The organism is Curtobacterium sp. GD1, from assembly GCF_020882855.1.
Classification (GTDB): domain Bacteria; phylum Actinomycetota; class Actinomycetes; order Actinomycetales; family Microbacteriaceae; genus Curtobacterium.
In genome coordinates this window covers 1-111,880 of the sequence record NZ_JAFEVQ010000008.1, presented here as the reverse complement: position 1 = coordinate 111,880, position 111,880 = coordinate 1, and the positions used below count along the sequence as shown (strand labels likewise).

Below are 111,880 nucleotides of genomic sequence, written 5' to 3'. Positions count from 1 at the left end.
CGCGGTGTTCCAGGGCACGCTGTGGAACGTCGTGGGGATCGTCCTCACGTCGCTCGTCGCCGGGTGGCTGTCCGACAGGCTCGGCCGCCGCAAGCTCTTCGTCGCCGTGGCCGGTGTCGTCGGCGTGGTGGGCCTCGTGCTCATCGCCCTCGCGCCGTCGCTCGGCATGGTGCTCGTCGGGGAGTTCGTGATGGGCGCCGGCATGGGTGTCTTCTACGCCGTCGACCTCGCCCTCATCACCGACGTGCTCCCCTCCGACGAGGACAACGCGAAGGACCTCGGCGTGGTGAACATCGCGCAGGCCCTGCCGCAGTCGATCGTCCCCGCCTCCGCCCCCGGCGTGATCGCCCTCACCGGCGGGTACAGCGGCTTCTTCATCACCGGCGCCGTCGTCGGACTGCTCGGCATCGCCTCGGTGTCCCGCATCCGCGGCGTGCGCTGACCACCTGTTCTGGCTCTGAACGAAAGGACCGACCACCGTGACTACCGTGGACGACGTGACCACTGCCTCCAGTACGGCCGAGCGCATCGAGGCGCTCGTCGGCCAGCTGACCACCGACGAGAAGGTGCAGCTCCTGACCGGGCGCGACTTCTGGACCACCTGGCCGATCGAGAAGATCGGGCTGCGCCGCATCCTCATGTCGGACGGCCCGTCGGGCGTCCGCGGTGAGGTCTGGGACGAGCGTGACCCGTCGCTGAACCTGCCGTCCGCGACGGCGCTGAGCGCGTCGTGGGACCGCGCGATCGCGAAGCGCTACGGCGCCGCAGCGGCCGTCGAGGCCCGCCGCAAGGGCGTCGACGTCGTCCTCGGCCCGACCATCAACCTGCACCGCTCCCCCCTCGGCGGCCGGCACTTCGAGGCGTTCAGCGAGGACCCGGTGCTCACCGGCGACCTGGCGGCGTCGTACGTCGAGGGCGTGCAGGAGAACGGCGTCGCCGCGACCCCGAAGCACTACATCGCGAACGACTACGAGACCGACCGCTTCACCGCGTCGACCGAGGTCTCCGACCGTGCCCTGCGGGAGCTGTACCTGCTCGCGTTCGAGAAGGCCGTGACCGAGGCGCACGCCTGGGCGATCATGTCGTCGTACAACTCGATCAACGGCGTCACCGCCTCCGAGAACGAGCTGCTCGAGACGCCGCTGAACTCCGAGTGGGGCTTCGACGGCATCGTCGTCTCCGACTGGACCGGTGTCCGCTCGGTCGACTCGGCGAAGGCGTCCCAGGACGTCGCGATGCCCGGGCCGAACCAGTGGTGGAGCGAGGGGCCGCTGCTCGCCGCCGTGCAGTCCGGCGACGTGCCGATCGAGGCGATCGACCGCAAGGTCCGCCGCATCCTCACCCTCGCCGCCCGCGTGGGCGCACTCGAGGGCTTCGAGCCCGTGGCCGCGCAGCCCGTGCACGTCGAGGACGGCGTCGCGTTCGTCCGCGAGGCCGAGGCCGAGGGCACCGTCCTCGTCCGCAACACCGGCGTGCTGCCGCTCGACGCGCCCGCCGTCTCCCGCATCGCCGTCATCGGCCACAACGCCGACCAGGCCCGCACGCAGGGCGGCGGCTCGGCCACGGTCGTGCCGTCGCAGGTCGTCTCGCCGCTCGACGGGATCCGTTCGGCGTTCCCGGGTGCCACGGTGGACTACGCGATCGGTGCCGTCGTGCAGGAGGGCATCGCGGAGTTCCCGCTGTCCACCATCACCAACCCCGGCACCGGCGAGCCCGGCGCCCGCGTCGCGTTCGTGCGCGACGGGACCGAGCTGTACGTCGAGGACCGCCGTGCCACCGCGCTGTTCTGGTTCGGCGGCGACGCCCCCACGCGCGAGGCCGACCGGCTCGACATCACCACGACCTACACCGCGCCGTCCACCGGCACGGTCCGGATCGGCATCGGTGCAGCGGGCCGCTCGCGCATGTGGATCGACGGCGAGCTCGTGCTCGACGAGGACGTCCCCTTCGAGGGCGACCAGCTCGGCGCCGCGTTCCTCAACCCGCCGGCACGCTCGGTGCCCGTGTCGGTGACGGCCGGCCAGGACCTCGCGATCCGCATCGAGTACGACGTCATCCAGGACGAGACCCTCGGCGGCGTGCTCGCGTACCAGTTCGGCACCGAGCCGAGCGACGAGGACCCGTCGGTGTTGATCGACGCGGCCGTGGCCGCCGCACGTGGCGCCGACGTCGCCGTGGTGGTCGTCGGCACGAACTCGAAGGTCGAGTCCGAGGGGTACGACCGCTCGTCGCTCGCGCTCCCCGGTCACCAGGACGACCTGGTCCGCGCGGTCGCCGCGGCGAACCCGAACACCGTGGTCGTCGTGAACGCCGGCTCGCCGGTCGAGATGCCGTGGCGGAACGACGTCGCCGCGGTCCTGCTCACGTGGTTCGGCGGACAGGAGTACGGCAACGCGCTCGCCGACGTCCTCACCGGTGCTCGCGAGCCGGGCGGCCGTCTGCCCACCACCTGGCCGGTCGCGATGGCGGACGTGCCCGTGCTGGACGTCACCCCGGTCGACGGCAAGGTGTCCTACGACGAGGGCGTGCACATCGGCTACCGGGCCTGGCTCCGCGCGGGCACCGAGCCGGCGTACCCGTTCGGTCACGGACTCGGCTACACGACCTGGACGATCGACGGCGTCACCGCGACGCCGACCGTCCGCGAGGGCGACGCGGTCATCGTCACCGCGACCGTCGCGAACACGGGCGACCGGGCCGGCAAGCACGTCGTGCAGGTCTACGCCTCGCGGGAGTCCTCGGCGGTCGACCGTCCGGTCCGCTGGCTCGTCGGCTTCGCGCCCGTGCGGCTCGACGCGGGGGAGTCCACCGAGGTCTCGATCGAGGTGCCGGCCCGGGCGTTCGCGCACTGGGACGGTGCGTGGGCCCACGAGTCCGGCACCTTCACGCTGCACGTCGGCGCATCGGTGTCGGACGAATCCGGCACCGTGACGATCCAATCCGCGTGAAGTCGTCCGGTTTCCGCGCTGACGCCGTGATCATTCAGTAACATCGATCTGCGCCAGGCGGCTGGTTACCGTCGGCGCGCGCACCGAGAACTGGGTCGCCATGCGTGCGACACGGTCTCCTGATCCGGCCGATGGAGCCCTGGTGGCCCTGGTGCGTCCAGAATGCGTCCCCGCGTCCGCGCGGGGGCGCATTCGCTTGTCCGGGGCAGGTGCCAACCGGTTGACTTCCGCCAGCCTGGGAGAAACCAGTGAACGAACGTCACTTTTTCGGTCCACGAACCGCAATCCGGTGTGACAAACCACTCGGTAGGTGGAACGATGGGTGCACCATCCCGTGCGGATCAGGGACGAGATGGTCATCCGGCCGGGCTCCCGGGGAGCCTCACCACCACCTGGTGCGGGCCCGCCGGATGCCCTGCATCACCGGGCTCGGACGGCCGGTGCGACGTCCTCGGCGACGATGCGCAGGATCCGCTCGTGCGACGCGGCGTCACCGTTCGCGGGCAGGGTGATCACGAGTTCGTCGGTCGACCGCACGGCCGGGTCGGCGAGCAGCGCGTCGACGATGGCCGACGGCTCGCCGGAGACGACCTTGCTGAAGCGGAACGGCGGGTTCCCCGAGAGCGGGCGCCCCTCGTCGTCCATGCCGCTCGCGTACCCGGTGAGGAACTCCTCGTGCACGGCACGGTCGTGGTCGTCGAGCAGCGGGACCACGATCCGGCCGACGGCGACCTTCGGGGTGCGGTCGGGGTGCAGCTGGGCGAAGCGCTCGCGGTACGCGGCGATCTGGTCCGCCTGCGCCTCGGCGAACGGCGCACCGGTGTCCTCGGTGTTCAGGGTCGAACAGTGCAGCAGCAGGCCCTTCTCGGCCGTCCGCACCGCGGTGCCCATGCTGCCGCCGCCCCACCACACGCGGTCGCGGAGTCCGGGGCTGAGGGGCTGCAGCGTCAGGTCGGCGTCGGCCGGGATGCTCTCGTAGCCCTTGCCAGCGGTGCCGAGCGGCTCGCCCTGCAGCACCTCGAGCAGGCGGGACGCGCGCGCCTCGGCCTCGTCGCGGAAGCTGCGGTCGGACGCGCCGAACACCGGGTCGAGGATGGGGCCGTAGCCCGCGATGCCGGTCGAGATGCCGAGCTGCACGCGGCCGTCGCTGAGGAGGTCGACCGTGCTGGCGTCCTCGGCGAGGCGGATCGGGTCCTCGTAGCGCATGCCGAGGACCGCGGTGCCGAAGCCGATCGTGCTGGTGCGCTGGGCGGCGGCCGCGAAGAAGGTCATCGGGCTGGTCAGGAACGGCTCGAAGTGGCGGCCCCGGACCCACCCGGTGCCGTACCCGAGCGACTCGGCGGTCTCGAAGAGCCGCAGGCCGTCCTCGAGGGCAGCGGCGGCGCCGGCCGTGCCGCCGTGGTTCGGGACGAAGGAGAGGAAGCCGAGTTCGCGCACGGCGTGAGTCTATGCGCGCGTATCGAGCCGCGCCTCCCGTCGCGTCTGACGGACGGGAGGCGCGGGTCGGCGCCGCCCCGCGCCTCCCGTCCGTCACCATGCACCTGGGAGGATGGTCCCATGACCGACGTCACCACCCAGCCCCCGCTCGTCGCCGCCCTGCCGGCGGCGGTCGACGGTGTCGTCGACCCGGACGCCGTGTACGAGGCGTTCGCGGCCTGGGCGGCCGAGGGCGGGCGCCCGCTCTACCCGGCGCAGGACGAAGCCGTGATCGAGCTCGTCTCCGGCGCCAACGTCGTGCTCTCGACGCCCACCGGAACCGGCAAGTCACTCGTCGCCGCGGGTGCGCACTTCGCCGCGCTCGCCGAGGGCAAGCGGAGCTACTACACGGCGCCGATCAAGGCACTCGTCTCCGAGAAGTTCTTCCAGCTCGTCGAGCTGTTCGGTGCCCAGAACGTCGGCATGGTCACGGGCGACTCGAGCGTCAACGCCGATGCCCCGATCGTGTGCTGCACGGCGGAGATCCTCGCGAACCTCGCGCTCCGGCAGGGTCCGGACGCCGACGTCGACGTCGTCGTGATGGACGAGTTCCACTACTACGGCGACCCCGACCGCGGATGGGCGTGGCAGGTGCCGCTGCTCGTCCTCGAACGGGCGCAGTTCCTGCTCATGTCCGCGACGCTCGGCGACGTCACGACCATCGCGGACGACCTCTCGCGCCGGACCGGACGGCCGACCGCGCGGGTCACCGGGGTCTCGCGTCCGGTGCCGCTCGAGTACGAGTACGTGATGACGCCCGTGCAGGAGACGGTCGAACGGCTGCTCGAAGAGGGCAAGGCGCCGATCTACATCGTCCACTTCGCCCAGGCCGCCGCACTCGAACGGGCGCAGGCGCTCATGTCGGCGCGCGTCGCGTCACGCGAACGCCGAGACCAGATCGCCGAGGCCATCGCCGGGTTCCGCTTCAGCGCCGGGTTCGGGCAGACCCTGTCCCGACTCATCCGGGCGGGCATCGGCGTCCACCACGCCGGCATGCTGCCGAAGTACCGACGGCTCGTCGAGCAGCTCGCCCAGCGCGGGCTCTTGCCGGTGATCTGCGGCACCGACACCCTCGGCGTCGGCATCAACGTGCCGATCCGCTCGGTGCTGCTCACCGGGCTGACGAAGTTCGACGGCACGAAGATGCGACAGCTGTCCGCTCGTGAGTTCCACCAGATCGCCGGTCGTGCCGGTCGTGCCGGGTACGACACCGAGGGCGACGTCGTCGCCGAGGCGCCGGAGCACGACATCGAGAACGCCCGGGCGGTCGCGAAGGCCGGCGACGACCCGAAGAAGAAGAACAAGATCAAGCGGAAGAAGGCGCCGGACGGCTTCGTGTCGTGGGGCCAGGCGTCGTTCGAGCGGCTCATCGCGGCCGAGCCCGAGCCGATGGTCTCGCGGATGCGGATCACGCATGCGATGGTGCTCTCCGTCGTCGCGCGCGGCGGTTCGGCGTTCGAGTCCGTCCGGTCGCTCGTCTTCGACAACCACGAGCCCCGGTCGCGGCAGCTCGCGATGGCCCGGCGGGCACTGACCATCGCGCGGACGCTCATCAACGCGCGCGTGATCGAGAAGGTCGACGGAGAGTACCGGCTGACCGTCGACATCGCGCCGAACTTCGCGCTCAACCAGCCGCTCTCGCCGTTCGCGCTCGCGGCGTTCGAGCTGCTCGATCCTTCGTCTCCCAGCTACGCGCTCGACATGGTCTCGATCGTCGAGGCCACCCTCGACGACCCGCGCGCGATCCTCTCGCAGCAGCAGTTCAAGGAGCGCGGCGAGGCCGTCGCCCGGATGAAGCAGGAGGGCATCGAGTACGACGAGCGGATGGAGCTGCTCGAGGAGGTCACGTGGCCCCGCCCGCTGGCCGAGCTGTTGGAGGCGGCGTACGAGGCCTACGCTGCCGAGCAGCCGTGGGTCCTCGACTTCGCGCTCTCGCCCAAGGCCGTCGTGCGCGACATGTACGAGCGGGCGATGACCTTCGGCGACTTCGTGCGGTTCTACCAGCTCACCCGCTCCGAGGGGCTCGTGCTCCGGTACCTGTCCGACGCGTACCGGACGACGCGGCAGACGATCGCCGACGAGCAGCGCACCCCGGAGCTCGACGACCTGATCGAGTGGCTCGGCGAGGTCGTCAAGCAGACCGACTCCTCGCTCGTCGACGAGTGGGAGGCGCTGCTGAACGGTGACGTCCTGCTCGCGTCGGAGGAACACGAGGAGATCGCGCCGCCGCAGCCCTCGCGGCTCACCGGGAACCCGCGGGCGTTCCGGGTGCTCGTGCGCAACGCCCTGTTCCAGCGGGTGCTGCTCGCCGCCGCCGACGACGTCGCCGGACTCGCGGCGCTGGACGGAGCGGCGGGCTTCGGCGAGGACGCGTGGGACGCCGTGCTCGAGGAGTACTACGAGGCGCACGACGAGATCGGGACGGGTGCCGACGCCCGGTCCATGCAGTACCTGGTGCTCGACGAGGCCGGGGCCACCGGGGTGTCCGGGGCGGCGGGCGTGTCCGGCTCAGCGCGCGTCTGGCGTGCGCGGCAGATCTTCGCCGACCCCGCCGGCGACAAGGACTTCGGGTTCTCCGCCACGATCGACCTCGACGCGTCGGACGAAGCGGGCGAGGCCGTGGTGCGGGTCACCGAGATCGGGCGCTTCGACGGCTGGTCGGACGTGGACGTCGACTGATGTCGGTGGTGCGCGAGCTCGGCGGCTCCTCGGCCGACGGTGACGTCGCCGCGCTGCAGGACCTGCTCGAGTCGGTGCCGGACTACGCCTTGCGGATCACCGGGTACCCGCCGGGGCCGTCCGACGGGCTGAGCGCGCTGCTGTCGGTGCCGGACGGGTTCGATCCCGCGGGGAAGGTCGGGCTCGGGCTGTGGGAGGGGGAGCGGCTCGTGGCGTTCGCGGACGTGCTGCTCGGGTACCCGTCGCCCGCCGTCGCGTACATCGGGCTGCTGGTCGTCCGAGGGGGCGAGCAGGGTCGGGGGCTCGGGCGGGCGATGCACGACGCGGTCGTCGGGCGGGTCCGGGCGGCGTCGGGGCGCTCGGCCGTGGGCCGCTCGGGCGTGGAGCGCTCGGGCGTGGAGCGTTTGCGTGTGGAGCGCTTGCGCCTCGGGATCGTCGCGTCGAACGCGTCGGTGGCGGAGCCGTTCTGGCGGGCGCTCGGGTACGAGCCGACGGGGGAGGAGAAGCCGTACCGGTACGACCACCTCGTCAGCACGGTCGCGCTCTGGGAGCGGCCGCTCTGACGGTCAGAACAGGGTCGCGGGCGGGGTCGCCTCGGGCAGCGCGGCCGGCTCGGTGACCTCGACCCCGGGCCACCCCGGCCCGTGCGGCACCTCGGTGCCCTGCTGGTAGGCGGTCGCGGCACCACGGGCGCGGACGTCCGCAGCCTCGTTCATCTCGTGCCCGACGTGGCCACGGACCCACTCGAACGTGACCTTTCGGCCCTGCAGCTCGGCGTCGAGCTCCTTGATGATCTCGACGTTCAGCACGGGCTTGCCGTCGGCCTTCCGCCAGCTCTTCCGCTTCCAGCCCGCGAGCCACTCGGTGCACGCCTTGATCGCGTACTGGCTGTCGCAGAGGATGTGCAGCGGCTCGCCGGTGTCCTTCGTGGCGCGGAGCAGCTGGAGGACGGCGGTCAGCTCGCCCTGGTTGTTCGTGGCGTTCGGCCACCCACCTGCGGCCCAGCGGTCGTCATCGACGTACCAGGCCCAGCCGGCCGGGCCGGGGTTGCCGAGGGCTGAGCCGTCTGCTGCGGCGACGATCGTCACGGTGGGACCTCCTGCGTGTGGCGAGTGCTGGTCAACCGTAACGGACCGGCCTGACCCCCGGCGTCAGCGGTTCGCGGGGGAGATGTTGAGGGTGGCGTCCTCGTTGAGCCACTTGTCGCCGCGGAGCTCGAGGTAGGGGTTCATCCACTCGAACTGCGCCGGGGTGACGCCGAAGCGCTTCGACACCGTGGTGAGGTCGTCGCCGTGCGACACCATGTACCAGGTGGGCGTGCCGTCGACGTCCCTCACGTACCCGTACGCCCCCGGGCGGGCCTTCCCCACGGTGACGCGAAGGTCGGGGTAGGGGTTCGGGATCTTCCACGTCAGCTTGCCGACCGCGAGCACGGAGCCGATCCACGGACGGTCCGCGTCGCTGCTGCCGTCGCCGGACGACATCGGCACCAGGACGGCGCTCGCGAGGTAGTCGGGCCGTGCACCGGCGTCGAGCGTGTACGAATCGGGCGGTCCGGACGCGCGATCCCACTGCACGAACCCACGGGCGACCGCGTCGTAGCCGTCCTGGAACCCGGCGACGCGGTGGCGGAACTGGATCGACATCGGCTGCGGGTTCGTCGTCCGGTAGTCCGAGAGGTGCACCGTGAACACGCCGTCGGCATCGGCGGTGACCCGCACGTGGATCGACGTGTCCCCGGTCTTCGACACGACGTCGGTCTCGGCGGCGACCGTCCCGGCGGGGAGGACCTGCTCGGGGGTGGGGGAGGCGGAGGGCGTCGGTAACTCGGTGGCGTCCGGTCCCTGCACGGCCAGCCGGGTCGGACTCGGCACCGGATCGGGTCCGCTGAACACCGAGCAGCCGGTCAGTCCGATGGCTGCGACCGCCGACAGCAGCACCACCGCAGTCGTCCGTCCCCTCGTCGCCCCTCGTCGCATGATCCCCCTCGTCCACGGCCGGCGTCGGATCTCACCTGGCACGCGGCGATAGTAGCGTGGGGTCGGGCCGCGTCCCGGGCTCGTGACCGGATCGGTACCGATGCTGCGGGATCGAGCGGTCGCCCTCGGGCGGACCACCGGTCGGGTGCGTCGAACGGACTGCCGGGGACGTCGCTCGGGCAGCGAGGCCTACGGTCGGCGCCATGAGCGACAGCATCCCCGACGTCCCGGGCCCCGAGGACTCCGACGACCGCGCACGCACCGACGCCCTGCGCGAGGCCGCACACCACGAGGGCGCGGACGGCGTCAGGGAGCGTGAGCAGCGCGCTGCCGACACCTCGTACAGCCCGTCGAGCGAGCGGGAGACCGAGGCATCGCAGACGTCACAGCGCGATCGTGCCGACCTCGATGCGGACGGCATCGACCCGTCGAGGATCGTCGCCGCGCCGGGCACGGGTGGTGCCGACGACGCGGGCGACGTCGAGCCGGAGCCCGGCGACCTGCACCTGCCGTGGCAGTCCGAGGAGGACCGCCGCGGCTGAGGTTCCGGGGTACGGATCGCCCAGCCCGCCGGCGTAGCGTCCCGCGCATGCCGGTTCCGTGGATGGAGCGCACTGGTCGGACCCCAGGCGGGGTCGTCGGTGCGTGGTTCAACGTCGTCGTCTGTGCGGCGCTCGTCATCGGATTGCCGCTGAGCGTGCTGAGCCGTGGGCACGACCTCGCGCACATCGTCTTCGCGATCGTCCTGACGGCGATCGCGGTCACCCTGGAGGTCGTGTTCGTCCGGAACCTCCGGCAGCAGATCGAGCGGAGGCGGGGGCGGTGACCGGCGCGACCTGGTTCGGCATCGGCGCGGTCGTCGCGGCGCTGTGGGGTGTCACGATCGCGGTGTTCAACCGGTGGGCGCAGTCCATCGGTGGCGATGAGCTCATGAACGGGAGGCCACTCACCCCGCGGTTCGTCCGGGTGATCGGCATCTTCCTCGCAGTCGTGGGGACCGGGATCGCCGTGGCCGCCTTCAGTGGGCTGCTCCCGACCGGCTGAGCGCGTCAGGACACCGAGTCCGGGTGGGACCCCGTGCGCTGCCCCGACTCGAGCGACGCGATCGCCGCGAGGTCGTCGTCGCTCAGCACGAACCCGTCGACGTCGAGGTTCGACCGGATCCGCGACGGCGTCACCGACTTCGGCAGCACCACCACCCCCTGCTGCACGTTCCACCGCACGAGCACCTGCGCCACGCTCACCCCGTGGGCGTCCGCGATGCCGGTGAGCACCGGCTCGTCGATGAGCCGCCCGCGTCCGAGCGGCGACCAGGCCTCGGTCACGATCCCGTGCTGTGCGTGGAACGCCGTGAGGTCGCGCTGCGGGAGCCACGGGTGCCGCTCGACCTGGTTCACCGCCGGGACCTCGTCCGTCTCGTCGATGAGCCGTTCGAGGTGCGGCACCTGGAAGTTCGACACCCCGACGCTGCGCGCGCGCCCCGACTCGCGCAGCTCGACGAGGGCGCGCCAGGTGTCGACGTAGCGGTCGTTCGCCGCGGCCGGCCAGTGGATCAGGTAGAGGTCGACGGTGTCGAGCCCGAGTCGCTCGAGGCTCGCGTCGAACGCCCGCAGGGTCGCGTCGCGCCCCTGGTGGTCGTTCCACACCTTGGTCGTCACGAAGACGTCGTCACGGTCGAGCCCGGAGGCACGGATCGCCTTCCCGACACCGGTCTCGTTGCCGTACATCTCGGCGGTGTCGACGTGCCGGTAGCCGGCGTCGAGCGCGAGACCGACCGCCGTCTCGGCCTCGGTGTCGTCGACCTTGTAGACGCCGAAGCCGATGGCGGGGATCGATGCGCCGTCGCGGAGTGGGACTGAGGTGACCATGCACCCATCCTGCCGATCGTGGCGGGGGTGCGCCGCGCCTCCAGGCTGGGCGTCGCACCACGTCATCGACGTGACACGCGTCGATCGACGCACGGGACGTCGAAACACGCGTGTTTCGCGACCTAGGTGGGGATGTTCACCGGCTCGGTGTCGGGGATGGGGCTCGCGTCGCGACCACGCAGGTCGGGCAGCCAGCGCCTCGTGACGAGCGGCAGGACGACGCCGACCGCGGCCATCACGGCACCGACCATCATCCCGCCGGTCGCCCCCTGGCTGTCGATGAGGAAGCCGGCGACAGCGGAGCCGCCCGCTGCACCGATGAGCTGGCCGGTGCCCATCCAGCCGTAGGCCTCGGCCGTGTCGGAGAACTTCACCGTCGCCGAGACCGAGCCGAACATGACCGCGAGGGCCGGAGCGATGCCCGCGCCGGCGATGACCAGGGCGAGGCAGAGCCACCAGAAGTCCGTGCCGCCCACGGCCAGCGCGAGTCCGACGAACACGATCGACATGCGCGTCCACAGGGTGTTGCGCGAGATCGGCAGGTGGCCCAGCGTGAGGCCGCCGATGAGCGACCCGACCGCGAACACGGCCAGGACGATGCCGGCGTTCGGGCTGCCCTCACCGAAGACGCTCGTGACGCTCGCCTCGACCGCGGCGCACGCCCCGATGAGGAGGAGGCCGGTGAGGGTGGCGACGACGACCGACGGCCGCTTCAGGACGACGCCGAACGCGCGCTTCGACCGCGGGATGCGGACCCGGCCGAGCTCGGGGGAGGCGATGAACCACGTGCCGCCGACCACCAGGAACACCATCGCGACGACGATCGCCTGGACCGTGCCGATCTGCGTCGCGACGAACGTCGTGATGACCGGGCCGGCGACCCAGATGAGTTCCTGCGCGCTCGCGTCGAGGGAGAAGAGGGGCGTGAGCTGCGACGAGGTCACCATCTTGGGGTAGATGGTGCGCACCGCCGGCTGCACGGGCGGGACGGCGAGGCCGCCCAGGAACCCGACGACCACGTAGGCCCACAGCGGCATGACGAAGAACGCGATGACGGCCATGCTCACGAGCGCGACGAGGCTCGTCAGGACGAGCACCGGCCGCATGCCCCAGCTGCCCATCCAGCGGCTGGTGAGCGGACCCGCGATCGCCTGCCCGATGCTCGTGGTCGCGAGCACGAGACCGGCGGCACCGTACGAGTCGAAGACGTGCTCGACGTGCAGCAGGTAGGCCAGCGACAGCATGCCGAAGGGGAACCGTGCGGTGAGCTGCGCGGCGATGACGCGACCCACGCCGGGAGTCTTGAGGAGGGGGCCGTACGTGCTCACGAGACGAGTGTACGGACCGGACGGATCGCCCTGTCACCCGTCCGGGGGAGGTGTGGACGGCGAGCTGCCCGCGACACGCCGACACGCTGATTCCACACATGTGGATCGACGCTGTCCACGGGTGTGGGGAAGTGTCGGTGGTCCGCTGGAGAATGGCGGAATCACGGGCCTCTCCGAGCTGTTCACACTGTGGAGGAGCTTGTGGAGAACTACACGGCTGTAACACTTCCTCTTGTGGTCGGTGACTCCGCCAGCCACTAGATGTAGTGTGGAGGCATCGCAGCGGCCCCTCCCGGAACCTGCTGCACAGCACCCAGAACACGGGGCACGAGTACAACCACCACAGCAACAGCAGAACCAGGGGAGATCATGGCCGTCACCGTCTACACCAAGCCGTCCTGCGTCCAGTGCACCGCGACGTACCGGGCGCTCGACAACAAGGGCATCCAGTACGAAGTGCACGACGTCTCCACCGACGAAGCCGCGCTCGAGCACGTGAAGAGCCTCGGCTACCTGCAGGCGCCCGTCGTCGTCACGGACGACGACCACTGGTCGGGCTTCCGTCCCGACAAGATCGCGACGCTCAGCGCCGAACTCGCGTAGTTCGACCCACGTCCGCGGGTGGTGACCCGAGCTCGTTCAGGAGGCTCGGATCACCACCGCAGGACACCCACGGTCCGTCTGTCCGCACCTTCTCATCGGAGGGGCACCATGAGCCGACTGGTCTACTTCTCGAGCGTGTCCGGGTACACCGCACGCTTCGTCGAGAAGCTCGGCCGTGACGCGGACCGGATCCCGCTCTACCCGAACGACCCGTTCCTCCACGTGGACGAGCCGTACGTGTTGGTGCTGCCCACCTACGGTGGCGGCAACGGGCAGGGAGCGGTCCCCAAGCAGGTCATCAAGTTCCTCAACGACGAACGCAACCGCTCGCTCATCCGCGGTGTGATCGTCGGGGGCAACACGAACTTCGGCGAGGCCTACGGTCTCGCGGGGGACGTCATCGCACGCAAGTGCAACGTCCCCGTCCTCTACAGATTCGAACTCTTCGGGACTCCTGACGACGTGTCAGCGGTCAACACAGGATTGGATGCATTTTGGACGCAGCAGTTGCAGACGTCGATCTGACGTCGCCGCAGACGGGGATGGACTACCACTCCCTCAACGCGATGCTCAACCTCTACGACGCGGACGGGAACATCCAGTTCGACAAGGACCGTGAAGCCGCGAAGCAGTTCTTCCTGCAGCACGTCAACCAGAACACCGTCTTCTTCCACAACCTGAAGGAACGGCTCGACTACCTGGTCGAGAACGAGTACTACGAGCGCGAGACGATCGACATGTACTCGCTGGACTTCATCCAGAAGCTCAACGACCTGGCGTACTCGAAGAAGTTCCGGTTCCAGACGTTCCTCGGTGCGTTCAAGTACTACACGAGCTACACGCTCAAGACGTTCGACGGCAAGCGCTACCTCGAGCGCTTCGAGGACCGCGTCGTGATGACCGCCCTCGGCCTCGCACAGGGCAACGAGCAGCTCGCGATCGACCTCGTCGAGGAGATCATCGCCGGCCGCTTCCAGCCCGCGACCCCGACGTTCCTCAACACCGCGAAGGCCCAGCGCGGCGAGCTCGTCTCCTGCTTCCTCCTCCGCATCGAGGACAACATGGAGTCGATCTCGCGCGGCATCAACTCCTCGCTGCAGCTCTCGAAGCGCGGCGGCGGCGTGGCCCTGCTCCTCTCCAACATCCGCGAGGCCGGCGCCCCGATCAAGCAGATCGAGAACCAGTCCTCGGGCATCATCCCCGTGATGAAGCTGCTGGAAGACTCCTTCTCCTACGCGAACCAGCTCGGTGCGCGTCAGGGTGCCGGCGCGGTCTACCTCAGCGCCCACCACCCGGACATCATGCGGTTCCTCGACACCAAGCGTGAGAACGCCGACGAGAAGATCCGCATCAAGACGCTCTCCCTCGGCGTCGTCGTGCCGGACATCACGTTCGAGCTCGCGAAGAACAACGAGGACATGTACCTCTTCTCGCCGTACGACGTCGAGAAGGTCTACGGCATCCCGTTCGGCGACGTCCCGATCTCCGAGAAGTACCGCGAGATGGTCGACGACTCGCGCATCAAGAAGACGAAGATCAAGGCGCGCGACTTCTTCACCACCATCGCCGAGATCCAGTTCGAGTCGGGCTACCCGTACATCGTGTTCGAGGACACGGTGAACAAGGCCAACCCGATCAAGGGTCGGATCAACATGTCCAACCTGTGCTCGGAAATCCTGCAGGTCAACACCCCGACGACGTTCAACGAGGACCTCTCGTACAACGAGATCGGCAAGGACATCTCCTGCAACCTCGGCTCGCTGAACATCGCGCTGACGATGGACTCGCCGGACTTCGGTCGCACCATCGAGACCGCCATCCGCGGCCTCACCTCGGTGTCGCAGATGTCGCACATCACGTCGGTCCGCTCCGTCGAGGACGGCAACGACAAGTCGCACGCCATCGGCCTCGGCCAGATGAACCTGCACGGCTACCTCGCTCGTGAGCGCGTGTACTACGGCTCCGAAGAGGGCATCGACTTCACGAACATCTACTTCTACACGGTGCTGTTCCACGCCCTTCGTGCGTCGAACAAGATCGCGATCGAGACCGGCGAGACCTTCGACGGGTTCCGCGACTCGAAGTACGCGTCGGGCGAGTTCTTCGACAAGTACACCGACCAGGCGTGGACCCCCGCCACGGCTCGCGTCGCGTCGCTCTTCGACAACGCGAACATCTCGATCCCGACGCAGGACGACTGGAAGGCGCTGAAGGCGTCCATCCAGGAGCACGGCATCTACAACCAGAACCTGCAGGCCGTCCCGCCGACCGGTTCGATCTCGTACATCAACCACTCGACGTCGTCGATCCACCCGATCGCGTCGAAGATCGAGATCCGCAAGGAAGGCAAGCTCGGTCGCGTCTACTACCCGGCGCCGTTCATGACGAACGACAACCTGGACTACTACCAGGACGCGTACGAGATCGGTGCCGAGAAGATCATCGACACGTACGCCGCGGCGACGCAGCACGTGGACCAGGGCCTGTCCCTGACGCTGTTCTTCAAGGACACCGCCACCACGCGTGACATCAACAAGGCGCAGATCTACGCATGGCGCAAGGGCATCAAGACGATCTACTACATCCGTCTCCGCCAGCTCGCGCTCGAGGGCACCGAGGTCGAGGGCTGCGTCAGCTGCATGCTGTAGAGCTGCTGCTCTCTTCCTGGAGGCGCGGGGCGGGCCCCGCCCCGCGCCTCCAGTCCGTCATCAGATCACCATCTCGAATCCGGAAGACAATCCCATGACCCTCACCGACCCGGTCCACGCCACGGGCAAGTCCATCCCGCTGATCAGTGCGGTCAGTGCCATCAACTGGAACCGCATCCAAGACGACAAGGACGTCGAGGTCTGGAACCGGCTGGTCAACAACTTCTGGCTGCCCGAGAAGGTGCCGCTGTCGAACGACGTGCAGTCGTGGAACACGCTGACGCCGGCGGAGCTGCAGCTCACCATGCGGGTCTTCACCGGCTTGACGCTGCTCGACACGATCCAGGGCACCGTCGGCGCGATCAGCCTGATCCCGGACGCGATCACCCCGCACGAAGAAGCCGTCTACACGAACATCGCGTTCATGGAGTCGGTGCACGCGAAGAGCTACTCGTCGATCTTCTCGACGCTCGCCTCGACGCCCGAGATCGACGACGCCTTCCGCTGGTCCACCGAGAACGTGAACCTGCAGAAGAAGGCCCAGATCGTCCTCGACTACTACACCGGTGACGACCCCCTGAAGCGCAAGGTCGCCTCGACGCTGCTCGAGTCGTTCCTGTTCTACTCCGGCTTCTACCTGCCGATGTACTGGTCGTCCCGCGCCAAGCTCACCAACACCGCTGACCTGATCCGCCTGATCATCCGCGACGAAGCCGTCCACGGGTACTACATCGGGTACAAGTTCCAGAAGGGCCTCGAGGGCGCTTCCGAAGAGCGCAAGCAGGAGATCAAGGACTACACGTTCAACCTGCTGTTCGAGCTTTACGAGAACGAGGTGCAGTACACGCAGGACCTCTACGACCAGGTCGGGCTGACCGAGGACGTCAAGAAGTTCCTGCACTACAACGCCAACAAGGCGCTGATGAACCTGGGCTACGAGCCGATGTTCCCCAAGGAGACGACGGACGTGAACCCGGCGATCCTGTCGGCGCTGTCGCCCAACGCGGACGAGAACCACGACTTCTTCTCGGGCTCTGGCTCGTCGTACGTCATCGGCAAGGCGGAGAAGACCGAGGACGAAGACTGGGACTTCTGATGCCTGAATCCCCGCAGGCGGAAGAAGGCGTCGGTTCTGACGGCCCGGAGAGCACGGCCACCTCAGGTGGGTCTTCTAAGCGAGTTAGGCGAACGGTCCTTTTTCCAGCGGCGACGTTTGAGGACGCTTTGGAGCTCGCGCGAGAGATCTACACAGCTGGTGGTGGGCAGCCAGTTCGCCGAGTGACCCTATTCGATCAGCTTGGGAAAAGCCCGGACAGTGGAAAAAGTCGGCAGCTGGTTACAAACAGCACGAAGTACGGGCTTTCGCTTGGAAGCTACTCGGCGGAATTCCTTGAATTGACTGACGACGGTCTCGCAGCGGTCAGCGACGAGGCCTCGCCGGCGCGACAGCTTCGCGCTCGATTCAGGTGCGCAGTAGCGAATATCGACGTGTTCAATAAGCTCTACGAGAGCTACTTGAATAATCGCCTTCCTAGTCAAGCGGTCCTCATAGACAAGGCTCGGGAGCTTGGGGTGCCCGAAGGGGACGCGCTTGAATGTGTAGAGACTTTTATCGTAAACACGAAATTCATCGGGGTTCTGCGGTCGGTGGGAGGGGCGGAACGGCTGCTCGGCGTCGATGCGGTCATCGACGACTACCTTCCCAAATCGGGTTCTTCACAACGGTCCGGAATTGTGAAGTCGGATGTGCGAGCCGGTTCTCCGGCGGCCGCTCCTCCCGAGGCGCAGCATAGCGACACGGATGGCGCCGGGTATGATGATGCGTGCTTTTACATCTCACCGATAGGCGACGAGCACAGCGAAGCCCGGCGACACGCCGACCTGTTCATGGGTGCCCTTGTGGAACCAGCCCTCAGTGAGTTTGGATTGAGGCTGGTGCGCGCTGATCAAATAGGTGACGCGGGTATGATTACCGGCCAAATCATCAACCATATCGTGCATTCAAAATTGGTGATTGCTGATCTGTCCTTCCATAACCCCAACGTGTTCTATGAACTGGCGTTGCGGCATGCGGTGCGGCGGCCAATCGTACAGATAAGCCGCCTCGCCGACCGTCTCCCTTTCGATATCGGGCAGATTCGCACAGTAGTGGTTGACACGACGGACATTTACTCCCTGGTTCCGCAGCTCGACTCGCTTCGTGCGCAGATCGGTGCTCAGATCAGAGCTGCGTTGGAGGGTGCTGAGGTGGAGAACCCGCTGAGTATCTTTAGCCCCAACTTCTGGTCGAGCATGCCGCGATCGTGATGATGCCTAATAGCGACTCTGAATCGGGGCCGGGTGCGTTCACCTTACTAAAACGTTGGGGTAGCCTGCCACATCCGGTCTTACTCGTTTCTGGTGCTGGCCTGAGTCTTGTCCTTTTGGTAACCGGCGTGCTTCTCTGGGGTGCCTGGGCGCGTCAACTTGTCCCGTATGCAGTGGTGTGGGGCGATGTCGCGACCTGGGCTCAGGCAGTCGCTGGAACGCTTGGGCTTGGGGCCGCTGCTCTTTCTGTCATATTCGCCGCTCGCGCCATCGAAAGATCGCGACAGAGTGACATTGCGCGGGAAGTCGCTCATAGGGAGCAGGCTCGGCGCAGCGTACTTCTTCGTTCACGGTGGACTCCTGATTACAGCCGGTCATCGAGTAAACCCGGCGATCGTCGGTGTTTCTACGCATACGACTTGGTGAACGCTTCGAGTTACCCAATCTCCAATGCCAAGATCCACATACATTCGGCAGCGGACGGGCCAGATCGCTACTATGAGGACCTTTTCTCCGGGAGTGCTCCCGCTATGGATGAGGTATATCAGGCCGTCGTCATTGGTGCTCTTGCTCCAGGAGAGCGAGCCTCGGGAGTAATCCGCATCGCTAATCAAGATGCAGCGCACAACTGGTGGGGTGGGGAACCGATGGCCAATCCGGATTTCACTTTCACAGACGCTTGGGGTCACCACTGGCGGCGCGGGGGGAATACTTCCGTGCGACAGCCCGGAGCGGACCTCAGCGAAGAGGCGGCGCAATGCATGTGCTGCGGATCCATGCCGGACAAAGTCTCGCTAGGCTGATCGCTTCGACCGTGTCGTACTGCTTCTTGTCGCCCAATGCCGAAAAGCAGTTGCAACCTGGAAGACGACGGACGTAAACCCGGCGATCCTGGCCGCGCTGTCGCCGAACGCGGACGAGAACCACGACTTCTTCTCGGGGTCCGGTCCGGGCCTGGAGGCGTGCATCCAGCCGGCGCGACGGCGTGAGTCTCAGAAGTGCTCACGCAGGAGGCGTCGTGCCCGCACCTTCGGTGTCGTCTGCACCGACCGGGCCGGTACCGGCCTGGTCGAGGTTCTCGTGCGGGTCGCCCATGTCGCCGGTCGCCTTGCCGGCGGGGGAGAGTCCGAAGTGCTTGCGGACGGCGTTCGCCTCGGTGACGGACAGGGTGTTCCCGGCGCCGGGGGAGGGCGCGTCCTTGATCGCGCTCTTCGTGTACCCGACGTGCAGGTCTGTGCCGTCGAAGGTGGCGTCCTCGACTGGGACGAGCGTGTGGTGACTCCCGAGCAGCCCGGTCGTGACGCTGACGAACGCGGCGCTGCCGTCCTTGTCGGAGGGGAACACCTGCGCGACCTTGCCCACCGATGCGCCGTCGCGGTCTCGGACAGGCGCGTTCTCGACCTCGTGGATCTCGTTCTTGGTGATCATGTGAGTACTCAACGCTCCAGGCCTGACCCGTCTGTGTCAGGGATCGTGAAGCGAGCCCGAGGGCCTCACAAGGCACTCAGCGCGAGGCTGTCTCCGAGAACGACCCGCCCGAGAAGTTGTGACCGCCGAACACGACCTTCACCGGGACGGCCTGTAGCCGGTCGGTGACGTACCGGTAGACGCCACCGGGCCGTGCGAGGCAGAGCGATCGTGCGGGGGTTGCGGTTGTTGCCGCCGTGCGCAATTCCACCAGGTACTGCCCGGAAGGGATCTGGAACTGTGCCGTCTGTTCGTTGTCGAGCAGCGTGGAGAATCTGGTCGAGAACGACGCTCCGGTCGTCGCGTTCGTCACGGTGACGCTCGCGCCACTGAGCTGCGCCGACGGCGCCTGGGGAGCCGAGGCGGCGTAGGCGATCAGGTCGTAGTCGCTGTGCGCGTAGTGCCGCGACAGCGTCACCTGCGAAGCCGGGAGCGTGCCGTGCTGCTGGTACACCCGGGTCTTCCAGACCGCGGGCGACGCGGTCCCACTGACGTACGCCTCGATGCGGTACTTCCCGGTGCTGAGTCCGACGAACCGGTACCGGCCGGCGCTGTTGGTCGTCGTGCGGAACACCCGGCCGGTGTCCACGTCCGTTGCGTACATGAGGTGGCCGACAGCGGGTCCTGTGGGGCCGACCACCCCTCCCTGGACGGTGGCGCCGATCACGAGCGGCAGGGTGACAGCGACCGTCGAACCGCTGCGGACCGCGATGCCGGAGCGCAGCGCGGGGGCGTAAGTCCCGGTTCCGTGCGGCGGCAGCTGCCGCGTCCCTACTGTGATGGTGTCCGGTGCGGGAATGCCGGTGAACGTCGCGGTCCCGTCGTTGTCCGTGGTGACTTCACCGACGAGGGCGTCGGTGTTGCTCGCCGCGAGTTCGACGTCCGCCAGGCGGATCGGAGTGCCGTCCGGCGTTGCGAGCTGGACGGTGATCGTTCCCGAGCCGGCAGCAGTCGCGGGCGGTGCGAGCCCGATCAGCGCTCCCGCTGCTAGTGCGACGACCAGTGTCGTCCCCGTGACCGGTCGCATCGCGTTCCCCGATCCTCCGCCACTGGTGCGTTGGCTGGAACTGTACGCGGCTGGCAGACTGTGGGGAAGCGCATCGCGGCGGGCGCGACGCTGGGGTGGTCCTCGCCGAGCGAGCCCGCCACTTCCGGACCGCCATTCCGAGGCGGGACCGGGGTTGCGCATCTGAAGTATCAAGTGGTCAACTGTGAGCTGTGAACCCCCTCGTTCCGACGGGACTGGACGGTGCACTGATGGCCATGTCCCTCGTCGCCCCGTTCCTCGCTCTCGCAGCGTTCATCTCGCTGATCCGATCCGCGTCGTCCTCTGGCTGGCGCCTGCTCGGATGGACCCTGGTCGTCCTTTTCGTCCCAATCATCGGGTCGGCAACGTGGTTCCTCGCCCGGCACCGCGAACGCTCTGTCGAATCCAGGACGGCGGCTCCCGCTCGGAGGAAGAGGTGTCATGAACTGAGGAGAGCACCAACGCGATGGAGGGGTCGGTCCTCGGCCGCGCCTCCAGGGTGGGGAGAGAGTCACGCACGCTGCAGACGCGACACGAACGGCTGCGCTCCTCCTGCTAGAGGAGCGCAGCCGTCTTCCGGGGAGAGCTGCCGTGTGGTGTGTGGCTAGCGCGCGGACGGCACCGCAGCACTGACGAGCTCCGCCCGCACGATGTCCGCACCAGCGGACAGCGCACTGAGCTTCCCCAGCGCCGCACCCCGCGCCAGCGGCGCCATCCCACAGTTCGAGCTCGGGATGAGCTTGTCCGCATCGACGAACTCGAGCGCCCGCCGCAGCACCTCAGCGACCTCGTCCGGAGTCTCGACGACCTCGGTGGCGACGTCGATCGCCCCGAGCATGACCTTCTTCCCCCGGATGAGCTCCACGAGGTCGAGGGGGACGTGGGAGTGGATGCACTCGAGCGACACGATGTCGATCGACGACTGCTGCAGGAGCGGGAACGACTGCTCGTACTGCCGCCACTCCGCCCCGAGCGTCTCCTTCCACTTGTTGTTCGCCTCGATGCCGTACCCGTAGCAGATGTGCACGGCGGTCTCGGCGCGGAGCCCCTCGGTGGCGCGTTCGAGGGCTGCGACGCCCCAGTCCTGCACCTCGTCGTGGAAGACGGTGAAGGCGGGCTCGTCGAACTGGATGATGTCGACGCCGGCGGCCTCGAGCTCCCGCGCTTCCTGGTTGAGGATCGTGGCGAACTCCCACGCCAGCTTCTCGCGAGACTTGTAGTGCTGGTCGGAGAGCGTGTCGATCATGGTCATCGGCCCGGGCAGCGCCCACTTGATCGGCCGGTCGGTCTGCGCGCGGAGGAACTTGGCGTCGTCGACGAACACCGGCGCGGGGCGTCTCACTGCGCCGACGACCGTGGGGACGGCAGCGTCGTAGCGGTCGCGGATCCGGACGGTCTCCTTGCGCTCCTGGTCGATGCCGTCCAGGTGCTCGATGAACGTCGTGACGAAGTGCTGGCGGGTCTGCTCACCGTCGCTGACGATGTCGATCCCGCGGTGCTCCTGCTCGTGCACGGCGGACCGGAGTGCGTCCTGCTTGCCCTCGGTCAGGGCGGCGCCGTCGAGCTGCCAGGGGGACCAGAGGCGCTCGGGCTCGGCGAGCCAGGACGGCTTCGGCAGGCTGCCGACGATCGCGGTGGGGAGGAGAGAACTCATGGAGGTGACGGTCCAGACGGTCAGCGGGCGGGGACGGGCTCGGCAGCGAACTGCGAGAGGAGTGCGCGGTGCGGCGTCACGAGGTGCTCCTCGGTCCACCGGCCCTGGGTGATCCCGAGGCGGCTGCGTTCCTCGCGGTCGTAGGTGACCGGGGTGGGCGTGAAGTCGGTGTGGTCGAGGGTGGGGCGGTACGTGCTGCCGGCCGGGGTGTTCGCGGCGTAGATCTCCGGGCGGTAGATCTTCTGGAACGTCTCCATGGTGGCGATCGTGCCGATGAGCTGGAGGTCCGTGTAGTCCCCGGTCAGGTCGCCGCGCGTGTAGAACGCCAGCGGGGCCGACGCGCCGGCGGGCTGGAAGTACCGGACCCGCATGCCCATCCGGCCGAAGTAGTCGTCGGTGAGGGAGGAGTGCTCGTGCTCGTACTCGGCGCCGAGGACGGGGTGGACGTACCCGGTCCGGCGGTAGGTCTGGCTCGTCGAGACGCTGATGCAGACGACGGGCTCGGCGCTGAAGCCGTCGTGGAACGCCGACGACGAAAGGAACCGCTGGAAGAGGGCCCCGTGCAGCACACCGAAGTCGGACGGCAGGCCCGGCGCCGACGGCAGCAGCACCGAGAAGTCGTAGTCGCGCAGGTACGACGAGAAGTTGTTGCCGAGGATGCCGTGGTGGTGCTCGCCGGTGTGCTGGTCGACGATCGTGACGTCGAGCATCTCGAGCAGCGGGAACTCGGCGTCCGATCCACCGTCGGAGAACTGCAGTGCGGCCGAGACGATGTCGAGCTGCAGGCGGTAGCGATCACCGGCAGCCGAGAGCTCGTTCGCGCGCTCGTCGATCATCGCCAGCGCAGCACGGAGGTTCTCCTGCCGGCGCTCGCCGCGCGCCAGGTTGGCGAAGTTCGTGGTCAGCCGGGAGCTGTCCGACGGGGAGTAGTGCTCGTCGAACCGGGTCCGGGTGATGCTGAAGGTGATCTCGCTCGCCATGATGTGTCGATCATGGCGGGATCCCGAGGCCATCAGGTAATACCGAGACACTATGCGGCGGTATAGCCTCGGCCTATGGCCCGGGTCTCGAACGACATCACCCTGCAGCAGCTCCGGTACTTCATCGAGGTCGCGACCGAGGGCTCGATGAGCGCCGCGGCCGATCTGCTCTACGTGTCGCAGCCGACCATGTCCGCGGCGATGAAGGACCTCGAGACACGGATCGGTCGCCCACTCTTCACCCGTTCGGCCCGGGGTGTCGTGCTCACCGTCGACGGCGTTGAGTTCCTCGGGTACGCCCGGCAGGTCGTCGAGCAGGTCTCCCTGCTCGAGCAGCGGTACGTCGGCAGGCAGGCGTCGCGTCGACTGCTCGGGGTGTCGGCGCAGCACTACTCGTTCGCCGTCGAGGCGTTCGTCCGGATGGTCGAAGCGGCGGCCGCGGACGAGTACGAGTTCTCGCTCCGCGAGACGCGCACCTGGGACATCATCGAGGACGTCCGCACCCTGCGGAGCGAGGTCGGCATCCTCTACCGCAACGACTTCAACAAGCAGGTCCTCGGCAAACTGCTGCGGGACGCCGGTGTCGTGTTCACCCCGCTGTTCGTCGCCCAGCCGCACATCTTCGTCTCCCGGCGGAACCCGATCGCGTCGCGGGAGCGCGCGACCCTCGAGGACCTCGCCGACCTGCCCCGACTCACGTTCGACCAGGGCGCGAACAACTCCTTCTACCTGGCCGAGGAGATCCTGTCGACGATGTCGAGCAAGCGGGAGATCCGGGTCTCGGACCGGGCGACGATCTTCAACCTCATGATCGGCCTCGGTGGGTACACGATCTCGACGGGCCTCATCAGCGATGACCTCGACCCCGAGATCGTCGCCATCCCGCTCGACGTCGACGAACGCATCGAGATCGGGTGGATCTCCCACGCCTCGGTTCCCCTCACCGTGCAGGCGCAGGCGTACCTGGACGAGTTGCGAGCGGTGGTCACGAGCTACGGCGTCGAACCGCTCGCGCGGTGACCAGCCTGGAGGCGCGACCCGCCTCCGTCAGGCGGGTCGCGCCTCCAGGCTCCCGCGACCGGCGCGGGGCGCGACGGACCGCCGTATCCTGGCTGCCGGCCCGCGTCGACTCCGCGGTGCGGAGGGAACTGCCATGAGCATGGAAGGCGCGGCCTGGAGCTCGCTCTACAAGATCTCCACCGCCAAGGACGGCAGGAACGGGTTCTCCCGCGAGTCGCTCCGGCGCATCATGACGTTCGCGACGCCGTACCGCGCCAAGCTCGTGGTCTTCATCGCGCTCTCGATCGTCGGCGCGTTCCTCGCGGTCGCGACTCCGGTGCTCGCCGGCCAGGTGGTCGACGTCATCGCCGCTCGTGGCGCGGTCGGCACGATCGTCTGGCTCGCGGTGGTCATCGCCGTCGTCGCCGTGGCCGACGCTGCCTCGTCGCTCGCGACCCGGTGGTACTCCGCCCGCATCGGTGAAGGGGTGATCCTCGACCTGCGGACCGCGGTGTTCGACCACGTGCAGAAGATGCCGATCGCCTTCTTCACCCGGACCCGGACGGGCGCGCTCGTCAGCCGCCTCAACAACGACGTGATCGGAGCGCAGCAGGCCTTCAGCGGCACGCTGTCCGGCGTGGTCACGAACCTCGTGGCGCTCGTCCTCACCCTCGCCGTGATGCTCAGCACGTCGTGGCTCGTGACGGTGATCGCGGTGCTCATGCTGCCGCTCTTCCTGGTGCCGGCTCGCCGCATGGGTGGTCGACTCGCGGCCCTGCGTCGCGAGGCCGCCGACCACAACTCGGCGATGAGCACGCAGATGACCGAGCGCTTCTCCGCTCCCGGAGCCACCCTCGTCAAGCTCTTCGGTCGGCCGGAGGAGGAGTCCGAGGAGTTCCGCGTCCGTGCGGCGCGCGTCCGGGACATCGGGGTGCGCACCGCGATGCTGCAGTTCGTCTTCGTCACCGCCCTGACGCTCGTCGCGGCCCTCGCCCTCGCGCTCGTGTACGGCCTCGGCGGGGTCCTCGCACTCGGCGGCCAGCTGAACACGGGTGACGTGGTCACGCTCGCGCTCCTCCTCACCCGGCTGTACGTGCCGCTGACCAGCCTCGCGAACGCCCGTGTCGAGATCATGAGCGCGGTCGTCAGCTTCGAGCGGGTGTTCGAGGTCCTCGACCTCGAGCCGCTCATCCAGGAGAAGCCCGGCGCCGTGGCCGTGCCGGACGGTCCGGTCGCGGTGGAGTTCGACGACGTCCGGTTCGCCTACCCCTCGGCGGACCGCGTGTCGCTGGCCTCGCTCGAGGAGGTCTCCACGCTCGACACCCGCGGCGGGGACGAGGTGCTGCACGGCATCTCGTTCCGGATCGAGCCCGGTCAGACCGTCGCGCTCGTCGGGACCTCGGGCGCGGGCAAGTCCACGATCGCGCAGCTGCTCTCGCGGCTCTACGACGTCGACCAGGGCGCCGTCCGGCTCGCCGGCGAGGACGTCCGCGACGTGACCTTCGAGTCCCTCCGGCACACGATGGGCATGGTGACCCAGGACGGGCACCTGTTCCACGAGACCATCCGCTCGAACCTGCGGCTCGCGCGGCCGGACGCCTCCGACGACGAGGTGTGGGACGCGGTCCGCCGCGCGCGCCTCGAGACGCTGATCCGGTCCCTGCCGGACCAGCTCGACACGATGGTGGGGGAGCGCGGCTACCGGCTGTCCGGCGGGGAGCGGCAGCGGATGACGATCGCGAGGCTCCTGCTCGCCCAGCCGCGGGTGGTCATCCTCGACGAGGCCACCGCGGCGCTCGACTCCACCTCGGAGGCCGCGGTGCAGGCTGCGCTCAGCGAGGCGCTCGAGGGACGCACGGCGATGGTGATCGCGCACCGACTCTCCACCATCCGGAGCGCGGACCAGATCCTCGTCGTCGAGGACGGCTCGATCGTGGAGCGCGGGACGCACGGGGAGCTGCTCGCGGCGGGTGGCCGGTACGAGGAACTGCACCGGACGCAGTTCGCGGTGCAGAAGGACGTCGCTCCGGACGAGGTGGGTCCGGCGCGGGCGTAGGTGCACTCGGCCGCCGTGCTGCACTACGGTCGGGTCGGGGGTTCGATGCTCCCGCCGACCCCCGAGGAGCGCACCGTGTCGTCACCGACGCCGCCAGGCTGGTACCCCGACCCGTCCGGTCAGCACGCCACCCGGTGGTGGGACGGCACCCAGTGGACCGTGCAGGTCGGCCCGCCGCCCGCGCAGCTGCCCCGCCAGCGGCTGCCCGAGCACGTGCCGACGGACACCGTGTTCGTCTGGGTCCTCGCGCTGCTCCCGCTGCTCTCCCTCCCCGTCACCTTCCTCTACGAGCCGCAGGTCCGGTACGGCGTCGGTCCGGGAGGCGTCCGGACGGTGGACCCGACCTCCATCTACACCGCCGGGTACTTCCTGCTGCAGGCGTTCTCCGTGCTCCTGTACGCCGCGAACGTCGTGCTCGCGTTCTTCGACCACCGGGTCCTCGGTCGCCGGGGTGTCATCCGGCCGTTCTCGTGGCCGTGGGCGTTCCTGTCGCCGATCGTCTACGTCATCGGCCGGTACGTCGTCGTCCGCAAGGTCGCACCCGGACGGCCCATGTGGCCGCTGTGGATCAGCATCGCCGTCGTCGTCATCGGCATCATCGTCGGGATCGGTCGGGCCGTCGCGGTGTTCCAGCAGCTGCTCCCGTAGTCGTCGCCGGACGAGGACGAGTCGTGCCCTGCACACGAGCGACGAGCGACGACCTGGACGAGTTGCGGACGTTCCTGCTCGAAGCCGACCTGACGGTCGCCGGCCTCGACTCGCCGGCCGTGCGGGTCTGGGTCGAACGCGGACCCGAGGGCGGGATCACCGGCAGCACCGGATTCGAGCTCAGCGCGGACGGCGCGCACGCCCTGATCCGGAGCGTCGCGGTGTCCGGCTCGATGCGGGCGTCCGGGGCCGGTACGCGGCTCGCGCGCTTCGCGCTGGCTGAAGCGGCTCGAGCGGGCGCGGGTCGAGCGTGGTTGTTCTCGCGGCGGTCGGGGCCCTTCTGGCAGAAGCTCGGCTTCACTCCCGCAGACCGCGACGTGCTCGCTTCCGTCCTGCCCGGGACGCAACAGGTGCGCCTCTTCACGTCGACCGGGCAGCTCGGACGCGAGGTCGCGTGGTCACGCGAGCTCGTCAGTGGTGACGTCTCGTTCCGGGTCCGCGAGCGGGGCGCGTAGCATTGCCCGACCCGGCGCTCGGTCGCGGTCCACACCCCAGCGCACGGGAGGCAACGTGAACGGCCCACTGCGGAGCACTGTTCGTGGACGGCGTCGAGGGGGAGCCCGGGTCGTGGCCGGCGTGGCCGTCGCACTCCTGGCGATCGTCGTGTCGGGGTGCTCCACGCAGACGGCCCCGAAGGCCGCCGATCCCCTCGCCACCTGGAACGCGGCCGTGGCCGACCGGGCCGACGAACCCGCGAACTGGGTCGCCCTGGGGGACTCGATCACCGAGGGGCAGGGCGCCTCCGCCCGCTCCACCCGGTGGATGGACCTCACGCTCGACGGGCTCCGCACGGAGTACCCGACGGACGGTGTCACCGGTGGCGCCGGGTACCTCCCGGCACAGTTCGCCGTGTACGGCCCGGACTCGACATGGGGTGACTGGGCGACCGCGAGCACGGGGTCGAGCCAGTTCGACGCCACCGCACCCGACCTCGGCTACCGATCGGTCGCGATGCAGGCAGGTGCTTCGCGCACCTACGCCTTCACGGGCACCGGGATCGACATCTGGTGGGCGCGCTACCCCGGGTCCGGCGACTTCACCTACAGCGTCGACGGAGCCGCACCGGAGACCGTCGCCACGACGGGGAACGCAAGCACGGGCACGACGACGACGGTGGACGGGTTGTCGAGCGGGGAGCACACGGTGACCGTCACCGCTTTCTCGCCGTTCTCCCTGCTGGGGTTCACGATCTACGACGGCGACCGGGGCAAGGGCATCCACCGTTACGACTCCGCCCACTCCGGAGCGACGATCGCGACCTTCACCGAGGACCAGGAGGGCTTCCTGGCAGCGATGCGTCGTGCTGCTCCGGACCTCGTCACGATCACGCTGGGTGGCAACGACGCGTCGAAGCTCACCCCCGAGGAACTCGGGACGCAGTACGTGGCGTTCCTGAAGGCCCTCGCGGCGCTCCCCACGAAGCCCTCGCTGCTCGTGATCGGTGAGTTCGACCCGGCCTCGAGCATGACGGACGGCATGGCGAGCCCGTGGTCGACCTACCTCGCCGAGATCGAGAACGCCGCAGCCAAGGGTGGCGCCGCCTTCGTCGGCCTGGCGGACGCTCTCCCGCAGGCCGACCACTCGGGCACGGGGATCTACTCGACGGACGGCATCCACCCGAACGACTCCGGCCAACGGCGGATCGCGAAGCTCGTGCTCGCCACCCTGGCTGCGCACGAGGACGACTGACGGACTGGAGGCGCGGTGCCAGCTGGCACCGCGCCTCCCGTCCGTCAGTGCGGAGCCCGTCAGCGAGTGCTGACGGTGACCCGGGTCAGCGCGAACGCGCCGTCCTGCGCGAAGAGCGCGAGACGCCCGGACGGGCGGTCGTAGAGGCGCGTGCTCAACGCGACGGAACCGTCGACGACGGCGACGCAGAGGTCGCCGTCGAGGTGCACGTCGATGCGGTGCGGGCCGGGAACGAGGGGGACCGGGCGCTCGAGCTCGACCGCGTGCGGGACGTCACCGAGGATCTGCCACTGCTCACCGCCGGTCGTACCGCGCGGCCACCGATCGAGGACGAGTCGGGAGCGGTCCGGTTCGAGGCGGAGCGCGTAGCCGGCTTCCGCGTCGTCGCTGGTGCGCAGGAGCACGCCGAACGACCGGGTGTCCGGGGCGACGTCGAGCTCGATCGTGACGAGCGCCTCGGCGGGGAGTTCCGGCCCGGTCCAGGATGCGAAGCGGCTCGATGCGCCGTCTCCGACGACCGGTGCTGCGCCGTTCACGGGTGTGAAGACATCGGTGACGTCGACCTCGTTCGCGTACGCCGCTCGGAGCGTCCGGGGGAGGTCGAAGCCCAACGATCCGTCCGCTCGCTGGTGCGCCTGGAGGGTCGCCATGGTGCCGGCCCACTGCCACGCCCCGGCGTCGCGTTCGCCCTCCTTCGTGGCGATCCATCCGACGAAGAAGCGGTCCTCGCCGAGGGCGACGGTCTTCGCAGCGTAGAACGCGCGGCCGTCGACGGTGTCGTCGGCGGGCGCGAGCCACGGTCCGTCGGGCGACGTCGCGACGCGGTAGCGCGTGCAGAACGCGTCGGAGAACTCGGAGTACACGAGGTACCACCAGTCGCCCCACCGGAAGACGTCCGGGCACTCGTGGGCGATGAACCGGTGCGGCGCCCAGATCGGGTCGGCGTCGCGCCAGGTGACGAGGTCGTCCGACTCGAGGCGGGCGACGAGACCGGAGCGGCGGTAGGGCTCGTCCGGGCGGCGGGTCGCGAGGAGCATCTGCCAGGGGCGCTCGGGCGACGGGCGGAAGACGAACGGGTCGCGCCAGTCCTCGGGCGCGTAGCCGGGGAGTGCTGGCAGGTCCCACTCGGGGTGCTTCGTCCAGCGCGTGAGGTCCCCGTCGGAGGTCGCGTGGCAGACGACCTGGACGTCCTTCCGGCCGAGGCCGGTGTCGGTGGTGATGCGCGGGTTGTGGCCGGTGGAGAACAGGTGCAGGAGCCCGGAGTCGTCGCGGACGACGCTGCCCGTGTAGCAGTCGAAGTCGCTGGCGTCGGGTCCGCCCGAGGGGAGCACGCCGCCGTGGTCCTCGAAGGTCACGAAGTCCGTCGTCGAGACCGCGCCCCAGGGCATGCCGGTCGCACGGTCGACGGGTGCCGCGTCCGGCCGTTCGTCGAGCAGGTAGTACAGCCAGGCCCGGTCGTCGGCCGCGAACGGGATGACGTCGCCCACGAAGCCGTTCGGCGGGCGGAAGTGGGTGCTCGGTTCGGCGGTCACTCGGGCTCCTGCGGATCGGTTGCGGGTGCGGGGGCTGGGGCGTCCCGTGGCGTTGCGAGGGAGCTTCGCGGGACGTACTCGCAGGGCACGAGGTGGCGCCCGGGATCGTGCGTCTCGGCGAGCAGGAGCGTGCCGGCGTCGAAGCCCATCTGCTGGTGGGGGAGCGCGACCGTGGTCAGCGGCGGGTGCATCTGGTCGGCGAGGTCGGGCTGGTCGTCGAAGCCGACGATGCTGACGTCCTCCGGGCAGCGGAGCCCGAGGGACTGCGCCGCCATCAGTGCGCCCACGGCCATGCGGTCGTTCCCGCACACGAGGGCCGTCGGCGGGTCGTCGGCGAGGAACTCCATCGCGAGGTCGTAGCCGGAACCCACCTGGTAGGTGCCGTACCGGACGGGGACGGCGTCTGCTCGGAGACCCGCTTCGGCCGCGGCCTCGTCGAACCCGCGCTTGCGCTCGCGGCAGGCGTAGTCGTCCTGCGGACCGCCGAGGAACGCGACGTGGGTGTGCCCGGCGGCGAACACGGCAGCGGCGACGTCGTGGCCACCCTGGAACTCGTCGGCCAGCACGGTGACGGCCGGGGCGCCGTCCGGCGGGAAGCAGTTCACGAAGACCGTCGGCACGCCCTCGACGCCCGACACCGGCGTGACGTCCTCGGGGCCGGGGGCGGCGTAGATCAGGCCGGCGACGCCCTGCTGCACGAGGTTCGCGACGGCCGCAGTGCCGCCGTCGGACGTCTGCGCGGTCTCGACGACGAAGCAGACGTACCCGGCTTCCTGCACGGCCTGCTGCACACCGAGCACGATGTGACCGGCGTAGGGCTGGGAGACGAGCCGGTCCGCGATGACCCCGACCGTGTAGGACCGGTTCGACCGGAGGGACTGCGCGGCACGGTTCGGCTGGAAGTTGAGCGCCTTCGCCGACTCGAGCACGCGGGCCCGGGTGTCCGCGGCGATCGAGACGTCGCGCCGGTCGTTCAGCACGAACGAGACCGTCGGCTGCGAGACGCCGGCATGCCGCGCGACGTCCTTCATCGTGACGCGGTGCGACGGTTCCGTCTGCTTTCGGCTCGCCATCTGTCCTCCTTCGACATGCTCATCATGGCAGAAGCAAATACGTATTGCCTCATCTGGACGACGTGTGTACAGTCAGCGAGCAAATACGTATTGGCTCCGACTCGACGGGGCCACGATCGCTCAGAGAGGAGCGACCCATGGCGAACGGATTCAGCACTCCGATCGACCGACGCTCGCTGTTCAAGTTCGGTGGTGCCGGACTCGCACTGGCCGGCATCGGATCGCTCGCGGCGTGCTCCACCTCCGGCAGCGGCGGTGGCGCGACGGGCACGATCAAGATGCTCTACTTCGGGGAGCAGAGCGCGGCGACCGCACTCCAGAAGGCCATCGAGCCGAAGATCCGGCAGCTCGACAAGACGGCGAAGCTGCAGGTCACGGCCATCAACGGCACCGACTGGAACGACTTCCTGGCGAAGGTGCTCACGCAGATCGCTTCCGGGGACGTGCCCGACATCGTCAGTGTCGCGACCGAGGGGCAGCAGCTGCTCGCCTCGAAGAACCTGCTGACGCCGCTCGACGACCTCGTCACCAAGAACCTGTCCGGGCTGTCGACGTACTTCAAGGGCATCCACCCCTCGCTGGTCGAGTCGACGATGTACCAGGGGCACCTCTACACGCTGCCCGACAGCTTCAACGCCGGCAGCATGTTCTACTCGACGTCGCTGTTCGACAAGGCGGGGCTCTCGCGTCCGGCCGCGAACTGGTCGATGGACGACTTCCACTCGTCGGCGGAGAGCCTGGCCAAGGTCGGCGGCAGCACCTACGCGTTCGACTGGGTCGTGCGGCTCTGGGGCAGCTGGACCTCGTTCCTCTACGCGAACGACGGCAACCTCCTCGAGGAGGGTCGCTACTCCGGCGGCGACTGGCTCTGGGGCAGCAAGGCGTTCGACGGCAACGCCGTGGGCGTGAGTGGCCGCAAGGGCGGCTGGAAGTGGGGCGACCCGACGGCGAACTCCGACGCCGCGGTCGAGGCGCTGCAGTACGTGATCGACCTGCAGAAGTCGGGGGCGTCCCCGTCGCCCGACGTCGGTGGTGGCGGCACGCTGCAGGGCCTCTTCGCGTCCGGGCGCATCGGCATGACGATCGGTGGCGGGTTCTGGGCGGGTGGTCTCCACAACGCGGGCATGAAGGACGGCAGCTTCGACGTCGTGGAGTTCCCGACGTGGAAGAGCAACAAGTCGCTCTTCGGTGCCGGCGGGTACGGCATCTTCGACTCGTCGAAGCAGAAGGACCTGGCGTTCGAGGTCATCAAGCTGATGGTGCAGCCGGAGAGCTTCGACGCGCTCTGGCCCGGCAACGTCACGACACCGGCCCAGAAGTCGCTGCTGACGGCCGATCGGTACAAGACCACGGGGCCGGAGCACTGGTCGGTGTTCTACGACCAGCTCGACAACTCGGTGCCGATCTCCGCACCGCCCTACTACAACGCGCTCGCGACTGCCCTCAACCAGCGCACCACCCAGGCGATCTCGTCCGGCAACGCGAAGAAGGCGCTCGACGGCCTGCAGGCCGACATCGAGAAGGCCGCTGCGCAGGCGTCGTGATGACCGCGACGACAGGATTCCGTTCCCGGCGGGCTGCCGAGGTCGCAGCCCGCCGGCCGGCGGCCAAGCGCGTCCGACGCCGTGAAGCCTCGTTCGGCTACGCGATGATCGGACTGGCGGTGGTCTTCGTCGCCGTCTTCACCTTCATCCCGATCCTCGCGTCGCTCGGGCTCTCCTTCACGTCGTGGGACGTGATCAGCAGCCCGAAGTTCGTCGGCCTGGACAACTACGTGCGGCTGTTCACCGACGGTCCGGTCCTGGCCTCGTTCGGGGTGACCGTCGTGCTGGCGGTCTGCATCGTCGCGTTGCAGATCTCGCTCGGCATGCTGTTGGCGGTGCTGGCGAACAACCGGAAGCGCAACGCCACGCGCGTCTTCTTCCGGACGTCGTTCTACCTGCCGCTGCTCGCGTCGTCCGCGGCGGTGTCGATCTTCATGGGCTACATCTTCGACACCAAGTTCGGGCTCATCAACTACTACCTGAACGAGATCGGGCTCCCGGGCGCGCACTGGCTCAACGACCCGTTCTGGGCGAAGGTCACGGTCGTGCTCGTGGTGGTCTGGCAGCAGGTGGGCTTCACGTTCGTCCTGTTCGTGGCCGCCCTGATGTCCGTGCCGGTCGACGTCCAGGAGGCCGCAGCGATCGACGGAGCCGGGCCGTGGCGCACCCTCTTCCGGATCAAGATCCCGTTGATCAGCCCGACGATCCTCTTCGCCACCGTGATCGCGATGATCAACGCGATGCAACTGTTCGACCAGCCGTTCATCATGACGAAGGGCGGGCCGGGCACCGCGACGACGACCGCGACCATCTCCCTCTACCAGGCCGGCTTCCAGAACCTGCAGTTCGGGTTCGCCTCCGCCATCGCGATCCTGTTGCTCGTCATCATCGGCATCATCACCGGGATCCAGTTCATCGCCGCACGAAAGCTGGTGTTCTACCAATGACGACCACCGACGTCATCAACCCGCTCCACGCGCCGGAGACCGTCGCGCAGCCGAGCGTCGCCCACATCGTCCGTCGTCGCCGACCGGTGGCGAAGGTCGGCAGCGTCATCGGGCTGGTCATCCTGATCATCGCCGCGGTGTTCGCGCTCGGGCCGCTGCTCTGGACCCTGACCACCTCGCTCCGCACCCCGGCCGAGTCGTTCGACAACCCGCCGCAGTGGATCCCGCTCTCGTGGGACTTCAGCAACTACGCGGCCGTGTTCAACCAGATCCCGATCGGCCAGTTCTTCGTGAACAGCGTGCTCGTCACACTGCTCATCGTGGTCGGCCAGACCATCACCTGCACGCTCTCGGGATACGCGTTCGCGATGATCAGCTTCCCGGGGAAGAACACGATCTTCGGGATCTTCCTCGCCACCATGATGGTGCCGATCCAGACGATCATCATCCCGGTGTTCGTCATCCTGAAGGACATGGGACTGACCGGCTCCATCGCCTCGCTCATCGTCCCGGCCCTCGGCAGCGCGTTCGGCACCTTCCTGATGCGGCAGTACTTCATGCAGATGCCGAAGGAGCTCGGTGAGGCGGCGCGCATCGACGGAGCGACGCAGTTCGGCGTCTTCTGGCACGTGTACTCGCGGATGGCCAGCCCGGCGATCGCGACGCTCGCGATCCTGAACTTCTCCGGGTTCTGGGCCGAGTACTACCGGCCGCTGATCTTCCTGAACCAGCAGGACACGTTCACGCTCCCGCTCGGGCTGGTCGGCCTGCAGGGCAACCTCGGCACCGGCTCGATCTCGGTCGTGCTCGCCGGCGTGGTCCTGACGATGATCCCGAGCGTGCTGCTGTTCATCGTCGCCCAGCGGTACTTCATCGAGGGCGTCACGGCGGGGTCGTCACGATGACCGACACGCCCGTGACCGAGGCGCCTTCGGCAGTGGCCCCGCCGGCCGACGCCCGCGCCGTCCCCACCCCGTCCCAGGAAGCAGCACCGACCGTGATCGCACCAGCCGACCACCACCTCCCGCAGTTCCACGTCCGCCTGCCCCGCGGGTACGTCAACGACCCGAACGGCCCGATCGACATCGGCGGGCAGGCCCACCTGTACTTCCAGTCCCGGCCGCGCGTCGACCTCGACGTCCCGGTGGAGTGGGGACACGTGACGAGCCACGACCTCGTGCACTGGACGCTCCACCGTCCGGCGATCGTGCCGGTCCCGGGCGGTGCCGACTCCGGTGGTGCGTGGTCGGGCAACACGGTCCTGCACGACGGGGTCGTCCGCGCCTACTACTCCGGCAAGGTCGACCACAGCCCCTTCCAGTCGGTGCTGCTCGCCGAGTCCACCGACGGCGGAGCCACCTTCGGAGCCCCCGTGCAGGTCGTCGCGGACCCCGGAGCCGACGAATCGATCACGATGTTCCGCGACCCGTTCGTGTGGTCCGACGGAGACGGGTGGTCCATGGCCGTCGGCGCCGCGGACGCCGACCAGGTGGCGTCCGTCCGGCACTACCGCTCGACCGACGGTGTCGACTGGGCGTTCGTCGGCGACCTCGTCGCCATGCCGCGCGCGACGGTGCACGGCATCGACACCGGCGAGGGCTGGGAGTGCCCGCAGATCATCACGATCGACGGCGCCGACGTGGCGATCGTCGCGTCGTGGTCCCACGCGGAGGGGCCCGGCGACGTGCTCGCGGTGCCCCTGACCGGTGACCCGCGGCCCTCCCGGATCGACGACGGGCAGCACTTCTACGCGGCCTCGGTGATGCGGACGGGGTCGTGGGGCCCGGTGCTGTTCGGGTGGATCACCGAGGGCCGGACCCGGGAGTGGACCGAGCAGGCCGGCTGGTCGGGTGCGATCTCCCTGCCGCGCCGCGCGTGGGTCGCGGACGGACGGCTCCTGACCGAGCCCCACCCGGCCCTCGATGCGCTGCGCGTCGGTTCGGCGACGGACGGCCGCGCGGAGACGATCGGTGCCCAGGCCGAGATCGTGCTCCAGGACCCGGTCACCGGCCGCATCCGGGTCCGGTTCTCCGACGCCGAGTTCCTCGACATCGTCGTCGACACCGAGGCGGACACGCTCACCGTCGACCGGTCCTGCGCCAGCACCGACCAGCGCGCGGACCGGCGCCCCGCCGAGATCCGTCATCCGTTCGACGCCGCGGCGGACCGCCCCGCGGTGCGCGTGCTGCTCGACGGTTCCGTGGTCGAGGTCTTCACCAGCGCCGGACGCTCCGTCACGACGCGGGTCTACCCGGTGCAGGCACCGCCGTGGACCGTCGAGGCCCCGGAGGGCGCGTCGTGGTGGCCGCTCGAGTGCTCGGTCACCTCGGTGGCGTCCGCTCCGCGGGCGGTCGTCGCCGGCGCCGGGACTGCCTGATGTCGCTGCGGTACGGCCCCGTCGCCGGTCCGGGAAGGACACGGACGTGTCGATGATCACCGTCGCCGGCGAAGCGCTGGTCGACGTCGTCGGTCAGGGCCGCGAGGTCCCCGGCGGCGGGCCCGCGAACGTTGCGCTCGGCCTGGGGCGGCTCGGCGCCGAGGTCGAGTTCGCGACCTGGCTCGGTGCGGACGAGCGAGGACGGCACATCACGCGGCACCTCGAGGCCTCGGGCGTGCAGCTCGTCGCCGGCGGCTTCGGCGCTGCACGGACGTCATCCGCGACGGTGCTGCTCGGTGCGGACGGGCAGCCCAGCTACGCGTTCGACATCGAGTGGGACCTCCCGCGCCTCCAGCGGACACCGGAGTGGTTGCACGTCGGATCCATCGCCGCGTTCCTCCAGCCGGGGGCAGAGAAGGTGCTCGCTGCGGCCGAACGGACCACGGCCGCCGGTGGGATCGTCTCGTTCGACCCGAACGTCCGCCCCGCCCTGCTCGGCACCCGGTCCGCAGCACGCGCCCGGTTCGAGGAGCTGGCGGCCCTGGCGACCGTGGTGAAGCTCTCCGACGAGGACGCGGCATGGTTCTGGCCCGGGCGTGACACCGACGCGGTGCTCGACGCGGTCATCGCGCTCGGGGCGGAGCTCGCCGTCGTCACCGCCGGGGCATCGGGATCCATCCTGTCCACGGCCTCGGAGCGGGTGACGGTGCCGGGGGAGCGCGCGGCCGTCATCGACACGGTGGGCGCGGGGGACACCTACACCGCGGCGCTCCTCGGGCAGTTGACCCGCTCGCGCCCGTGGCCGGCGGACTCGTCGTCGACGGGCAGTGGCTCGTCGCTGGGGCACCTCGACGGCACCGCGTTGCGGGAGCTGGGTCGGACGTGTTCCATCGCCGCGGCGATCACGGTCGGACGTCGCGGGGCCGACCTGCCGACCATCGACGACGTCCGGCTGGCCTCCGGCCCGAAGGCCGTCCGGTGACCGCGTCGACCGTGCGGACCCACCGACCCTCGTCCACGACCCGAACCCTCGAAGGAGAACACCGTGCTCGGCAACCTCACCGGCATCCACCTGCTCGTCATCCTCGGCATCGTCATCCTGCTCTTCGGCGCCACCACGCTCCCCGCCCTGGCGAAGGGTCTCGGGCAGTCGCTCACGATCTTCCGCCGCGAGGTCCGCGACACTGAGCCGCACGGCACCCCGACCAGCGACTCCGCTCCCGCCGCGACGTCGACCCCGACGACGCCCGTCGAGTGACGACACTGCCTCGAGCTGAGCGGAGCGCACCGTGGACGCCGAGAAGCTGATCGTCATCGGGATCGTCGCCGCGGTCTTCGTCGGACCACACCGCCTCGTCGGTCTCGCGCAGCAGCTGGCCGGGTTCGTCCGACAGCTCCGTCACTGGGCGGAATCCACGAAGGCCCAGGTCGAGGAAGAGATCGGCGTCGAGATCGACTGGTCCGAGCTCGACCCGCGTCGGTACGACCCGCGCCGGATCATCCGTGATGCGCTGACGCACCCGTCGTCAGCGAGCGAGTCGGGGGAGCGGGCGTCAGCGGCGACGCGAGCCGCTGATGCCTCACCCGCTGAAGCCGAGGGTGAGGAGGGCCTCTCCGCGCTGAATCGCGAGGATGCGACGTCACTGCATGCAGGCGGAGCGCGACCGCGTACTGCTTCTTGAGAGGCGGGCCGACCGGCGACGATGCATCACTAGGAAACGCTTGGTACATCGACGGCAATGTACTAGATTTCGCAGCATGACAACGCTGTTCAGTTCCATGAAGGTCGGTGCAGTCCTCGCGGCGACCGGAATCACTGCGAGCCTCCTTTCGGGAGCTCCGCAGCCATCGCAGGGGCAGGGGATCCGTGCGGATCAGGGGGTGCAGCAGCGGAACTGGAGCCCGACTGACGTCCTCGAAGGAGTGCTGTTCGTTCAGGGTGACTTTGGTCGAGCTCTGTTGCGTTCGGGCGCCCTGGGGCCGCTGTCGCACGAGCAGCGAGCTGCGGTGGACGTCGCGATGTCGGATCCGGGAGCGCGTCAGGTGGCACGCAGAGCATCGGCCGAGCTGCAAGCCCGGTCGCCGCAGTCGGTCAAGTCGTTGATGAGCGCCCTGGATCGGAAGGATCCGATCGCCTTCGACGCGGCCATGACGAAAGTCGGTGAGGAACTCCTCCGCACACGGACGATGTCGGAGATGAGCTCTGAGGTTCCGGCGAGCACCTACGTCCCCGGTGAAGACAAGGAAGGCAGAGCGGTGCTCGTGGTCGTTGTGGCAGGTGCCGTCCTCGTCGTGGCGGTCGTCGCTGTCGGAATCGGAGTGCTGGCGCTTGCCTCGACTGTTGCTGTGGGGTCGACGAAGGTTGCGGGCCAGAACGCTTTTCGGCGTGCGTCCGGGTCGAACGCGCGTGCACAGTCGGATGCCCTGGCAGCGGCTGCGATCCGTGTTCACGCCGGTAGCTGAGGGTCCGCAGCGGCAAGCGAGTGTGGTGCTCCTCCTCGGAGGCCTTTTCGTGTCCGTCGTCCTCATCGCGTACCTCGTTGCCATGCGGGTGGGGCCGACTGCAGCTGTTCAACTCCCCGCGCAAGGCGAGGCGAACGGGGTCCTCTCTCGAGTGCTACCGCAGGGCTGGGCGTTCTTCACGAAGCCGACCCTCTCGGCCACTCCGATCGGATTGAAGCGAGTCGATGGCGATTGGGCTGTCGTTGCGGGAGTGTCGAACGCGCAGCTTCGATTCGTTGCTGGCCTCAGTCGCGAGGGCCGTCGGCAAGGGGTCGAGATGGCGTCGATCCTGAATGGGGTTCCGGAATCGTCTTGGCAACAGTGCGAGGGGCGTTCGCCGGTGGCGTGCACGAAGGGTCACGGCCTCGTGCCGGTGTCGAACACACTCAGAGCGCCGACCCTCTGCGGGCATGTGGTGCTGGCGGGCGTGAAGCCGATCCCCTGGCAGTGGCGGGGGCTCGTACCGGGAGGGACGTACGTGGACGAGGCCATCGCACTCGAGGTCAGCTGTGCGCATCCCTAGGTCGGGTGCCGTGCCCGTTCCGGTGCCGTGGGGCGCAAGCCTGTCCATTGCGCGTTCGCTCCTGTTCGCCGGCGTGGCGCTCACCCTGCTCGTGAACCCCGTGACCGTGCTGTTCACCACGAGCTCCGTACAGCCCGTTGCTCCGGTGTGCGATGCGTACAACGCTTGGACGCTGTTCTGCATCGCGAACGACTCGCTCGATCTCGCGCGAGTGATCGCGGCCGTCGCGCTCATCCTCTGCGCAACAGGTTTCGTTCCTTGGCTGACGGCCGTCCCGGGTGCATTCCTCGTTCTGAGCTTCGCCATGACGACGACCCTCGGTGACGGAGGGGATCAGCTGTACGGAATCCTTGCGCTCCTGCTCGTCCCAGTCTCGATAACGGATTGGCGGCTGAGTTCCTGGCGTCCCGTCATCGACCGCAGATTCGAGGAACAGAGAGCGGCCATCGCCGTCGTCGGCTGGTTCATGATCCGTGCGCAGATCTTCATCGTGTACCTCGAGGCTGCTGTCGGGAAGCTTGCCGTTCCGGAGTGGGCGAACGGTACGGCGATGTACTACTGGCTCCGAAGTCCGACGTTCGGGCCGGGTGAGCTCCTGGCGCCATTCGTGCAGTTCGCGACCTCCGTTCCCGTGATCGCTGCCCTTGCCACGTTTGGGACGATCGCCCTTGAATTCCTCTTGGCCATCGGACCCCTGATCGCAGCGCGAGCACGTCCTGCGCTCCTCTTCCTCGGGCTCGGGCTCCATGGCGCGATCGCCCTCCTCATGGGTATCACCTCGTTCTCGATCGTCATGGCCGCAGCGCTGTTCCTGCACCTGGCCCCGATCAACGGGGCGTTCCCCGCGCTGCGAACGGGACGAGGTGATCTCCTTGCCCCGCAACGATTGGCGGAAGCCCGTGCATGACGTCGTCGTGGCACCGTTCTCCGTCCGGATGCTCGGCGGTGCAGTGGGGCTCCTCGGAGTGGTCATCGTCGTGGGGAACATCGTCGTGGGCTTCGATGCGCTCGTGGTCGTCGTCGGTGCCGTGGGGATCGCAGCTGGCCTGTCGGTGCTTGCCGCGCGCGTGTCCACCCGTGTCGAGCGCGGCATCGTCACGGTGTGGTTCGTTCCGTGGCTCCGCGTGCGTGTGCCGGTGTCCGAAGTACGAGCGGTGTCGATCGAACGGGTCGACCCGCGGCGCTACGGCGGCGTCGGGATCGCTCGGCACGGCGGCGGACGGGTGCTCTGCGTGTCAGCGGGACGGGGTGTCCGGTTCTCCTGCCGGCTCGGGACGATCCTCGTCCAGTGCCAGACACCCGAGGAAGTCGCGGGTGCCTTGATGCACGATGAACCCTTGACTACGTAGACAACGCCGTGGTTACCTGTCTCCCACACCCGATCCCCCTCGGGCCCGAGGCAGCAGCGAAGGAGCTGGCACATGAGCGACACCGCCCCCGTCCGCCGCCTGCGCCCCGCCTCGATGACCGACGTCGCCGCCCTCGCCGGTGTCTCCCAGAAGACCGTCTCCCGCGTGGTGAACGACGAGCCCCACGTCACCGAGGCCGTGCGCGCCAAGGTCGAGGCCGCGATCGCCGAGCTCGGGTTCCGCCCGAACGCCGCCGCCCGCTCCCTCAAGTCCCAGCGCTCCCGCCGCGTCGGCCTCATCACCATCGGCACGAACCTGTACGGCCCGACGGCGATGCTCACCGGCGTCGAGCAGGCCTGCCGCACGAACGGCTACAGCCTCGCCGTGGTCCGAACGGTGACCGCGACCGCCGAGGAGCTCCAGCCCGCGGTGGACTCCCTCATCGGCCAGGACGTCGAAGCGATCGTCTTCTCCGAGCCGGTCGACAACCAGATGGACCAGCTCCGCATGCCCTCGGGCGTGACCGTCCTGACGCTCGGGCCGCCCGACGTCGCCGACCGTGAGAACACCCTCGCGGTCGGCCTCGACGAGACCGGTGCCGCCTTCGCTGCGACCGACCACCTGCTGGCCCTCGGTCACGAGACCGTGTGGCACATCGCCGGCCCCGGGAACTGGACCTCGAGCCAGCGCCGGGAGACCGGTTGGCGCGCGGCCCTGCAGGATGCGGGCGTCGCCGAGCACGAACCGGTCGAGGGGGACTGGTCGCCGCAGAGCGGCCACGACGCGATGCGCGCGCTCCTCACCCGACCCGACGTGACCGCGGTGTTCGTGGCGAACGACCAGATGGCGATCGGCGCGATGTCCGCGATCCAGCAGGCGGGTCTGTCTGTCCCGGGCGACATCAGCATCGTCGGCTTCGACGACATGCCGATCGCGGCGTTCCTGCCGGTGCCCCTCACCACCATCCGCCAGGACTTCGACGAGGCCACCCGTCTCGCGATGCACCGCCTGTTCCGGACGCTCGACGGCCACCCGCCGGCCGAGCGGCACCGGATGCTCCCCGGCCAGCTCATCACGCGCGCCACCAGCGCGCCGCCGTCACCGGAGCGGCGTCACCTCCGCCCCGCCGACTGAACACCGGACGGGAGGCGCGGCTTGCCGCCGTCCCGTGAGTGAGCGCTCACGCGCGCTCGCCTCCACACCCGCACCCACCTCGACGACGACGTCAGGAGACGACACGTGACCCCAGTACCACCGCGACCCGGCACGACCGCCGCAGCCGCGCCTCCCGATCGGAACGCGAGCCGGGGACCCAGCCGACGCGACCTGCTCCGGTGGGGCGCCGCTGCCGGCGGGGCCTTCGCGCTCAGCGGCCTGCTGGCCGCCTGCTCACCGCAGTCGACCGCGGCCGTCCGCTCCGGACGCGCCGACCTGGCGTTCTGGACGCACGACCCCGGCTACGAGAAGTTCTTCACCCAGGCGCTGCCGGTCGCCGACCGGAAGTCCGACTTCCGGTTCGCGCTCGACATCACCACGATCGCGGCGGCCGACATCCCGACGAAGCTCATCGCCCAGGCGGTCGCGGGCACGGGCACACCGGACGTCGCGGGACTCGAGATCGGAGCGTTCTGCCGGATGCTCCGCGGCGACATCGCGAAGGAGCTGCTGAGCGACCTGTCGCCGTCGGTGGCCGCGCAGCAGGACGACCTGATCGCCGCACGACTGACGCCGTTCTCGAAGGACGGACACCTCTACGCGCTCGACTCGGACACCCCGCTCTGCGTGTACTACCACCGTGCCGACCGGTTCGAGGCCCTCGGCATCCCCGACGACCTGACGACGTGGGAGGAGTACATGGACCTCGGGGCGAAGCTCAACAAGAGCAAGGGCGTCTCGCTGCACGCGGTCGCGGTCACCGACCCGGGCGGCACGCTGCAGAGCTACCAGATCCTGCTGCTCCAGCGCGGCGGCGACCTGTACGACGAGGACGGCGGCATCGCCATCCAGACCCCGGAGGCCGAGCGCACCCTGCAGTTCCTCGTCGACGGCGTGCAGTCCGGAGCGATCGCCACGGTCGCGGACATGTACGGGCCGAGCCTGCAGTCCGGGCTGAAGGGCGGCACGATCCTGGCGGTCGACATGCCCTCCTGGTACGCCAGCTACGGCATCAAACCGAACGTCCCCGAGCAGAAGGGGAAGTGGCGCGTCCGGAACCTGCCCCGGTTCGCCGGTGGCGGCAGCACGACGAGCGTCGGCGGCGGGACCGGGTTCGCTGTGCTCCGCGACAAGCCCCTCACGAAGGCGGGGATCGACCTCGTGCTCGCGGCGTACCTCGACCCGGACCAGCAGGTGAAGCGGTACCAGGACCTCGGGTACCTGCCGACCCTGCGCTCGGTCTACGACGACCCGCGTCTCGCCGCGATGAGCGACCCGTACTTCGGCGGGCAGCAGCTGTTCGGCGTCTACAAGTCCGTCGTCGACGACGTCCCGTCGCAGCACCAGAGCGCCGACGCAGCGATCCTGCAGACCGTCCTGAGCGGCTACATCATCAAGGCCTACAAGGGCCAGATCTCCCCGAAGCAGGCGCTCGACGCCGCTGCGGCCGACTTCCGCGGCCAGACCCGCGCCTGAGGAGGACGACGTTGTCCACATCCACCGCCACCGGCATCCCGGTGTCCGCCACCACGGCCGATCCGCCGGCCCGACGACGACGGCTCAACACGAACGGCGGCAGCGCGCCGTACCTGTTCATCGCGCCGTTCTACGTGCTGTACGGCCTCTTCATGATCGTGCCGGTGCTCGCCGCCGTGTACCTGTCGCTCACGGAGTGGGTCGGTCTCGGTGCCCCGAACTGGATCGGGCTGTCGAACTACGCGAACCTGTTCCGCGACACCAGCTTCGGCACCGCCCTGGTGAACTCGCTGATCTACACGCTCATCGCCGTGTTCGTCATCGTGCCGGTCTCCCTGCTCGTCGCGCAGGCGCTCAACGCCAAGGGGCTGCGCGCCCGTGACCTGTTCCGCGTGACGTTCTTCATCCCGATGGTGCTGTCACCGATCGTCATCGCGCTCATCTACAGCCTGGTGTTCGACACGAACTACGGGCTGCTCAACGCCTCGCTCAAGGCGCTGTTCGGGCTGCCGAACACCGACTGGCTCGGGGACCCGACGCTCGCGAAGGTCGCGATCGGGTTCGTGCTCCTCTGGCGCACGGTCGGGTACCTGACGATCTTCTTCCTCGCGGCGCTCCAGAACGTGTCGCCGGAGCAGTACGAGGCCGCGTCGCTCGACGGTGCCGGCACGTTCCGGAAGTTCACGAACGTGACCCTGCCGGAGATCCGACCGGTCACGAGCTTCGTCGTCGTCACGTCGTTCATCAGCGCCGCGCAGCTCTTCGACGAGCCGTACCTGCTGACGAAGGGCGGCCCGGGCGAAGCGACCCTGTCCGTCGCCATGTTCATCTACCGCGCCGCGTTCGAGCGACAGCAGTTCGGGTACGCGGCCGCGGCCGGGGTCGTGCTGTTCGTCATCGTCTTCGGCGTCAGCCAGATCCTCAACCGCGCGCTCGCCATCGGGAGGGACGCATGACCGCCACCACCGACCGCCCGACCACCCGGGCCGTCACGACCGCCGGAGGTCGGGCTCCCCGCTCCGGCCCGCCCCGCACGCGCGGGTGGGTCGCCCGCCGTGGGCTCCTCTACGCGACCCTCATCGCCCTGCTGCTCGTGTTCGTCTTCCCGCTGCTCTGGGCCCTGTCCGGCTCGTTCAAGCGACGCGGCGACATCTTCGCGACACCGCCGTCGCTGATCCCGAACCCGGCGACCGGCGAGAACTACTCCAACCTGCTGTCGACCCAGCCGTTCTGGGCGTGGTTCGGCATCAGTGTCGGGACCGCGCTCATCGCCACCGTCGTGTCCGTCTTCGTCTGCGCGATGGCGGGCTACGGGTTCGCGAAGTTCCGGTTCCGGGGCAAGCGGGTGCTGTTCGCGGTGATGTTCTCGTCGCTGTCCGTGCCGTTCGCGGTGATCCTCGTGCCGCTCTTCATCCTGGTGGTGAAGTCGGGGCTCACGAACCCGTGGTTCTCGCTCGTCGTGCCGTGGGTGGCGCCGGCGTTCGGCATCTTCATGATGCAGCAGTTCATCGTCCAGGCGATCCCGGACGAGATCATCGAGGCCGCCCGCATCGACGGCAACTCGGAGTTCGGCACGTTCCGTCGTGTCGTGCTCCCGTTGCTCCGGCCGTCCCTCGGCGCACTCGCCGTGTGGAGCTTCCTGCAGAGCTACAACTCGTTCCAGTGGCCGCTGGTCCTGTTGTCCGACTCGAACCAGTACACCCTGCCGCTCGGCCTCAACGCGATCTTCGCCTCGGAGAACCGCTCGTACGACCTCGTGCTCGCCGGCGCCGTGCTCGCGAGCGTGCCGACCATCCTCGTGTTCCTGCTCCTCCGCAAGCAGTTGCTCGACGGCCTGACGGCCGGCGCCGTGAAGGGCTGAGACATGACCCGCGACCAAGCACCCTCGAACGGAGTACCCCGCACCATGCAGCACGACCGCGTCCTCTTCGGCGCCGCTTACTACCACGAGTACCAGCCCACACCGCGGCTCGACGAGGACATGCGCCTCATGCAGGACGCCGGGTTCTCGGTCATCCGCGTCGGCGAGTCCGTCTGGAGCACCTGGGAACCGGAGAACGGCCGGTTCGACCTCGAGTGGCTCGCCCCGGTGCTGGACGCCGCGCACGAGCACGGCATCCGGGTGGTCCTCGGCACGCCGACCTACGCGGTGCCGATGTGGCTCGCCCGCATCGTGCCGGAGATCAACGTCCGGCGACGGACCGGCGGCGAGGCGATGGGCTGGGGGGCTCGCCAGGAGATCGACTACGCCCACCCCGCGTTCCTGTTCCACGCCGAGCGGGTCATCCGGAAGATCGTCGCCCGGTACGCCGACCACCCGGCCGTGATCGGGTACCAGGTCGACAACGAGCCGGGCAACGAGCTCATCGCGAACCCCGAGGTGTTCCAGCGGTTCGTCGACCACCTGCGCCACACCTACGGGAGCGTCGAGCGGCTCAACGAGGAGTGGGGGCTGACCTACTGGTCGCACCGGCTCTCGACCTGGGCGGACCTGTGGACCCCGGACGGCAACGCGCAGCCGCAGTACGACCTCGCGTGGCGTCGGTTCCAGGCCTCGATCACGACGGACTTCATCGCCTGGCAGGCATCGGTCGTGCGGGAGTACTCCCGTGCGGACCAGTTCGTCACGACGTGCATCGCCTACGAGCGGCCCACCGTCGAGGACGAGGTGCTCACCCGTTCCCTCGACGTCACGGCCGGCAACCCCTACTACCGCATGCAGGACGCGCTCGAGCTCCCGAGCACCGACGAGCCGGCCCAGTTCTGGACATCGTCCGGCGCCTGGTCGATCGTCGCGTCGGGCGACCGGATGTACGGGTCGAAGCAGGCGCCGTTCCTCGTCACCGAGACGAACGCGCAGGCCATCGGCTTCTCGTGGATGAACGAGCCGGCGTACGAGGGACAGTGGCGCCAGGCCGCGTGGGCGCTCGTGTCCCGTGGCGCCTCGATGATCGAGTACTGGCACTGGCACACGCTGCACTACGGGGTGGAGACGTACTGGGGCGGGGTGCTCCCGCACTCCCAGCAGCCCGGGCGGACGTACGAGGAGATCGCCCGGATCGGTGCCGAGTTCGCGCGCGCCGGGGACCGGGTCGCCGGACTCCGGCCGCACGCCGACGTCGCGCTGCTCTTCTCGAACGAGTCGAAGTGGGCGTTGAACGAACACCCGGCGCTCGGCGACGGCATGGAGCCCGACCGCCGATCGTGGCAGACGGTCTACGACGCCTTCGCCCGCGGGGTGTTCGACGCCGGGCTCCAGGCGAACACGGTGCACCCGTCGCAGGTGTTCGACCGCGACCCGGCGTCCTTCGCTGCCGAGCGCCCGGTCCTCGTCGCCGCGGCGTTCACCATCGCCACCGATGCGCAGCTGCACTGGCTCGCCGCCTACGCCGAGGCCGGCGGCCACCTCGTGGTCGGCATCCGCACCGGCTACGAGGACGAGGAGGCGCGTGCCCGGCTCGAGCGCAAGCCCGCCTTCCTCGACGTCGCGGCGGGCGTCCACTACGACGAGTTCAGCAACCTCGGTCGCCGCATCCCGGTGTCCGCCGGGGCCGCCGCGACGGACCACGGGTTCTCCGTGCCGGTCGGGGCCACGGCGACCCGGTGGGCGGACGGCCTGCTCGTCGACGACGCCGACGTGCTCGTCGGGTACGAGCACCCGCACCACGGCCGGTTCGCCGCGGTCACCACCCGTGCGCACGGTGCCGGGCGGGTGACCTACGTCGGGACCGTCCCGGACCCGGCGCTCGCCGCGGCGCTCGTCGACTGGGCGGCTCCGCGGGCGGACGGAGCACCCGGCTGGCGTCCCCAGACCGACACGCAGTCGGTGCAGAGTTCGGTCAACGGACGCGGGGAGACCGTGCACGTGGTCCACAACTGGTCGTGGACGCCGAGCGCCTTCCGGGTGCCGGTCGCGGCGGAGGACGTCCTCGACGGCACGGCGCTCGCCGCCGGGTCCGAGCTGTCGCTCGGGGCGTGGGACGTGCGGGTGCTGGCCGTCCGGTAGGCGACCACTGCGGGACGGGAGGCGCGGTGCCAGCTGGCACCGCGCCTCCCGTCCACCGTCAGGTCACCGCCACGCCGCCAGCTCACGCGAGAGCGTCGCCCGCGCCCGGACCAGCATCCCGCGCACCGTCGAGACCGGCAGGCCGAGCGCAGCGGCGACCTCCCGGTAGGACAGCTGCTCGACGTGGCGCAGCTCCCAGCACCGGCGCTGCGTCGCGGGCATGGTCGTGAGCACCGCCGTCGCAGCCTGCGCGAGGGATGCACGCTCGGTGACACCGGTCGGGGCGTGGTCGTCCGCTGCGGGCGTCGACTCGTCGAGCCGTCCGGTGACCCGCGCCGCGGCCCCGCTGAACCGGTCGTAGCTCCGCCGCCGAGCGGTGGTCACGAGCCAGCCGCCGACCGCCGCTGCATCGACGATCGTCCCCAGGTGCGTCCACGCCGCGAGGAACGTCTCCTGCACGACGTCGTCGGCGTCCGCGTGGGAGTGCAGGACGCGCATGGCGGTGGCGTGCACGAGCGGCGTGTGCCGTCGCACGATCGATGCGAAGTCGGCGGTTTGCGGTGGTGCTGCGGTGGGGGCGCGCATGAGCACGGTGGGCTCCGATCCTCGGGTGGATGCGTCCAGGGGATTCGGAATCGGGTCACGTCGAGAGGGTCGGGGTGCTTACCCCAGATCGCGGGGAGCGGGCCTGGTGCCGGGCCGCCCGACCAGCGCCGGATGGCGTCCTCGTCGAGGGCGGTGATCCCGTGGTGCACCGGGAGGGTGACGTGGAGTGCGATCTTCGCGTCGTCGGGTGCCAGCCGATCCGCGAAGGGGAAGAGGTGGGTCTCGTGACCGTCGGACGCGGATCAGCAGGGACCGACAGCACGAGGCGCGACCGCGTCGTGGGTCCCATCGTGTTTCCCGATGGACCTCGGCTGCCATTCGGGCTACCTCCCCGTCCCACCCGTGGCCAGGGTGGACCCATGCAGCTCACCTCCCGCTTCACCACCCGCAACGTCGACCGCTTCCGCTTCGTCAAGGCACCCGGCCTCGACACCCCGCCCGCGCAACGCGACCCCGCGGTCATCGAGACGGTGAGCCGCATGCTCTCGGAGATCGAACGCGGTGGCATGGACGCGATCGCCCGGTACGCCCGGGAACTCGACCGGCAGGACGCACCCCTCGAGCTGTCCGCTGCCGAGATCGCGGCGAGCGGTGATCGCCTCGCGCCGGACCTGCGTGAGGCGATCGAGCTCGGCTCGGCGCGGACCAAGCAGTTCGCGGCGATGCAGCGGGAGCACCTCACGGACTTCGAGGCGGAGCTCGCCGACGGCCTCGTCGTCGGCCAGCGCTACGTGCCTGTCGGCAGCGTCGGCGCGTACCTGCCCGCCGGGCGCTTCCCGCTGACCGCGAGCGCGTTCATGACGGTCGGGGTGGCCAAGGTCGCTGGTGTCCCGTCGGTCGTCGCGTGCACGCCGCCGCAGCCGGACGGCGGCGCGAACGACGCGGTCACGTACGCGGCGCACCTGTCCGGAGTCGACCGGCTGTTCGTCCTCGGTGGGGTACAGGCGCTCGCGGCGATGGCGTTCGGTCTGCTCGACACGGACCTCGACCCGGTCGACATGCTCGTCGGCGCAGGCAACGCGTACGTGGCCGAGGCGAAGCGCCAGCTCTTCGGGACGGTCGCGATCGACCTGCTCGCCGGTCCCAGCGAGGTGGCGGTCATCGCGGACGACTCGGCGGACGCGGAGATCGTCGCCGCGGACCTGCTCGGGCAGGCCGAACACGGGCCGAACTCCCCGGCGGCCCTCGTCACGACGTCCGAGCGGCTCGCGCACGAGGTCGTGGCCGCCGTCGAGCGGCAGCTCCCCACGCTGTCCACGAACGCGATCTGCGGGCCCGCCTGGCGCGACCACGGTTCGGTCGTGCTCGTCCCGACGCGCGAGGACGCCGTGCTCGTGATGGACGAGCTGGCTCCGGAACACCTCGAGGTCCAGACCACCGACGACGAGTGGTACCACGACCACCTCACCAACTACGGCTCGCTGTTCCTCGGGCACTGGAGCACCGTCGCCTACTCGGACAAGGGCATGGCCGGCACGAACCACACCCTGCCGACCGCCGGGGGAGCGAAGCACAGCGCCGGACTCTCGGTGTCGCGCTACCTCAAGCCGCTCACCTACCAGCGCATCGCCCGCGAGGCCACCCCGTCGGTGGCGCACGCCGTCGACGTCATCTCGGCGAGCGAGGGCATGAGCGCGCACCGCGCCACCGCCACCATGCGCCTCGACACGTACGCACCCGTCGCAGCGAGCAACGACTGACCCCGGCACCACCCCCTCACCTCCACCCCACCCGACCCGAACACCGACCGCATCGGAGCCAGCGATGACCACCGAGCACCACTCCAGCCCAGTCCCCTCGAACCCCGGCGCCGCCGGCACCGGCCTGAAACGGGAGCTCAAGGTCGCCGACGCCGCGGCGTTCTCCGTCGGCCTCATCGGACCCGTCGGGGTCATGGCGCTCCTCGGGGCGGGTGCCGCGGGCATCCTCGGCCGCGGCGCCACCTGGGCCTTCGTGTTCGCGCTCGTCGCGGTGTCCCTCGTCGCGTACGGGTTCGTGAAGCTGTCGCGGTGTCCCTCGTCGCGTACGGGTTCGTGAAGCTGTCGCGGCACATCGCGCACACGGGCTCCGTCTACGCCACGGTGGGCATCACGCTCGGCGCGCGAGCAGGCTTCGTCGCCGGCTGGGCACTGTTCTTCGGCTACGTGACGATCGGTGCCGGGTCCGGCATCGAGATCAGCCTGTTCGTCACGCAGCTGTTGAACGACGTCGGGCTGGACGTCGCGCCGGACTGGATCTGGGTGACGATCGTGGCGCTCGCCGTCGTCGTGCTGCTCGGACGCCGCCCGGTCCACGTCATCACGCGGTCGTTGCTCTACGCCGAGCTGATCGGTGCCGTGCTCGTCACCGTCCTCAACGTCGTCGTGCTCGTCCGGCTCGGGGTCGGCGCGGCGCCCGCCGGTCGGCACCTCAGCTGGGACTTCCTCGCCCTGCCGAGCGGCACCGACGTCGGTCTGATCGCGGGCGCCGCGGTGTTCGGGTTCCTCGCGTTCGCCGGCTTCGAGGGCGCGGCGACCCTGGGCGAGGAGACGAGCAACCCGAAGCGGGACATCCCGAAGGCCCTGAAGATCGCGATCGTCGTCGTCGGCGCGTTCTACCTGCTGTCGATCGTCGCGCAGTCGCTCGGCTACGGCACGTCGGCAGCCGGGGTGAAGCAGTTCGCCGGCTCGGCGGCCCCCTACGGCGACCTGGCTCGCACGTACGTCGGCAGCTGGCTCGCGGACCTGCTCACCCTCGCCGCCGTGGTCAGCCTGTTCGCCATCTTCCTCGGCACCCTGTCCGGAGCGTCGCGCGTCCTCTTCGCCCTGTCCCGCGACACCGGCATCGCCCGGCCGGTCGCGAAGCTCTCGCCGCAGGGATCGCCGGTCAACGCCCTGAGCGTCGTCGCGGTCGTCGTCCTGCTCGTCGTGGTCGGGGAACGGCTCTCCGGCGCAGCGGTGCTCGACGCGACGTACTGGGCACTCACCGTCGGGACCATCGCACTGCTCGTCGCCTACGTCCTCGCCACCGTCGGGGCCGTCCGGTTCCTCTTCTTCTCGCACCGGACCGACACCCCGAGGTGGCAGATCGTCGTGCCGGTCCTGGCGCTCGCCCTGGTGCTCTACACGATCTACAAGAACGCCGTCGGGCTCGAGGCGCCGTACAGCTGGTTCCCGTACATCGTCGCGGCGTGGCTCCTCGTCGGGCTCGCGATCACGTTCCGGACGGGGCTGGTCGAACGGGTGCGGGTCGCCCTGGCAGCGTCGACCGAGGACGGCCGGGAGGCACCTCCCGCAGTCGACGACGGCACCGCACCGCCGCAGCGACCCGCGTCCCGTGACGACGAGGACGTGGTCGCGTGACCCGCGTCGCCGCGGTCCAGCTCGCGCCCGTCGTCGGTGACCTCGCGGCGAACGCCGCGACGGTCGGGGCGGCGCTCGCCGCCGTCCCGGACGACGTGGACGTCGTGGTCCTGCCGGAACTCGCGACGAGCGGCTACGTGTTCCGCGATGCCGCCGAGGCCCGCTCTGCAGCCGTCGCCGCGTCGGACGCGACCGTGACGGACTGGGCGACCACTGCCTCCCGGCTCTCCGGCGGCGCCGGTGGCGTCGTCGTGGGCGGCTTCGCCGAACTCGGCGACGACGGTGTCGTGTACAACTCCGCCGCCGTCGTCGACCCGTCCGGAGTGATCGGCGTCTACCGGAAGGTCCACCTGTGGGACGGCGAGAAGGAGTGCTTCACGCCGGGGTCCCGGCCGCCGCTCGTCGTGGACACCCGGCACGGGCGCATCGGCGTGGCCATCTGCTTCGACATGGAGTTCCCGGAGTGGACCAGGCTCGCGGCGCTCCACGGTGCGGACGTGCTCGCGGTGCCGACGAACTGGCCGTACTTCGAGCGCCCCGAGGGGGAGCGTGCCCCCGAGGTGCAGATCGCGATGGCCGCCGCGCGGGTGAACCGGATGGCGATCGTGTGCGCCGACCGGTGCGGCACCGAGCGCGGCGTCGACTGGAACGAGGGGACCTCGATCGTCGACGCCGACGGATGGGTACGCGCCGCGACGGGACCGGGCCCCGGCACGGTGGTCGTCGACCTCGACCTCGTCGCCACCCGGGACAAGACCCTCACACCGCGCGCGGACCTGTTCGGTGACCGACGGCCGGATCTCTACGGACCGCTCACCGGCCGGTGACGACGCCGGTCACCCCTCGGTGAGGAGCTCGCGGGCCAGACGGGCGAGCTCCGCGGTCGCCGCCGACAGGATCGACCCGTCCCGTTCGACGAGCGCGACGGTGTCGTGGACCGGCTCGGCGAACGGCGTCCAGTGCAGCCCGAGGCCCGCGGCGGACACCTCGGCGACCGCCCGGGCGATGAACGTGTCGCCCACTCCCGACGCGACGAGGGCGAGCGCGGTCTCGACCTGCTCGACTTCGACGTGCGGCTCGAGGGACACCCCGGCGAGTCGGGCACGTTCGGCGAACTGCCGTCGGGTGGGGTCGCGCCAGCCGTAGTGCGCGTCGTACAGGACGAGGCGACGAGCGGCCATGGCCTCGATCGTCATCGGCTGCTCGGCGACCGACGGGTCCCGGCTGACGAAGACGACCTCGTCACGGCGGAGCGGCGTCACCCGGAGCCCGTCGGTGTCGATCGGCAGGACGACGAGCCCTGCTTCGAGACCGCCCGAGGCCACCTCGTTCGCGACCTCGACCGAGTTCAGCCCGATGACCCGGAGCCGCACGGCCGGGTGCGCGGCGTGGAACCGGGTGAGGAGCTCGTCGAGCGCGTAGTACTTCGCGTTGCGGAGCAGTCCGAACGACGCCGTCCCGCCGACCAGTGACGTCACCGCGCGGAGGGCCCGGTCCGCCGAGTCGGCCTCGGCGATGATCCGCTCCGCCATCGGCAGCAGCACCGCGCCGGCGTCCGTCAGGGTCAGGCGCCGCCGGCCTCGGACGAACAGTGCGGTGTCGTACGCGCCCTCGAGCCGGCGGACGAACTCGGAGACCGACGACTGCGAGCGGAGCAGGGCCGCCGCGGCCGCCGTGAACGAGCCGAGGTGGGCGACGGCGACGAAGACGCGCAGCTGCACCAGGGTCACGGCGGCAGCCTACTGGTGTGGTCGTCGGCGGGCGGCGGTGGTCAGACGATCGTGCTCCCGCCGTCGACGAGGAGTTCGCTGCCCGTCATGCCGGAGCTCTGGTCGGACGCGAGGAAGAGGACGGTGGCGGCGACCTCCTCAGGGCGCAGGAGCCGTCCGAAGGGGAGTCCGCTGGCGACCTGGTCCAGCCACGCGTCCGAGTCGCCGGGGGCGAGCCCCACGAACCCCGGTGTCTCGGTCGGACCGGGGACGACGGTGTTGATCCGGACGCCGCGGGGAGCGAGTTCCCTGGCCCACGTGCGGGTCAGCGCCGTGACCGCTGCCTTCGAGGCCCCGTACAGCCCGAGCATCGGTTCGGTGCCCGCGGCCGACGTCGATCCCGTGACGACGATCGTCGATCCGTCGTGCAGGAACGGCAGCGCGCCCTGCACGGTGAGGAGCGTTCCCCGGACGTTCGTGCCGAAGGTCGTCTCGAAGTCGTCGGCGGTCACGGACTCGAGGGCCCCGAACTCGCCGACTCCGGCGTTCGCGTGCACGACGTCGAGTCCGGTCCCCCGCTCGGCGACCGCGCGGAAGACCGCCGCGATGCCGTCCGGACGCGTGGCGTCGGCGCGGACCGTGGTGACGGCGTCGCCGAGTTCCGCCTGGATCGCGTCGAGTGCTTCCTGGCGCCTCCCCGTGACGACGACGTGGGCGCCCTCGGCGACGAAACGGCGCACGACCGCGAGTCCGATCCCCGACGTCCCGCCCGAGACGAGTGCTGTCTTGTCCTGCAGTGTTCCGGTCATTGCATGCTCCGATACGAGTTGTTGACTGATTGATCCAGAACGGTACGTCATAATGGACGGATCAGTCAACAACGAGACCCGGAGGTGGCCCGGTGCCACGACCACGCAAGTTCGACGAGGCGGACGTGATCGAGCGGGCGCGGCGCACGTTCGCCGAGACCGGGTTCGAGGGCACGTCGCTCGACGACCTGCTCGAGGCCACGGGGCTCGGGCGGCAGAGCCTCTACAACGCGTTCGGCGGCAAGAAGGAACTCTTCATGCGGGCCTTCCTCAGCGACACCGACGGTGCTGTCGACGCAGTGAAGACCGTGCTGCAGGGCGCCGAGCACCCCATCGCCCGCATCCGCACGCAACTCGTCTCGGCGGCGGTCGAACACGGCGCCGCGCAGGCAGCACCGTCGCTGCTCGTGCGCGCGTCGGTGGAGCTCGCCGCTCGCGATCCGGAGGTCGCCGCGACCGTCACGAAGGCCTTCGACGCGATCCGTGCCGACTACGCGACCTGCATCGTCGACGCCCAGGTGGCCGGTGAGATCGAGGCGGATGCGGACGCCGAGGCGCTCGCCACCTACTTCTGTGCGGTCATCGAGGGGATGGGTGCCATCGGGCGGGTGGGAGTGTCGCGTGCGGAGCTCCTGCGCGTCGGTCTCACCAGTCTCGCCGTGGTCCCGATCACGCCGCTCGGTGAACAGCACCTCAGTGCGGAGGGCGGCGCCTGGAGCTGACTGCTCGGTTGCTCAGTCGTCCTCGGTGCCGCCGAGCAGTGCCGCGAGCCAGGGTTCGACGACGTCCGCGACCTGATCGGGCGTGCGGGAGCCGGCCGCTCCAGGGTCGAGGCCCGGCAGCCCGATGAAGTGCCGGGCGATCGTCAGCCCGAGGATGCTCGACACGACGACGGTCGCCCGGAGTTCGGCGTCCTCGGTACCGCTGGCGTGCGCGAGTGCCTCGACCCGTTCCTGCAGGTAGCTGCGCATGAGCTGCGCTGCTTGCTCGGACGTGAACATCGAGCGGATCAGCGCGCGGGTGGCCGGGGGGAGTTCGAGAAGCCGGGCGTCGAGAACCGTCCGCAGGTGGTCGTCGACGTCGTCCGCGCTCACGGAGGCGACGGGCTGGACGGCGAGCGTGAACAGGTTGTCCTTCGACCCGTAGTGCTGCAGCACGAGCGAAGGGTCGACTCCGGCGCGCTGCGCGATGCCGCGGATCGTCGCACGGGTGCCGTGCACACCGAACTCGGTCTGCGCGGCCTCGAGGATCCGGGCAGCGGTGGCGGCTCGGCGGTCCTTGCGGGAGAGTGACTCGGGCACGAGTTCACTCTACAGACGGTGAGCGGAGGTGCTACGGTTCACTCAACAGTTGATGAGCGAAAGGGTGACGTCGTGGCGGGTCTGCTGATCGGGATCGAGGAGCACTGGGTGCACGAGGGGATCGACCGTGCGCAGCGCGCGCTGCCGGCTGACCGGCGCGACGACAGCCTCGTCCTCAACGACCACGGCGATGCCGCGCGGCGCCTCGGTGACATCGGGAGCGAGCGCCTCGCCGCGATGGACGCACAGGGCGTCGACATGCAGGTCCTGTCCCTCGCCCCGCCGGGCACGCAGGGGCTCGACGCCGCCGAGGCGGTCGCGCTGAGCCGCGACGCGAACGACGAGGTCGCTGCCGCGGTCGCCGCACACCCGGATCGCTTCCGGGCCTTCGCGACCCTGCCGCTCGCCGACCCGCACGCCGCCGCCGTCGAACTGGAGCGCGCCGCGGCACTCGGCCTCGTCGGCGTCATGCTGCACGGCCGGACCGGGGACGTCCTGATCGACGACCCGCGCTTCGAGGAGCTCTGGACCGTCGCGGAGCAGCTCCGGCAGCCGGTGTTCATCCACCCGCAGATCCCCCCGCGGGCCGTCCGGGACGCCTCCTACACCGGGCTCGGCGGCCTGCCCGACCTCGCGCTGGCGACCTTCTCGTGGGGTTGGCACCTCGAAGCGGGAACGGCCGCGCTCCGGCTGATGGCGCGCGGCGTGCTGGATCGCCACCCGTCGCTGCAGCTCGTGATCGGGCACTGGGGCGAGCTCCTGCTGTTCTGGCACGACCGCGCCGACGGACTCGCACGTGCGGCCGGTCTCGAACGGTCGATCACGGAGTACCTGCGCGAGAACGTCTGGATCACGGCCTCCGGCATGCTCGACCCGGCGATGCTGCGGCACGCCCTGAGCATCACGACGCCGGACCGGCTCCTGTTCTCGACCGACCACCCGTTCCAGCAGCCCACCCGTGAGGAGATCGCCGCCTTCCTCACGGCACTGCCCGATCAGCAGGCCCGCGATGCCTTCGCGTCGGGGAACGCCCGTCGGCTGTTCGGTCTCACGGGCTGAGCACCCCGCCGCCGGTACGCTGCGGACATGCCGGGGGACTTCACGATCCGAACCACGACCGAGCGCGACTGGGAGCAGGTGCGCGCCCTCCGCATCGAGAACGCCACGGACGACCCGATCTCGTACGGCGCGACGCTCGAGTACACGCTCGCGATGACCGAGGACGACTGGCGGCTCCGCGCGAGGCGTGGCGAGGGGACCGAGACGACGAGCGTGGTGGCGGTCGACCGGACGGGTCGCTGGATCGGGATGATGAGCGGCCAGGTCGGTGACGCGTACGGCAACGATCCCGTGCTCACCGGCGTGTACGTCACGCCGTCGTCCCGCGGTCGGGCGAACGGCGTCGCGGATGCGCTGCTCGACCACGTGGTCGGGTGGGCAGCGGGGCACGGCGAGCGGCTCCGCCTCGAGGTGTACGACCAGGCGGTGCCGGCCGGTCGCTTCTACGAACGTCACGGGTTCCGGGCGAGCGGTCGCTCCCGCGACTTCCGACTGCTGGGGCAGGGGCGGGACGCCCCGTCGCTGCGCCTGGTCGAGTTGGTGCGGACCGTCACGTGACCGGCTGACGGACGGGAGGCGCGGTGCGGCCCCGCCCCGCGCCTCCCGTCCGCTGTGCGGTCGTCAGACGGCGGCGAGCTCCCGCGTCAGCGCCGCCACGAACGCGTCGATGTCCTGCTCCGAGGTGTCGAACGAGCACATCCACCGCACCTCGTTCCGGCTGGCGTCCCAGTCGTAGAACCGGAAGTGTTCGCGCAGCCGATCGGCCACGCCGGCCGGCAGCGTCGCGAAGACCCCGTTCGCCTGGGTCTCCTGGCTGAACCCGACGCCACGGATGCTGCCGTCGGCGATCCCCGCCTCGAGAGCGCCGCGGAGCCGCTGCGCCATGGCGTTGGCGTGCCCGGCCGACCGGAGGTAGAGGTCGTCGGTGAGCAGGGCGATGAGCTGTGCCGAGACGAAGCGCATCTTCGACGAGAGCTGCATGTTGAGCTTGCGGAGGTAGTGCAGGCCCTCCGATGCCTCGGGGTTCAGGACGACGATCGCCTCGCCGTAGAGCATCCCGTTCTTCGTCCCGCCGAAGCTCAGCACGTCGACGCCGGCGTCGGTGGTGAAGTCGCGCAGGGGGAGCCCGAGGCTCGCGGCCGCGTTCGAGATGCGGGCGCCGTCCATGTGCAGCGTCATGCCGAGCGGGTGGATGTGGTCGGCGATCGCGCGGACCTCGTCCACCGAGTAGGCGGTGCCGAGTTCGGTGGTCTGGGTGATCGAGACGACGAGCGGCTGGGCGCGGTGCTCGTCGCCCCAGCCCCAGGCCTCCTTGTCGATGAGCTCGGGGGTGAGCTTGCCGTCCGGCGTCTCGACGGGCAGCAGCTTGATCCCGCCGACGCGCTCGGGGGCGCCGGCCTCGTCGGTGTGGATGTGCGCGGTCGAGGTGCACACGACGGCGCCCCAGCGGGGGAGCATCGACTGCAGTCCGACGACGTTCGCGCCGGTGCCGTTGAACACCGGGAACGCTTGCGCCTGCGACCCGAAGTGCTCCCCGACGACCTCGTTGAGCCGTGCGGTGTACACGTCTTCGCCGTAGGCGATCTGGTGGCCGTCGTTGGCCGCGGTGATCGCCGCGAGGATCTCGGGGTGGATGCCGGCGTAGTTGTCCGAGGCGAAGCCCCGCAGGTCCAGGTCGTGGAGTCGAAGGGTCACGCGTTCATCCTAGGTTCGGGGCGTCGCCCGCCGAGAGCGGGACGCGGGTGCCGTTCACGGCCGCGGGGTCGGCCGACCAGAGCCGCACGACCTCGTCGCCGAGTCGCACCTCGAGGCCGGCGAGTGCACGCACGACGAACACGACCGCGGCGGCGGTGTCGGGCGCGTCCGTGCCGAACCCCTGGGCGACGGCGCGGACCCAGGCGTCCGAGGCGGCCTTCGCGGCGGCGTAGTTCGCGGCGCCGGCGGTGGGCGAGTCGACGGTGGTGGAGGAGACGAAGGCCAGGCGTCCGGCGGGCGAGGCGACGAGGTCGGCGAAGAACTCCCGCGTCGTGTTCCGGAGCGTCCGGAAGGCCCGGTCGAAGAAGTCCCAGTCGTCGTCCGACTGACCGGCGATGCTGCCACCGCCACGCCAGCCACCGACCAGGTGGACGAGCCCGTCGATCGGCCCCGGGTCCGCGTGGATCCGTGACGCCAGCGCGGCGACGTCCGCACGCGACGAGAGGTCGCACGTGTGGGTGGTGACGCCCGGAACGGCGGTACTGAGCGCTTCCAGGCCCGCCGCCCTCGTGCCGACCGCGACCACCGTCGCACCGGCGGTGACCAGCGACCGCGCGACGGCCTCGCCGCTGGTGCTGGTCGCGCCCGCGACCAGCACCACGCGTCCGGTGAGCGACCCATCGCTCACGCGGCGACCTCCGTCGTCCCGGTGATCCCGGCGGTCGACGCGATGACCGGCGCCATCTTCTTGTTGAGCGCCTCGTAGAACATCGACAGCGGGAACTCGTCGTCCATGACCGCGTCGGTGTAGCCCTTCGGCGGTCCGGCGAGCGTCTCGGTGGGGAGTCCGCGCGCCCAGGCCGAGGCCGGGTGCGGCGTGAGCGTCCGGGTGAGCATCTCGTACGCGGCGAGCCAGTGCGCCGCCTTCGGCCGGTCGATCGAGCGCCGGTACAGCTCGTTGATCTCGTCGCTGAGGGCGATGATGACGTCCGGGACGGCCTCCCAGTCGATGGTGAGTTGCGTGTCCGTCCAGTGCAGGACGTCGTGCTGGTGCATCCACGCGAAGAGCAGCTGGCCGCCGAGGCCGTCGTAGTTGCGGACACGGCTGCCGGTGATCGCGAAGCGGAAGATGCGGTCGAACACGACGGCGTACTGTACGAGACGGGCGTGGTCACGGATGGCGCGCTGCGCGTCCTGGAGGCTCGCATCCGGCAGCGCCGAGAGGGTGCGTTCCAGACGCACGGACTCACGGAACGCGGTGAGGTCGCAGCGCAGCTCCTCGAGCGAGTAGAGGAAGAACGGCATCCGCTGCTTGATCATGAACGGGTCGAACGGCAGGTCCCCGCGCATGTGCGACCGGTCGTGGATGATGTCCCACATCACGAAGACCTGCTCGGTGAGCTCCTGGTCGTCGAGCATCGCGCGCGCGTCGTCAGGAAGGTCGAGCTTGGTGATCTCGGCGGCTGCGCGGACGACCCGGCGGTAGCGGGCGGCCTCGCGGTCCTGGAAGATCGCGCCCCACGTGAACGTCGGCAGCTCGCGCATCGCGACGGTCTCGGGGAAGAGCACGGCGGAGTTCGTGTCGTACCCGGGGGTGAAGTCGACGAACCGCAGCGCGACGAAGAGCGCGTTGCCGTAGTCCCCGGCCTCGAGCTCGGCGATGAACTCGGGCCAGATGACCTCGACCAGGACGGCCTCGACGAACCGCGAGGAGCTGCCGTTCTGCGTCACCATCGGGAACACGACGAGGTGGCCGAGCCCGTCGACGCGGTGCTGCTGCGGCTGGAACGCGTTCAGGGAGTCGAGGAAGTCGGGGACGCCGAACCCCTCGTCGCGCCACCGGGCGAAGTCGTGCTGCACGGCCTCGAGGAAGGCCGCGTCGTGCGGGAAGTGCGGTGCCAGCTCGGCGATGGCCGGGACGATCGTCGCGACGTGCTCGGTCGCGGCAGCGTGGTCGGCAGGCTCGGGCACGGAGCCGTCCTGCACCTGGACGGTCTGCAGCGCGGTGACGGCGTCCTGCAGCCGGAGCCAGGCCGGGTGGGCGGCGACCTCGCGCACGGACAGGCGGTCCTCGACGACCTCGGGTTCTCCGACGATGGCGTCCTTCGAGAACTCCTGGACGAACTGCGACATGTCGTACCTCCCGTCGTTGGGCTGGTTGCGGGTGCGCTGGTGCATCGAGCCTAGGGAAGATCGGGGGGCGCAAAGTTGCCCATCTGCGGCGGAAACGTGCGCGTCCGACGGTGTCGCGCTCCGAACTGATCGCACCGCGCAAGGTTCCTCCGTTGCAGGGCTGGACTGGGCTCGACATCGCTTCACCGGTACGGTCGCAGTGAGCTTCAGGGAGGACCGTGGACGAACGGATCAGCGACGGGTCGAGCGTCGACGTCGAGGTCGTCCGCCCCGGTGACCCGGTGGCCGACGGGATCGTGCGGACGTACCTCGCCGAGGTCGCGTCGCGCTGGTACGGACGCCCGGCGACCGCGGAGGAGGTCGACCAAGCGCTGCGCGACGAGCCGTACGACGACCTGCAGGGTGCGTCCGGAGTGTTCCTCGTCGCCGTCGAGCAGGGTCGAGCGATCGCGTGCGCCGGAGCGCGGTTCGGTGTCGGTGTCGGTCTCGGCGTCGCCGAACTCACGAAGGTCTTCACCCTGCCCGAGTCGCGTGGACGGGGCACGGCGGCCCGGCTCGTGCGCGAGCTCGAGGCGGCGTGTCGTCGCCGCGGGATCGGCGTGCTCCGGCTGGACACCCGTGCCGAACTCGCCGAGGCCTGTGCGCTCTACGAGCGGCTCGGGTTCGAGCGCGTGCCCGCCTTCACCGACGACCCCTACTCGGACCGGTGGTACGCGAAGCGGCTCTGAACCGCAGCGACCGTGGGTCGGGAGGCGCGGGTCGGCGCCGCACCGCGCCTCCTGGTCGGGCCGTGGTCGCGTCCACGGCTGCCGGGCCGGCGACTGGACCCGGCTGGGTCAGCGCCGCCGCCCCGCGCGGCGCATCGGGACGTGGCCCCACCAGCCGAGGCCGTCGGCGTCCACGTCGAGGTGGTCGAGCCACCGGCCGAGCGGCTCGCCGATGTTGAAATCGGCGACTTCCCAGCCGAATTCCTCGGGTGTGGCTTCGTCGCCGGTCGTGTAGGCGTCCAGCCAGTCGATCGTCGTCGAGCGCTCGCGGACGATGCCGACGCGCGGGCCGCCCCACGGAGCGTCGTAGACCACGCGGAAGCCGTCCTCGGTCGCCCAGGCATCGTGGACGACCACGGACTCCGCTTCGGTCGGGCCGCCGTCGCGGAGCTTCCGCAGGCAGGCGAGGAGTGCCCGCGGACCCCACTCGTCCGACCCCGCCGCTTCGAGTTCGGCGATCAGTTCGGCATGTCGCTCGCTCAGCACCCGGACACACCGCCGGGTCCTGTCGTCTCGACCACGCTGCGCGTCAGGCGCTCGGGCCGCTCGTCCGGTTCAGCCGGTCGGCCGCACGGCCGAGGAGCCAGTTCACGGCCCACCCGACCACGCCGATGACCGGCACCGCGACGATCACGACGGTCCAGACGATCTTCACGAGGTCGCTCCGACGTCGGTCCCGCCACACCTGCACCAGCGCCAGTACGTCCAGCGCCAGCACGACCAGCAGGACCAGCACGTGTGCGCCGCCCAGGTTCTCGAGCACGTCGTTCTCCCCTCGTCCGCCGCGCCGCAGGGATGCGCTGCGCGGCGGTCCAACGATAGGAGGGCGCGGCGGGTGGTTCGTCAGTCCAGCGGTTGACATCAGTGGTCGATTGTCCCGGCGCCGTCCCACGACACCCGCATCCGAGGGGTAGACGTCACGTGTTGCTCAAAATACGATCGTCTACTGAGTGCAGATCACCTGCGCGCCGATCGAAGGAGCCCCATGTACCGGACACGTACCGCCCTCGCCAGCACCGCCGTCGCTGGCCTCGCCATCGCGGCCATGATCAGCGTCGCGACCCCTGCCGCCGCCGACAGCCAGACCACGGCGGTCGCCGCGGTCGAAGCCGGAGCACTGTCGATCTCGGCGCCCACCGCGCTCACCCTCGGGTCGGCGGCACCGGGGACGACGGGTTCCGCGACCCTCGAGGGCGTCGTCGTGACCGACGATCGCGCCGGGACCGATGGGTGGGTCGCATCCGTGACGGTGACCGACTTCTCGTCGGCCAGCGTGGACCGCCAGCTGCCGGCGTCCGCGCTGACCTACGCTCCCGGACAGGCCGTCGTGACGGGGACGGCCACCCTGACGCCGTCGACGGTCACCGGCAGCACGACGGCCGCGGCGGTGCAGACCGCGGCTGCCGTCTCGGGGAACAACACCGCGACCTGGGACGCGACGGTCGGTCTCGCGGTGCCCGCGGACGCCCTGGCGGCCGATGACTACACGGCGACGATCACGCACTCGGTGGCGTGACTCGACGAGCTGCGCACAGCCTCCTCGTCGTCGTCGCGGCGAGCATCGTGTGGTCCGTCCTCGTGGCCCCGGCCGGGGTCGCCGCAGCGGGGACGGGATCGAGCCCGGAACCGGGGATCGGCGTGCAACTGCTCCCCGGGGCCGAGGCCACGGACCGGTCACCCACCAGTCGGTACATCCGTGACGCGCTGCGGCCCGGGCACACGGTCGAGCGGATGATCCGTGTGACCAACGCTTCGGACACCGAGCGGGCGGTGTCGATGACCACGACCGCGGCCGGGATCACGGACGGAGCCTTCCGGATCGACACCGCACCGCGGAGCGAGCTCACCGACTGGATCGGGCTTGACCCGGCGTCCGTCGACGTTCCGGCGAGGTCGTCCGCCCTGGTCCGGGTCCGCATCGCCGTCCCTCCGGACGCGACCGGCGGAGAGCGGTACGCGGTCGTCTGGGCAGCCACCGCCTCCGAGCGGCCGGACGGGACCGGCCTCCGGATGGTCAGCCGGGTCGGGGTGCGGGCGTACATTGCCGTCAGCGGGCCGGCCGCCCTCCGCACGGCGTTCCGGGTGTCGGAGCCGCGCGTCGGACCGAGTGGGGACGAGCGGACCGTGCTCGCAGACGTCCGCAACACCGGCGAGCGCGCGGTCGACCTCACCGGCACGCTCGTGCTCGCGGACGGACCGGCAGGGGCCGTGCTCCCGTCGATCACCGGGGACCGGCCGCGGACCCTCGCGCCGGGTCAGCGGGCCGCGCTGACCTTCACAGTCCCGGCCGCGGTGGCGCCCGGCACCTGGCTCGCACGGATCGCCGTCACCGACGGCGTCACCACCGAACGGACCGCGGGGAGCATCGCCCTGCCGAGCGCCTCGCCGAGTGCCGCCACGCGCATCGACCGGGCGTCCGGCTCCCATCCGTCCGTGGGGCTCGTCCCCGTCCTGCTCGTCCTGCTCGTCCTCGCCTCGGCGACGGTGACGGCCCTCGCGCTCCGGCGCCGCCGCTCGACGACCGCTCCGACTCCACCGGAAGGAACCCCGCATGTCCCTCACTGACCAGATCCCGAGCCTCGACGCCCCGGTGCAGCTCCACCTCGAGACGTTCCTCACGCTCCGCGAGGGCGAACCCATCCGCGTGCTCTGCGACTGCGGGTTCGGGCGCGACCACCGCACGGAACGGGGTGTGCCCGTGGAGTGACCGACGGGCGGGTGGCCCCGCGCCCACCTAGGATCGTCGGGTGAACCAGCGCCAGGAACAGCGAGCTCGGACCCGGCAGCGGATCATCGAGGCCGCGGCGCAGGAGTTCGCCCGGAACGGCTACGCAGGGACGTCCTTCTCGTCGATCGCGGCGTCGATGGGGAAGCCCAAGTCCTCGATCGGGTACGAGGCGTTCCCCTCGAAGCAGGCCCTCGCGAACGCGGTGGTCGAACAGCACCTCGATCGACTCGAGGCCCTGCTCGGCCGGGTCGAGCGCACGATGCGCCCCGGTCTCGACGCACTGCTCATCGCGATGCGCGCAGGCCTGCACCTGGACCGTACGAGTCCGATCGCGAGCGGAGCCCTGCGGCTCATGATCGAACAGAGCGGCGAGCAGCGGCCGAGCCGGGTCGAGCACGCCCTGGACTTCGTGCGGCGGAACGTGCGGGCCGCGATCGACGACGGCGACGTCCCGGCGACGGTCGACGCGGGCGTGCTGGCACGTCGGCTGCTGACCGGCGCGCTCGGCGCGCACGCGGCCAACCTCTTCCGACTCTCCGGCACGCCGGTCGACCAGAGCGTGCAGACGAGTTGGGAGATCGTGCTCCGCGACGCGGGAGCCTCACCCGAGCGCATCCGGACACTCGCGGCGTACCCGCTCGACGCGATCCTGGCCTGAGCGGTCGCGCCGCAGCGGGCCACCGGACGGCTGGGCGGCGCGTCGACGCCGGGGTCGCTAGAACAAGTTGCCCCCGCTGGCGACCTGGATCGCGACGAGGGCTCCGGCGAAGACCACCAGCACGCCGACCAGTGTCGCGAGTGCGACGGGCCACCCCGTCCGGCGTCGGGCACGGCGCGCGACCGAACCGACGATCCCCGCGACGAGGACGACGAGCGTGAGGACGAGGTGCCAGTTGCGCACGGCCGCACCGGGGTCGTCAGCGCTGCTGCACCCCGGCGACGGTTGCGCGCACCCGGTGAACGCGAGCTGGCCGATGAGGACGCCGAACCACGCCGCCGGGCTCACCAGGACGGCCGCGCCGAGGAGCAGGACGGTGGCGACGAGGTCGACCGAGCCGGGGTCGCGGGGTGGCGGCGCCTGCTCGGCTCGCGGCGGGTGCAGCACCAGGTCGTCGCCGGGATCGTCCCACCAGTCCTCGCGTGCCCCCATGCACCCAGCGTAGGTGGGGGCAGTGGACGCGAGTGGACGGCGGACGGGAGGCGCGGGTCGGGCCCGCACCGCGCCTCCCGTCAGAAGCGGGTCGAGCCGCGCAACCGGCGCGGCCGGCCGTCGGGGTCCACAGCGAGGCGCGCGGCGGGACGCGCCCACAGACGCTGCAGCGCGGAGACCGGCTCCGGCTCGTGCTGGCGGATGCGCCCAGCGGGCCGCGGGCCGGGCTGCCCGTCCTCGTGCCAGTGGTCGAGCGCACGCGCCGTGGAACGCCAGAGGGCGAGCAGGTCCGCGCCGGACCCGGTGAACCGCTCGTCGTCGGGCGTCGTCGCGAGGTGCTCCGCCCAGAGCTCGTGGCGGAGGTCACGGGCGAGGGACCGGTCGTCGTCCGAGGTGTCCACGACGGCGCACGTGAGTTCGCTGTCGGACGTCCACGAGCGGCGGTTGAAGTTGTCCGAGCCGATCGTGAACCACTCGTCGTCGACGATGCAGACCTTGGCGTGGATGTAGATCGGGCGGCCGTCCTCGTGCTCGAGGTCGAAGGCGCCGACACGGTCGGGTGCGGTGCGGCGGAGCGTCCGGAGCGCCTCGATCTGGCCGAACCGGCTCGGGGGACCGCCGAGCGGCCCGTCCGAGTTCGGGTACCGCGGCACGAGGACGACGACGCGGAGCTCCCGGTTGCGTTCGAGGGCCTCGGCGATGCCGGTCGCGACCTCGCGGGACCAGAGGTACTGGTCCTCGATGTAGAGCAGCGATCGCGCTCGTGCGAAGGCCTTGCCGTACGCACGGGCGATGCTGCGCTCACCCAGGGGCGCGAACGGGAACGGCGGGCGCTTCACCCCGTACGTGCGGAGGAGCTGCACGGCGTGGTGCCCGGCCGGTGGGGGTGGCGCCGTGCGTTCGGGCAGCGGCTCGGGGCGGCGTGGCATGTGGACGAGGCGTTGCAGCAGCATCCGGTACGGCAGGCTGCGGTCGAGGGGGAGCGGGTCGTCCCACCGCTCGGCGAAGACGGCGAGCACGTCCGCGACGACCGGCCCACGGAGCTCCGTCGACGCGTCGTGCCAGGCCGGGCGCTCCCCGTAGCGGGCGTCGATCGAGACGGGCTGCGGGTCGCCCTCGTGCGCGGCGTCGTCGCGACGGCTGTGGCAGAGGTCGATCCCGCCGACGAACGCGACGTCGCGGGAGGGGTCGTCGCGGTGCTGGATGACGAAGAACTTCTGGTGGTGCGAGCCGAACACCCGGACGCGCTGGTCGAGCAGCACCTGGCCGCCGGCGTCGTTGATCTTCCGGCCGAGCAGCTCGTTCGACCGGGCGCTGATCGAGGCCGAGACGCGCTCGCCGTGGGACCGCCAGATGAGCCCGCGCACCTCGATGCCCGCTCGTGCGCGGTCCGCCAGCAGGTCCCCGATCGTCGGGCCGTCCGGCAGCAGCCGCTCGTCGGCGTCGCCGCGCCAGTCGGTGAACCACACGCGGTCACCGGGGCGGAGGGCGGTCAGTTCCGCGTGGATGCGGTCGAAGTAGGCGGCGCCGTGCACGAGCGGCCGGACGTGGTTGCCCTCAGACCACGGTGCCGCATCGGCGCCGGTGTCCCCCTCGGCGTCGGGCCGGTTCCGGTCCGTGTCGTCGTCGGGGTGTCCCGCGTGCACGCCGGTGGCGAGGTTGCCTCGCTCGTCGCGGGAGAGGAACCAATCAGCTGGACCGGTACGCACAGTCGAACAGTACGGGACGGCGCCGTTCAGGGGCGCGAGCCCGGCAGGGGGATCTCGTGGCGGTCGTCCCACGGCTCGGCCCAGCCGAGGCGGTCGAACAGGGCGTCCAGGAGCATCGCGGTGAAGCCCCAGACGACGTGCTGCTCGGGGCCGGAGTCGATCGTGAACGCCGGGCCGCGCCACTCCTGGCCGCCGCGGCGGATCACCGTCACGCCGCGGTGGGCGGGGTCGAGCAGGTCGGCCACCGGCGCCCGGAACACCGCGGCGGACTCGGCCTCGTCGACGACCCGGACGGGCGAGGAGTCGCGCCACCACCCGAGCACCGGCGTGACGAGGTGCCGCGAGAACGCGAGCGGCACCGGGGCGATCGTGCCGAGGACGTCCACGCCCGCGGTGTCGATGCCGGTCTCCTCGCGGGCTTCCCGGAGTGCCGCTGCGGTCGCGTCCGTGTCACCGGGGTCGACCCGGCCGCCGGGGAACGCGATCTCGCCGGGGTGGGCGCGGAGCGTGGTGGCCCGTGCGAGGAGCAGGACGTCGAGGTCCCGCGAGACGTCGGTGCCGGCGGCGGGGCGGTCGCTCGGGACGTCGTCGAGTTCGCCGAACAGGATGAGGACGGCCGCGTTGCGGGAGGCACTGGCCACCGGCATGCCCGTGACGAGCGGGGCGGCACCGGGACCGACGAGCGCGGAGAGCTGCTGACGCGCCGGGTTCACGTCGTCAGCCTAGGTGCTGCGCTCCGAGGCGGAACATCCGGAAGGTGCGCCCCCGGGGGATCTCCGAGGCACGGCACGTACGTTCCGAGTCAGCACCACCGGGACCACGGCGGTCCCGAACCGACACTGCAGGGGAGCAGACCATGAGCGACACCGACGGCACCGCACCGAAGAACGACCCCGAGGGCACCCCGAAGCCGGACGGCCTCGGCGAGGACGGCACGATCCCCAACGAGCCCGACGGCCTCGCCGCCGGACACGTGGGCGACGACTCGCACTTCAACCCCGAGGAGGACGACGGCACGGAGTAGTCAGACGACGTTGAGGCGCTTCCGCCGCAGCCCCGTCTCACTCAGCGCCATCACGAACGGCGGCTGCACCTGCGCGAGGCGGTGGATCGCCCGCTCGTGGCGCATGCACAGATCGCCCATCTCGAGCGCGGTGAGCTCTCCGCGGGCGAACGTCACCACGCGCGCATCGTGGACGTAGATCGCGCGTGCTTCCAACGGCCGTGTCGCCACGCGGTGGTCCTTGGCCAGGAGCACGTACCCGGACCGGGTCCCCTCGGCGATCCACTCCTCGTCGGGCATGCGCTGCGCACGCTCGTCCCCGTACTCCTCGGCGAGCGTGCGTGCATCCCACCCGCCTTCCCTGAGGCGCGCGATGAGGAGTCGCCCGCCCACGGAGCGATCGAGGAGGAACCGGGCCTGGCTCACGCTCACGCGGCCTGCAGCAGGAGCGAGCGGAGTTCGACGGCGTCGAGCGTGAAGTCGTCGGCGACGTCCCTCATCGACTCCCCGGCGCGCACCCTGCTCACGACGTCCTCGACACGGACCCCGATCCGGGCGACCGTCGGCTGACCGGCGTTGCGGCGTGGATCGACGACCACCTCGATGCGTTCGAACGTCGGCAGGCGGAGGAAGTCCACGAACCCCTCGCGGTAGACGATGCTCTGCAGGTACTGGTCGACGACGTCCCGGAAGACACCCTGGTGGTTCCGGACGACGACGAGGTCGCGGTCCCCGTTCTCGATGAGGATCTCCGCGCCGTCGGTCCGGAGCTTCTCGCTCAACAGCGCGTTCTCGAGGCCGATCTCCTGCCGCAGGACCTCGACCGCCGGCCGGATGCGTGCCATCGGGAGGCCGGCGCGTCGGAAGGACTCGACGATGTAGCCCTCGGCGAGGGCGTTGAACGGCACGGTGTAGCTGCGACCCGCCTGCACACCGGTGAGGATGGGCGCGCTCCAGCCCCAATCACCTTCGCTTCGCTGCTTGAACCGGTGCCCGTGCGCCCACCGCGCGAACGACGTCGACGGTGCGCGCACGATCTGCGCTGCCTCGGTCAGGGAGTAGAGCGGCGTGGTGTGCGCGGCATGCGAGATCGGCGTTTGCATGCAAACATCCTATCGAGGCGCGGGCTGCACCGGACTGTGAACTCGGAGGCTAGAGCACTCGCTCCAACAACCGCAGCGTCCCCGCGATGTCCACGTCGCGGTCGAGCAACCACTGCACCTGCAACCCGTCGAACGCCGCGATGATGAGCGACGCGACCTGGTCGAGGTCGGCGTCGCTGTGCCGACCGGTGGCGACGAGCTCGTCGCGGAGCTGCTGCGCCAGATCAGCGCGCGCCGTGGCGAACCGCCCCGCGAAGTACGACCGCGCGGTCTCGTTCCCCACCTCCACCGAGGCACCGAGCAGCGTCGTGTAGAGCGTCACCAGGGCCGGCTCGCTGACGTTCCGGTGGGCGACGAACTCGAGCCGGGGGAACACGCCGCCGGTGTCGCCCAACGCCCGGTTCGACGCGTCGTCACGCTCCCGCAGCACCTCGACGAGCAGGGCCTCGCGCGACGAGAAGTAGTGCCGGAGCGCGGCGTGCGAGATGCCGATCGCCTCGCCGATGGCCCGGAGCGAGGTCCCGTCGATGCCGCGGGAGGCGACGACCTCGAGCGTCTGGTCGAGGATCTCCTGCCGGCGCTGCACGCCCTTGGCGTAGGGCCCGCGGCTGCCGGTTCCATCGTTGGAGGTCACTCGGACCAACCTACCGGCAGCCATGAGTCGTCGAAGTGCCCCCGCAAAGTACCGAAACAAAAACTTCCGGTCGGAGGTTTTGGGTGCTACTGTCCCGATCACCTAGTAGCACTAGGGATTCAGCGGGCCCCGAAGCCCCCTATGACTCGAGGAGGAGTCATGTCGACACCGACGTCGAAGGAAGAACCCACACGCGGCATCGCCGGAACCGCATCCCCCGCGGTCACCGCAGCCGCCGGCGCCACCGCCACGGACGCCGCAGCGTCCCGAGCGTTCTCGGTCGAGGGCATCACGCAGTCCGTCAGCACGATGCGGGTGGGCCGCGGCTACCTCTGGGGCCTCAGCTTCGCCCAGTTCGGCCTCTTCGTCGCCCTGCTCACGCCGGTCTTCGTGAGCATGTCGATCAAGGCGACCGAGCTCAACCCGTCGAACCCCGAGACGATCGTCGGTTCGGTCCTGCCGTTCGGCGCGATCGGTGCCCTGCTCGCGAACCCGCTCTTCGGCGCGATCTCGGACCGCACCCGCACCCGCTGGGGTCGTCGTCGGCCGTGGATGGTCGGCGGCGTCATCGTCTTCGTCGGTGCGCTCGCCTGGCTCGCGTTCTCGCCGAACGTCCTGCAGCTCACCCTGGCGTGGGTCCTCGCGCAGGTCACCGCCAACGCGGTCCTCGCCACCCTGACCGCGAGCTTCGCCGACAACGTGCCGGAGTTCCAGCGCGGCAAGGCCTCGAGCGTCATCGCGCTCGCGCAGAACACCGCGATCCTCGCCGGTCTGTACCTGGCCGTCTACCTGGTCGGCAACCTGCCGATGCTCTTCATCGTCCCGGGCATCATCGCGATCATCGCGATCCTCGTCTACTCGTTCGTGGCCCGCGACGAACTGCCGACGACGCCGATCAAGCCGTTCAGTTGGGTCAACCTCATCTCGTCGTTCTGGACCAACCCGATCAAGCACCGCGACTTCGGGCTCGCCTGGTGGGGGCGCTTCCTCATCACCTTCGGCACGTTCATGTTCACGACCTACCGCCTGCTGTACATGGAGGACCGCATCGGCCTCCCGCAGAAGGAGGCCGTCGGCATCGTCGCGTTCGGTGTGCTCCTCTACACCGTCGCCCTGCTGGTCAGCGCCGCGCTCTCCGGGTGGGTGTCCGACCGCGTCGGCCGCCGCAAGGTCTTCGTGTGGAGCTCCACGGCCCTCACCGCCGTCGGCCTGGTGATCCTGGCGCACGTGGACACGGTCGGCGGGTTCTACTTCGCCGAGATCGTGATGGGCTTCGCCTTCGGCATCTACTCCGCCATCGACACCGCCCTCATCGTCGACGTGCTGCCCGACCCGGAGCGCCCCGGCAAGGACCTCGGCGTGATCAACATCGCGAACGCGCTGCCGCAGTCGCTCGCCCCGGCCGTCGGCCTCTTCCTCCTCGGCGTCGGGGGCGGTCAGAACTACACGCTCATGCTCTGGGGCGCGGGTGTCGCGGTGATCCTCGGCGCACTCGTGATCTTCCCCATCAAGTCGGTCCGGTAGACGGCGCACCAGCGCACGGTCCTGGAGGCGCGACCCGACTCACGAAGGCGAGTCGCGCCTCCAGGCGGTCACCGCACACACCGCAAGCCTCCCTGAAAGGACCAGCCATGGCACCCGCCATCTCCCTGCAGCTCTACACGGTGAACGCCGCGCTGGAGCCCGACCTCGACGGCGGCGTCCGCCGCCTCGCCGACATCGGCTTCGACACCGTCGAGGCGTTCGCGTTCGTCGACCGAGCAGCGCAGCTCAAGGAAGCGTTCGACGCCCACGGCATCACCGCGAAGACCGGCCACGCCTTCCTCGTCGAGGAGACCATCCCGCTGCCCGACGGCACCGTGATGACCGCTCCGTCGCACGCCGACACGTTCGCCGCGGCGAAGGAGCTCGGCCTCGAGATCGTGATCGACCCGTTCGTCGGCCCCGACCACTGGACCACCCGCGAGGGCGTCGAGCGGGTCGCGGCCCGACTCAACGCCGCCGCCGCCGAGGCGGCCGAGCACGGCCTCCGTGTCGGCTACCACAACCACGACCACGAGCTCCGACCGCAGATCGACGGCCGGCCCGCACTGCAGGTGCTCGCCTCGCTGCTCGACCCGGGCGTGGTGCTCGAGCTCGACCTGTACTGGGCCTCCGCCGCGGGCATCGACCTCGTGCCGTTCATCGAGGAGCTCGGTGACCGCATCGTCGCCGTGCACGTCAAGGACGGCCCCATGCGCGACGACATCTCCACCGCGACGATCCCCACCGACCAGACCCCGGCCGGCCAGGGCGACGTCCGGCTCGCCGAGGCGCTGCGTGCCGCGACGGCCCTCGAGTACGCCGTGATCGAGTTCGACGGCTTCGCGGGGGACGTCTTCGACGGGGTCGCCCAGTCGTACGAGTGGCTCGCCGCGCAGCTCGCACCGAGCGGATCGGCGGTGTCCGCATGACCCGCACGGGCAAGGTCGGCATCGGCTTCATCGGCGCCGGCATGATCAGCGAGCAGTACCTGGCGAACCTCACGACCTTCCCCGACGTCGAGGTCGTCCGGATCGGCGACATCGACACGGAGCGGGCGGCGGCGTCCGCGGCGAAGTGGGGCGTCGCGGCCTCCGGCGACGGTGCGTCGGTCCTCGCCGACCCCGACGTCGAGATCGTCATCAACCTGACGCTGCCGGCCACGCACGTGGCGGTGTCCACGGACGCCCTCCGCGCGGGCAAGCACGTGTGGAGCGAGAAGCCGATCGGGGTCGACCGCGAGTCCGCTGCGGGCCTGGTCGCCCTCGCCGACGAGCTCGGGCTCAAGCTCGGCATCGCGCCCGACACCGTGCTCGGCCCGGGGTGGCAGACCGCCAAGCGGGCGATCGAGGCCGGTGCGATCGGCACGCCGCTCACCGCGGTCACGAGCATGCAGTGGCAGGGGCCGGACGTGTTCCACCCGAACGCGTCGTTCCTCTACGCCAAGGGCGCCGGCCCACTGTTCGACATCGGCCCGTACTACTTCACGGCGCTCGTGCACCTGCTCGGGCCGATCGACTCCGTCGTCGCGACCGGGTCGCGGTCCCGCGAGACCCGAGAGCTCGTCGTCGGGCCGAACGCGGGCCAGTCGTTCCCCGTCGAGGTGCCCACCCACGTGTCCGTCCTGTCGTCGTTCGAGCAGGGTGGCAACGCGCAGTCGCTGCTGTCGTTCGACACCCCGCTGTTCCGGCACGGCGTCTTCGAGGTCAACGGCACCGAGGGCACGATCGTCCTGCCCGACCCGAACACGTTCGGCGGCGGGCACCCGATCCGGATCGCCCGACCGATCCCCGTCGGCGCCTCGTGGCCGTTCGAACAGGAGTGGGAGACGCTCCTCGACGAGGAGCCGACGGTCGGCCGAGGCCTCGGTGTGCTCGACATGGCGCGGGCCATCCGGGGCGGCGGTTCGCACATCGCGACCGGTGCCGTCGGGTACCACGTGCTCGACGCGATGGTCTCGGTGGAGGAGTCCATCGAGCGGCGGTCGTTCGTCGAGGTCGAGTCCACCGTCGGGGCGATCGCGTCCCTGCCGGAGGACTTCGACCCGTTCGCTGCCACGCTGGAGACGGCGTCGGCCGCGGTCTGACGACCGGGGCACCAGACGGGAGGCCCTGCTCACGTCCGCCGCGTGCGGAACGTGCGCAGGGCCTCCCGTCGTGTCCGTGGTCACCAGGGGACGACGCCCGCGTCCTCGAAGAAGCCACCACGCGGGCCGTCGTCCGGCAGCGTCGCGAGCCGCACCGCCGTCGCCGCGCCCTGCGCGGCCGTGCGGTCGCCGCTGAAGCCGTTGAAGTCCGTCGCGACGAGCCCCGGGCATGCAGCGTTGACGATGACCGGGGTGTCCGCGAACGCCCTCGCGTACTGGGTCGTGATCCCGTTGAGGAACGTCTTCGACGGAGCGTACGCGGCCATCACCGGACCCGGCTGGCGGCCGAGGGACCCCATGCTGCTCGACGCGTTCACGATGCGCGGCGCGGGGGAGCGGCGCAGCAGCGGCAGTATCGCGTTCGTCACGCGGACGACGCCGTAGACGTTGACGTCGACGACCTGCCGGACGACGTCGAGGTCGAGCGTCGTCGGGTCCTGCGTCCACGTCTCCGGATCGAACGGGCCCGAGATCCCGGCGTTGTTCACGAGGACGTCGAGTCGGCCGAAGCGCTCCTCGACCTCCGCTGCGGCGGCTGCCACGCCCTCGTCACTCGTCACGTCGATCCGGACCCCGTGGGCGTCGACCCCGCTCGCCCGCAGTCGTTCCACTGCTTCCTCGCGGCCGGTGTCGCTCCGTGCGCCGACGAGCACGCGCATCCCCGTCGCGCCCAGCTGCTCGGCGATCGCGTACCCGATGCCCTTGTTCGCGCCGGTCACCAGCGCGGTCGTCTTGTCGTCCATGTGCTCGATCGTCCGTCCGGGGTGGTTCCCGCGTCCAACACCGATCGGGTGGGTGGTGATACTCGCCGGGTATCGGTCGGCGTAGGCTGCCGGTCGTGGACGATGTCGAGACGCGCGAGCTCCGGTACTTCGTCGCCGTCGCCGAGGAACTGCACTTCGGCCGCGCGGCGCTCCGGCTCGGGATGGCGCAGCCGCCGTTGTCGCGGGCGATCCGGCAGCTCGAGGAGCGGATCGGCGTCCGGCTCTTCGACCGTGACCGTCGTGGCGTGACCCTGACCGACGCGGGGTCGGCGCTCCTCCGCGAAGCCCAGGCCGCCCTCGACGCCGTGCGCGCTGCCGTCCGGCGGACCCGACGCGCGGGGTCACCGGAGCAGCGGCTCGTCCTCGCGACGAAGGCCGGGTCGTCGCACGAGTTCCTGCAGGCCCTGCTCGACGCCGCCCCCGAGGACGTGCCGGTCGACGTGGTGCTCTGCGAGATCGGTGAGCAGGCGGGACTCCTCCTCGACGGCACGGCGGACGTGGCGGTCATGCACCGGCCGTTCGACGACTTCACCGGGATCGAGTCGGTCGACCTGTACTCCGAGCCGCAGGTCGCGATCGTCCCCGCCTCGCACCCGCTCGCCGACCGCCGGTCCCTCACGATGGCCGAGGTGTCGTCGGTCCCCGACCTGCCGATGGCGCGGTGGCCGCTCGCCGACTGGACCTACCCGCCGGGGCCGGGGCCGGAGGTGCACTCGCAGTCGCAGCTGGCGCAGCTCGTCGCGCTCGGTCGGACGCTGCTCGTGATCCCGCGCTCGAGCCGGGCCTGGCAGTGGCCCGAGCACGTCGCGGTGCCGGTGCTCGACGCGCCCCTCGCGACGACGGTGCTCGGGTGGCCGGTCGGGCGGGAGACGCCGGCGGTCGCGCGGCTCGTGGCGACCGGGCTGCGGATCGGGGACGCCGCGGGCGCGGTCAGCGCCTGACCGGGCCGGTCAGCGTCTGACGGGGCCGGTCAGCGGCGGGTGGTGTGCTGCCGCAGCGCGACCACCACGCGGTCGAGGAAGTCGTCGACCTCGCGCTGGTCGTACCCTTCGCGCCACTTCGTCGGTGCGAACTTCGCGTTCGCCACATCGCTCGCGAGCATGCTCTCCCCCTCGTGCCGGACCCCTCGTGCCGGCGTGCTCGACGATCCTCGCACAGGTCACCCGGCGGGTGTACCCGTCCAGACCCGGTCGATCGGAACGTCGTGGCCGAGCACCGCGACCGCCGCACGGTGCCCCGAGTACAGCGCGCCGGCCACCGTCGCCGGGTCGTCGGTCCACGTCGCCTCACCCGCCAGGTGCACGCGTCCCGCGATCGGCACCGCGAGGTCGTCGTGGTCGCTCGTCGTCGACCCCGGGAGCATGTGCGCGTACGAGCCCCGGGCGAACGGGTCGTCCTGCCACGCCGTCACGAGCACCGACGTCGGCGTCCCCACGGCGTCGCCGTACAGTCGCCGGAGCTGCTCGAGCACCGAGCCCGCGACCCGCTCCTCGCTCCAGCCCCGGATCGCCCGCGCTGCCGGACCGGCCGCGAAGGTGAGCAGCGTCGGCACCCCGTCGAGCCGCGTCAGGTCGTACCAGGAGTGCCACCACCGTCCGGCCGGACCGAGCTGCCGGACCGCGTAGACGTCGGCGTCCCAGAACCGCTCCGGGAACCGCAGGACGACCTTCTCGAAGGCGTTCATCCGCAGCCGTCCGAGTGCCTGCCGGTGCCGTGCGGGCAGCGGTGGCTCGATCACGAGGTCACCGGCCTGCAGCACCCCGACGGGCACCGTGACGACGGCGGCCTCGGCGTGGAACGGGCCGCGGCTGCTCGTGACCACCACCCCGCCGTCCCCGTGGTCGATGCGCTCGACGACGTGCCCGAGCCGGACGTCGAGCCCCACGGCGAGGTGTGCGGGCAGGGCGTCGTAGCCGTCCGGGAACACCACCTCGTCGCCCGCGATCGTGTCGTCGTCGAGCCCGTGCGCGGCGAGCTCGTCGCTCGCGACCCCGTACTGCTCCTCGCTCCGGTGCTCGAGGTGCTCGCTGACCCGTTCCGCCCGCTCGGCGTCCCAGCCCTGCGCCGCGACGGCCCGGGCGACCACGTCGCGGTAGCTGTCGAGCGGCGCCGATCGCTCGACCTCGTCGGCCAGGGCGCGGTCGACCGTGCGCACGTCGTCGGCGAACCGGGCGGCTGCACCGGCCTCGAGCCGACGACCGTCGGGCCCGTGGTACGCGATCGGCCGGCTGTCGACCTGGTACCCGCCGACGGTGAACTCGACCGTGCGGAGGCCGAACGCGGCGACGGCGTCGGCCACGGCGTTGTCCTCGACGCCGTGGATCCACGACGCGCCGAGGTCCGTCACGTGCCCGTCGGTCCGGTCGGTGTGGACCCGACCGCCGATCCGGTCCCGGGCCTCGAGCACGACGACCCGGCGCCCGGCCCCGGCGAGCACCCGTGCGGCCGCGAGCCCCGCCACGCCCGCACCGATCACGACGACGTCGGCGTCCTCCATGCTGGTGCTCCTCTCGGGACTGGATCAAGATTGACACAGCCAGGTGCGGAAATCGTTGCTGAGGTCTAGTTTCAGTGCTCGTATCCACAGAGTCGTGGAGCGACGGCGACGGTTTCCGTCGCTCGCCATCGAGAGAGCGTGGTGGTCATGCGAGACGAACGGGTCGTGACGGTGTCGACCGAGACCGTCGGCACGGAGAAGGGACTGCGACCGGGGGCCATCGGCCTGGTCGGCAGCGTCGTCATGGGCATCTCGTCCACGGCGCCCGCCTACAGCCTGGCCGCGAGCCTCGGGTTGGTCGTGGCCAGTGGGGGAGCGCTCCTCGCCGGGGTGAAGGCCCCGGCGATCATGCTGCTCGCGTTCATCCCGATGTGGATGATCGCCGTGGCCTACCAGGAGCTCAACCGCGAGGACCCCGACTGCGGCACGACGTTCACCTGGGCGACCCGGGCGTTCGGTTCCGTGACGGGGTGGCTCGGCGGGTGGGGGATCATCGCCGCGGACGTCATCGTGATGGCGAACCTCGCCCAGATCGCCGGCTCGTACGGGTACTCCTTCGTTGGCGTCCTCACGAACGACCCGGCGATCAGCGCCCTCGGGAACAGCACGCTCTGGTCGACCGTCGCCGGTGTGGCCTGGATCGCCGTGATGACCTTCATCTGCTACGTCGGCGTCGAGGTGTCGGCCCGGCTGCAGTACGTCCTGCTCGGCATCGAGGTGCTCGTGCTCGTGATGTTCGCTGCCGTCGCGCTCGTGCGGGTCGGCACCGGCAACGGCGTCGAGGGCTCGATCACACCGTCGCTGTCGTGGCTGTGGCCGAGCGGCATGGACTTCGGCTCGGTCATCGCCCCCGCCATGCTCACGGCGATCTTCATCTACTGGGGCTGGGACACCGCCGTCTCGCTCAACGAGGAGACGAAGGACCCCGAGAAGACCCCCGGTCGCGCAGCCGTCATCAGCACGGTCCTGCTCCTCGTCATCTACGCCCTCGTGTCGATCGCGGCGATCGCGTTCGCCGGCGTCGGGACGAAGGGCATCGGCCTCGGGGCGCAGGGCAACGCGGACGACGTGTTCTCGGCGATCGGCCCGGCGCTCTTCGGCAACTCGTTCCTCGGGCACGCGGCGATGGCCCTGCTGTCGTTCTCGATCCTCACTTCGGCGTCCGCCTCGACGCAGACCACGATCATGCCGACCGCCCGCACCTCGCTCTCGATGGCGGTCTACAAGGCCCTGCCGTCGCACTTCGCCCGGATCCACCGGCGCTTCCTCACGCCGACCTGGTCGACCATCGGGATGGGCATCGCGTCGATCGGCTTCTACGTGCTGTTCACCGTCATCTCGACGAACCTGCTCACCGCCCTGATCGGTTCCGTCGGCCTGATGATCGCGTTCTACTACGGGCTGACCGGCTTCGCGTGCGTCTGGGTCTACCGACGGACACTCTTCAGCACCGTGCGGAACTTCGTCATGCGGGGGCTCGTCCCGTTGCTCGGCGGCCTGACGCTCGCGGTGACGTTCGTCTACGGACTCGTGCAGTTCGCCCAACCCGACTGGCTGCAGGGCGACGACGGCAAGGACGTCACGATCCTCGGCATCGGAGCGGTCGCCGTGGTGGGTGTCGGCGCGATCCTCATCGGTGTCGTGCTGATGGTCGTCTGGTGGGTGCGGTCCCCGGACTTCTTCCGGGGGCGGACGCTCACGAGCACGAGCAACATCCTCGTCCTCGACGGACCGGGTGGCGTCCCGGAGCCGACCGTGATCGCGCCCGACTTCTCGAACCTGCCGACGGGCAGCATCGCGGTCGACGAGGAGACCGGCAAGCGGTTCCGGCGGACGCGGTCGCGTCGCCGCGACGACGACTGATCTCGCGCACCGGCGGCGGACGGGAGGCGCGGGGCGGGCCCGCACCGTGCCTCCCGTCCGTCGGTCGGTGCGGTCAGTGCCGGTGGGACCGCCGCCGGCCGAGGATCGCGTCGAGCACCCGCGAGAACCGCGGACGCCGCGCCACCGGCTTCGTCTCGATGGACCGGGTCGGAGCGCGGAGCGCGAGATCGTGCAGCATGTTCCGCTTCGAGCCGTCCCAGTTCGCGAACAGGTACGCGCCCCCGAGGAACGACAGACTCCGCACCGGCGTGCGCTTCCACGAGTCGGCCGCGACGTAGTACCCGGCGTGACCGGCGTGGATGTGCTTGATCACGGTGTCGACGTCGATGACGCTGGTGGTCGTCACGACGGCGGTGATGCCCGTTCGGTCACGGGCGACGTACTCGATGAGGTGTTCAGACACGAGGGCTCTTGGTCGGGTCGGGGCCCGTCGAGGTCGGGGAACGCGACACGACGAGGCATGGCCGGAATCGTCGTTGCTTCCGAAACCAAGAATACGCCGAGAACTCTGTGCAGGGCGAGGAGGAACCTGTCCGGATGCGCACCGTGAACACCACCGGGGGGATCCTGTTCGCCGCCGTCCTGGCCGTTGCCCTGACCGGGTGCAGCGGCGGGACGACCGCCGGCCCCACCGCCACCGCCACCCGCACCGTGACCGCCACGCCGACTGCGGTCGCCGAGACCCCGACCCCGACGTCGACTCCGACCCCCACGCCGACGTGCGGTCCGTCGACCGGTGCCGAGGCCGCCGCCCAGCCGATCGCCGACCTGCCGCTGCCGGCCGGGCTCGAGGACGCGAAGTGGGACGCCGCACGGGCCGACACGTCCGGGTACGAGGCGTGCGCCCCGCTGTCCTGGGTCACGGTGAGCCTGGACCTCGCGACCGGCAGCTCGCCGGTCGCGATCCTCCTCTTCCACGACGGCCGCTACCTCGGCACGGCCACGAAGGAGCAGTACGGCTTCGTCCCGGACATCAGCCGGACCGACCCGTCGACGATCGCGGTCGCCTACCGCTACGCGAAGCCGGACGAGTCGACTGCGGACGCGAGCGGTCGGGCGGACGCGACGTTCCGGTGGGACGACGCTGCCGGGCGCGTGGTGATGACGGGGCAGGTGCCGCCGGCCGGCTGAGCCGCGACCCGCGTGACGAGGTGCCCGGCCTCCGGCGCCACCTCCGCGCTCCGACCGGGTCGGACCACCTCCGGTCAGCGGGCCGGCTCACGGCGAAGCGAGCGGAGCACGCGCATGAGGACGTCGAGCTTCACCTGGCGAGCTGGGTACGGGCGGCCGAGCGCTGTTCGAGGGAGGAGCACGAGCCAGCCGCCGTCGACCTGCGAGATGCGGATCGCCACATCGACGCGCTGCCCCCGTCGTTCTTCGGTCACGAGGTCGATCCTCTCGACGTCGTGCCACGACAGCGCGTCCACCGGGTCGACACGGTCAGGCGTCCACGCGGAGAAGCCGTGGTCGTGCACCGTCCAGATCTGCGGTGCCTCGTCGCCCGCGGGCCGTACGGGCAGGTGGAAGCGCACCGGACCACGAGCCCGGATGTGGGCGAGGGCGCGCCGGTCGCGTCGTCCGCTGGACCGTGAGCCGAACGCGACCCAGAGGCCCCAGGCCAGCAGGACGACCGGGAGGAGCAACAGGGAGAGTCGGTGTCGGCCGCTGGTGAACCAGTCGAGGTGCGGGAGCTCGAGCATGAGCGCCCCGCCGCCGATCACGACCAACAGCACCACCGTCACGACCAGCGACCACCGCGGTGGCGCGACACCGTCCCGGAGCCGCTGAACCCACCGCTCGGCTTCGTACTCCACTGGGCCATCCTGCCCGCCCGCGCGGTCCGCGGACCGCGCCCCGTGCCTCCAGTCCAGGGGGGCTGAGCGACCGCCGCGACGTCCCCACGACCGCGCTGGTGGCGGAGGGAGCACGACGTGACCATGCTGGGACCGTGCCCCTGACCCGCATCGCCACCCGTTCCGTCCTGCCGGGTGTCGCGCTCGCCCTCGTGATCGGGCTCACCGCCACCGTCGTCGGCCGCGAGATCCCGGTCGTCGGCGGCCCGGTCCCCGCGGTCGTGCTCGGCGCCCTGGTCGGGTGGCTCGTCCGCCGACGACGACACCACGACGGCACCGGCGCGGGCTCGGGCGGCGATCTCGGCTTGCTGCAGCCCGGCGTGAAGTTCGCCTCGAGCCGGATCCTGCAGTTCGCCGTCGTCCTGCTCGGCGCCCAGCTCTCGATCGCCGAGGTGCTCCGCATCGGCGGCGAGACGCTGCCCGTGATGCTGACGACCCTCGTCGTGTGCCTCGTCGCAGCGTGGGGGATCGGTCGGCTGCTCCGGGTCTCGAGTGCCCTCCGCACGCTCATCGGCGTCGGGACGGGGATCTGCGGCGCCTCGGCGATCGCGGCCGTCACGCCCGTGATCGGCGCGGTCAGCGCGGACGTCGCCTACGCGATGTCGACGATCTTCCTGTGCAACATCGCCGCCGTCTTCGTCTTCCCCCTGGTCGGCCACGCGCTGGGACTCTCGCAGCACGCGTTCGGCGTCTTCGCCGGCACCGCGGTGAACGACACCTCGTCGGTGGTCGCCACGGCGACCGTCTACGGTCGCCAGGCGACCGACACGGCGGTGGTCGTGAAGCTGGTCCGGACGCTCATGATCATCCCGATCGTCGTGGGGCTGGCCGGCCTGGAGGCACGGCGCACCTCCCGCGAGCAGGTCGCGTCCGGCGTGGACACGGCCCGCGCCGGGGGCGTCCGCGGGTTCCGCGTGTTCCGGTTGGTCCCGTGGTTCCTCATCGGGTTCCTCGTGGTCGTGCTCCTCCGCACCCTCGGGGTCCTGCCGGCCGCAGCGGCCCCGGGGTTCTCCACCGCCGCGACGTTCCTCATCACGGTGGCGCTCGCCGCGATCGGGGTCTCGACGGACTTCGGCGCGCTCCGGCGGGCGGGGTTCCGGCCGATGCTGCTCGGGATCGCGCTGTGGGTGCTCGTGGCGGGGACGAGCCTCGGCGCGCAGGCGGTGTTCGGGCTCCTCTGACGGCGTCGAGGCTCACACGATGCGGGAGTCGATCACCGCCCGGTCGCCCCGGTACCGCGAGAACCCGTACTCCACCGGGGTCCCGTCGGCCAGGCACATCAGCCGCTCGATGTGGAAGATCGCCTGCCCCGGGTCGATGTCGAGCAGGTCCGCGCTCCACTGGTCGGCGTTCACCGTGCTGAGCAGCAGTCGACGAGCGACCGGCCGCTGCCCGACCCGCCGCACGAGCACGTCCGGCACGTACTCGGTGAGCGGCTCCGACACGAGGTCCGGGAACCGCTCCTGCGGCACCCAGCTCGTCCGCACCCGGCTCGGCTCCCCGTCGAACGAGATGAGGCTCTCGACGAAGTACGCGGCGCTGCCGTCCATCTCGAGGTTCCGGCGGACGGTCTCGGGCGCGGGCACGAGCTGGACGCACAGGTGCACGATGCTCAGCCGCGGGGAGTCGAACACGCTGCCGCCGGTGTTCTCGCCGTAGATCGTGACCTCCTCGGTGGTCCGGGCGAGGCTCACCGAGGCCACCGGACGCACGCCGAACGTGCCCGACCGCGGTGCCCGGGTGAGCAGGCGCTGTTCCTTGAGGAGGGTCAGCGCCGCGCGCAGGACGTTCCGCGTCGTGCCGTACAGGTCGAGGAGTTCCCACTCGTACGGCAGCGGTCCGGTGAACCGTCCGGCGACGATGTCCGCGCGGATGAGGTCGGACACCTGCCGGGCGGCGTCCGAGCGTCGGTTGAAGCCGATCCAGTGCCCGGGCGTGACGTCGCCGATGGCCATGTCCGTCCACGGCGGGACCGGACGACGTCCCGCGGTGCCGTCCAGTCGGTCGTCCGGTGCGACGTCGGTCACGAGACCACCCCCACGGTCGTGGTGTCGCCGGTCCACCCGGCCCACCGGAGGAACTCCCGGGCGAGGCGCACCGGGTAGTCGGGTGCCTGGATGTCGATGGACACGAACACCCGGCGGTAGAAGGTCGGACCGCCGAGCAGGTCGACGGCGATCCCGAGGTCGACGTCGGGCCGCAGGTCGCCGGCGTCCATCGCCCGCTGGAGCATCGCGTTCACCCGGACCCGTCGGTCGAGGTGCCACGCGGCGACCGCCTCGGCGACCCGGGGTTCGTGCGAGGCGAGCTCCACGATGAGCGGCAGCGCCCGGCCGACCGGGGTCGCGACGAGCGCGTGCACCCAGCCGCGGGTGAGCCCGAGGACGCCCTCGTCGATCGGGGCGTCGAGGATCGTCGGGATCGACTCCTCCATCAGGCGGATGACGGTCTCGGTGAGGAGCACGTCGCGACTGGACCAGCGCCGGTAGATCGTCGCCGCCCCCACCCCGGCGGCGTCGGCGACCGCCCGGATCGTGAAGGCACGGGGGTCGCCCTCGGCGAGGATCGCGATGCACGCCGTGTACACGGCCTCGTCGACCGCGGCGTTGCGGGGCCGTCCGCGGACCGGGGCCTCGGTGCTCACGCGGCGCTCCAGAGCGCGAGCACCCGGTCGATGCCCCACACCTCGCCGATCTTCGCCTGGATGTCGAACAGGTTCGCCTCGTGCACGCTCGGCAGCCGGTCGCCGACGGCCTCGCGCACGACGATCGGCACGAAGCCGTGCTGCATGGCGTCCGTCGCGGTGGCCCGGATGCACCCGCTCGTCGAGAGTCCGGCGATGAAGAGCGTGTCGACCCCTCGTGCGACGAGGTCGGCGGCCAGCGAGGTCCCGAAGAACGCGCTCGGGTACTGCTTCGGCACGAGGGTGTCCCCGTCGACCGGCGCGAGCCCCTCGATGAACGCGCCGGTGGACGTGCCGGGCAGGTACGCCGCGAGGGCCGGCACCTTCCGGAAGAACACCCCCGCGTTGGAGCCGTCGGCCGACAGCGCCATGGTCGTGACGGCGACGTGCACACCGGCCGCCCGGGCCGCGGCCGTGAGCTCGCGCATGCGCTCGACGGGTTCCTCGACGCCGGCGTACAGCCCGCACGCCGGGTCGACGTAGGCGTTCACCGGGTCGACGACGACGAGCGCCGCCCGTCGGCCCGGTTCGAGCGCACCGGTGTAGCCGGCCGAGACGTAGTCGTCGTGGTCGTCGGTCATGCGGTCCTGCTTCCGTCGTGGGGCTGGCTGGTGGGGGCCTGGAGGCGCGGCGCGACCCCGGCACGTCGGCCGGCGGTCGGCCCCTGCGTGCGGTCGGTGCCCGTCGTGGCGGTCATGCGCTCGTCCCCGGCTCGGGCACCGGGCCGGACGTGTCCGGTCGGAGCGGTGCCTGGCGGTCCGGGGGACCGAACGGGCCGAACGCGACGATGAGCGCGCCGACGACCGCGCACCCGGCGAACGTGAGCGCGGCGGTGCGCACGCCGTCGACGAAGGCCTGGACGTCGGTCGCCGGCAGGCCGAGCAGGCTGCCGTCGTACGCCGCGGCCTGCTGCGCGGCAGAGAGCCCGCTCGTGGCGATCGCCAGACCGAGCGCCGTGGAGAACAGGAAGCCCGCGTTCTGCAGCGCCGACCGGATGGCGTTCGCGATGCCCCGGCGGTGCTCCGGGACGCGGGTCATCAGGGCCGAGGTGCTCGGCGTCATGAACACCCCGGTGCCGACCCCGACGGCACCGAGTCCGACGGCCGTCACGGCGTAGGCACCGTCGTCGGCGAGCGACCCCGCGAGCACCGCCGCCCCGACCGCGATGAGCAGCATGCCGATGGTGGAGAGCGTGCGCGCGGGCACCCGGCGGGCGAGGACCCCGGCGCTCGCCGCGGCCACGGTCGTGCCGATCGGGGTGGGGAGCACCCAGAGCGCGGCCTCGACGGCGTCCTTGCCCGAGACGGCCTGGAACGACAGGGACGCCAGGAGCACGAGGGCGTAGCTCGACAGTGCGCAGAGGCCGGCGGCCGAGAAGAGCGTGATGGTCGCCCGGTCGCGGAAGATCGCCGGGTCGACGAGCGGGTGCGGGACCCGGCGCTGGGTCCACACGAACACCGCTCCGAGCAGCACCGCGCCGGAGGCCATCGCGACCACCGGGACGGTGGCCCAGCCCGCGGAACCGCCGACCGACACGGCACCGACCAGCAGCCCGACCGCGGCCACGGAGAGCACCGAGCCCGGGACGTCGAGGCGTTCGCCGGAGCGTGGTCGGGCGGTGCGGGGGATGAGTCGCAGCGACCAGACGAGCCCCGCGAGCGAGATCGGGACCCCGGCGAGGAAGATCCACCGCCAGCCGAACGACTCCGCGACGAGGCCGCCGACGACCGGGCCGATGACCTGTCCGACGGCGGCGACGGTGGCGTTCAGCCCGAGGCCGAGCGACAGGATCGACTCCGGGAACACGTCGGTGAGGAGCGCCGTGGTGTTCGTGACGATGGCCGCCGCACCCACGCCCTGCACGAGTCGGGCGGCGAGCAGGACGGCGGCGTCCGGTGCTGCACCACACGCGAGCGAGGCGAGGAGGAAGACGAGGATGCCGGCGATGTACAGACGGCGACGCCCGACGAGGTCCGCGATCCGGCCGAAGACGAGGATGAGCGTCGTCGTGGTGAGCATGTAGCTGAGCAGGACCCAGCTGGACTGCAGGGCGGAGGCGTCGAGGTCACGGCTGACGTCGGGGAGCGCGACGAGCAGGGCGCTCGAGGAGATGAAGACGAGGACGACGCTCAGGCTCGACGCGCAGAGCACCTGCCACGCGCGTCGGCGGGCGCCGTCCTCGTCCGTGGTGCGGTTACTGATCGGTCGACCCTCCCGTGGCGGATGCCGGCGGCACCCGGTGGTGGTGGTCGGTGACCTCCTGGAACGCGGCGGCGGCGGACAGGACGAGTCGGTCGTCCCACGGGCGTGCGACGAGCTGCACGCCGACCGGCAGACCGTCCGGCGCGGTCCCGGCGGGCATCATGAGCGCCGGGAAGCCGACGTAGTCGAAGACCCGGGTGTTCCGGGGGATCACGTCGTGCAGGTTGTACGGCACGCCGTCGACCGTCATCGTGAGGTCGTCGAGTCGGGGCGCCGTGGCACCGATCCCCGGCGTGAGGACGAGGTCGACCCCGGCCTCGTCCATCCGTGCGACCATCGCGGCCTGCACGAGCGGACGGCGTCGGAGGGACCGGAGGTAGTCCGCGGCCGTCGGCGTGAACGCGACGTCGAACCGCGCACGGGTGCCGGCGTCGAACAGGTCGGCGGTGGCGGCGTTGGCCTCCTGGTTGGCCGCGAGTTCGCCGTAGAAGACGGTCCAGCACTCGGCGTCGATCGCCTCGAGGTCGTCGAACTCGATCGGCACGATCTCGGCCCCGAGTGCCGCGAACCGGTCGACCGCGGCCGCGTGCGCGTCGAGCACCGCACGGTCCACCCGCTCGGTGAACCAGGCCCGGGGCACGCCGATGCGCATCCCCGCGATCCGTCCCGGTGCCGCCTCGACGAGCGGGACCGCGGTGTGCGTCGTGGGGTCCTGCCCGTCGCCACCGGCGATCACGGCGAGCACGAGCGCGAGGTCCTCGGCGGTGCGGGCCATCGGTCCGACGTGGTCGAGCGTCCACGACAGGCTCGCGACGCCCGTGCGCGGGACGAGGCCGTACGTCGGCTTGATGCCGGTCGTCCCGCACAGCGCCGACGGCACCCGGATCGATCCGCCGGTGTCCGACCCGAGCGCGAGCGGGACGATGCGTGCGGCGAGGGCGGAACCGGAGCCGGTCGACGACCCGCCCGTCCAGCGCTCGGGGTCCCACGGGTTCCGCACGGCGCCGTACCGGGCGTTGTGCGGGCCGCCGCAGGCGAACTCGGTCGTCGCCGCCGTGAACACCGGGATCGCCCCGGCAGCACGGAGCCGGGCGACCACGGTGGCGTCAGCGGGGGCCACGCGGTCACCGGTCTGCAGCGAGCCGCTCGTGACGACCGTGCTGGCGACGTCGATGATGTCCTTCACCGCGAACGGCACGCCCTCGAGCGCACGGGCCTCGCCCGCGGCCCAGCGCCGGGTCGACTCGACCGCTGCCTGCTCGGCGCCGTCGACCAGGCGGAGGACGGCGTCGGACCACACGTCGTCGCTCGTCCAGTGCGGGGCGAGGGCTCCGACGACGGCGGCGGGGGTGGTGGAACCGTCGCGGTAGGCCGCGAGCAGCTCGGTGACGCTCGCCGCGGCGGGGTCGGACGCCGTCGCGGCCGTGGACACCGTGGACGCCGGACCGGGGGCGACCGGTGCTGCCGGCGTCGGTGCCGCGTCGATCGCCGCCGCGAGGAGCCGGGTGAACAGCGCCTGGCTGTGCCCGGGCTCCGCCGGCAGGGACGACGGGGCGGCCGGGAGCGGGTTCGCGCGGCTGTCGTGCAGCGCCTGCTCCAGCTGGGGCGCGATCGTCCCGCGCACGACCGCGAACACGTCCGTCACGCCGGCACCGCCGCGGCGTGGGCGTCCGCGAGGTACCGGAACACCCCGGGCTGCCGGTCGCGCCCGAGCGGGAAGTCCTCCCGCGCCGCGGCCACCTCGGCGACGTCGAGCGTCGCCCGGACGATGGGTCCGGCCTCGTGCGCCGGGGCAGAGACCACGAGCTCGCCGCGGGGCGACACGACCGACGAGCGGCCGAAGTAGCTCACGGTCTTGCCGTCCACGGTCTCCTCGCCGCCGCGGTTCGGGGCGACGACCCAGGTCTGCGTCTCGAGGGCGCGGACCTGCAGCTCCTGCGTGAAGAGCGTCTCGCGGAACCCCATCGAGGAGACGAGCACGAGCATCACCTCGGCACCCGCGGCCCGTGACGCGAGCCAGTACTCGGGGAAGCTCCGGTCGTAGCAGATGAGCATGCCGAAGCGGGTGCCGAGCGCGTCGAACACGACCGGCCCCGACCCCGGCGCGAAGTAGTGCTTCTCGTCGACGTCGGAGATCGCGTTCGTCGGGATCGACGTCTTCCGGTACGCCGGCACGCGGTCGCCGTGCACGTCGGTGCCGTGGACGAGGGTGCCGTCGGCGTCGATGAGCACCGCGCTGTTGTACTGCGCGTCGCCGGCGTCCTCGTAGAGGCCGAACACGACCGCCGTGCCGAGTCGGCGCGCGGCCTCGGCGAACCGTGCCGTCGCCGGACCGGGCACGGGCTGCGCCCAGGCCTTGCGGCTGTCGTTCCGGACGCCGCAGAAGTAGGGCGTGGTGGTGAGCTCGGGGAAGACGACGAGGTCGGCGCCCTCGGCGGCCTGCTCGAACAGCGCGATGAGGCCGTCGAGCGCGGCGTCGCCGTCGGCGGGGATCTGCCCGGCCTGGACCACCGCGACCTCGAGGGTCGGCGCCGTGCTGCCGACCGTCATGCGGTGACCGCGCTCGGGGTGACGGCGGGTGCCGACGACACGACGCCCTCGCGGGTGCGCATGAGCGGCTGGATGCGGGTGCCGAAGTCGTCCATGCCCTGCAGGAAGTCGTCGAACACGAGCATGATGCCCTTGGTGCCCGCGACGTCGGCGGCCTCGTCGAGCATCGCCGCGACGTGCTCGTAGGAGCCGACGAGCGTGCCCATGTTCATGTTCACGGCACCTTCCGGCAGCGAGATCCGCTTCGCGGTGTTGCCGTCCTCGCCGTTCGTGTCGGTGAGCGCCTGCCCGGTCATCCAGGCGATGGCCTCGACGTCCACGCCGTCGCTGTAGCGCCGCCACTTCTCCTGCGCGGCCTCGTCGGTCTCGTCGGCGATGACCATGAACAGCACGTAGGAGCCGACGTCCCGCCCGGTCTTCTCCCGCGCGGCGAGGAGCGCCTCGTTCTGCTCGGCGTACGCGGTCGGGGTGTTCACGCCGACGCCCATCGAGAAGTTGTAGTCGGAGTACTCCGCCGCGAACGCCATGCCCTGCGAGGACTGCCCGGCCGAGACGATCGGGATGTGCGACGTCGGCTTCGGCAGCATCCGGCAGTCGTCCATCTGGAAGTACTCGCCCTGGAAGTTGCTGACGCCGTCCTCCCACAGCTCCTTCATGACCTGCATGTACTCGGTCTGGTAGGCGTAGCGACGCTTGAAGTGCACCTCGTCGCCCGGCCAGAGCCCCATCTGGTCGTACTCCGCCTTCTGCCACCCGGCGACGAGGTTCAGCCCGAAGCGCCCGTGCGAGATCGAGTCGATCGTGGCGGCCATCCGTGCGGCGATCGCCGGCGGGATCGTGAGGACGGCCGTGGTGGCGAACAGGCGGATGCGCTCCGTCCGGGCAGCGAGGCCGGCCATCAGGGTGAAGGACTCGAGGTTCTCGTCCCAGAACCCGCTCGGGCCGCCGAAGCCGCGCAGCTTGATCATCGACAGGGCGAAGTCGAAGCCGTACGACTCGGCCTTCTGCACGATCTCGAGGTTGAGGTCGAACGAGGGCTTGTACTGCGGCGAGGTGGTGGAGATGAGCCAGCCGTTGCTGCCGATCGGGATGAAGACTCCGATGTCCATGGGGGACTCGCTTTCTGTGTGTGGAGGAGGGTCAGGACTGCTTGGCGGCGGCCTTGGCGGCGCTCGCGACGGAGTGCCGTCGGATCGTCTGGGAGACCGCGACGGCGACGATGAGCGCACCGCCGTAGAAGAGCTGCTGGACGAAGTTGTCGGCGCCGAGCATCTGGAGCCCGACGACGCCGGAGAACAGGAAGTAGACGGCGATGAAGGTGCCGATGGCGTTGAAGCGTCCGGGGATGATCGCGGTGGCCCCGAGGTAGCAGGCGGCGAACGCGGGGAGCAGGAACGACTGCCCGCTCGAGGGGTCCGCCCCGCCGAGCGTGCCGGCGTAGACGACCCCGGCCACCGCGGCGGTGAGGCCCGCGCCGACGAACGCGCCGACGCGGAGCCGGCGGACGTTCAGGCCGGAGAGCTCGGCGACCGTGCGACCGGTGCCCACGAAGAGCAGCCGTCGACCGACCGGCGTGGCACTGAGGACGATGAGGACGACCACGGTGGCGATCAGGCCGTAGACGAACGCCAGGGGCAGCCCGGCGAGCCCGCGCCACCCGACGGTCGCCTGGACGAGCGCCGGGTCGATGCCGGTCACCGACGAGGACGCGCTCATCCACTGGATGATCCCGATCATGAACGTCGAGGTGCCGAGCGTCACGATGAATGAGTCGATCCGGAACGCGACCGTGAGCAGGCCGTTCACCAGGCCGACGACCACGCCGATCGCCAGGCCGACCAGGATCGCCGGCAGCAGCGGGATGTCCATCTTGGCGTTGAGGACGGCGATCGTCATGGCGGAGAGCGACATCGTCGAGGCGCCGGACAGGTCGAACTCACCCGCGGTCAGGGGGAACAGGAAGCCGAGCGCCAGGATGAGCAGCACCGACTGGGACCCGAGGATGTTCTGCAGGTTCCCCAGGGTCGGGTAGGTGTCGGGGAGCGCGATGCTGAACGCGATCACGATGACGAGCCAGGCGCCGAGCAGGGCGTAGCGCTCGGTGTGCCCCCACGAGAAGCGCGGGCGGGTGGGGCGGACGATCGACGTCTCGAGGGCGGGTTCGGCGGTGGTGGACATCAGGCGGTCTCCTTGACGGGGGAGGAGTCGGGGGAGGAGGGAGCGGGATCGACGAGGCTGGCGACGACGGCCGCCGCGATGACGTCGCGGTCGATCCGGTCGCCGGTGAGCACGTCGTGGACGCGGCCGTGGGCGAGGACCACGACCCGGTCGCACATCTGGGCGAGCTGGTCGTAGTCGGTCGAGGCGCAGACGATCGAGACGCCCTGGTCGGCGGTCCGGCGGAGCATCGAGAAGATCGCCGCACGGGCGCCGACGTCGATGCCCTGCGTCGGCTCCTGGAGCAGCACGAGCCGCGGGTCGTCCTGCATCCACTTCGCGAGGACGGCCTTCTGCTGGTTGCCGCCGGAGAGCGTGCCGAAGAGCGCGGACGGGTCGGCGGGACGGACGTCCCAGTCGCGGACGAGGCCCTCGACGTGCGACCGCTCCCGTGCCGGCGAGAGCCCGAGCAGTCCGCGGAGCTTCCCGAGGACGGGCAGGGTCACGTTCTGCTCGACGGACAGGGTCAGGGCACCGCCCTCGCGCTTGCGGTCGGCGGGGACGTAGACGACCCCGCGGGCGATCGAGGTCGCCGGGCTGGTGGCGACGAGGTCGACCGTGGCGTCCCGGACCGTGAGGGTCCCGGTCGCCGCCCGGGCGCCGTACAGGCCGGGAAGCACGTCCTCGACGCCAGAGCCGGCGAGCCCGGTGATGCCGACGACCTCGCCGTCCGCGACGTCGAACGAGAGCCCGTCGACGACACCGGCCCGGAGGTCCCGGACCGTCACGACCGCGTCGCCCGTGGTGGCGGGGCGGGCACTGCGTGCGGCCGCGCCGTCGAGCCCGCGTCCGACGATGAGCGAGACGAGCTCGTCCGCGGTCGTGGTCGCGGTGTCCCGGTGCGCCTGGACCCGACCGGCCCGGAGGACCGTGACGCGGTCGGCGTGCTCGAGGACCTCGGCCATGTCGTGCGACACGAGGAGGGCCGACGTGCGGCCGTCGGACACGAGGTCCTTGACGACGCGGAAGAGCAGGTCCGCGTCCTCCTTCGGCAGGAACACCGTCGGTTCGTCGAGGACGATGAGCGCCCGGTCGTCGCCCAGCTCGGCGACGGCCCGCAGGATCGCGACGAGCGCCTTCTGCGTGTCGGTCAGTTCCTCGATCCGGGCCCGCGGGTCGATGTCCACGCCGTAGCGGGCGAAGAGCTCCGCGGCCGCCCGGTGCTCGGCGCCCCAGCGGACGAACGGACCGCGGCCGGCGACGACGGTGGCGAGCCGGAGGTTCTCGGTCACCCCGAGCGACGGCACGAGGGCCAGGTCCTGGTGGACGAAGCTGATGCCGACGCGGCGGAAGTACCCGGGAGGCACCGGCAGCGGGAGCCGGGAGCCGCGGACCTCGATCGTCGCTCCCGGGTCCGGCGCGTAGGTGCCGGACAGGATCTTGATGAGGGTCGACTTGCCGGAACCGTTCTCGCCGAGCAGCGCGTGCACCTGGCCCGGACGGACCTCGAGTTCGACGTCGTCGAGCGCGGTCAGTCCGCCGAACCGCTTGGTGAGCCCGCTGATCCGCAGGACCGGCGCGGTGGTCGCACCGGCCTCGACGACCGCAGCGGACGCTGCGGGGCTGCGCCGTGCCTCCCGGGTGGCGCTCACTTCGCCGGACCCCAGATCTCCTCGTACCCGGTCTTGTACGCGTCGCCGTAGCCCTTGCTCGGCGCCGGCGGGGTACCCGCCTCGTCGACGTTGTCCTTCGTGAACACCTTGAGCGGGGTCTGCTCGTCGCCGTCCTCGATGATCGGGGTGTCGGTCAGGACGCGACCGGCCTGGTCGAGCGTGGCGTAGGCGAGCCACTCCATGTTCTCGCCGATGTCCATCGTCATGACGTTGCCCTCCTGCAGGATCTTCATCACTGCGGGCGTGCCGTTGTACGAGGACGTGAAGACCTGGCCGGTCTTGCCGGCCGCCGTCACCCCGGCCTCGACGAAGAGGGCCATCGAGTCGTACACGGGCAGGACGTAGTCGAGGTTCGGGTCGGACTGGATCGCGGACTGGACGGTCGACGAGATCTTCGTCGCCCAGTCGGCGACCGGCACGTTCGTCACCTTCACCTTGCAGCCCGAGCAGTACTCGTCGAACTCCTCCTGCATGGCCTTGACGATGCCGTCCGACGGCGGGACCTCCGACGAGGTGATGATGAGCACGTCACCCGCGCCCTTCGTCTCCTTGATGGCCCAGTCGGCGTTGAGCTTCGCGGCCTCGTGGAAGGGCGCGGTCACCTGGGCGGCGACGAGGTCCTGCAGCTGGTCGGGGAGCGCCTCACCCGTCTGGTACGTGTGGCTGATGAGCACCGGGATGCCGGCGGCCTTCGCACGCTTGAGCGCCGGGACGATGAGCTCGCCGTTGACGCCCTGCGCGAGGACGATGATGTCGGCCTTCCGGCTGATCGCCTGGTCGATGCCGGCGGACTGCTCGGTCGGCGTGCCCTGGTTCGTGTACTCGATCCACTTCGCGCCGTACTCCTCGGCGAGCTGCTGCCCGGCCTCGTCGACGGACACGATGAACGGCACGGCGGACGAGTTCGGGATGTTGAAGATCGTCTTGCCCGCGATCTTCGACATGTCGAACGGCTTGCCCTCGAAGGTGAACTCCGGGTCGACGCTCGCCGCCGTGATCTGGCTGGTGGCGTGCTCGACCCCGGCGGAGTCGTCGGACGAGTCGGTCGAGGCCGTCGAGGTGGCGGAGCAGGCGGACAGGAACAGCACACCGCTGAGTGCGGCGGCCAGGAGCGCGGGACGTGCGAGCCGCGTTCGGGTGGGTGCGGGGGACGACATCGGTCGAGGACCTCCAGGACGTGGTGCGGGGACGGGTGACGGGTGCGGGTGCTGCCGGTGCTGCGGGTACGCCGAACACCCCGCGGCGCGGGGTGGGCGTGACGACGAGGGGCGTCGGTCACTTCGGGGTGTGGGAGAGCGCTCCGCCGGGGGCGATGCGTCGGGGTGACGGGGCCGCTCCGGTGGGGCTGATGCGAATGTAACGGGCTGCGGCCCGCCAGCGGGTGCCCGGCGGTAACGGTCCTGTTAGGCGTTTGTTTCGCCGGTGTTAGGCCACCGACGCCACGACGTCGTCGAGCCGCCGTGCCGCGCCGTTCCGGGGCGGGCGATCCCGCCGCCCCACCCCGGAGCGGTGCGGATCCGCGCGTCCGTGCGGCGGCGCCGCCCGGGCGAAACACCCCGGAAGCAATCGCGCCGACTTCCGGTAACGCGTCTCTCACAAGTCGGCGGTCGGCCGAGCGGACCCCGCTGGCGGAATGCGACGGACCCGCCCGGAGCGGCACCCGCTGACCAGGGCATTCCCCGCCGTGGCATCCGGCGCCCCCTGGCGTAACCCACCCGATACGGGCGCGCCACGGAGGCGAAACGAACGGCGGATGGACTGCAGTCGCACACCGTCCCCGACCGCAGGAGCAGATCGATGATCACCACCGTCGTCGCCGGCAACCCCAAGCCGGCATCGCGGACGCTCGACGCGGCCACGGTCGTGCTCGAACGCCTCACCGGTCGGGCACCCGACCACGTCGTCGACGTGATCGACCTCGGCCCGGGCCTGCTCGGCTGGGGCGACGACGCGGTGTCGGAAGCGGTGCGCACCGTCGCCGCGTCCGACCTCGTCGTCGTCGCCTCGCCCACGTTCAAGGCGACCTACACCGGCGTCCTCAAGCTCTTCCTCGACCAGTTCGCCACCGGGGACGGCCTCGCCGGTGTCGTCGCCGTCCCGCTCATGCTCGGCGCCGGCCCCGCGCACGCCCTCGCCCCCGAGGTCTTCCTCAAGCCCGTGCTCGTCGAGCTCGGTGCGACCGTCCCGGCTCCGGCCCTGTACCTCAACGACAAGCAGTACTCCGAGCCCGCATCGACCGAGGTCTGGCTCGCCCGGTGGCGCGACGTCGTCCTCGGCGCGACCGCGAGCCTCCAGGAAGGAACCCGCTCATGATCAGCCCCTACTCGCCCGAGGCCCCCGACCTCGGTGCCCTCCGTCAGGCGTTCTCCGGCTTCCCCTGCGGGGTCGCGGCGCTCGCCGCCGTCGTCGACGACGAGCCCACCGTGCTGGTCGCCTCGTCCTTCACCGTGGGGGTGTCGCAGGACCCGCCGCTCGTGATGTTCGCGGTGCAGCACACGTCGTCGACGTGGCCGGTGCTGCGTGCGGCCGGCACGATCGGGGTCTCGATCCTCGGCGAGGGGCACGCGCAGGTCACCCGGCAGCTCGCGTCGAAGGACAAGTCGGTCCGGTTCGTCGGCGTCGACACGACGGTGTCCGAGTCGGGGTCGGTCTTCCTCGAGGGCGCTCCGATCTGGCTCGAGTGCGCCGTCGAGCACACCTACCCGGCGGGTGACCACGACATCGTCGTGCTCCGGGTCCTCGGGCTCATGTCGGACTTCGCGCACAGCCCGCTGGTCTGGCACCGGTCCGCCTTCGCGACGCTGAGCGCCTGAGCGCGCTGACGCAGGGACGGGAGGCGCGGTGCGGGTGAGCAGATCCGCTCACCCGCACCGCGCCTCCCGTCCGGTCCTGCGGCGTCAGCCGCGCAGTGCCTCCGTCAGCTTCACCCGGCTGCCGGTGCGCAGCAGCGCGTTCTCGTAGATCCGGGCGCCGACGACCACGACGAGCACGACCGAGACCGCCACGATGACGAGGGACAGGATCGGCTCCCACCACTCGGCGGTCCCGAGGAAGATCCGCATCGGCATCCCGATCGGCGCGCTGAACGGCACGTAGGACATCACGCCGAGGATCGTCGGGTTGTTGTACGCGACGATGATGAGGATGTACGGGATCATCACGAGCATCATCACGGGGGTGGTGACGCTGCCGACGTCCTCCTGACGGGAGACGAGCACCGCGGCCGCCGCGAACAGCGAGGCGATGAGCACGAAGCCGATCGCGAAGAACCCGACGAACCAGAGCATGCTCGGGCCGAGCACCGTGAACATGTTGTCCTGCCCGGTGACCGCGAGCGTCACCGCCGCCGCGATCGCCACCGCGACGATCTGCGCGAACGCCATCACGCTGTTGCCGAGGACCTTGCCGGCCAGGAGCGCCCGGGCCGGGATCGCCGCCATCAGGATCTCGACGACGCGGGTGGACTTCTCCTCGACGACGCTCTGCGCGATCGACTGACCGAAGGTCACGGCGGACGCGAAGTACACGACGCCGAAGGCCAGCGCCACGATGTAGATCAGGCCACCGGGGATCGCGTTCGGGTCGAGCAGCTCGATGCGGGGGGAGACGCTCAGCGCCTGGACGACGTCGGTCGGGGCGTCGTCGAGCCCCACGACCTTGTAGCCGAGCGGGTCGTCGGACGGCAGGACCGCCGCGTCGACGTCACCGTTCTCGACGAGTCGTTCGGCGGCGGCAGCGGTCGGCGCCTCGGTGACGTCGAGCCCCTTGCTCGTCGGCAGGCTGACCCCGTCGACGACCGCGACCGGGGTGGTGTCGCCCGCCGTGGCCTTGCCGACGATGCCGCCGACGACGATCGACGCGACGACCATGAGGATGAGGATGCAGGCGGACACGACGAACGCCTTGCTGCGGACGCGGGCCTGGATCTCGCGCGCGGCGACGAGCCGGACGGACTGGACGAACGAGCCGTTCATCGGACGACCTCCCGGAAGACCTCGCTGAGCCGCGGGACACGCGGCGAGAACGACCCGACGGTGCCGTGCTGGACGGCCCGCTGCAGGACGCGCTGCGCGGTGGCGTCGTCGGCCTCGAACACGGCGTACCCGCCGTCGAACTCGCGGACGGTGACGCCCGGTTCGTCGCGGAGCCAGGCGACGTCCCCGTCGACGAGGAGCTCCCACGCGGCGGGGCCGGCCTGCTTCCGCAGTTCGTCCTGCGGGCCGGCGGCGCGGATCGTGCCCCCGGCGATCACCACGACGTCGTCGCAGAGCCGCTCGACGACGTCCAGCTGGTGGCTCGAGAACAGCACGGGCACGCCGCCCGCCGCTGCCTCGCGCAGGACGGCGAGCACGACGTCGACCGCCATCGGGTCGAGGCCGGAGAACGGCTCGTCGAGCACGAGGACCTCGGGGTCGTGGGCGAGCGCGGCGGCGACCTGCACGCGCTGCTGGTTGCCGAGGGACAGCTTCTCGACGGCGTCGGTGGCGTGCGGCGCCAGGCCGAGCCGGTCGAGCAGGTCGGTGGTGCGGCTCGCCGCGGTGCGCTTGTCGACGCCGTGCAGCCGGGCGAAGTACGTGATCTGCTCGGCGACCGGCATCTTCGGGTAGAGCCCGCGCTCCTCCGGCATGTAGCCGAAGCGGCGACGGTCGGCCGGGCCGATCGTGGTGCCGTCGATGGACACGGTGCCGGCGTCGGCCTGGAGTACGCCGAGCAGGATCCGCATCGTGGTGGTCTTGCCGGCGCCGTTGCCGCCGACGAACCCGGTCAGGCGTCCGTCGCCGACCGTGAACGTCACGTCGTCGAGCACGCGGCGGTCGCCGTACTGCTTGGTCACCCCGTCGATGGTGAGCATGTCGTTCCCCTCTCGCGGCGGTTCGCTCCGCCTGCGTCGACGCTATTGCGCGGGGTGCGACGGGCGCCTCCGGCTGGCGACGGGGATCGGGGCACTGCGGGCTCCGCCGCGTGGGGGAGCGCGGGTCGGACGGGGGTCTAGGCGGGAGTTCCGGCCACGCCGTGCTCGAAGGCCCAGACGACCGCCTGGATGCGGTCGCGCAGTCCGAGCTTCTGGAGGACGTTCGACACGTGGGTCTTCACGGTCGCCTCACCGACCCACAGCTCCGTCGCGATCTCGGCGTTGCTCAGCCCGCGGGCGAGCAGCCGGAGGACCTCGGTCTCACGCTCGGTCAGCCCTGCCGTGACGACCGCCTCGTCGCCGTCCGGTGCCGCGGGCGCCCCGGACCCGGCGGTCGCGCGGCTGATCACCCGGCGGGTCACGTCCGGGGCGAGCAGCGCGTCGCCGGCCGCCACGGTGCGGACGGCATCGATCAGCCGCTCGGGGGAGGCGTTCTTCAGCAGGAACCCGCTCGCCCCGGCCTCGAGCGCCTGGAAGAGGGCGTCGTCGTGGTCGAAGGTCGTCAGGACGAGCACGGCCGGTGGCTCCGGGAGCGCGGCGATCCGACGCGCCGCCTCGAGCCCGTCGACGTTCGGCATCTGGACGTCGAGGCACACCACGTCCGGTCGGAGCGTCCGCACGGCCTCGACCGCCTCGGCGCCGTCAGCGGCCTCGCCGACGACCCGGAACCCCGGCTCGGACTCGAGGATGACGCGGAAGCCGGCCCGGACGAGGTCCTGGTCGTCCGCGAGCACGATGGTCAGGTCGTCGGCAGCCATGCCCGCACCAGCCAGCCTCCCCGGGCGCGCGGCCCGATCTCGATCCGTCCGCCCACCGCGGCGACGCGTTCGCGCATCCCCACGTGGCCGAGTCCGCTGCCCGCAGTGTTCCGCGGTGCTCGGTCGCCGTGTCCGTCGTCGGTGACCTCGACCTCGACGCCGTCGTCGAGGTACCGCACCCGGACGTCCGCCCGGGCCGTCGGGCCGGCGTGCTTGAGGACGTTCGTCACGGCCTCTTGCGCGATCCGGTAGGCGACCGCCGAGACCGTGGGCGGGACGTCGCGGACGCTGCCGACCACGACGTACTCGGTCGGGTGCCCCGCCGTCCGGGCCGAGTCGGCGAGCTCGCCGATCCGGCCGAGCCCCTCGGTGCTCGGAGCCGCGCGGACGTCGTCGCCGCCGTCCTCGTCTGCACGCAGGGTGCCGAGCATCCGGCGGAGCTCCTCGACGGCGGTCCGGGCGCTCTGCTCGACCACGCCGAGCGATGCCGTCGCCTGCTCGGGGTCGTGGCCGATCACGCGTCGAGCCGCGCCGGCCTGCACCCCCATGAGCGACACGTGGTGCGCCACGACGTCGTGGAGTTCGCGGGCGATGCGCACGCGCTCGATCGTCACCGCCTGGGCAGCGCTCCGCTCGCGTTCGGCGGCGAGCTCGGCGGTGCGGAGGTCGAGCTCGTGCTTCGCCACCGCCGACGCCCAGGCCCGGTTGCCGGCGTACCAGGCAGCGCCGAAGTAGATGACGTTGATCACGATGTTGAGCAGCGAGAGCGCGATGTACGGCGGGATGAGGCCGCCGTCGTCGTTCGGCAGCGCGTTCGGCACCGCCCAGCCGAAGGCGATCGCGACGAACAGCCAGGCGAACATGCCGCCGATGACCACCCAGCGCACGAGCTCGGCGCGCACACGGTCCGAGCACCACGCACCGACCGTGTACAGGGCGATGAACAGCGTGAAGTTCACGAGGAAGACCTCGGGCACGTGCAGGATCTGCGTCGCCGCGAAGGCCAGCGCCGAGACGACCGCCATCGTCATCGGCCAGCGGCGGCGGAACGCGACCGGTGCGGCGTTTGCCACGACGAGCAGTGCCGAGACCCACCACGCTGCCTGGTCGTCGCCGTAGGTCCCGGCCGACCCGTAGAGCATCGTCGTGATCGCCAGCCCGGCGCCGAGGACGAGTGCGAGGAGGGCGTCCTGGCGGAACTCGCGGCGCCCCACCGGCAGCCGTGACCACTCCGCGGTCGTCCCCATGGTCACCACGGTAGCGGGTGCGGTGGTCGGAGTAGCCTGCCGCCAACCGAACAGGGGAGGCACCATGCAGTTCCTCGTCAACGTCATCGACGACGGGCAGGCCGAGGCCGCCGGTCGGACCGAGTCCGCGACACGGGCCGAGGCGGACGCGGTCGACGCGCTCAACGAGCGGCTCGGCGACGCCGTCGTCTTCGCGGCCGGGGTGTCCGCGCCGTCGGACGCCGTGGTGGTCGACGCCCGTCGCGCCGAGCCGACCACGACCCCGGGGCTCGTCGGGGACCCGGCCGAGTTCGTCGCCGGGTTCTGGGTCATGGACCTGCCGGACGCCGAGACCGCGCTGCGGGTCGCGCAGGAGGCGTCGGTGGCGTGCAACCGGAAGATCGAGCTGCGCCCGCTGCTCTGACCCGCGCACCGAGCACGGCACAGGCGGCCGTCACGAGCGCCCCGGCCCCGAACGTGCCGAGCGACCCGAGCGGTTCAACGACCGCTCCGGCCGCCGCGGCACCGCCGGCCTGGCCGAGGACGAGCGCCACGAAGAGCACCGAGGTGCCGGCCGAGGACCGCTCCGGATCGACCTCGGTGGTCCACGCGATCAGGGCGCCGGTCGCCGCCGTGTACCCCCAGCCGAACACGGCGCAGGCGACGAGCGCCACGGGCGTCCACTGCGGCACCGTGCCGAGCGCCAGCACACCGAGGGCGACGGCGGCGGTGGTGAGCGTCCACTGCGTCCGGGCACGCAGCCGACTCGTCCACCGGGCGGTCGCCACGACGGCGGCACCGCCCGCGCCGAGCGCGATCCACGCGGACACCGAGACGGCGACCGGTGCGCCGGCGTCGACGAGCACCGAGCGGCCGTAGGTCCACACGACCGCCGACCCTGCGCCGAAGAGCAGGGCGAGCACGAGGACCGCACGGTGCGCCGTCCACCACGCCCGGTCCGGGGCCGGTGCTCGCTTCATGGGGGTCTGCCCGGCCGTCGCCGTCCGGCGGGACGACCACGCGGACACGAGCAGGACCGCCCCGATGACCAGCGCCGCGATCCCGGACCACGTCCACGCGGTCCGCCAGTCGGGCAGGAGCACGAGCGCGAGCACGCCCGCCGCGACGAGGCCGGGGCCCGTCCCGGCGTTCACCACGGCCTGCGCCCGGCCCTGTGCCTGCTGCGGCACGAGGGTCGTCACGAGACTGACGAGTGCGGGCGAGGCCAGCCCCGCGCCGGCCGAACCGACGATCGACGCGATCGCGAACGCCGTGGGGTCGCCGGCCGCGGCCATGCCGAGTGCACCACCGCCCGCGACGACGGCGGCGACCGCCACGAGGACCCGGGGCACGCGGCCGGCACAGCGGTACCCGACCACGGCGCCGACGCAGTACATCGCCGAGGCTCCGGACGAGACCCACCCCGCAGCGTCGGCGCGCAGCCCGAGGTCCCGCTGGACGTCGGGCAGGAACAGCCCGTACGCCAGCCGGACCAGGCCGTACGTCGCGGCGATCAGGCCGAGGCCGCTCCCCAGGAACACCGACTGTCGTAACAAAAACGATCGTTTCACTTTTGAGAGCCTAGGGTGCTCTCATGGCGATGCGTCCAGGAACCGAGCAGAAGCTGCTCGACGCCGCCGAGGAGCTCTTCTTCACCCAGGGCATCGCCGCGACCCCGATCGACGCCGTCCTCGAGCGCGCGGGGATCTCGAGCGCCACGCTCTACCGCGGGTACGCCAGCAAGGAGTCGCTCGTCGCCGCGGCACTGGCCCGTCGACACGACGACTGGCTCGCCACGTGGGACCGGGCCGTCGCCGCCGCCGAGGACGACCGCGGCCGACTGCTGGCGGTGTTCGACGCCCTCGACGCGTACCGCTCCACGCCGTCGGGGTCGCGGTGGTGCGCGTTCCTCGGCACGGCGGCCGAGTACGTCGACGCACCGTCCGACGTCCGCGCGGTCCTCGACCGTGAGACGGACACCCTGCGGCGACGCCTGACCGAGTCGGCCGAGCCCGTGGTCGGCGCACACGCGGGGGCACTCGCCGAGCAGCTGCTGCTCCTCGTCTCGGGGTACCTCGCGATGCGCCTCCGCGAACCGGGCCTCGGGACCGCTACCGCGCGTGCCGTTGCCGACGCGCTCCTCGGGGCGGCGGAGCGACCGGTTCCTGCGCGACTTCACACCTGACGTCCGCGTGTACCCGAGGTGCTCCGGTACCCGACTCGGTAGCTTGCCCGGTGTGCAGCGGATCTCCTCGACCCTCGTGACGACGCGTGTGACCGCGGACGGCATCGTCCCCCTCGCATGAGCAGCTCGCGCGCGGCCCGGATCACCCGCCGCTCCCTCCTCGCGGGCGGCGCCGCGGTCGTCGTGGCCGGTGCCGCTGCCGAGGCCGTGAACCTCCGGCTGCTCCCCGGCCGCTCGACGATGTACCGCGTGCTCGGCCTCGACGGACCGGCGGGCACCGTCCCCGACGTCACGCCGGTGCCGACGGTGTCCGGGTCGTTCACGTCCCGCGCTCGGAAGGGCCTCGAGGTCGGCTGGACGATCGCCGCGCCGCACTCCGACGGGCCCCTGCCGATCGCGGTCGCCCTGCACGGCTACGGCGACGACCACGCGGACTTCTTCGGCTCCCACCTCGGCTACGACCGGTTCCTCGCCGCGCACGTCGCCGCGGGCGGAGCGCCGTTCGCGATCGCCGCGATCGACGGCGGCAACCGCTACTGGCACCGCCGCGCGGACGGTGACGACCCCGCCGCGATGGTCGTCGACGAGTTCCTGCCGCTGCTCGCCCGCCGCGGGTTCGACACCGCGCGGCTCGCGTTCACTGGCTACTCGATGGGCGGCTACGGCGCGCTCCACCTCGCCGGCGTGCTCGGCTCGGCGCGGGTGCGTGCGGTGTCCGCGATCAGCCCCGCGCTGTGGCGGTCGGCGGGGGAGACGGCACGTGGCGCCTTCGACGACCCCGCGGACTTCGCCGCGAACACGGTGCTCGGCAGACAGTCCTCCCTCGACGGCGTCGCGGTCCGCGTCGACTGCGGCACCGGCGACGGGTTCGAGCCCGCCGTGCGCGCGTACGTCGACGGCTTCGCGACCGCACCGGCCGGCGGGTTCGAGCCGGGCGGGCACACCACCGCCTACTGGCGGCGGCTCGCGCCGCAGCAGCTGCGGTTCCTGGGTCGGCACCTGCAGGCCTGACCCGCGCCGACGGCGGCCTGGAGGCGCGGGTCGGCCCCGCACCGTCCCTCCCGTCCGTCGGCTGGTCGAGCCGCTGGCGCGTCACGCCGGTACCGGCGGGTGGGGCCCACCTCCCGACCGCCCATCGGTCCGGCCCACGGCCGTTCCCGGTTCCGTCGCTGACCGTTCCGGTTCACGATCCCCGGGATCCGCGAACCGGAACGGTCACGGCGCGGACGACTTCAGCGGATCCCGCGCAGGCCGCGCACCGCGTCGGCGGCGAGCTCGGCGAGCCGGTGGTCGTTCGTCTCCTCGTGGGCGGTGATCGTCACGACGGCGTCGCGCGCCTGGTCCACGACGACGTACTGGCCGTACCTGCCGTCCAGCCGCCACGTCTCGCCGGGGCCGTCCCACACCGCGAGGCCGTAGCGGTCGAAGGGTGCACCGCCGCCCGTCGTCACCCAGTCCGAGTGCATCCGGTCGACCCACGCGGCCGGGACGATCTGGGTCGCGCCCCATCGGCCACGATCTCGCAGCAGCGTTCCGATGCGCGCGAGCTCGGAGGTCCTGACCTCGAGTCCGCTGCCGCCGACGATCCAGCCGAGCGGGCACCGGTGCCACTGCGGGTTGTGGATGGCGAGCGGTTCGAACAGGCGGGGGAGGAGCCAGTCGCGCACGTCGCCGACCACCGCGCCGAGCATGCGCATCGCGACGTACGGGCTGGCGTCGCTGTACCGGAACACCGAGCCGGGTCCGACCGTGGGGCGGCGTAGCATCTCGGCCGCGAGGTCCGGCCACGGCACGACCTCGTCGCCGAACCACGCGAAGTCGATCCCGCTCGTCATCGTGAGCAGGTGCCGGACGGTGACGGCCTCGACGCCGTCGCCGAGCGGGACGTCGGGGAGGAGTTCGGGGACACGGGTGTCGAGCGTGAGCAGGCCCGCGTCGATCGCGATGCCGATGGCCAGCGCGCAGACGCCCTTCGACACCGAGTACACGTTCACCCGGTCGTCGCTCCGCCACCGGTGCTCGGCCTCGTCGGCGCCGATCCGGACGTGCACGCCGTACGCCCCGAGTCGCTCGGCGTCCACGCCGGCGACGATGCGCGCGAGGACGACCTCGGCGGATCCGGGAGCGCCGGACGGCCCGGTCATCAGGCGCGACCGCGGTTGCGGCGGCGGATCTCCTTCGGCGCCCGGCCGGCCATGAACGAGCGAGCCGGGTCGACGAGGAAGCCCTGGCGCAGGGCCTCGCGGCCGACGAGCATCCGGAAGCCCATCTGGTCGCGGTTGCTCAGCGTGACCTCGGCCTCGAAGACACGCCCGGCGAGGGACATCTCGGTGAGGACCACGATGCGCTCTTGGGTGTGCCCGGTGGAGCTCCGGACGATGCGCCGGTCGTGCACGTCGCACTCGATCGTGACGGCGTCGGCGTCGGTGTCCTGCCAGGGGTGCACCGAGAAGCGGACCCGGTCGCCGGGGAGTTCCTCGAGGTCGAACGCGTGCAGCGCCGAGCTGCGCGCACCGGTGTCGAGCTTCACCTTGATCCACGGGATGCCGAGGCTCGGCAGGGCCGCCCACTCCCGCCAGCCAGCGACCACGAGACCGCCGTTCGGTGACTTCGGTTCTCGGGCCATGTGCCCATCCTGTCGCATGCTTGGATGGAGCGTCGCCGTCGATACCAACCCCGGAGCCTCCTCGATGAAACTCGCCATCCTGTCGCGTGCGCCGCACGCGTACTCGACGGAGCGCCTCCGGGCCGCCGCGATCGACCGCGGGCACGAGGTGAAGGTGCTCAACACGCTCCGGTTCGCGATCGACCTGACCGGCGACGACCCCGACCTGCAGTACCGCGGCAAGCTCCTGTCCGACTACGACGCCGTGCTGCCGCGCATCGGGAACTCGATCACGTACTACGGCACCGCAGTGGTCCGGCAGTTCGAGCAGATGGACGTCTACACGCCGAACACCGCCAACGGGATCACGAACTCGCGCGACAAGCTGCGGGCGAACCAGATCCTCTCGCGGCACGACATCGGCATGCCCGCGACGACGTTCGTGAACGGCCGCGCCGACGTCCGCGGGGCGATCGAGCGCGTCGGCGGAGCGCCCGTCGTGATCAAGCTGCTCGAGGGCACGCAGGGCATCGGCGTGATCCTCGCTCCCGAGGCGAAGGTCGCCGAGTCGATCGTCGAGACCCTGCACTCCACGAAGCAGAACGTGCTCATCCAGAGCTTCATCTCGGAGAGCCGCGGCAAGGACATCCGCGCGCTCGTGGTCGGTGACCGGGTGGTCGCGGCGATGCGGCGGAGCGCCTCCGGCGACGAGTTCCGGTCGAACGTGCACCGCGGCGGGACGGTCGAGAAGGTCACGCTGACGCCCGAGTACGAAGAGGCCGCCGTCCGCTCGGCGCAGATCATGGGCCTGCGGGTCGCCGGCGTCGACATGCTCGAGGGCAACGACGGGCCGCTCGTGATGGAGGTCAACTCCTCCCCGGGGCTCGAGGGCATCGAGCGCGCGACCGGCCTCGACATCGCCGGCGCGATCATCGACTTCATCGCGAACCAGGTGGCCTTCCCCGAGATCGACGTCCGGCAGCGGCTCTCCGTCTCGACCGGCTACGGCGTCGCCGAGCTGCTCGTGCACACGAACGCCGACCTCGTCGGGAAGACCATCAAGGAGTCCGGTCTCTGGGACCGCGACATCACCGTCCTGACGCTGCACCGCGGCTCGGGCGTCATCCCGAACCCGCGCAGCGGCGTGGCCCTCGAGCCCGGCGACCGCCTGCTCTGCTTCGGCAAGCTCGAGGAGATGCGCTCGATGATCCCCGAGCGCCGGAAGCGCCGTGCGAAGGTCCGCAAACTGCCCAAGGAGCCGCGTCAGCCCGAGGCGTGAGGCACATCCGGAGTGCACTGTCCCCCGCCTGTCAGCGCATCCGGATCGCGTACCCAGGCCAGATGCGGAAGTATGTGTCGGTGACGATCATGACGGAACGGCCGGTCGACCAGGCGACGAGCACCGAAACGGAGCGGCCCGGCAACGCCACGGCCAAGCACGACAACGTCGCGCTGCTCTCCGTCGCGACGACCGTGGCGGAACGCGTGACCACCTCGGCCGACATCGAGGAGAAGCTCCGCGGGGTGCTGCGACGCCTGCGCCTGCCGATGGGGCTCCTCGAGCGCGTGGCCGGCGTCAAGGAGCGCCGGAACTGGGGCGAGGGGCAGTCCTTCCAGGACGCCGCCATCGACGCCGGACGACGCGCCATGGCCGAGGCGGGCATCCGCCCCGAGGACGTCGGCCTGCTCATCAACACGTCGGTGACGCGCCCGCACCTCGAGCCGTCGGTCGCCGTGCGCCTGCACCACGGGCTCGGCCTGCCGTCGTCCGCGATCAACTTCGACATCGCGAACGCCTGCCTCGGGTTCGTCAACGCGATGAGCGTCGCCGCGGGCATGATCGACTCCGGTCAGATCAAGTACGCGCTCGTGGTGGACGGCGAGGACGCCGACCAGGTGCAGCTCAACACCATCGAGCGCCTGAACCAGGGCGGCCGCAACCGCAAGGACTTCATGAGCGAGTTCGCCAGCCTGACGCTCGGGTCCGGCGCCGCCGCGGCCGTGCTCGGTCCGGCGGACATGCACCCGGGCGGCCACCGGATCGTCGGCGGCGTCACCCGCGCGGCGACCCAGTGGTACGACCTCTGCGTCGGCAGCGTCGACGGCATGTTCACCGACGCGAAGATGCTCCTCAAGGGCGGCATGGAACTCGTCGTCGCCGCCTGGAACGAAGCACGCTCCCACTTCGACTGGGCCGACATGGACCGCTACGTGCTCCACCAGGTCTCCGACGTGCACACGAACGCCTTCGTCGAGGCCATCGGCGTCCCGCGCGACAAGGTCCCGACGACGTACGAGCGCTTCGGCAACGTCGGTCCGGCGTCGATCCCGATCACCCTCGCGGACGAGGTCGCCCGCGGTGCCATCCGCCCCGGCGACCGGGTGTTCCTCGGCGGTGTCGGCTCCGGCATCAACACGGCGATGATGGAACTGCGCTGGTGAGGTCCGGCCTCCCGCGCGTCGCCGCTGCCACGGCTCCGGCGACGCCCCCGCCGCCCCTGCCCGGACTCGACCCCGCCTGGTCGCGCATCGTCACGGTCCCCGCCGCTGCGGATCCAGGAGGCACGGCTCGCCCCGAGCGCTCGTGGCACCTCCTCGACACGGCCGGCTCCCTGGCCGCGCTCGGTGTGGAACCCGTCGGCACGCTGCTGTGCGTGCACGGCAACCCGACCTGGTCGTACCTGTGGCGGTCGGTGCTCCGCGCCTCGCTCGACGTCGCCGCCGTCGGTGGTCCGGCATGGCGGGTCGTCGCGGTCGACCAGCTCGACATGGGCTTCTCGGAGCGCACCGGCGTGCAGCACGGGCTCGCGGACCGCGTGCGGGACCTCGGCGCGCTGACCGACGAACTCGGGCTGTCCGGCCCGGTGGTCACCCTCGGGCACGACTGGGGCGGTGTCGTCTCCCTCGGCTGGGCGGTCGACCACCCGGACCTCGTGGTGGCCGTCACGACGTGCAACACCGCCGTGCACCAGCCCGACGACGCCCCGATCCCCGCACCGCTGCGGCTCGCGCTCCGTCCGGAGCTCCTCGGCCGTGCCACGGTGCTGACGCCGGCGTTCCTCGAGACGACGCTCGCGATCGCCCACCCGCGGCTCGACCGTCCCACCGCGGATGCGTACCGCGCGCCCTACCGCGGAGCGGCCCGTCGCGGGGGCGTCGGCGGGTTCGTGGCCGACATCCCCGTCGACGACGACCACCCGAGCGCACCCGAGCTCGACCGGATCGCTGCCGGCGTCGCCGCGCTCGAGGTCCCCGCCCTCGTGATGTGGGGGCCGCGCGACCCGGTGTTCCTGGAGCGCTACCTCGACGACCTCGCGGAGCGGCTGCCGCACGCGGACGTCCACCGCTTCGAGGGCGCCGGGCACCTGCTGCCGGACGACGCCGACGTCGCCGGGACGGTCGTCGAGTGGCTCGGTGACCACCTGCCGGACGGTCGCGTGCCCGCGGGGGCCGAGCCGTCCCTCCAGGCCCCCACCGACGACGACGCCGACGTGAGCCGCCCGCTCTGGGCCGCACTCGACGAGCTGCGCGACAGCGACGAGGCCGCGCTCGTCGAGATGGCCGCCGCCGGCGGTCCCCGGACCGTCTCGTGGCGGTTGCTCGCCCGCCGGGTCGACGAGATCGCGGCCGGACTGGTCGACCTCGGCGTCCGCGCCGGTGACCGCGTCTCGCTCCTCGTCACCCCCGGCGCGGACCTGACCGCCGTCCTGTACGCCAGCGTGCGCATCGGGGCGGTCGTCGTGGTGGCCGATGCCGGGCTCGGCCTGCGCGGCCTGACCCGTGCGGTGCGCGGTGCCCGTCCCGACTGGATCATCGGCGCGCTGCCCGGCCTCGGGGCCGCACGCGCGCTCGGCTGGCCCGGTCGGCGCATCGCGACGGTGTCGTTGCCGGCGCCTGCTCGTCGGGCGCTCCGGGTCGAGCACACGCTCGTCGAGGTCGCACGACGCGGAGCGCAGCGCCTCGCACGGGGCACCGCGCTGCCCGGAGCGCCGTCGTCCGACGCGCCGGCCGCGGTCCTCTTCACGTCCGGGTCGACCGGGCCGGCAAAGGGCGTCGTGTACACGCACGGGCAGCTCGGCGCGGTCCGTGACACCCTCGCGGCGCAGTACGACATCGGCGTCGGCACCGGCCTCGTCGCCGGGTTCGCCCCGTTCGCGCTCCTCGGTCCCGCGCTCGGCGCCCGGTCGGTCGCACCCGACATGGACGTCACCGCGCCCCGGACCCTGACCGCTCGGGCGGTCGCCGACTCGGTCACCGCGGCGGACGCCACCGTCGTGTTCCTGTCACCCGCGGCCGTCGCGAACGTCGTGGCGACCGCCGGCGCACTCACGGCAGCGGACCGTGCAGCGCTCGGTCGCGTGCGGCTGTTCCTGTCGGCCGGTGCTCCGGTGTCGGCCGAGCTGCTGACCGCGGCCACCGAGCTCATGCCGAACGCGAGCGCCCACACGCCCTACGGGATGACCGAGGGGCTGCTGATGACCGACGTCGACCTCGACGGTGTGCGCGCCGCGGCCGCCGACACCCCGGACGAGGACGGCATCTGCGTGGGCCGACCCGCCACCGGCGTCCGCGTGCGGATCGCCCCGCTCGACGACTCCGGCGAGCCGACCGGTGCGCTGACCGAGGACCCGGGCGTCACGGGCGAGATCGTCGTCGCGGCGCCGCACGTCCGCGAGCGGTACGACCGGCTCTGGCGCCAGAACCGGGTGTCGCGACTCGGTGTGGCGGACCCGCGCGGGCACCGCACGGGCGACGTCGGCCACCTCGATGATGCCGGTCGGCTCTGGGTCGAGGGACGCCTGCAGCACGTGCTCACCACGGCGGACGGGGTCGTCACGCCCGTCGGTCCCGAGCAGCGGATCGAGCGCGTCCCCGGTGTGGGCCGCGCCGGGCTCGCCGGCATCGGGCCCCGCGGCACGCAGCAGGCCGTCGCCGTCGTGGAGACGACCGGTGGGCGCCGCACTCGTCGGCCGGCACTCGCCGACCCCGACCTCGCCCGGGCCGTCCGGGCTGCCGCGGGGATCCCCGTCGCCGCGGTGCTGACGGTGCCCGAGCTCCCGACCGACATCCGGCACAACTCGAAGGTCGACCGTGCACGGCTGTCCCGGTGGGCGGCCTCGGTGCTGTCGGGTGGACGGATGGTCCGGCCGTGAGGGTCCTCGTCACCGGTGCGAGCGGGTTCCTCGGGCAGGCGACCGCCGCGGCCGTGCGTGCTGCGGGGCACGAGGTCCGGACGTTCCAGCGACGGCCCTCCGGGGTCGAGGGAGTGTCGGACGTGCTCGGCAGCATGACCGACCCCGCAGCCGTGGCCCGGGCCGTCGACGGCATCGAGGTGGTCGTCCACCTCGCCGCCAAGGTCTCGCTCGCCGGCGACCCCGACGACTTCGTCCGCGTGAACATCGACGGCACCCGGACGCTCCTCGACGCTGCACGTGGCGCCGGGGTCGAGCGGTTCGTGTTCGTCTCCTCGCCCTCGGTCGCGCACACCGGGTCGTCCCTCGTCGGCGCGGACGCCGGGCCCGCCGAGCCCGCGCGGGCCCGCGGCGACTACGCCCGCACGAAGGCCGCGGCCGAGCTGCTCGCACTCGCCGCGGACGCGCCCGGGTTCGCCGTCGTCGCCGTCCGCCCGCACCTCGTGTGGGGCCCCGGTGACACGCAGCTCGTCGGCCGGATCGTCGACCGTGCCCGCACGGGGCGCCTGCCGCTGCTCGACTCCGGCGCCGCGCTCATCGACACGCTCTACGTCGACAACGCCGCGTCCGCGATGGTCGCCGCGCTCGACCACGCCGCCGACGACGGGGTGCACGGCAATGCGTACGTCGTGACGAACGGGGAACCTCGGCCCGTCGGGGACCTGCTCGCCGGGATCTGCACCGCGTCCGGGGTCCCGGCGCCTCGGGTGCACGTGCCGGCCGGGGTGGCCCGGTTCGCAGGGTCGCTCGTCGAGGCGGTCTGGCGTGTGCGTCCGGGCGAGGACGAGCCGCCGATGACCCGGTTCCTCGCCGAGCAGCTGTCGACGGCGCACTGGTTCGACCAGCGGCGCACCCGTCGTGACCTGCAGTGGACGCCCGCGGTGTCGATCGACGAGGGGCTCGGCCGGCTCGCTGCCGCTCAGGCCTCGTCGGCGGCCACGTAGTCGTCGACGGCACGCATCTGCCACTCGTGGCCGAGCGTGAGGGTCGCACCCTCGACACGGTCCTCCGGGGTGCCCCGGCGCAGGATCGGGTGCCGGTCCGAGCCGCCAGGCGGGGAGCAACCGTAGCGGACTGGAGGCGCGGTGCACGTGACCCAGATCGGGTCACGTGCACCGCGCCTCCAGTGGTGTCAGTGCTTGGTCGCCTTGGCGATCTTCTTGCCGAGCTTCTTGCGTGCCTTCCGCGAACGCGGGTCGTTCCACAGCTCGCGCGCGGTCTGGGTCTTCGACTTCTTGTTCACGGGGCGGGTGGCGCGCGCGCCGAACCAGAACCCGATGAAGACGATGGCGCCGATGAGGATGATGCGGTTGCGCATGGGGACTCCTTCGATGGTGGTGCGGGCGGCCGAGGACATCAGCCGGTGAAGCGGTTCCAGAGCTCCGTGACGATGGGCCACACGTCGCCAGCGCGGTCCGCCGAACCGACGGCCACCAGGACGACCGGGACCGCGGTCACGGCGATGCTGACCAGGACGGCGAGCACGACGGCGATCGTCGCCGTGGTGGTGTGCCGTCGGGTGAACGCCAGGAGCAGCAACCCGAGGACCACGACGGCCCCGAGCAGCGCCACGATCGTCACCCGGACGAACGGGAACGGGACGAGTCCGGCGGTGGTGGCGGTGACCCCGCCGAGGAACCCGACGAGGGGGAGGAACGCACCGAGCAACGTCCCGAGGACCAGGACGACGCCGATGCCGCTCGCGATCCAGACGCCGCGGGGGCGGGGCCGCCGGACCTTCGTCCGGCGGTTGCCCGACCACGCGGTGGTCACGAGCGGTCCTGGCGGTGCCGACCGGCCTGCGCGTCGGTGTCCGACACGACCGGTGCGTCCGACCCGGCCGGTGCGTCGTCAGCGGCCGCCTGTGCGGCTGCGTCGGCCGACTCGGCCGCTGCTGCGGCTGCGTCCTCCGCGGCGTCGGCAGCGTCCTCCGCTGCCTCGGCAGCCGCAGCTGCACGATCCGCGGGCGCCGCGGACTCGGTGGCAGCAGGTTCGGTCACGGTGTCGACGACGGCGTCACGTGCGCCGGCCGCGGCGTCCTTCGCCGAGTCGGCGGCGTCCGCTGCCAACTCGGAGGACCGGACGAGCGCTTCCGCTGCCGCGTCCCGGACGTTGCCGGTGGTCTCGGCTGCGCTGTCGACGGCGCGCTTCGTGGCGTCGGCGGTCGCGTCGGCCGCACGGCGGGTGGCGTCGGCCGTGGCATCGGCTGCCTTGCCGGCCTGCTCGACGGTGGCCTCCGCGGCGTCGCGGGTGGCGTCGGCGGCCTGTCGAGCGACGTCGGCCGTTGCCTCGGCGGTGCGCTTCGTCACGTCGGCCGTGGCGGACGCGGCGCGCTTCGTGGCGTCCGCGGTGACCGTCGCGGCCTCCTTGAGCGCCTCACCCGTGGCGTCGGTGGCTCGCTTGGTGGCGTCGGCGGTGGCGGTCGCGGCCTGCTTGACCGCGTCGCCGGTGGCCTCTGCCGCGCGGCCGAGCGGCGACTGCTCGTCGTCGAACGGGCCGTGCACGTCCAGCACGCGGACGTCGACGGACGTCGGGACGTCGGAGACCTGGCGCGTGGCCGCGGTCACCTGCTTGCGGACCTCGTCCGCGACGGCGATCACCGGGTGCGGGTAGCTGACGACGACGGAGACCCGCACGCCCAGCGCGCCGTCCTCGTCGTCGACCTGCACCCCAGCGGTGCCGGCGCTGCGGCCGAGCTGCTGCCGGAACTGGTCGGCGGCGCGGGCGGCGATCCCGCCGAGGTGGTGCACGCCGGGGACGCCCAGTGCGGTCTCCGCCGCGGTCCGGGCCACGATCGCCACGGTGCTCGCGTCGTCTGGGAGCGGCTGCGTGAGCTCCGCGGGCAGGGCCACCTCGGTGACCTGTGTGTGCGCATTCGGGTCGTGCTGCATGGTTCCTCCTCGTTCGGTCCGCCGGAACGCGTCGGGGCACTCGACAGGCGAGTGCCCCGACACGGTTCGTGCGTCCTACTTCTTGAAGACGTCCTTGACGTCCTCGCCGGTCTGCTTGACGCTCGCGGCGGCCTGGTCCTTCTGGCCCTCGGCGACCTTCGAGTCGTCGTTCGTGGCCTTGCCGACCGCTTCCTTCGCCTTGCCGGCGAGGTCCTGAGCAGCGTTCTTGATCTTGTCGTCGAGTCCCATGACGGGTCCTTTCTTCGGTCGGGCGCGTGCCCGGTGGGTGGTGGTCTGGTGGGCCGGGAGGCCCGGGTCACGTCCGACTGACGGCTGTCAGTGGACGCGGGTCGATTTGGCGAGGGTGGAGCGGGTGCCGCCGGTGAGGTGGACGAGGACCGGGATCTGCCGGCCGAGGGTGCGGTCCAGGACGGTGATGGCCCGGTCGACGGCGGTGAGGACGGTGACGGCGTCGCCGCCGCGGCGGACCGCGACGCGGATGCGTGCGGCGCGTTGGCGTCGGACGATGTACGTGTCGACGCGGGCGCTGATGACGTCGCGGACACCGTCGAGTTCGTGGTCGACGACGTCGCGGACGAGGGCGACGTTGACGGTGACCTGGTCGTCGCCGGAGCGTTCCCGGACGGCGACGGACGTGCCGCCCCCACCGCGGGTGAACACCCACACCAACGCCAGCACGATCACCACGGCGCATGCCGCGACGATGATCCACAGCGACGACGCCGGCACGCTCAGGTTCCGGGGCAGCTGGATGGTGCCGGAGATCGCGTCGCGGACGGCGGGCAGGACGCCCGCGCCGATGGTGATGCCGACGATGACCGCAACGAGGCCGAGGACGAACAGGATGATCCGGTTCAGGGTCCGGTTGCTCTTCGTCATGCGAGGGTTCCCTTCTCCTCGACCGTGACGCTGACGCGTCGGCCGAAGCGTTCGTCCAACCCCGAGAGGCGGTCCCGGACGGCGTCGCGGATGACCGTGTCGTCGACGGGGATCCCGCTGACGGGCACCACACGGACCTTCGTGGAGCGTCCACGGGCGGTCGCGGAGGCGTTGCCCTCCGGGACTCCCGCGGCCATCCCGGCGGCGTTCGCGGCGGTGGAGGCGAGGATGCGGGTGTCGATGACGACGGCACCGCGGTCGTGGTCGATGACGGAGCGGTGCTGCCGGCCGGGCTTCAGGGCCAGGACGATCAGGACCACGCCGAGGACCAGAAGGACCACGGCGATGACCTCCGCGATCGTGACGAACGCGGCGTCCGGGCGGAGCGCAGCGTCGACGACGGTCTGCGGGTCGGCGAGCAGCGGGGGCCGGCCGATGCCGGCGAGGACCGCTTCGGTGCCGATCCACGCAGCCACCAGGGCGAGCACCACGAGCGACACCGCCACTGCGGTCGAGCGGGAGCGGTGCACGCTCCGGCGACGGATGCGTCGTTCGACGGAACCGTTGCTCATGATGGCCTCCTAGGCGATCCGGGACTGGTGCTCGCGCACGATCCCGGTGAGTTCGATGTGGG

General features: G+C 71.0%; 117 protein-coding genes (1 of these 117 cut by a window edge). 63 read left to right on the top strand and 54 right to left on the bottom strand.

Annotated elements, in window-relative coordinates; genetic code table 11:
- A protein-coding gene (locus JSX79_RS06385; protein ID WP_229085513.1) for an MFS transporter crosses the window boundary here: on the top strand, window positions 1-442 show its 3' end. 827 nt of this gene lie to the left of the window's left edge; 442 of the gene's 1,269 nt are visible here — the last part of the coding sequence; its start codon lies off the left edge, out of view; the stop codon is at window positions 440-442.
- 46 nt (window positions 443-488) lie between these two features.
- Window positions 489-2,948, top strand: a complete 2,460-nt coding sequence (locus JSX79_RS06380; protein ID WP_229085512.1) for a glycoside hydrolase family 3 protein — start codon at window positions 489-491, stop codon at window positions 2,946-2,948.
- Window positions 2,949-3,368: 420 nt separating this feature from the next.
- Here JSX79_RS06380 and JSX79_RS06375 read toward each other — a convergent pair whose 3' ends face one another.
- Window positions 3,369-4,385, bottom strand: coding sequence for an LLM class flavin-dependent oxidoreductase (locus JSX79_RS06375; RefSeq protein ID WP_229085511.1), 1,017 nt, complete (start codon window positions 4,383-4,385; stop codon window positions 3,369-3,371).
- 120 nt (window positions 4,386-4,505) lie between these two features.
- Between JSX79_RS06375 and JSX79_RS06370 the strand changes: the two genes are divergently transcribed.
- Both JSX79_RS06370 and JSX79_RS06365 read left to right on the top strand, forming a co-directional pair.
- On the top strand, window positions 4,506-7,103 hold the full coding sequence (locus JSX79_RS06370) for an RNA helicase (RefSeq protein WP_229085510.1): 2,598 nt from the start codon (window positions 4,506-4,508) through the stop codon (window positions 7,101-7,103).
- 5 nt (window positions 7,104-7,108) lie between these two features.
- Window positions 7,109-7,666 (top strand): N-acetyltransferase, encoded by a 558-nt coding sequence (locus JSX79_RS06365; protein WP_229085509.1) that lies wholly within the window; start codon window positions 7,109-7,111, stop codon window positions 7,664-7,666.
- A gap of 3 nt (window positions 7,667-7,669) precedes the next feature.
- Here the strand turns inward: JSX79_RS06365 and JSX79_RS06360 are convergent, their stop codons facing one another.
- Together JSX79_RS06360 and JSX79_RS06355 are read right to left on the bottom strand one after the other, a co-directional pair.
- Window positions 7,670-8,191 (bottom strand): ribonuclease H, encoded by a 522-nt coding sequence (locus tag JSX79_RS06360; RefSeq protein ID WP_229085508.1) that lies wholly within the window; start codon window positions 8,189-8,191, stop codon window positions 7,670-7,672.
- Between the two features lie 63 nt (window positions 8,192-8,254).
- A complete protein-coding gene (locus JSX79_RS06355; RefSeq protein ID WP_229085507.1) occupies window positions 8,255-9,082 on the bottom strand; it encodes a hypothetical protein in 828 nt (275 codons plus the stop codon).
- 203 nt (window positions 9,083-9,285) lie between these two features.
- Here JSX79_RS06355 and JSX79_RS06350 point away from each other — a divergent pair, with 203 nt between their 5' ends.
- Genes JSX79_RS06350 through JSX79_RS06340 form a run of 3 tightly spaced genes read left to right on the top strand, consistent with a single transcriptional unit; the run spans window position 9,286 to window position 10,126 of the window.
- Complete coding sequence (locus JSX79_RS06350; protein ID WP_229085506.1) at window positions 9,286-9,624, top strand: hypothetical protein; 339 nt, start codon at window positions 9,286-9,288, stop codon at window positions 9,622-9,624.
- A gap of 47 nt (window positions 9,625-9,671) precedes the next feature.
- Window positions 9,672-9,908 (top strand): hypothetical protein, encoded by a 237-nt coding sequence (locus JSX79_RS06345; protein WP_022908468.1) that lies wholly within the window; start codon window positions 9,672-9,674, stop codon window positions 9,906-9,908.
- Window positions 9,905-10,126: a hypothetical protein gene (locus JSX79_RS06340; RefSeq protein ID WP_229085505.1), complete on the top strand. Its 222-nt coding sequence runs from the start codon at window positions 9,905-9,907 to the stop codon at window positions 10,124-10,126. Before JSX79_RS06345 ends, JSX79_RS06340 begins: the two co-directional genes overlap by 4 nt.
- Before the next feature lie 5 nt (window positions 10,127-10,131).
- Here JSX79_RS06340 and JSX79_RS06335 read toward each other — a convergent pair whose 3' ends face one another.
- Window positions 10,132-10,950, bottom strand: a complete 819-nt coding sequence (locus tag JSX79_RS06335) for an aldo/keto reductase (protein WP_229085504.1) — start codon at window positions 10,948-10,950, stop codon at window positions 10,132-10,134.
- A 122-nt stretch (window positions 10,951-11,072) separates the two neighbouring features.
- Complete coding sequence (locus JSX79_RS06330; RefSeq protein ID WP_229085503.1) at window positions 11,073-12,278, bottom strand: MFS transporter; 1,206 nt, start codon at window positions 12,276-12,278, stop codon at window positions 11,073-11,075.
- Window positions 12,279-12,647: 369 nt separating this feature from the next.
- Here JSX79_RS06330 and nrdH point away from each other — a divergent pair, with 369 nt between their 5' ends.
- The 5 genes from nrdH (at window position 12,648) to JSX79_RS06305 (ending at window position 17,836) form a co-directional block, all read left to right on the top strand.
- On the top strand, window positions 12,648-12,881 hold the full coding sequence (nrdH, locus tag JSX79_RS06325) for a glutaredoxin-like protein NrdH (RefSeq protein ID WP_022904483.1): 234 nt from the start codon (window positions 12,648-12,650) through the stop codon (window positions 12,879-12,881).
- A 108-nt stretch (window positions 12,882-12,989) separates the two neighbouring features.
- Window positions 12,990-13,406, top strand: coding sequence for a class Ib ribonucleoside-diphosphate reductase assembly flavoprotein NrdI (nrdI, locus tag JSX79_RS06320; protein WP_022906556.1), 417 nt, complete (start codon window positions 12,990-12,992; stop codon window positions 13,404-13,406).
- Window positions 13,407-13,423: 17 nt separating this feature from the next.
- A complete protein-coding gene (nrdE, locus tag JSX79_RS06315) occupies window positions 13,424-15,529 on the top strand; it encodes a class 1b ribonucleoside-diphosphate reductase subunit alpha (RefSeq protein ID WP_229085502.1) in 2,106 nt (701 codons plus the stop codon).
- A gap of 94 nt (window positions 15,530-15,623) precedes the next feature.
- Window positions 15,624-16,625, top strand: coding sequence for a class 1b ribonucleoside-diphosphate reductase subunit beta (nrdF, locus tag JSX79_RS06310; protein ID WP_229085501.1), 1,002 nt, complete (start codon window positions 15,624-15,626; stop codon window positions 16,623-16,625).
- Window positions 16,626-16,807: 182 nt separating this feature from the next.
- Window positions 16,808-17,836, top strand: a complete 1,029-nt coding sequence (locus tag JSX79_RS06305) for a hypothetical protein (protein ID WP_229085500.1) — start codon at window positions 16,808-16,810, stop codon at window positions 17,834-17,836.
- A 1,002-nt stretch (window positions 17,837-18,838) separates the two neighbouring features.
- On the opposite strand, the gene JSX79_RS06300 is transcribed toward JSX79_RS06305, so the two are convergent.
- A complete protein-coding gene (locus JSX79_RS06300; RefSeq protein WP_229085499.1) occupies window positions 18,839-19,264 on the bottom strand; it encodes a PRC-barrel domain-containing protein in 426 nt (141 codons plus the stop codon).
- A 76-nt stretch (window positions 19,265-19,340) separates the two neighbouring features.
- Complete coding sequence (locus JSX79_RS06295; protein WP_229085498.1) at window positions 19,341-20,330, bottom strand: carboxypeptidase-like regulatory domain-containing protein; 990 nt, start codon at window positions 20,328-20,330, stop codon at window positions 19,341-19,343.
- Between the two features lie 230 nt (window positions 20,331-20,560).
- Here JSX79_RS06295 and JSX79_RS18855 point away from each other — a divergent pair, with 230 nt between their 5' ends.
- Window positions 20,561-20,938: a PLD nuclease N-terminal domain-containing protein gene (locus tag JSX79_RS18855; protein ID WP_374474967.1), complete on the top strand. Its 378-nt coding sequence runs from the start codon at window positions 20,561-20,563 to the stop codon at window positions 20,936-20,938.
- Here the strand turns inward: JSX79_RS18855 and JSX79_RS06290 are convergent.
- Both JSX79_RS06290 and JSX79_RS06285 read right to left on the bottom strand, forming a co-directional pair.
- Entirely contained in the window at window positions 20,935-21,984 is a 1,050-nt protein-coding gene (locus tag JSX79_RS06290) for a methionine synthase (protein WP_229085497.1), read from the bottom strand. The two genes, JSX79_RS18855 and JSX79_RS06290, sit on opposite strands and share 4 nt — an antisense overlap.
- Window positions 21,985-22,004: 20 nt before the next feature.
- The gene (locus JSX79_RS06285) at window positions 22,005-22,964 is read right to left on the bottom strand and encodes a putative oxygenase MesX (protein WP_229085496.1); all 960 of its coding nucleotides are present in this window, start codon (window positions 22,962-22,964) and stop codon (window positions 22,005-22,007) included.
- Between the two features lie 75 nt (window positions 22,965-23,039).
- Here JSX79_RS06285 and JSX79_RS06280 point away from each other — a divergent pair, with 75 nt between their 5' ends.
- The 5 genes from JSX79_RS06280 to JSX79_RS06260 all read left to right on the top strand — a co-directional run bounded on the left by JSX79_RS06280 (window position 23,040) and on the right by JSX79_RS06260 (window position 28,416).
- The gene (locus tag JSX79_RS06280; RefSeq protein WP_229085495.1) at window positions 23,040-23,984 is read left to right on the top strand and encodes a LysR family transcriptional regulator; all 945 of its coding nucleotides are present in this window, start codon (window positions 23,040-23,042) and stop codon (window positions 23,982-23,984) included.
- A 133-nt stretch (window positions 23,985-24,117) separates the two neighbouring features.
- Window positions 24,118-26,019, top strand: a complete 1,902-nt coding sequence (locus JSX79_RS06275) for an ABC transporter ATP-binding protein (RefSeq protein WP_229085494.1) — start codon at window positions 24,118-24,120, stop codon at window positions 26,017-26,019.
- 75 nt (window positions 26,020-26,094) lie between these two features.
- Window positions 26,095-26,667 carry a DUF2510 domain-containing protein gene (locus JSX79_RS06270; protein ID WP_229085493.1) on the top strand — a complete coding sequence of 191 codons (573 nt, stop codon included), beginning with the start codon at window positions 26,095-26,097 and terminating at the stop codon, window positions 26,665-26,667.
- 23 nt (window positions 26,668-26,690) lie between these two features.
- Complete coding sequence (locus JSX79_RS06265) at window positions 26,691-27,182, top strand: GNAT family N-acetyltransferase (RefSeq protein WP_229085492.1); 492 nt, start codon at window positions 26,691-26,693, stop codon at window positions 27,180-27,182.
- A 121-nt stretch (window positions 27,183-27,303) separates the two neighbouring features.
- Window positions 27,304-28,416, top strand: a complete 1,113-nt coding sequence (locus JSX79_RS06260; protein ID WP_229085491.1) for a GDSL-type esterase/lipase family protein — start codon at window positions 27,304-27,306, stop codon at window positions 28,414-28,416.
- A 59-nt stretch (window positions 28,417-28,475) separates the two neighbouring features.
- On the opposite strand, the gene JSX79_RS06255 is transcribed toward JSX79_RS06260, so the two are convergent.
- Both JSX79_RS06255 and JSX79_RS06250 read right to left on the bottom strand, forming a co-directional pair.
- Window positions 28,476-29,948 carry a glycoside hydrolase family 32 protein gene (locus JSX79_RS06255; RefSeq protein WP_229085490.1) on the bottom strand — a complete coding sequence of 491 codons (1,473 nt, stop codon included), beginning with the start codon at window positions 29,946-29,948 and terminating at the stop codon, window positions 28,476-28,478.
- Window positions 29,945-31,021 (bottom strand): LacI family DNA-binding transcriptional regulator, encoded by a 1,077-nt coding sequence (locus JSX79_RS06250; protein WP_229085489.1) that lies wholly within the window; start codon window positions 31,019-31,021, stop codon window positions 29,945-29,947. Before JSX79_RS06250 ends, JSX79_RS06255 begins: the two co-directional genes overlap by 4 nt.
- A 137-nt stretch (window positions 31,022-31,158) precedes the next feature.
- On the opposite strand from JSX79_RS06250, the gene JSX79_RS06245 reads away from it, so the two are divergent.
- The 16 genes from JSX79_RS06245 to JSX79_RS06175 all read left to right on the top strand — a co-directional run bounded on the left by JSX79_RS06245 (window position 31,159) and on the right by JSX79_RS06175 (window position 46,900).
- Complete coding sequence (locus tag JSX79_RS06245) at window positions 31,159-32,565, top strand: sugar ABC transporter substrate-binding protein (protein WP_229085488.1); 1,407 nt, start codon at window positions 31,159-31,161, stop codon at window positions 32,563-32,565.
- Window positions 32,565-33,512: a carbohydrate ABC transporter permease gene (locus JSX79_RS06240; protein ID WP_070417979.1), complete on the top strand. Its 948-nt coding sequence runs from the start codon at window positions 32,565-32,567 to the stop codon at window positions 33,510-33,512. The genes JSX79_RS06245 and JSX79_RS06240 overlap by 1 nt, the downstream gene beginning before the upstream one ends.
- Window positions 33,509-34,417: a carbohydrate ABC transporter permease gene (locus tag JSX79_RS06235; protein WP_083295207.1), complete on the top strand. Its 909-nt coding sequence runs from the start codon at window positions 33,509-33,511 to the stop codon at window positions 34,415-34,417. The genes JSX79_RS06240 and JSX79_RS06235 overlap by 4 nt, the downstream gene beginning before the upstream one ends.
- Complete coding sequence (locus JSX79_RS06230) at window positions 34,414-35,889, top strand: glycoside hydrolase family 32 protein (RefSeq protein ID WP_229085487.1); 1,476 nt, start codon at window positions 34,414-34,416, stop codon at window positions 35,887-35,889. The genes JSX79_RS06235 and JSX79_RS06230 overlap by 4 nt, the downstream gene beginning before the upstream one ends.
- Window positions 35,890-35,941: 52 nt before the next feature.
- A complete protein-coding gene (locus JSX79_RS06225; protein WP_229085526.1) occupies window positions 35,942-36,871 on the top strand; it encodes a carbohydrate kinase in 930 nt (309 codons plus the stop codon).
- A 63-nt stretch (window positions 36,872-36,934) separates the two neighbouring features.
- Window positions 36,935-37,147, top strand: coding sequence for a twin-arginine translocase TatA/TatE family subunit (locus JSX79_RS06220; RefSeq protein ID WP_229085486.1), 213 nt, complete (start codon window positions 36,935-36,937; stop codon window positions 37,145-37,147).
- A 31-nt stretch (window positions 37,148-37,178) separates the two neighbouring features.
- Complete coding sequence (locus tag JSX79_RS06215; protein WP_229085485.1) at window positions 37,179-37,571, top strand: Sec-independent protein translocase TatB; 393 nt, start codon at window positions 37,179-37,181, stop codon at window positions 37,569-37,571.
- 76 nt (window positions 37,572-37,647) lie between these two features.
- Window positions 37,648-38,352 (top strand): hypothetical protein, encoded by a 705-nt coding sequence (locus JSX79_RS06210; RefSeq protein ID WP_229085484.1) that lies wholly within the window; start codon window positions 37,648-37,650, stop codon window positions 38,350-38,352.
- The gene (locus JSX79_RS18850; RefSeq protein WP_374474959.1) at window positions 38,309-38,914 is read left to right on the top strand and encodes an SdpA family antimicrobial peptide system protein; all 606 of its coding nucleotides are present in this window, start codon (window positions 38,309-38,311) and stop codon (window positions 38,912-38,914) included. The genes JSX79_RS06210 and JSX79_RS18850 overlap by 44 nt, the downstream gene beginning before the upstream one ends.
- Window positions 38,915-38,924: 10 nt before the next feature.
- Window positions 38,925-39,821 carry a sporulation-delaying protein SdpB family protein gene (locus JSX79_RS06205; protein ID WP_229085483.1) on the top strand — a complete coding sequence of 299 codons (897 nt, stop codon included), beginning with the start codon at window positions 38,925-38,927 and terminating at the stop codon, window positions 39,819-39,821.
- Window positions 39,822-39,879: 58 nt separating this feature from the next.
- Window positions 39,880-40,263, top strand: a complete 384-nt coding sequence (locus JSX79_RS06200; RefSeq protein ID WP_139219869.1) for a hypothetical protein — start codon at window positions 39,880-39,882, stop codon at window positions 40,261-40,263.
- Window positions 40,264-40,335: 72 nt separating this feature from the next.
- Entirely contained in the window at window positions 40,336-41,397 is a 1,062-nt protein-coding gene (locus JSX79_RS06195) for a LacI family DNA-binding transcriptional regulator (protein WP_229085482.1), read from the top strand.
- A gap of 105 nt (window positions 41,398-41,502) precedes the next feature.
- Window positions 41,503-42,894, top strand: a complete 1,392-nt coding sequence (locus JSX79_RS06190) for an ABC transporter substrate-binding protein (RefSeq protein WP_229085481.1) — start codon at window positions 41,503-41,505, stop codon at window positions 42,892-42,894.
- A gap of 11 nt (window positions 42,895-42,905) precedes the next feature.
- Window positions 42,906-43,850: a carbohydrate ABC transporter permease gene (locus JSX79_RS06185; RefSeq protein WP_229085480.1), complete on the top strand. Its 945-nt coding sequence runs from the start codon at window positions 42,906-42,908 to the stop codon at window positions 43,848-43,850.
- Complete coding sequence (locus JSX79_RS06180) at window positions 43,847-44,755, top strand: carbohydrate ABC transporter permease (RefSeq protein ID WP_070417984.1); 909 nt, start codon at window positions 43,847-43,849, stop codon at window positions 44,753-44,755. The genes JSX79_RS06185 and JSX79_RS06180 overlap by 4 nt, the downstream gene beginning before the upstream one ends.
- A 3-nt stretch (window positions 44,756-44,758) precedes the next feature.
- Window positions 44,759-46,900 carry a beta-galactosidase gene (locus JSX79_RS06175; protein ID WP_229085479.1) on the top strand — a complete coding sequence of 714 codons (2,142 nt, stop codon included), beginning with the start codon at window positions 44,759-44,761 and terminating at the stop codon, window positions 46,898-46,900.
- A gap of 63 nt (window positions 46,901-46,963) precedes the next feature.
- Here JSX79_RS06175 and JSX79_RS06170 read toward each other — a convergent pair whose 3' ends face one another.
- On the bottom strand, window positions 46,964-47,434 hold the full coding sequence (locus tag JSX79_RS06170) for an RNA polymerase sigma factor (RefSeq protein ID WP_229085478.1): 471 nt from the start codon (window positions 47,432-47,434) through the stop codon (window positions 46,964-46,966).
- A gap of 431 nt (window positions 47,435-47,865) precedes the next feature.
- On the opposite strand from JSX79_RS06170, the gene hisD reads away from it, so the two are divergent.
- The 4 genes from hisD to JSX79_RS06150 all read left to right on the top strand — a co-directional run bounded on the left by hisD (window position 47,866) and on the right by JSX79_RS06150 (window position 51,674).
- Entirely contained in the window at window positions 47,866-49,206 is a 1,341-nt protein-coding gene (hisD, locus tag JSX79_RS06165) for a histidinol dehydrogenase (RefSeq protein ID WP_229085477.1), read from the top strand.
- Window positions 49,207-49,270: 64 nt separating this feature from the next.
- A complete protein-coding gene (locus JSX79_RS06160) occupies window positions 49,271-49,543 on the top strand; it encodes a hypothetical protein (RefSeq protein WP_229085476.1) in 273 nt (90 codons plus the stop codon).
- Entirely contained in the window at window positions 49,516-50,847 is a 1,332-nt protein-coding gene (locus JSX79_RS06155) for an APC family permease (RefSeq protein ID WP_229085475.1), read from the top strand. The genes JSX79_RS06160 and JSX79_RS06155 overlap by 28 nt, the downstream gene beginning before the upstream one ends.
- Entirely contained in the window at window positions 50,844-51,674 is an 831-nt protein-coding gene (locus tag JSX79_RS06150; RefSeq protein WP_229085474.1) for a nitrilase-related carbon-nitrogen hydrolase, read from the top strand. Before JSX79_RS06155 ends, JSX79_RS06150 begins: the two co-directional genes overlap by 4 nt.
- A gap of 9 nt (window positions 51,675-51,683) precedes the next feature.
- Here the strand turns inward: JSX79_RS06150 and JSX79_RS06145 are convergent, their stop codons facing one another.
- Window positions 51,684-52,577, bottom strand: coding sequence for a LysR family transcriptional regulator (locus JSX79_RS06145; protein ID WP_070417990.1), 894 nt, complete (start codon window positions 52,575-52,577; stop codon window positions 51,684-51,686).
- A 41-nt stretch (window positions 52,578-52,618) separates the two neighbouring features.
- Complete coding sequence (locus tag JSX79_RS06140; RefSeq protein WP_229085473.1) at window positions 52,619-53,365, bottom strand: SDR family NAD(P)-dependent oxidoreductase; 747 nt, start codon at window positions 53,363-53,365, stop codon at window positions 52,619-52,621.
- Window positions 53,366-53,457: 92 nt separating this feature from the next.
- Here JSX79_RS06140 and JSX79_RS06135 point away from each other — a divergent pair, with 92 nt between their 5' ends.
- Window positions 53,458-54,087 carry a TetR/AcrR family transcriptional regulator gene (locus JSX79_RS06135; RefSeq protein WP_092388441.1) on the top strand — a complete coding sequence of 210 codons (630 nt, stop codon included), beginning with the start codon at window positions 53,458-53,460 and terminating at the stop codon, window positions 54,085-54,087.
- 12 nt (window positions 54,088-54,099) lie between these two features.
- Here JSX79_RS06135 and JSX79_RS18625 read toward each other — a convergent pair whose 3' ends face one another.
- The gene (locus JSX79_RS18625; RefSeq protein WP_071295700.1) at window positions 54,100-54,666 is read right to left on the bottom strand and encodes a TetR family transcriptional regulator; all 567 of its coding nucleotides are present in this window, start codon (window positions 54,664-54,666) and stop codon (window positions 54,100-54,102) included.
- 72 nt (window positions 54,667-54,738) lie between these two features.
- On the opposite strand from JSX79_RS18625, the gene JSX79_RS06125 reads away from it, so the two are divergent.
- Entirely contained in the window at window positions 54,739-55,725 is a 987-nt protein-coding gene (locus tag JSX79_RS06125; protein ID WP_229085472.1) for an amidohydrolase family protein, read from the top strand.
- Between the two features lie 27 nt (window positions 55,726-55,752).
- The gene (locus JSX79_RS06120; RefSeq protein WP_229085471.1) at window positions 55,753-56,283 is read left to right on the top strand and encodes a GNAT family N-acetyltransferase; all 531 of its coding nucleotides are present in this window, start codon (window positions 55,753-55,755) and stop codon (window positions 56,281-56,283) included.
- A gap of 63 nt (window positions 56,284-56,346) precedes the next feature.
- Here the strand turns inward: JSX79_RS06120 and JSX79_RS06115 are convergent, their stop codons facing one another.
- The 3 genes from JSX79_RS06115 to JSX79_RS06105 are packed head-to-tail and all read right to left on the bottom strand — an operon-like array spanning window position 56,347 to window position 59,553.
- Window positions 56,347-57,420 (bottom strand): low specificity L-threonine aldolase, encoded by a 1,074-nt coding sequence (locus JSX79_RS06115; RefSeq protein WP_229085470.1) that lies wholly within the window; start codon window positions 57,418-57,420, stop codon window positions 56,347-56,349.
- 4 nt (window positions 57,421-57,424) lie between these two features.
- Window positions 57,425-58,108, bottom strand: coding sequence for an SDR family oxidoreductase (locus tag JSX79_RS06110; protein WP_229085469.1), 684 nt, complete (start codon window positions 58,106-58,108; stop codon window positions 57,425-57,427).
- Window positions 58,105-59,553: a DUF6421 family protein gene (locus tag JSX79_RS06105; protein WP_229085525.1), complete on the bottom strand. Its 1,449-nt coding sequence runs from the start codon at window positions 59,551-59,553 to the stop codon at window positions 58,105-58,107. The genes JSX79_RS06110 and JSX79_RS06105 overlap by 4 nt, the downstream gene beginning before the upstream one ends.
- A gap of 218 nt (window positions 59,554-59,771) precedes the next feature.
- On the opposite strand from JSX79_RS06105, the gene JSX79_RS06100 reads away from it, so the two are divergent.
- A complete protein-coding gene (locus JSX79_RS06100; RefSeq protein ID WP_229085468.1) occupies window positions 59,772-60,281 on the top strand; it encodes a GNAT family N-acetyltransferase in 510 nt (169 codons plus the stop codon).
- Window positions 60,282-60,389: 108 nt separating this feature from the next.
- Here JSX79_RS06100 and JSX79_RS06095 read toward each other — a convergent pair whose 3' ends face one another.
- Together JSX79_RS06095 and JSX79_RS06090 are read right to left on the bottom strand one after the other, a co-directional pair.
- Window positions 60,390-60,806, bottom strand: a complete 417-nt coding sequence (locus JSX79_RS06095) for a hypothetical protein (RefSeq protein ID WP_229085467.1) — start codon at window positions 60,804-60,806, stop codon at window positions 60,390-60,392.
- Window positions 60,807-60,849: 43 nt separating this feature from the next.
- Window positions 60,850-61,083 (bottom strand): PLDc N-terminal domain-containing protein, encoded by a 234-nt coding sequence (locus tag JSX79_RS06090; protein ID WP_022907408.1) that lies wholly within the window; start codon window positions 61,081-61,083, stop codon window positions 60,850-60,852.
- A 222-nt stretch (window positions 61,084-61,305) separates the two neighbouring features.
- Here JSX79_RS06090 and JSX79_RS06085 point away from each other — a divergent pair, with 222 nt between their 5' ends.
- Genes JSX79_RS06085 through JSX79_RS06070 form a run of 4 tightly spaced genes read left to right on the top strand, consistent with a single transcriptional unit; the run spans window position 61,306 to window position 63,706 of the window.
- Window positions 61,306-61,836, top strand: coding sequence for a WxL domain-containing protein (locus JSX79_RS06085; RefSeq protein WP_071295709.1), 531 nt, complete (start codon window positions 61,306-61,308; stop codon window positions 61,834-61,836).
- The gene (locus tag JSX79_RS06080; RefSeq protein ID WP_229085466.1) at window positions 61,833-62,885 is read left to right on the top strand and encodes a hypothetical protein; all 1,053 of its coding nucleotides are present in this window, start codon (window positions 61,833-61,835) and stop codon (window positions 62,883-62,885) included. Before JSX79_RS06085 ends, JSX79_RS06080 begins: the two co-directional genes overlap by 4 nt.
- Complete coding sequence (locus JSX79_RS06075) at window positions 62,872-63,027, top strand: hypothetical protein (RefSeq protein WP_175473709.1); 156 nt, start codon at window positions 62,872-62,874, stop codon at window positions 63,025-63,027. Before JSX79_RS06080 ends, JSX79_RS06075 begins: the two co-directional genes overlap by 14 nt.
- A gap of 40 nt (window positions 63,028-63,067) precedes the next feature.
- Window positions 63,068-63,706, top strand: a complete 639-nt coding sequence (locus JSX79_RS06070) for a TetR/AcrR family transcriptional regulator (protein ID WP_229085465.1) — start codon at window positions 63,068-63,070, stop codon at window positions 63,704-63,706.
- A gap of 57 nt (window positions 63,707-63,763) precedes the next feature.
- Here the strand turns inward: JSX79_RS06070 and JSX79_RS06065 are convergent, their stop codons facing one another.
- The 3 genes from JSX79_RS06065 to JSX79_RS06055 form a co-directional block, all read right to left on the bottom strand.
- Window positions 63,764-64,198 (bottom strand): hypothetical protein, encoded by a 435-nt coding sequence (locus tag JSX79_RS06065; protein WP_229085464.1) that lies wholly within the window; start codon window positions 64,196-64,198, stop codon window positions 63,764-63,766.
- 80 nt (window positions 64,199-64,278) lie between these two features.
- The gene (locus JSX79_RS06060; protein WP_229085463.1) at window positions 64,279-65,907 is read right to left on the bottom strand and encodes a phospholipase D-like domain-containing protein; all 1,629 of its coding nucleotides are present in this window, start codon (window positions 65,905-65,907) and stop codon (window positions 64,279-64,281) included.
- A gap of 26 nt (window positions 65,908-65,933) precedes the next feature.
- The gene (locus tag JSX79_RS06055; RefSeq protein ID WP_229085524.1) at window positions 65,934-66,554 is read right to left on the bottom strand and encodes a CoA pyrophosphatase; all 621 of its coding nucleotides are present in this window, start codon (window positions 66,552-66,554) and stop codon (window positions 65,934-65,936) included.
- A gap of 209 nt (window positions 66,555-66,763) precedes the next feature.
- Between JSX79_RS06055 and JSX79_RS06050 the strand changes: the two genes are divergently transcribed.
- A complete protein-coding gene (locus JSX79_RS06050; protein ID WP_175473708.1) occupies window positions 66,764-66,931 on the top strand; it encodes a hypothetical protein in 168 nt (55 codons plus the stop codon).
- On the opposite strand, the gene JSX79_RS06045 is transcribed toward JSX79_RS06050, so the two are convergent.
- The 3 genes from JSX79_RS06045 to JSX79_RS06035 are packed head-to-tail and all read right to left on the bottom strand — an operon-like array spanning window position 66,932 to window position 68,647.
- Window positions 66,932-67,342 (bottom strand): hypothetical protein, encoded by a 411-nt coding sequence (locus tag JSX79_RS06045; protein ID WP_229085462.1) that lies wholly within the window; start codon window positions 67,340-67,342, stop codon window positions 66,932-66,934.
- Window positions 67,339-68,013 carry a DUF433 domain-containing protein gene (locus tag JSX79_RS06040; protein ID WP_229085461.1) on the bottom strand — a complete coding sequence of 225 codons (675 nt, stop codon included), beginning with the start codon at window positions 68,011-68,013 and terminating at the stop codon, window positions 67,339-67,341. The genes JSX79_RS06045 and JSX79_RS06040 overlap by 4 nt, the downstream gene beginning before the upstream one ends.
- A gap of 49 nt (window positions 68,014-68,062) precedes the next feature.
- Window positions 68,063-68,647, bottom strand: coding sequence for a TetR/AcrR family transcriptional regulator (locus JSX79_RS06035; protein WP_229085460.1), 585 nt, complete (start codon window positions 68,645-68,647; stop codon window positions 68,063-68,065).
- Between the two features lie 159 nt (window positions 68,648-68,806).
- Between JSX79_RS06035 and JSX79_RS06030 the strand changes: the two genes are divergently transcribed.
- From JSX79_RS06030 to JSX79_RS06020, 3 genes are all read left to right on the top strand, one after another.
- Window positions 68,807-70,171, top strand: a complete 1,365-nt coding sequence (locus JSX79_RS06030; RefSeq protein WP_071295715.1) for an MFS transporter — start codon at window positions 68,807-68,809, stop codon at window positions 70,169-70,171.
- Window positions 70,172-70,278: 107 nt separating this feature from the next.
- Window positions 70,279-71,100 (top strand): sugar phosphate isomerase/epimerase, encoded by an 822-nt coding sequence (locus JSX79_RS06025; RefSeq protein WP_229085459.1) that lies wholly within the window; start codon window positions 70,279-70,281, stop codon window positions 71,098-71,100.
- Complete coding sequence (locus JSX79_RS06020; protein WP_229085458.1) at window positions 71,097-72,254, top strand: Gfo/Idh/MocA family protein; 1,158 nt, start codon at window positions 71,097-71,099, stop codon at window positions 72,252-72,254. Before JSX79_RS06025 ends, JSX79_RS06020 begins: the two co-directional genes overlap by 4 nt.
- 80 nt (window positions 72,255-72,334) lie before the next feature.
- Here JSX79_RS06020 and JSX79_RS06015 read toward each other — a convergent pair whose 3' ends face one another.
- Entirely contained in the window at window positions 72,335-73,057 is a 723-nt protein-coding gene (locus tag JSX79_RS06015; RefSeq protein WP_229085457.1) for an SDR family NAD(P)-dependent oxidoreductase, read from the bottom strand.
- Between the two features lie 95 nt (window positions 73,058-73,152).
- On the opposite strand from JSX79_RS06015, the gene JSX79_RS06010 reads away from it, so the two are divergent.
- Window positions 73,153-74,019, top strand: a complete 867-nt coding sequence (locus JSX79_RS06010) for a LysR family transcriptional regulator (protein ID WP_229085456.1) — start codon at window positions 73,153-73,155, stop codon at window positions 74,017-74,019.
- A gap of 29 nt (window positions 74,020-74,048) precedes the next feature.
- On the opposite strand, the gene JSX79_RS06005 is transcribed toward JSX79_RS06010, so the two are convergent.
- Both JSX79_RS06005 and JSX79_RS06000 read right to left on the bottom strand, forming a co-directional pair.
- Window positions 74,049-74,180, bottom strand: a complete 132-nt coding sequence (locus JSX79_RS06005) for a DivIVA domain-containing protein (protein WP_083403365.1) — start codon at window positions 74,178-74,180, stop codon at window positions 74,049-74,051.
- A 57-nt stretch (window positions 74,181-74,237) separates the two neighbouring features.
- Window positions 74,238-75,575 carry an NAD(P)/FAD-dependent oxidoreductase gene (locus JSX79_RS06000; RefSeq protein WP_229085455.1) on the bottom strand — a complete coding sequence of 446 codons (1,338 nt, stop codon included), beginning with the start codon at window positions 75,573-75,575 and terminating at the stop codon, window positions 74,238-74,240.
- Window positions 75,576-75,722: 147 nt separating this feature from the next.
- On the opposite strand from JSX79_RS06000, the gene JSX79_RS05995 reads away from it, so the two are divergent.
- Window positions 75,723-77,438: an APC family permease gene (locus JSX79_RS05995; RefSeq protein WP_083403373.1), complete on the top strand. Its 1,716-nt coding sequence runs from the start codon at window positions 75,723-75,725 to the stop codon at window positions 77,436-77,438.
- Window positions 77,439-77,511: 73 nt separating this feature from the next.
- On the opposite strand, the gene JSX79_RS05990 is transcribed toward JSX79_RS05995, so the two are convergent.
- Window positions 77,512-77,862, bottom strand: coding sequence for a hypothetical protein (locus JSX79_RS05990; protein ID WP_071295720.1), 351 nt, complete (start codon window positions 77,860-77,862; stop codon window positions 77,512-77,514).
- A 143-nt stretch (window positions 77,863-78,005) separates the two neighbouring features.
- Between JSX79_RS05990 and JSX79_RS05985 the strand changes: the two genes are divergently transcribed.
- Complete coding sequence (locus JSX79_RS05985) at window positions 78,006-78,590, top strand: LppP/LprE family lipoprotein (RefSeq protein WP_229085454.1); 585 nt, start codon at window positions 78,006-78,008, stop codon at window positions 78,588-78,590.
- Between the two features lie 74 nt (window positions 78,591-78,664).
- Here the strand turns inward: JSX79_RS05985 and JSX79_RS05980 are convergent, their stop codons facing one another.
- Window positions 78,665-79,273, bottom strand: a complete 609-nt coding sequence (locus JSX79_RS05980; protein WP_229085453.1) for a hypothetical protein — start codon at window positions 79,271-79,273, stop codon at window positions 78,665-78,667.
- A 134-nt stretch (window positions 79,274-79,407) separates the two neighbouring features.
- Here JSX79_RS05980 and JSX79_RS05975 point away from each other — a divergent pair, with 134 nt between their 5' ends.
- Entirely contained in the window at window positions 79,408-80,493 is a 1,086-nt protein-coding gene (locus tag JSX79_RS05975; RefSeq protein WP_229085452.1) for a YeiH family protein, read from the top strand.
- Between the two features lie 12 nt (window positions 80,494-80,505).
- On the opposite strand, the gene JSX79_RS05970 is transcribed toward JSX79_RS05975, so the two are convergent.
- From JSX79_RS05970 to JSX79_RS05925, 10 genes are all read right to left on the bottom strand, one after another.
- Complete coding sequence (locus JSX79_RS05970; RefSeq protein ID WP_070418011.1) at window positions 80,506-81,339, bottom strand: GntR family transcriptional regulator; 834 nt, start codon at window positions 81,337-81,339, stop codon at window positions 80,506-80,508.
- A complete protein-coding gene (locus JSX79_RS05965; RefSeq protein ID WP_070418012.1) occupies window positions 81,336-81,956 on the bottom strand; it encodes a TetR-like C-terminal domain-containing protein in 621 nt (206 codons plus the stop codon). The genes JSX79_RS05970 and JSX79_RS05965 overlap by 4 nt, the downstream gene beginning before the upstream one ends.
- A complete protein-coding gene (locus tag JSX79_RS05960; protein ID WP_071295724.1) occupies window positions 81,953-82,576 on the bottom strand; it encodes an isochorismatase family protein in 624 nt (207 codons plus the stop codon). Before JSX79_RS05960 ends, JSX79_RS05965 begins: the two co-directional genes overlap by 4 nt.
- A gap of 112 nt (window positions 82,577-82,688) precedes the next feature.
- Entirely contained in the window at window positions 82,689-84,146 is a 1,458-nt protein-coding gene (locus tag JSX79_RS05955) for an MFS transporter (protein WP_229085451.1), read from the bottom strand.
- A gap of 43 nt (window positions 84,147-84,189) precedes the next feature.
- Window positions 84,190-85,842, bottom strand: a complete 1,653-nt coding sequence (locus JSX79_RS05950; protein ID WP_229085450.1) for an amidase — start codon at window positions 85,840-85,842, stop codon at window positions 84,190-84,192.
- Window positions 85,839-86,747 (bottom strand): carbon-nitrogen hydrolase family protein, encoded by a 909-nt coding sequence (locus tag JSX79_RS05945; RefSeq protein ID WP_229085449.1) that lies wholly within the window; start codon window positions 86,745-86,747, stop codon window positions 85,839-85,841. Before JSX79_RS05945 ends, JSX79_RS05950 begins: the two co-directional genes overlap by 4 nt.
- Window positions 86,744-87,856: a pyrimidine utilization protein A gene (rutA, locus tag JSX79_RS05940; protein WP_229085448.1), complete on the bottom strand. Its 1,113-nt coding sequence runs from the start codon at window positions 87,854-87,856 to the stop codon at window positions 86,744-86,746. The genes JSX79_RS05945 and rutA overlap by 4 nt, the downstream gene beginning before the upstream one ends.
- 31 nt (window positions 87,857-87,887) lie before the next feature.
- Window positions 87,888-88,925: an ABC transporter permease gene (locus JSX79_RS05935; protein ID WP_070418018.1), complete on the bottom strand. Its 1,038-nt coding sequence runs from the start codon at window positions 88,923-88,925 to the stop codon at window positions 87,888-87,890.
- On the bottom strand, window positions 88,925-90,556 hold the full coding sequence (locus JSX79_RS05930) for a sugar ABC transporter ATP-binding protein (RefSeq protein WP_229085447.1): 1,632 nt from the start codon (window positions 90,554-90,556) through the stop codon (window positions 88,925-88,927). The genes JSX79_RS05935 and JSX79_RS05930 overlap by 1 nt, the downstream gene beginning before the upstream one ends.
- The gene (locus JSX79_RS05925) at window positions 90,553-91,734 is read right to left on the bottom strand and encodes a sugar ABC transporter substrate-binding protein (RefSeq protein WP_070418020.1); all 1,182 of its coding nucleotides are present in this window, start codon (window positions 91,732-91,734) and stop codon (window positions 90,553-90,555) included. The genes JSX79_RS05930 and JSX79_RS05925 overlap by 4 nt, the downstream gene beginning before the upstream one ends.
- Before the next feature lie 640 nt (window positions 91,735-92,374).
- Between JSX79_RS05925 and JSX79_RS05920 the strand changes: the two genes are divergently transcribed.
- Together JSX79_RS05920 and JSX79_RS05915 are read left to right on the top strand one after the other, a co-directional pair.
- A complete protein-coding gene (locus JSX79_RS05920) occupies window positions 92,375-92,890 on the top strand; it encodes an NADPH-dependent FMN reductase (RefSeq protein ID WP_070418021.1) in 516 nt (171 codons plus the stop codon).
- Window positions 92,887-93,390 carry a flavin reductase family protein gene (locus JSX79_RS05915; protein ID WP_070418022.1) on the top strand — a complete coding sequence of 168 codons (504 nt, stop codon included), beginning with the start codon at window positions 92,887-92,889 and terminating at the stop codon, window positions 93,388-93,390. Before JSX79_RS05920 ends, JSX79_RS05915 begins: the two co-directional genes overlap by 4 nt.
- A gap of 84 nt (window positions 93,391-93,474) precedes the next feature.
- Here the strand turns inward: JSX79_RS05915 and JSX79_RS05910 are convergent, their stop codons facing one another.
- The 4 genes from JSX79_RS05910 to JSX79_RS05895 all read right to left on the bottom strand — a co-directional run bounded on the left by JSX79_RS05910 (window position 93,475) and on the right by JSX79_RS05895 (window position 97,494).
- Window positions 93,475-94,551, bottom strand: coding sequence for an ABC transporter permease (locus JSX79_RS05910; protein ID WP_070418023.1), 1,077 nt, complete (start codon window positions 94,549-94,551; stop codon window positions 93,475-93,477).
- On the bottom strand, window positions 94,548-95,429 hold the full coding sequence (locus JSX79_RS05905; RefSeq protein WP_070418024.1) for an ABC transporter ATP-binding protein: 882 nt from the start codon (window positions 95,427-95,429) through the stop codon (window positions 94,548-94,550). Before JSX79_RS05905 ends, JSX79_RS05910 begins: the two co-directional genes overlap by 4 nt.
- A 137-nt stretch (window positions 95,430-95,566) precedes the next feature.
- Window positions 95,567-96,247, bottom strand: a complete 681-nt coding sequence (locus JSX79_RS05900) for a response regulator transcription factor (RefSeq protein ID WP_071295732.1) — start codon at window positions 96,245-96,247, stop codon at window positions 95,567-95,569.
- Window positions 96,229-97,494 carry a sensor histidine kinase gene (locus tag JSX79_RS05895; protein WP_070418026.1) on the bottom strand — a complete coding sequence of 422 codons (1,266 nt, stop codon included), beginning with the start codon at window positions 97,492-97,494 and terminating at the stop codon, window positions 96,229-96,231. Before JSX79_RS05895 ends, JSX79_RS05900 begins: the two co-directional genes overlap by 19 nt.
- A gap of 64 nt (window positions 97,495-97,558) precedes the next feature.
- On the opposite strand from JSX79_RS05895, the gene JSX79_RS05890 reads away from it, so the two are divergent.
- On the top strand, window positions 97,559-97,897 hold the full coding sequence (locus JSX79_RS05890) for a YciI family protein (RefSeq protein WP_229085446.1): 339 nt from the start codon (window positions 97,559-97,561) through the stop codon (window positions 97,895-97,897).
- Here the strand turns inward: JSX79_RS05890 and JSX79_RS05885 are convergent.
- The gene (locus JSX79_RS05885; protein ID WP_229085445.1) at window positions 97,803-99,044 is read right to left on the bottom strand and encodes an MFS transporter; all 1,242 of its coding nucleotides are present in this window, start codon (window positions 99,042-99,044) and stop codon (window positions 97,803-97,805) included. The two genes, JSX79_RS05890 and JSX79_RS05885, sit on opposite strands and share 95 nt — an antisense overlap.
- Window positions 99,045-99,067: 23 nt before the next feature.
- Between JSX79_RS05885 and JSX79_RS05880 the strand changes: the two genes are divergently transcribed.
- Window positions 99,068-99,658 (top strand): TetR/AcrR family transcriptional regulator, encoded by a 591-nt coding sequence (locus tag JSX79_RS05880; RefSeq protein WP_229085444.1) that lies wholly within the window; start codon window positions 99,068-99,070, stop codon window positions 99,656-99,658.
- Window positions 99,659-99,775: 117 nt separating this feature from the next.
- Window positions 99,776-100,669, top strand: a complete 894-nt coding sequence (locus JSX79_RS05875) for an alpha/beta hydrolase family protein (RefSeq protein ID WP_229085443.1) — start codon at window positions 99,776-99,778, stop codon at window positions 100,667-100,669.
- A gap of 221 nt (window positions 100,670-100,890) precedes the next feature.
- On the opposite strand, the gene JSX79_RS05870 is transcribed toward JSX79_RS05875, so the two are convergent.
- Entirely contained in the window at window positions 100,891-101,802 is a 912-nt protein-coding gene (locus tag JSX79_RS05870) for a serine hydrolase (protein ID WP_229085442.1), read from the bottom strand.
- Window positions 101,802-102,284, bottom strand: coding sequence for a RimK/LysX family protein (locus tag JSX79_RS05865; RefSeq protein ID WP_092388521.1), 483 nt, complete (start codon window positions 102,282-102,284; stop codon window positions 101,802-101,804). Before JSX79_RS05865 ends, JSX79_RS05870 begins: the two co-directional genes overlap by 1 nt.
- A gap of 64 nt (window positions 102,285-102,348) precedes the next feature.
- Between JSX79_RS05865 and rimK the strand changes: the two genes are divergently transcribed.
- From rimK to JSX79_RS05845, 4 genes are all read left to right on the top strand, one after another.
- The gene (rimK, locus tag JSX79_RS05860; protein WP_070418032.1) at window positions 102,349-103,542 is read left to right on the top strand and encodes a 30S ribosomal protein S6--L-glutamate ligase; all 1,194 of its coding nucleotides are present in this window, start codon (window positions 102,349-102,351) and stop codon (window positions 103,540-103,542) included.
- An 89-nt stretch (window positions 103,543-103,631) separates the two neighbouring features.
- Window positions 103,632-104,705, top strand: a complete 1,074-nt coding sequence (locus JSX79_RS05855; protein ID WP_070419407.1) for a 3-oxoacyl-ACP synthase III — start codon at window positions 103,632-103,634, stop codon at window positions 104,703-104,705.
- Window positions 104,702-107,416 (top strand): alpha/beta fold hydrolase, encoded by a 2,715-nt coding sequence (locus JSX79_RS05850; RefSeq protein ID WP_229085441.1) that lies wholly within the window; start codon window positions 104,702-104,704, stop codon window positions 107,414-107,416. The genes JSX79_RS05855 and JSX79_RS05850 overlap by 4 nt, the downstream gene beginning before the upstream one ends.
- The gene (locus JSX79_RS05845) at window positions 107,413-108,399 is read left to right on the top strand and encodes an NAD-dependent epimerase/dehydratase family protein (RefSeq protein WP_229085440.1); all 987 of its coding nucleotides are present in this window, start codon (window positions 107,413-107,415) and stop codon (window positions 108,397-108,399) included. The genes JSX79_RS05850 and JSX79_RS05845 overlap by 4 nt, the downstream gene beginning before the upstream one ends.
- 188 nt (window positions 108,400-108,587) lie before the next feature.
- Here JSX79_RS05845 and JSX79_RS05840 read toward each other — a convergent pair whose 3' ends face one another.
- The 6 genes from JSX79_RS05840 to JSX79_RS05815 form a co-directional block, all read right to left on the bottom strand.
- Window positions 108,588-108,773, bottom strand: a complete 186-nt coding sequence (locus JSX79_RS05840) for a hypothetical protein (protein ID WP_070418034.1) — start codon at window positions 108,771-108,773, stop codon at window positions 108,588-108,590.
- A 38-nt stretch (window positions 108,774-108,811) separates the two neighbouring features.
- Window positions 108,812-109,228 (bottom strand): MFS transporter permease, encoded by a 417-nt coding sequence (locus JSX79_RS05835; protein ID WP_070418035.1) that lies wholly within the window; start codon window positions 109,226-109,228, stop codon window positions 108,812-108,814.
- The gene (locus tag JSX79_RS05830) at window positions 109,225-110,346 is read right to left on the bottom strand and encodes an Asp23/Gls24 family envelope stress response protein (RefSeq protein ID WP_229085439.1); all 1,122 of its coding nucleotides are present in this window, start codon (window positions 110,344-110,346) and stop codon (window positions 109,225-109,227) included. The genes JSX79_RS05835 and JSX79_RS05830 overlap by 4 nt, the downstream gene beginning before the upstream one ends.
- 75 nt (window positions 110,347-110,421) lie before the next feature.
- On the bottom strand, window positions 110,422-110,595 hold the full coding sequence (locus tag JSX79_RS05825) for a CsbD family protein (protein ID WP_070418037.1): 174 nt from the start codon (window positions 110,593-110,595) through the stop codon (window positions 110,422-110,424).
- An 87-nt stretch (window positions 110,596-110,682) separates the two neighbouring features.
- A complete protein-coding gene (locus JSX79_RS05820) occupies window positions 110,683-111,246 on the bottom strand; it encodes an alkaline shock response membrane anchor protein AmaP (protein ID WP_229085438.1) in 564 nt (187 codons plus the stop codon).
- Window positions 111,243-111,818 carry a DUF6286 domain-containing protein gene (locus tag JSX79_RS05815; RefSeq protein WP_229085437.1) on the bottom strand — a complete coding sequence of 192 codons (576 nt, stop codon included), beginning with the start codon at window positions 111,816-111,818 and terminating at the stop codon, window positions 111,243-111,245. The genes JSX79_RS05820 and JSX79_RS05815 overlap by 4 nt, the downstream gene beginning before the upstream one ends.
- Window positions 111,819-111,880: the final 62 nt, after the last annotated feature.

Bases quoted from the DNA above. Each gene is read 5' to 3' on its own strand.
- JSX79_RS06230 (WP_229085487.1), top strand. From the start codon at position 34,414: ATGACCGACACGCCCGTGACCGAGGCGCCTTCGGCAGTGGCCCCGCCG.
- nrdE (WP_229085502.1), top strand. From the start codon at position 13,424: ATGGACTACCACTCCCTCAACGCGATGCTCAACCTCTACGACGCGGAC.
- JSX79_RS06300 (WP_229085499.1), bottom strand. From the start codon at position 19,264: ATGATCACCAAGAACGAGATCCACGAGGTCGAGAACGCGCCTGTCCGA.
- JSX79_RS06195 (WP_229085482.1), top strand. From the start codon at position 40,336: ATGAGCGACACCGCCCCCGTCCGCCGCCTGCGCCCCGCCTCGATGACC.
- JSX79_RS06000 (WP_229085455.1), bottom strand. From the start codon at position 75,575: ATGGAGGACGCCGACGTCGTCGTGATCGGTGCGGGCGTGGCGGGGCTC.
- nrdH (WP_022904483.1), top strand. From the start codon at position 12,648: ATGGCCGTCACCGTCTACACCAAGCCGTCCTGCGTCCAGTGCACCGCG.
- JSX79_RS05875 (WP_229085443.1), top strand. From the start codon at position 99,776: ATGAGCAGCTCGCGCGCGGCCCGGATCACCCGCCGCTCCCTCCTCGCG.
- JSX79_RS05925 (WP_070418020.1), bottom strand. From the start codon at position 91,734: ATGTCGTCCCCCGCACCCACCCGAACGCGGCTCGCACGTCCCGCGCTC.
- JSX79_RS06020 (WP_229085458.1), top strand. From the start codon at position 71,097: ATGACCCGCACGGGCAAGGTCGGCATCGGCTTCATCGGCGCCGGCATG.
- hisD (WP_229085477.1), top strand. From the start codon at position 47,866: ATGCAGCTCACCTCCCGCTTCACCACCCGCAACGTCGACCGCTTCCGC.
- JSX79_RS06345 (WP_022908468.1), top strand. From the start codon at position 9,672: ATGCCGGTTCCGTGGATGGAGCGCACTGGTCGGACCCCAGGCGGGGTC.
- JSX79_RS05815 (WP_229085437.1), bottom strand. From the start codon at position 111,818: ATGAGCAACGGTTCCGTCGAACGACGCATCCGTCGCCGGAGCGTGCAC.
- JSX79_RS06355 (WP_229085507.1), bottom strand. From the start codon at position 9,082: ATGCGACGAGGGGCGACGAGGGGACGGACGACTGCGGTGGTGCTGCTG.
- JSX79_RS06105 (WP_229085525.1), bottom strand. From the start codon at position 59,553: ATGTCGCAGTTCGTCCAGGAGTTCTCGAAGGACGCCATCGTCGGAGAA.
- JSX79_RS05935 (WP_070418018.1), bottom strand. From the start codon at position 88,925: ATGTCCACCACCGCCGAACCCGCCCTCGAGACGTCGATCGTCCGCCCC.
- rimK (WP_070418032.1), top strand. From the start codon at position 102,349: ATGAAACTCGCCATCCTGTCGCGTGCGCCGCACGCGTACTCGACGGAG.
- JSX79_RS05855 (WP_070419407.1), top strand. From the start codon at position 103,632: ATGACGGAACGGCCGGTCGACCAGGCGACGAGCACCGAAACGGAGCGG.
- JSX79_RS06030 (WP_071295715.1), top strand. From the start codon at position 68,807: ATGTCGACACCGACGTCGAAGGAAGAACCCACACGCGGCATCGCCGGA.
- JSX79_RS05870 (WP_229085442.1), bottom strand. From the start codon at position 101,802: ATGACCGGGCCGTCCGGCGCTCCCGGATCCGCCGAGGTCGTCCTCGCG.
- rutA (WP_229085448.1), bottom strand. From the start codon at position 87,856: ATGGACATCGGAGTCTTCATCCCGATCGGCAGCAACGGCTGGCTCATC.
- nrdI (WP_022906556.1), top strand. From the start codon at position 12,990: ATGAGCCGACTGGTCTACTTCTCGAGCGTGTCCGGGTACACCGCACGC.
- JSX79_RS06015 (WP_229085457.1), bottom strand. From the start codon at position 73,057: ATGGACGACAAGACGACCGCGCTGGTGACCGGCGCGAACAAGGGCATC.
- JSX79_RS06245 (WP_229085488.1), top strand. From the start codon at position 31,159: ATGGCGAACGGATTCAGCACTCCGATCGACCGACGCTCGCTGTTCAAG.
- JSX79_RS06050 (WP_175473708.1), top strand. From the start codon at position 66,764: ATGAGCGACACCGACGGCACCGCACCGAAGAACGACCCCGAGGGCACC.
- JSX79_RS06160 (WP_229085476.1), top strand. From the start codon at position 49,271: ATGACCACCGAGCACCACTCCAGCCCAGTCCCCTCGAACCCCGGCGCC.
- JSX79_RS05840 (WP_070418034.1), bottom strand. From the start codon at position 108,773: ATGCGCAACCGCATCATCCTCATCGGCGCCATCGTCTTCATCGGGTTC.
- JSX79_RS05830 (WP_229085439.1), bottom strand. From the start codon at position 110,346: ATGCAGCACGACCCGAATGCGCACACACAGGTCACCGAGGTGGCCCTG.
- JSX79_RS06350 (WP_229085506.1), top strand. From the start codon at position 9,286: ATGAGCGACAGCATCCCCGACGTCCCGGGCCCCGAGGACTCCGACGAC.
- JSX79_RS05865 (WP_092388521.1), bottom strand. From the start codon at position 102,284: ATGGCCCGAGAACCGAAGTCACCGAACGGCGGTCTCGTGGTCGCTGGC.
- JSX79_RS06275 (WP_229085494.1), top strand. From the start codon at position 24,118: ATGAGCATGGAAGGCGCGGCCTGGAGCTCGCTCTACAAGATCTCCACC.
- JSX79_RS06295 (WP_229085498.1), bottom strand. From the start codon at position 20,330: ATGCGACCGGTCACGGGGACGACACTGGTCGTCGCACTAGCAGCGGGA.
- JSX79_RS06370 (WP_229085510.1), top strand. From the start codon at position 4,506: ATGACCGACGTCACCACCCAGCCCCCGCTCGTCGCCGCCCTGCCGGCG.
- JSX79_RS06085 (WP_071295709.1), top strand. From the start codon at position 61,306: ATGTACCGGACACGTACCGCCCTCGCCAGCACCGCCGTCGCTGGCCTC.
- JSX79_RS06005 (WP_083403365.1), bottom strand. From the start codon at position 74,180: ATGCTCGCGAGCGATGTGGCGAACGCGAAGTTCGCACCGACGAAGTGG.
- JSX79_RS06285 (WP_229085496.1), bottom strand. From the start codon at position 22,964: ATGGCGAGCGAGATCACCTTCAGCATCACCCGGACCCGGTTCGACGAG.
- JSX79_RS05820 (WP_229085438.1), bottom strand. From the start codon at position 111,246: ATGACGAAGAGCAACCGGACCCTGAACCGGATCATCCTGTTCGTCCTC.
- JSX79_RS05900 (WP_071295732.1), bottom strand. From the start codon at position 96,247: ATGGCTGCCGACGACCTGACCATCGTGCTCGCGGACGACCAGGACCTC.
- JSX79_RS18850 (WP_374474959.1), top strand. From the start codon at position 38,309: ATGCCCTGGCAGCGGCTGCGATCCGTGTTCACGCCGGTAGCTGAGGGT.
- JSX79_RS06210 (WP_229085484.1), top strand. From the start codon at position 37,648: ATGACAACGCTGTTCAGTTCCATGAAGGTCGGTGCAGTCCTCGCGGCG.
- JSX79_RS06280 (WP_229085495.1), top strand. From the start codon at position 23,040: ATGGCCCGGGTCTCGAACGACATCACCCTGCAGCAGCTCCGGTACTTC.
- JSX79_RS06240 (WP_070417979.1), top strand. From the start codon at position 32,565: ATGACCGCGACGACAGGATTCCGTTCCCGGCGGGCTGCCGAGGTCGCA.
- JSX79_RS05995 (WP_083403373.1), top strand. From the start codon at position 75,723: ATGCGAGACGAACGGGTCGTGACGGTGTCGACCGAGACCGTCGGCACG.
- JSX79_RS05825 (WP_070418037.1), bottom strand. From the start codon at position 110,595: ATGGGACTCGACGACAAGATCAAGAACGCTGCTCAGGACCTCGCCGGC.
- JSX79_RS05905 (WP_070418024.1), bottom strand. From the start codon at position 95,429: ATGCTCACCATCGACGGGGTGACCAAGCAGTACGGCGACCGCCGCGTG.
- JSX79_RS06175 (WP_229085479.1), top strand. From the start codon at position 44,759: ATGACCCGCGACCAAGCACCCTCGAACGGAGTACCCCGCACCATGCAG.
- JSX79_RS06180 (WP_070417984.1), top strand. From the start codon at position 43,847: ATGACCGCCACCACCGACCGCCCGACCACCCGGGCCGTCACGACCGCC.
- JSX79_RS06065 (WP_229085464.1), bottom strand. From the start codon at position 64,198: ATGGGGGCACGCGAGGACTGGTGGGACGATCCCGGCGACGACCTGGTG.
- JSX79_RS06140 (WP_229085473.1), bottom strand. From the start codon at position 53,365: ATGACCGGAACACTGCAGGACAAGACAGCACTCGTCTCGGGCGGGACG.
- JSX79_RS06225 (WP_229085526.1), top strand. From the start codon at position 35,942: ATGATCACCGTCGCCGGCGAAGCGCTGGTCGACGTCGTCGGTCAGGGC.
- JSX79_RS06055 (WP_229085524.1), bottom strand. From the start codon at position 66,554: ATGCCGGTGGCCAGTGCCTCCCGCAACGCGGCCGTCCTCATCCTGTTC.
- JSX79_RS05915 (WP_070418022.1), top strand. From the start codon at position 92,887: ATGATCAGCCCCTACTCGCCCGAGGCCCCCGACCTCGGTGCCCTCCGT.
- JSX79_RS06290 (WP_229085497.1), bottom strand. From the start codon at position 21,984: ATGAGTTCTCTCCTCCCCACCGCGATCGTCGGCAGCCTGCCGAAGCCG.
- JSX79_RS05960 (WP_071295724.1), bottom strand. From the start codon at position 82,576: ATGACCGACGACCACGACGACTACGTCTCGGCCGGCTACACCGGTGCG.
- JSX79_RS05910 (WP_070418023.1), bottom strand. From the start codon at position 94,551: ATGAACGGCTCGTTCGTCCAGTCCGTCCGGCTCGTCGCCGCGCGCGAG.
- JSX79_RS05945 (WP_229085449.1), bottom strand. From the start codon at position 86,747: ATGACGGTCGGCAGCACGGCGCCGACCCTCGAGGTCGCGGTGGTCCAG.
- JSX79_RS06250 (WP_229085489.1), bottom strand. From the start codon at position 31,021: ATGGCGAGCCGAAAGCAGACGGAACCGTCGCACCGCGTCACGATGAAG.
- JSX79_RS18855 (WP_374474967.1), top strand. From the start codon at position 20,561: ATGGCCATGTCCCTCGTCGCCCCGTTCCTCGCTCTCGCAGCGTTCATC.
- JSX79_RS05895 (WP_070418026.1), bottom strand. From the start codon at position 97,494: ATGGGGACGACCGCGGAGTGGTCACGGCTGCCGGTGGGGCGCCGCGAG.
- JSX79_RS06075 (WP_175473709.1), top strand. From the start codon at position 62,872: ATGTCCCTCACTGACCAGATCCCGAGCCTCGACGCCCCGGTGCAGCTC.
- JSX79_RS06235 (WP_083295207.1), top strand. From the start codon at position 33,509: ATGACGACCACCGACGTCATCAACCCGCTCCACGCGCCGGAGACCGTC.
- JSX79_RS05890 (WP_229085446.1), top strand. From the start codon at position 97,559: ATGCAGTTCCTCGTCAACGTCATCGACGACGGGCAGGCCGAGGCCGCC.
- JSX79_RS06335 (WP_229085504.1), bottom strand. From the start codon at position 10,950: ATGGTCACCTCAGTCCCACTCCGCGACGGCGCATCGATCCCCGCCATC.
- nrdF (WP_229085501.1), top strand. From the start codon at position 15,624: ATGACCCTCACCGACCCGGTCCACGCCACGGGCAAGTCCATCCCGCTG.
- JSX79_RS05880 (WP_229085444.1), top strand. From the start codon at position 99,068: ATGGCGATGCGTCCAGGAACCGAGCAGAAGCTGCTCGACGCCGCCGAG.
- JSX79_RS06025 (WP_229085459.1), top strand. From the start codon at position 70,279: ATGGCACCCGCCATCTCCCTGCAGCTCTACACGGTGAACGCCGCGCTG.
- JSX79_RS06120 (WP_229085471.1), top strand. From the start codon at position 55,753: ATGCCGGGGGACTTCACGATCCGAACCACGACCGAGCGCGACTGGGAG.
- JSX79_RS06040 (WP_229085461.1), bottom strand. From the start codon at position 68,013: ATGCAAACGCCGATCTCGCATGCCGCGCACACCACGCCGCTCTACTCC.
- JSX79_RS05920 (WP_070418021.1), top strand. From the start codon at position 92,375: ATGATCACCACCGTCGTCGCCGGCAACCCCAAGCCGGCATCGCGGACG.